This window comes from Burkholderia sp. BCC1999, from assembly GCF_905339975.1.
Taxonomy (GTDB): domain Bacteria; phylum Pseudomonadota; class Gammaproteobacteria; order Burkholderiales; family Burkholderiaceae; genus Burkholderia.
The window spans coordinates 225,145-339,079 of record NZ_CAJPHP010000004.1 but is presented as its reverse complement, the minus strand read 5'-3'; the positions used below and the strand labels follow the sequence as shown (position 1 = coordinate 339,079).

The following is a 113,935-nucleotide window of genomic DNA, read 5'->3' as shown; positions in this document are numbered from 1 at the left end:
TGTTGAAACGTTCCTTGGCCAGTACCACGATGCTGCGGCCTTCCGGCGTTTCGTCGGCGAGCGAAGACAGTTGCGCGGCATCGGCCAGCGCTTCCTCGGTCACGCCGGGCGCCGGCACGAACATCGACGCCTGGCGGTTGCCGAGCGTGATCGTGCCGGTCTTGTCGAGCAGCAGCACGTCGACGTCGCCGGCCGCTTCCACCGCGCGGCCCGACGTCGCGATCACGTTCGCCTGCATCATCCGGCTCATCCCGGCCACGCCGATCGCGGACAGCAAGCCGCCGATCGTCGTCGGGATCAGGCACACGAGCAGCGCGACGAGCGCGGTGATCGTCACCACGTGGCCGGCCTTCATCGCTTCGACCGAGAACATCGAGAACGGCAGCAGCGTTGCAGTGGCCAGCAGCATCACGATCGTCAGCGCGACCAGCAGGATCGTCAGCGCGATCTCGTTCGGCGTCTTCTTGCGCTTCGCGCCTTCGACCATCGCGATCATCCGGTCGAGGAACGCCTCGCCCGGGTTCGCGGTGACCTTGACGACGATCCAGTCGGACAGCACGCGCGTGCCGCCCGTCACCGACGAGAAGTCGCCGCCCGATTCGCGGATCACCGGCGCGGATTCGCCGGTGATCGCCGATTCGTCGACGGACGCGACGCCGTCGACGACCTCGCCGTCGGCCGGGATCACGTCGCCGGACTCGACGAGCACGACATCGCCCTTACGCAGATCGCTCGCGGTCGTGATGCGGATCGGCGACTTCGGATGCGGCTCGTTGAGCTTCTTCGCCATCACGTCCTTCTTCGCGCTGCGCAGCGATGCAGCCTGCGCCTTCGAGCGCCCTTCGGCGAGCGCTTCGGCGAAGTTCGCGAACAGCACGGTGAACCACAGCCACAGCGCGATCGCGAGGATGAAGCCCGACGGCGCCTCGGCCTGACCGGCGAGCGCCGCGATCCACAGAATCGTGGTCAGGATGCTGCCGACGTACACGCAGAACATCACCGGATTGCGGAACTGCGTGCGCGGCGTGAGTTTCTTGAACGAGTCCACGATCGCCGGGCGCAGCAGCGCCGGATCGAACATGGACCGTGTTGCGGAATGTTGAGTCATTGCGATCTCTTCAATCTCTTCAGTCTTTTCAATGTGTCGCCATGCGGGCGCGCGTTACGCGCCCAGCCACATCATCAGGTGCTCGACGCCCGGGCCGAGCGCAAGCGCCGGCACGTAGGTCAGCGCGCCCACCAGCAGCACGGTGCCGAGCAGCAGCACGACGAACAGCGGACCGTGCGTCGGCAGCGTGCCGCTCGTCACCGCGATGCGCTTCTTCGCGGCCAGCGAACCGGCGATCGCCAGCACCGGCACGATCGTGCCGAAGCGGCCGAACCACATCGCGATCGCGGTCATCCAGTTGTAGAACGACGTGCCGACCGTCAGGCCCGCGAACGCGCTACCGTTGTTGTTGGCGGCCGAGCTGAACGCGTACAGGATTTCCGAGAAGCCGTGCGGCCCCGGGTTCGCGATGCCGGCCTTGCCCGCATCGGCGAGCACGGCGATCGACGTGCCGACCAGCACGAGCAGCGGCGTGAGCAGCACGACGATCGACACCATCTTCATCTCGTACGCTTCGATCTTCTTGCCGACGTATTCCGGCGTGCGGCCGATCATCAGGCCGGCGACGAACACCGCGAGCAGCGCGAACACGAGCATCCCGTAGAGACCCGAGCCGACCCCGCCGAAGATCACCTCGCCGAGCTGCATCAGCAGCATCGGCACGAGACCGCCGAGCGGCGTCAGCGAATCGTGCATCGTGTCGACCGCGCCGCACGACGCGGCCGTCGTCGCGACCGTGAAGATGCCGGTCTGCGCGATGCCGAAGCGCGTTTCCTTGCCTTCCATGTTGCCGCCCGGCTGCAGCGCACTCGTCGACTGGTCGACGTGCAGCGCGGCGAGCGTCGGGTTGCCGCCCTGCTCGGCGCTCACCTCGATGCCGACCGCGACCGCGAACGCGACCGTCATCGCCGCGAGCACGGCGATGCCCTGCCGGCGGTCGCCGATCATGCGGCCGAACACGAGACACAGCGCGGCCGGGATGATCAGGATCGAGAAGATCTGCAGGACGTTCGCGAACGGCGTCGGGTTCTCGTACGGGTGCGCGGAGTTCGCGTTGAAGAAGCCGCCACCGTTGGTGCCGAGCATCTTGATCGCTTCCTGCGACGCGACCGGGCCCATCGCGAGCGTCTGCTTCGTGAGCGGGGTCGGCACCGTCACCGCGTTGCCCTTGTCGTCCTTCACCGGATTGCCCTGCGCGTCGAGCTTCGGCGCCGCATAGGTGCTCGCCTGCAGCACCGGCACGTCCTCGTACGACTTCATGTTCTGGATCACGCCCTGGCTCATCAGCAGCGCGGCGACGATCATCGACATCGGCACGAGCACGTACATCGTCACGCGCGTGAGGTCGACCCAGAAGTTGCCGATCGTCTGCGCGGTGTGACGCGCGAAGCCGCGGATCAGCGCGATCACGACGACGATGCCGGTCGCGGCCGACAGGAAGTTCTGCACGGTGAAGCCGAGCATCTGCGCCAGGTAGCTGACGGTCTGTTCGGGCGTGTAATCCTGCCAGTTCGTGTTGGTGACGAAGCTGACGGCCGTGTTGAATGCGCCGTCGACCGTCATCGCGCCGAATTGCTGCGGGTTGCCGGGCAGGAAGCCCTGCAGGCGCAGCAGGCCATAGAGGAACAATGCACCGAGCGCGTTGAACGCGATCGTCGCGATCGCGTACTGCTTCCAGTTCATCTCGCTGCCGTCGTCGACGCCGGCGATGCGGTACAGCACGCGTTCGAGCGGCCCGAACACGCGCACGACGCGCGAGCTGCCGTCCATCACGGCCGTCAGGTAACGGGCGACCGGAACGGCCGCCGCCAGCAGTACGACGATGAACAACAACGATTGCAACAGGTTGTTCGCGTTCATTCGATGTCCTCCGCGCGCAGCAGCGCAAAGACGAGATACGCGAACAGCAGGGCCGTCGAGGCGCCCGCCAGCCAAAGCATCCAGGTCATGCTCGCCCCCCGCGACCGTATTGCACGAGCTTCTCGCAACCGGCGATCAAACCGAGGATCAGCGCGGTGAAAAGCACCAGGGCGCCGATAAATACCCCATCCATTTTTGTGTTCTCCGTCATCGAAGTGAGACGACTAGAACCTTATGGGAATGCACGTAAAGGACGGGTCAAAGGTATCGGGGCGGGTATAAAAACCGTGTAAACGCGCGAAGGGGACAACCCGGGAGGCGGGACGGACGGCGCCGCGGCGCCGCCCGCAAGGGCGCGTGCCGGCATGGCGCCGGCACGGGGAGGCAGGTCAGGGAACGAGGATCGTCGAGCCGGTGGTCTTGCGCGCTTCGAGATCCGCATGCGCGCGGCCGACTTCCGCGAGCGGATAGCGCTGGTTGATGCTGGTCTTCACCTTGCCCGACAGGATCACGTCGAACAGCTCGGCGGCCGCGGCTTCGAGATCGGCGCGCTTCGCGATGTACGAGAACAGCGTCGGCCGCGTGAAGAACAGCGAACCGCGCGACGAGAACTCCTTCGAGTCGATCGCCGGCAGCGGCCCCGACGCGTTGCCGAAGCTGACGAAGTAGCCGAGCGGCGCGAGGCAATCGAGTGAGCCGATATAGGTGTCCTTGCCGATCGAATCGTAGACGACCGGCACGCCCGCACCGTTCGTGATCTCCTTCACGCGCTGCGTGAAGTTCTCGCGCGTGTAGACGATCGGGTGATCGCAGCCGTGCGCGGTCGCGAGTTCGGCCTTTTCGTCGGAGCCGACCGTCCCGATCACCGTCGCGCCGAGCGCCTTCGCCCATTGGCACACGAGCAGGCCGACGCCGCCGGCCGCCGCGTGAATCAGGATCGTGTCGCCGGCCTTCACCGGGTAGGTGCGGCGCAGCAGGTAGTGCGCGGTCAGGCCCTGCAGCATTACCGATGCCGCATCGTCGTAGCTGATGCCGTCGGGCAGCTTCACGAGCCGCTCGGCCGGCATCACGCGCTCCTGCGCATACGCGCCCGGCGGTTGCCCGACATACGCCACGCGGTCGCCGACCTTGAGCGCGGTCACGCCGTCGCCGACGGCCGTCACCTCGCCCGCCGCCTCCATCCCGAGACCGCCGGGCAGCGGTTGCGGATAAAGGCCGGTACGGAAATACACGTCGATGTAGTTGAGCCCGACCGCATGCTGCCGGATGCGGACTTCACCCGCCTTCGGCTCGCCGACCTCGACATCGACCCACTTCATCACGTCCGGGCCGCCCGGCTGGTCGTATCGGATTGCTTTCGGCATCGTTTCGCTCCTCGTCTGTCAATCGGTCAGGAAAAATTCCGGGTCGCCGATGCGCAGGCCGGCCGATTCATGCGGGAACCGGGCGGCGGGCGCGTATCGCGACGCACGATTCTCGCGCGTCGCCGCCGTCCGTGCATGGCCCTGCCGCGAGCAGGGGCAATCGGGCGCGGCGCGTGCCTAGCAAACGTCCTGCATGTTGCGCGCCAGATCGTCGAGCAGCATCCGCGCGGTGGCGACGTTGGTCGCCACCGGCACGTCGTGCACGTCGCACGCGCGCACGAGCGCGGTGATATCGGGGTCGTGCGGCTGCGCGGTCATCGGATCGCGCAGGAACACGACGATGTCGACACGGCCTTCGGCCAGTTCCGCGCCGATCTGCAGGTCGCCGCCGAGCGGCCCCGACAGCTTGCGCTCGACCTCCAGCCCGTGCGCGGCTGCAATACGGCCGCCCGTCGTGCCCGTCCCGACCAGCCGGCATTGCGCGAGCGTCGCGCGGTATTCGCCCGCGAGCGCGACGATCTCGTCCTTCTTCGCGTCGTGCGCAATCAATGCGATGCGGGGTTTGCTCATCTCCAGTTCCTTCGTCGTTCGGTTGTTGTCGTGATCGTGAATCGAAAGGCGCGGGTCAGAACGTACCCGGATACGCGCCGCCGTCGAGCAGCCAGTTCTGCCCGGTGATGTAGCCGGCGTGCACGCTGCACAGGAACGCGCAGGCTGCGCCGAATTCGGCGCGCGTGCCGAGGCGGCCGGCCGGGATGTCGTTTGCGCGCCGCACGCGCATTTCGTCGACCGTCACACCCTGCGCCTTCGCCGATGCGGCGAGCGTCGTCGCGATCCGGTCGGTGTCGAACAGCCCCGGCAGCAGGTTGTTGATCGTCACGCCCTGGCCGGCAACCTTGCGCGACAGCCCCGCGACGAAGCCGGTCAGCCCCGAGCGCGCGCCGTTCGACAGCGCGAGCACGTCGATCGGCGCCTTCACGGCCGAACTGGTGATGTTGACGATCCGGCCGAAGCGGCGCGCGATCATCCCGTCGATGGTCGCGCGGATCAGCTCGATCGGCGTCAGCATGTTCGACTCGAGCGCGCGGATCCAGTCGTCGTGCGAGAAGTCGCGGAAGTCGCCGGGCGGCGGGCCGCCGGCATTCGTCACGAGAATGTCCGGCTGCGGGCACGCGGCGAGCGCGGCCGCGCGCCCGTCCGGCGTCGTGATGTCGCAGGCAACCGAGGTGACCGACACGTTCGCGCCGGCGCGGATCTCCTCCGCGGTTTCCTCGAGCGTGTCGCGCGTGCGCGCGACGATCACGAGGTTCACGCCCTCGGCGGCCAGCGCTTCCGCGCAGCCGCGCCCGAGACCCTTGCTTGCCGCGCATACGAGCGCGGTCTTTCCTTCGATACCGAGATCCATCGTCGACTCCCTGGTGGCGACGCGCGCCGGGACGGCCCCGCCGCGCCGGTGGGCGGGCGAACGGGCGTGCGCGGCGCGCGGATTGTCGTGAGACGTCGATAATATCCGGATCATGCGGCGCGCCTTGGTAAAATTGCGGCCATAAGCGGCAGCCGGCTCGCGCCCGCCGCCGCCCCGATCACCTTTTGCCGCCAAGGCGCCCCCGTCATGAAACAGGACAGCCGTTTCCCGAATCTCTTCATCACCGATCACCCGCTGATCCAGCACAAGCTCACGCACATGCGCGACAAGGACACGTCCACGCGCACGTTCCGCGAGCTGCTGCGCGAGATCACGCTGCTGATGGGCTACGAGATCACCCGCAACCTGCCGATCACGACCAAGCGGGTCGAAACCCCGCTGGTGGCCGTCGACGCGCCCGTGATCGCGGGCAAGAAGCTCGCGATCGTGCCCGTACTGCGCGCGGGCATCGGGATGTCGGACGGCCTGCTCGACCTGGTGCCGTCCGCGCGGGTCGGCCACATCGGCGTGTACCGCGCCGAGGACCACCGCCCGGTCGAATACCTGGTGCGCCTGCCTGACCTGGAAGACCGCATCTTCATCCTGTGCGACCCGATGGTCGCGACCGGCTATTCGGCCGTGCATGCGGTCGACGTGCTCAAGCGCCGCAACGTGCCGGCCGCGAACATCATGTTCGTCGCGCTGGTCGCCGCGCCGGAAGGCGTCCAGGTGTTCCAGGACGCGCACCCCGATGTGAAGCTGTTCGTCGCGTCGCTCGATTCGCACCTGAACGAACACGCGTACATCGTGCCGGGCCTCGGCGACGCGGGCGACCGCCTGTTCGGCACCAAGAACTGAGTGCCGGCATGGCCGCGCGGCGCGCGGCCCGGTCCGCTACGGCCTGCCCGGCCGTTCGGCCATGCGCGGCGGCCCCGATCCGGCGGTCGCCGCGTGATAAAATCACGCTCCACTCGATACGCGCGGCCCCGCGGCTTCATGCCCGCCGACACGGCCGCCGACTCAACGACACATTGAAACAATCGCCCGCGCTGCGCGCCCGGGCACGGAGAAAGGTATGGCTGGTCATTCGAAATGGGCCAACATCAAGCATAAGAAGGCAGCGGCCGACGCGAAGCGCGGCAAGGTCTGGACCCGTCTGATCAAGGAAATCCAGGTCGCGGCGCGCCTCGGCGGCGGCGATGTCAACTCGAACCCGCGCCTGCGTCTCGCGGTCGACAAGGCGGCCGATGCGAACATGCCGAAGGACAACGTCAAGCGCGCGATCGATCGCGGCGTCGGCGGCGCGGACGGCGCGAACTACGAAGAAATCCGTTACGAAGGCTACGGCATCAGCGGCGCGGCGATCATCGTCGACACGCTGACCGACAACCGCACGCGTACGGTTGCGGAAGTTCGCCACGCATTCTCGAAGTTCGGCGGCAACATGGGCACCGACGGCTCGGTCGCGTTCATGTTCGATCACGTCGGCCAGTTCCTGTTCGCACCCGGCACGTCGGAAGACGCGCTGATGGAAGCCGCGCTCGAAGCCGGCGCGAACGACGTGAACACGAACGACGACGGCTCGATCGAAGTGCTGTGCGACTGGCAGGCATTCTCGGCGGTGAAGGACGCGCTCGAAGCCGCCGGCTTCAAGGCCGAACTCGCCGAAGTGACGATGAAGCCGCAGAACGAAGTCGAGTTCACCGGTGACGACGCGGCGAAGATGCAGAAGCTCCTGGACGCGCTCGAGAACCTCGACGACGTGCAGGACGTGTATACGAACGCCGTCATCATCGAGGAATGAGATGCCGGCCGCCGTGCACCTGTCGCGGCGGCGGCCCGACCGATACCGCGGCCGGCGCGCCTGAGCGTGCCGGCCGCCCTGTTTTCTAGTCTGCGGGGAATCCCATGAAACTACTCGTCGTCGGTTCCGGCGGCCGCGAACATGCGCTGGCGTGGAAGCTCGCTCAGTCGCCGCGCGTCCAGATGGTCTACGTCGCGCCCGGCAATGGCGGCACGGCGCAGGACGAGCGTCTGAAGAACGTCGATATCACGGCGCTCGACGAACTCGCCGATTTCGCGGAAAGCGAAGGCGTCGCGTTCACGCTCGTCGGGCCGGAAGCACCGCTTGCGGCCGGCATCGTCAACCTGTTCCGCGCACGCGGCCTGAAGGTCTTCGGCCCGACCCGCGAAGCCGCGCAGCTCGAAAGCTCGAAGGATTTCGCGAAGGCGTTCATGAAGCGCCACGGCATTCCGACGGCCGAGTACGAAACGTTCTCCGACGTAGCCGCCGCCCACGCGTACATCGACGCGAAGGGTGCGCCGATCGTCGTGAAGGCCGACGGCCTCGCGGCCGGCAAGGGCGTCGTCGTCGCGATGACGCTCGACGAGGCGCATGCAGCGGTCGACATGATGCTGTCGGGCAACAAGCTGGGTGACGCCGGCGCGCGCGTCGTGATCGAGGAATTCCTCGACGGCGAGGAAGCGAGCTTCATCGTGATGGTCGACGGCAAGCACGCGCTGGCACTGGCTTCGAGCCAGGACCACAAGCGCCTGCTCGACGAAGACCGCGGCCCGAACACCGGCGGCATGGGCGCGTATTCGCCCGCGCCGATCGTCACGCCGCAGATGCACGCACGCGTGATGCGCGAGATCATCATGCCGACCGTGCGTGGCATGGAAAAGGACGGCATCCGCTTCACGGGCTTCCTGTACGCGGGCCTGATGATCGACAAGGAAGGCAATCCGCGCACGCTCGAGTTCAACTGCCGGATGGGCGACCCCGAGACGCAGCCGATCATGGCGCGCCTGAAGAGCGATTTCTCGAAGGTCGTCGAGCAGGCGATCGCGGGCACGCTCGACACGGTCGAGCTCGACTGGGACCGCCGCACCGCGCTCGGCGTCGTGCTGGCCGCGCACGGCTATCCGGACGCGCCGCGCAAGGGCGACCGCATCAACGGGATCCCGGCCGAGACCGAACAGGCCGTGACGTTCCATGCGGGCACGACGCTCGGCGACGGCGACAAGCTGACGACGTCCGGCGGCCGCGTGCTGTGCGTGGTCGGCCTGGCCGATTCGGTGCGCGAAGCGCAGCAGCACGCATACGACACGATCAACCAGATCAATTTCGAAGGCATGCAGTACCGCCGCGACATCGGCTTCCGCGCACTCAACCGCAAGAGCGTGTGACGATCGCTTCGGGCGCGCCGCCAGGCCGCGCGCCGCGAGGGGCCTGTTCCCGCCAATAACGGGCCCTTCCGGCGGCCAGCCCCAGGATGGAATTTTTGTTAGTTTCGGGAACGTGCGTTGCCGGCCGCATTGCGGCGTTGCTCGTCGCTTGTTTGGCTCGGCCAAACGGCGCTCCTCGCGCCTTGCACGACGACCGGCAACGCACGTTCGCAAGCCCGTTATCAGCGGGAACAGGCTCCTCCGCCGGGGTTCGATAGAATGCCCGGCAGATGCCTTTTTTACGGCCCCCGCTTCGGGCGAGGGCACCCAGTCCAGACATGACCGATTCGACCTACGACGTAGCGCGCGTGCGCACGTACCTCCAGGGCCTGCAGACACGCATCGCCGATGCGCTCGGCGCGCTCGACGGCACGCCGCTCGCGACCGACACGTGGCAGCGCGGGCCGGCCGAACGCCTGCGCGGCGGCGGCTGCACGCGGATTCTCGAAGGCGGCCGCGTGTTCGAACGCGCGGGGATCGGCTTTTCCGACGTCGCGGGCGATGCGCTGCCGCCGTCAGCGAGCGCGGCGCGCCCGCAGCTCGCGGGCCGCGGCTTCGAGGCGCTCGGCGTGTCGCTCGTGCTGCACCCGCGCAATCCGTACTGTCCGACCGTCCACATGAACGTGCGGATGCTGATCGCGACGAAACCGGGCGAGGAGCCCGTGTTCTGGTTCGGCGGCGGCATGGATCTGACACCCGTTTACGGTTTCGAGGACGACGCGCGGCATTTCCACCAGACCTGCAAGGATGCGCTCGACCCGTTCGGCGCCGAGCTCTACCCGCGCTTCAAGAAATGGTGCGACGAGTATTTCTTCCTGAAGCACCGCAACGAAATGCGCGGCATCGGCGGGATCTTCTTCGACGATTTCTCGGAGCCCGGTTTCGAACGCTCGTTTGACATGATGCAAAGCGTCGGCGACGCGTTCCTGCAGGCCTACCTGCCGATCGTCGAGCGCCGCGCCGAGCTGCCGTACGGCGAGCGCGAGCGCGACTTCCAGGCGTATCGCCGCGGCCGTTACGTCGAATTCAACCTCGTGTTCGACCGCGGCACGCTGTTCGGCCTGCAAAGCGGCGGCCGGACCGAGTCGATCCTGATGTCGATGCCGCCGGCCGCGAACTGGCGCTATAACTGGCAGCCCGAGCCGGGCACGCCTGAAGCGCGCCTGTACACCGACTTCATCGTGCCGCGCGACTGGGTCTGAGCCCGCGCGCCCCGCTGCCCCAAGGAAAGGACGCGTTTCTGGACACCACCGCCCGCCCCGCCCCGCTGCCGCGTCGTATCGGCTTGCTGGGCGGCACTTTCGACCCGATCCACGACGGCCATCTCGCGCTCGCGCGCCGGTTCGCCGAGCTGCTCGGCCTGACCGAACTCGTGCTGCTGCCCGCCGGGCAGCCGTACCAGAAGCGTGACGTGTCGGCCGCCGAGCATCGGCTCGCGATGACGCGCGCGGCCGCCGGCTCGCTGTCCCTGCCGGGCGTGACCGTGACCGTCGCCACCGACGAGATCGAGCACACCGGCCCGACGTACACGGTCGAGACGCTCGCGCGCTGGCGCGAGCGAATCGGCCCGGACGCGTCGCTGTCGATGCTGATCGGAGCCGACCAGCTCGTGCGGCTCGACACGTGGCGCGACTGGCGCAAGCTGTTCGACCACGCGCACATCTGCGTGTCGACGCGCCCGGGTTTCGACCTGGGCACGGCGTCGCCGGACGTTGCGCAGGAAATCACCGCGCGGCAGGCCGGCGCCGACGTGCTGAAGGCCACGCCGGCTGGCCACCTGCTGATCGATACGACCCTTTCGTTCGACATTGCCGCGACCGACATCCGCGCACACCTGCGCGAATGCATCGCACGCCATGCGCAAATGCCCGATGCGTCGGCCGAACATGTGCCGGCCGCCGTATGGGCCTATATTCTTCAACATCGCCTCTACCATTCCTGAATCCATGGATATTCGCAAACTGCAGCGCGTGATCGTCGACGCCCTCGAAGACGTCAAGGCGCAAGACATCAAGGTGTTCAACACCAGCCACCTGACCGAACTGTTCGACCGCGTGGTCGTCGCTTCGGGCACGTCCAACCGCCAGACCAAGGCCCTCGCGTCGAGCGTGCGCGACAAGGTCAAGGAAGCCGGCGGCGACATCGTCAGCTCCGAAGGCGAAGACACCGGTGAATGGGTGCTGGTCGATTGCGGCGACGCGGTCGTGCACATCCTGCAGCCGGCCCTGCGCCAGTACTACAACCTCGAGGAAATCTGGGGCGACAAGCCGGTGCGGATGAAGCTCGGCGGCGGCAAGGGCCCGAACGGCTTTGCAACGGCCAGCGAAGACGAAGAGGAAGACGAGGAAGCCGCGCCCGCACGCCCGGCACGCAAGACGGCCGCTCGCCGCCGTTAAGCCGTCACGCCTCTTCCGATGAAGCTTTTCATCCTTGCGGTCGGCCACAAGATGCCGGGCTGGATCGCATCCGGCTTCGACGAATACACGAAGCGGATGCCGCCGGAACTGCGCATCGAGTTGCGCGAGATCAAGCCCGAACTCCGTTCGGGCGGCCGCAGCGCCGAAAGCGTGATGGCGGCCGAGCGGCAGAAGATCGAGGCGGCACTGCCGAAGGGCGCGCGCCTCGTCGCGCTCGACGAGCGCGGCCGCGACTGGACCACGATGCAGCTCGCCCAGGCACTGCCCGGCTGGCAGCAGGACGGCCGCGACGTCGCGTTCGTGATCGGCGGCGCCGACGGGCTCGATCCAGAGCTGAAAGCGCGCGCCGACGTGCTGCTGCGCATCTCGAGCATGACGCTGCCGCACGGGATGGTGCGCGTGCTGCTCGCCGAACAGCTTTACCGGGCGTGGAGCATCACGCAGAATCACCCCTACCACCGCGCATGACGTGTCGTCCTCGAGACGCGCGCCGCGCGCGCTCAACGAGATAACGACACCATGCCGCCCAGCACGTCCCCCGCGCTTTTCCCGACCCTTTACCTCGCTTCGCAAAGCCCGCGCCGCCAGGAGCTGCTGCAACAGATCGGCGTGCGCTTCGAACTGCTGCTGCCGCGCCCCGATGAGGACGCCGAAGCGCTCGAAGCGGAAGTGCCCGGCGAAGCCGCCGATGCGTACGTGCGGCGCGTGACCGTCGCGAAGGCCGAAGCCGCGCGTGCGCGCCTCGTCGCGAGCGGCAAGCCGGCCGCGCCGGTGCTGGTCGCCGACACGACCGTGACGATCGACGGCGCGATCCTCGGCAAGCCGGCCGACGCCGGCGACGCGCTCGCGATGCTCACGCGCCTCGCCGGCCGCGAACACGCGGTGCTGACGGCCGTCGCCGTGATCGATGCCGGCGGCGAACTGCTGCCGCCCGCGCTGTCGCGCTCGTCGGTGCGCTTCGCGGCCGCGTCGCGCGACGCCTACGCCCGCTACGTCGAAACCGGCGAGCCGTTCGGCAAAGCCGGCGCGTATGCGATCCAGGGGCGCGCGGCAGAATTCATCGAGCGAATCGACGGTTCCCATTCAGGTATCATGGGTCTGCCCCTTTTTGAGACCGCGGCGCTGTTGCGCGCCGCGCGTGTCGCCTTCTGAATCCCACCATGAACGAAGAAATCCTGATCAACCTCACGCCGCAGGAAACGCGGGTCGCACTCGTCCAGCAAGGCTCGGTGCAGGAGCTTCACGTCGAGCGCACGCTGTCGCGCGGGCGGGTCGGCAACATCTATCTCGGTAAGGTCGTGCGCGTGCTGCCCGGCATGCAGTCGGCGTTCATCGACATCGGTCTCGAGCGTGCGGCATTCCTGCACGTCGCCGACATCTGGCATCCGCGCCTCGCGGGCGAACCGCAGTCGGGCGCGCCGCACCAGCCGATCGAGAAGATCGTGTTCGAGGGCCAGACGCTGATGGTCCAGGTGATCAAGGATCCGATCGGCACGAAGGGCGCGCGGCTGTCGACGCAGGTCAGTATCGCGGGCCGCACGCTCGTCTACCTGCCGCAGGAGCCGCATATCGGCATCTCGCAGAAGATCGAGAGCGAAGCCGAACGCGAGGCCGTGCGTGCGCGCCTGACGGCCGTGATTCCGCCGGACGAGAAAGGCGGCTACATCGTGCGCACGATCGCCGAGGATGCGACTTCCGACGAACTGGCCGGCGACGTCACGTACCTGCGCAAGACCTGGGCGACGATCGTCGGGCAAGCGCAGCGGCTGCCGGCGACGAGCCTGCTGTACCAGGATCTCGATCTCGCGCAGCGCGTGCTGCGCGATTTCGCGAACGACGACACGACGCGCATCCAGGTCGATTCGCGCGAGACGTACCAGCGCCTCGCGGAATTCGCGGGCGAGTTCACGCCGGCCGTGAGCCCGAAAGTGCACCACTACACCGGCGAGCGGCCGCTGTTCGACCTGTACAACATCGAGACGGAGATCCAGCGCGCGCTGTCGCGCCGCGTCGACCTGAAATCGGGCGGTTACCTGATGATCGACCAGACCGAGGCGATGACGACGATCGACGTGAACACGGGCGGCTACGTCGGCGCGCGCAACTTCGACGACACGATCTTCAAGACCAACCTCGAGGCCGCGCACACGATCGCGCGGCAGCTGCGGCTGCGCAACCTCGGCGGGATCATCATCATCGACTTCATCGACATGGAGAACGCCGAGCATCGCGACGCGGTGCTGTCCGAGTTGAAGAAGGCGCTGTCGCGCGACCGCACGCGCGTGACGGTCAACGGCTTCTCGCAGCTCGGGCTCGTCGAGATGACGCGCAAGCGCACGCGCGAATCGCTCGCGCACGTGCTGTGCGAGCCATGCCCGACCTGCCAGGGCAAGGGCCAGGTGAAGACGTCGCGCACCGTGTGCTACGACATCCTGCGCGAAATCCTGCGTGAGTCGCGGCAGTTCAACCCGCGCGAATTCCGCGTGATCGCCGCGCAGCAGGTGATCGACCTGTTCCTCGACGAAGAGTCGCAGCATCTCGCGATGCTGATCGACTTCATCGGCAAGCCGGTGTCGCTGCAGGTCGAATCGAATTTGAGTCAGGAGCAGTACGATATCGTGCTGATGTAACGGTCCGCCCAACCGCCGCCGGCATCGCCGCGCGGCGCCCGGATACGGCGCCCGGGCAGTTCGCGCATGCCGCGCCAGCGCCCGCCGCCGTATTTTCATTTACCCCTTTTTGCACTCACCACACACCATGAGCCAAGGCCACAACCGCCGCCAGCGCAAGAAACTCCACATCGGCGAATTCCAGGAACTCGCGTTCAATGCCACCGCGCATTACCGCAACGAAATGACCGACCTCGCGCGCGGCGAACTGATCGACGCGTTCATCGACTTCGTCGAAGCGAACGGACTGCTGACCGTCGCATCCGCGGACGAAGGCATCGGCGCCTATGTGATCTCCGGTGCACCGCGCGGCACGACGACCGACGCCGATCGCGAACTCGTGCGCGGGTGGCTGGCCGCCCGTCCGGAACTGACGGACGTCAAGGTCAGCGAATTCACCGACGCGTGGTATCCGGACGCCTGACTTTCCCGCTTCACCTTGCTTCACGCAGCGCCCGCACCTGCCCGCCATGACGGCGGGCAGGCCGGCGCGGCGCCTCTCCCGCCCCCCCACTCCCCTCCGTCTCACCGGCGCCGTGACGGGCCCCGTATCGGGCGCAACCGCCACCTCGGCCCATCCCTCCTCGCCCGCGCCCCCTCCGATCCCTACCTTTTCCCCACAGTCCGCCTGCAACAGGCCATCGAAATCGGTCCTGAAAGCAAGACACGTTAAAATCTCACCTCGCGTGGTGCGCCGCCCGCACCCGCCATCCATCGCCAGCCGCGTGCCCTCGGGCCGCCCCCGACCCATGGAGTGAGTGTCAATGAGCGGCGGACTCCCGTTTCCCGCATCCCGCAAGTCGTTGCCGTCCTCGACGGTCTTCCTGATCCTCGCCGCCGTCGCGTTGCTGTCCGGCTGCGGGCTGCTGCCGGTCCAGAACCCGCCCGCGCCGATCAGCGAGGCGCTCGTCGAGCCCGTCGAGGAAACCGCCGGCGAGCCGCTGACGATGCCGCCCGTGCCGGCGCCGACGCAACCGGAGGCGCCGGAAGCGCCAAAGAAGCCGCACCGCGAAGTGACGCGGCCGAAACCCGTGCAGCGCCCCGAAACACCGACGCCGCCACCGCCTCCGCCCGCGCCGATCGTCGCGACGCGCCCGCTCGACCGTACCCAGATCCATGCGCTGCTCGACAGCGAGGTCGCGCGCCGCAACGGCAAGGTGATCGGCCGCGCAGTCGACATGGTGACCGACGCGAGCGGCAAGCCGCGCGAGATGATCGTCAACCTGCAGGGCTTCATGGGCGTCGGCGACCGCAAGGTCATCTTCCCGTGGAACGTGTTCCGCTTCACGCCGGGCGGCAAACAGGAGCCTATCGTGCTCGACGTGCCGTCGGGCGACCTGCCGCCGGCCGCGCGGCCGAAAGCCGTGCCGCTGTCGGGCTCAGCCGCGGCCTCGCCCGCGACACGGCTGCCGATGCTCGACAGCGACGTCGAGCGCCCGAACGGCACGAAGATCGGCCGCATCGTCGACGTGCTGATCGACCGCGCCGCGCAGCCGCAGGCTGTCGTGCTCGACCTCGGCGGCCTCGTCAATACCGACCGCCGTTCGATCGCCGCGAGCTGGGGCGCGCTGCGCTTCGTCACGCGCGACAAGGCGCTGCACCCGCAGCTGGACCTGAGCGACGCACAGATCAAGGCGTCGCCGCCCTACGCGGCCGACAAGCCGGTCGTCGCGGTCTTCCCGCCCGTTGCGCCGGCCCCGGCTTCATCTGCGAGTGCCACCCGATGACGATCAAGCATTCCGTCACCGCTCGCAGTCTGCGGTCCCTCGACTGGCTCAACTTCTTCGTTGCAAACGTTCAGACCGGGTTCGGCCCGTTCATCGCGTCCTACCTCGCATCGCACAAATGGACGCAAGGCGAGATCGGCATGGTGCTGTCGATCGGCACGATCAGCGCGATGGTCAGCCAGGTGCCGGGCGGCGCGGCCGTCGACGCGCTGAAGAACAAGAAAGGCGCGGCCGCCTGGGCGATCGCGGCCATCATCCTGTCGGCGGTGCTGCTCGCGTCGAGCCCGACCATCGTGCCGGTGATCGCCGCCGAGGTGTTCCACGGCTTCGCGAGCTGCATGCTCGTGCCCGCGATGGCGGCGATTTCGTTCTCGCTGGTCGGCCGCGCCGACCTCGGCGACCGGCTCGGCCGCAATGCGCGCTGGGCATCGATCGGCAGTGCGGTCGCGGCAGGCCTGATGGGGCTCACCGGCGAATACTTCTCCGCGCGCGCGGTGTTCTGGCTGACCGCCGTGCTGGCGCTGCCCGCGCTGTTCGCGCTCGCGATGATCCAGCCGACTCACGAAGTGATCCCGCAGTCGTCGCAGCCGGACGATCACCACGACGAAGCCGGCGAACGCGAAACGCTGCTCGAACTGCTGCGCGACCGCCGGATGCTGATCTTCGCGGCGTGCGTCGTGCTGTTCCACCTGTCGAACGCGGCGATGTTGAACCTCGCGGCCGGTGAAGTCACGGCCGGGATGGGGGAAAACGTGCAGCTCGTGATCGCCGCGTGCATCATCGTGCCGCAGGCGATCGTCGCGATGCTGTCGCCCTGGGTCGGCCGCTCCGCGCAACGCTGGGGGCGCCGGCCGATCCTGCTGCTCGGCTTCTCCGCGCTGCCGGTGCGCGCGCTGCTGTTCGCCGGCGTGAGCAGCCCGTACCTGCTCGTGCCCGTGCAGATGCTCGACGGCATCAGCGCGGCCGTGTTCGGCGTGATGCTGCCGCTGATCGCGGCCGACGTCGCGGGCGGCAAGGGCCGCTACAACCTGTGCATCGGGCTGTTCGGGCTCGCGGCCGGGATCGGCGCGACGCTCAGCACGGCCGCGGCCGGCTACGTCGCCGATCACTTCGGCAACGCGGTCAGCTTCTTCGGGCTCGCGGGCGCCGGCGCGCTCGCGGTGCTGCTGGTCTGGCTCGTGATGCCCGAAACGCGCGTCGGGAACGGCGACACGGCGGCCGACGAACCGGCTGCCGCCTCGCCCGAACAGGCGCACTGAACACGGCGCGCCGCCGTTACCCGCTTCTTGGCCGACTCACGATGGATACGATCAGGACACTCAACGAAGCCCGCCAACAGATCCAGCAGTCGATCTTCGATCTGTTCAAGGGGCTGTCATTCAACGAACGGCTCGCGCAAGGCGGGCTGATGGCGCTCCAGGCCGTCTGCGGCGCGTGCCTCGCGTATGCGATCGGCCGCGCGATGCACTCCGAGCAGGCCGTGTGGGCTGCGATCACCGCGATCGCCGTCACGCAGCACAACTACTCGGACACGATGTCGCTGTCGCGCGACCAGTTCATCGGCGCAATGGTCGGCGGTGTGCTCGGCTTCGCGGGGGCGGCGGTCGGCGGCGATCGCCTCGTCACGTATGCGATCACGGTCGCGGTCGTGATCGTCTGCTGCTGGTGCCTGAATGTCGGCAGCGCGGCACGGCTCGGCGGCGTGACCGCGACGATCGTGCTGCTGTTCCCGGGCAACGGCCCGCTGTGGGACGTGCCGCTGATTCGGCTCGGCGAAGTGACGCTCGGCACCGTATGTGCGCTCGGCGTGTGCTGGGTGATGTCGAGAATCGAGCGGCGCTGGTTCCGCCACGCGGAAACCAAGTGACGCGGCGAACCGGCTGCCCGGCGCGCATCGCGGCATCGCGATACGTGCCGGGTGACCGGCGAGGTCAGTCGCCGAGACGCAGCACGATGCCGGAGCCGATCTGCACCAGCAGGTGATCTCCGCCGACGCCCACCCATTGATAGCCGCGCGGCGGCGGGCTCAGGTGATAGCCGCGCCAGTCGTCGATCACGTACTGACGATCGCGGAACTCGGGGGGAAGCCTGTCACCCTTGTGCCACTCGCGGCGCGGCTGGTCGGCCCAGCGCGGCGGCACGTCGTCCTCATGACGCATCTGGCCGGGCGGCATGTGTTTCGGGCCGTGGCCACGCTGCATGCCGTGGCCGCCCTGGTCGTTGTGGTTGTCGTGGTCCTGCGCCATCGCGGCCGGCGCGGCGAAGCCCGCCGCGATCACCGCGGCCAGCATCATCCCGTGCATCTTCTTCATCGTGCTTTCCCTCCGTGTTGTCACGTCGAACGAAACCACTCGAACTACCCGATGAAGACTAGCACACGGCATTGCGCGGCCGCATGACCGCGTGTTACGCCGCCTGCTGCTGGTACTGGATCCGGTGCAGGTGCGCGTAGAGGCCGCCGTGGCGCAGCAGTTCGTCGTGGCTGCCCTCCTCGACGATCTTGCCGGCCTCGAGCACGAGGATCCGGTCCGCACGCTCGATCGTCGACAGCCGGTGCGCGATCACGAGCGTCGTGCGGCCTTCCATCAGCCGTTCGAGCGCCGCCTGCACATGGCGCTCCGATTCCGAGTCGAGCGCCGACGTCGCTTCGTCGAGAATCAGGATCGGCGCGTCCTTGTAGATCGCGCGCGCGATCGCGAGCCGCTGGCGCTGGCCGCCGGACAATCGCATCCCGTTGCCGCCGACGAGCGTGTCGAGCCCGTCGGGCATCGCGGCGACCGCATCGGCGAGGTTGGCCGCCTCGAGCGCGGCCTGCACGCGCGCGCGGTCGGGCGTCTGCCCATACGCGACGTTCGCTGCGATCGTGTCGTTGAACAGCACGACGTCCTGGCTGACCATCGCCATCTGGCCGCGCAGCGCATGGAGGTCGTAGTCGGAAACCGGCACGCCGTCGACCAGGATCGCACCGTCGGTCGGGTCGAAGAAGCGCGGCAGCAGGTTCACGAGCGTCGTCTTGCCGCTGCCGGACGGCCCGGCCAGCGCGATCATTTCACCCGGCGCGACCTTGAACGAGATGCGGTCGAGCGTCGGCCGCTCGGCCGCGCCGTAGTCGAACGACACGTTGCGGAATTCGATCTCGCCGCGCGCGTGCGGCAGCGGCCGGCCGCCGCCTTGCGGTTCGGCCGGCTCGTCGATCAGCCCGAAGATCAGCTCCGCCGCCGTCATCCCGCGCTGCAGCGGCTGGTTGACGTCGATCAGGTGCTTGAGCGGCGAGATCACCAGCAGCATCGACGTGACGAACGCGACGAAGCCGCCGACCGTCGTCTGGTCGTTCGACGACTGCACGACCGCGATCGTGATCACGACCGCGAGCGCGATCGACGCGAGGAACTGCGTGAGCGGCTGAGCGAGGCCGCCGGAAACCGTCATGCGCATCGCGTAACCGCGCAGGCGCTTGCTCATCTGCGTGAAGCGATCCATCTCGTACGCTTCGCCGTTGTGCACCTTGACGACCTTGTAGCCGCCGACCGTCTCCTCGACGATGTAAGACAGCTCGTTGGTGAGCGTCTGGTGTTCGCGGTTCAGGCGGCGCAGGCGGCGGTTGATCTTGCTGACGAGCCAGCCGATGCCGGGCAGGATCACCGCGACGATCAGCGTGAGCCGCCAGTTCAGGTAGAACAGGTAGCCGAGCAGGAAGATCACCGTCAGCGAATCGCGCACGAGCGTGACCATCACGCCGGTCAGCACCGACAGGATCTGGTTGACCTCGAACACGATCGCGTTGATCACCGTACTCGCGGTTTCGCGCTGGAAGAACGACGCGCCGGTATGGAGCATCCGCTGGAACATCTCGAGCCGCAGTTGCAGCAGGATGCGGTTCGATACGTAGTTGAGCAGGTAATTCGACGTGTACTGCGACACGCCGCGCACGAGCGCCAGGCCGATCACCGCGATCGGCACGTACCATTTCGCGCTGTCGCTGCCATGCGCGCCGAAGCCGTGGTCGAGCAGCGGCTTGAGCAGCGCCGGGATACCGGCTTCGGTGGCCGCGACGACGCCCATCGTCATCACGGCGAGCACCACGATGCCGATCAGCGGCCGGATGTACGGCCACAGGCGCTTGAGGACCGTGACCGGCGAGGTGCCGGTGCCGTCCATCGGTTTGCGAAGTGTGTTCTGGGTTTCCAAGGCAATCCTTCTTGAGCCGCGATGCGGCGCCCGGCGCGTGGCCGCCCGGGAGTTCGCCCCTGTCGGGCGGGTGCCTAAAAGGGCTCAACATTATAGCCGCACCGCCCCCGCCGGCACGGGCATGGCCGATGCGGCCGGCGGCCGGGCCGCGGGTATACTGCCGCTCACCGTTTTCTCCGCCTTTCCGACGATTTCATGGCTGAACCCTCCCTCGGCGTCGCCCTCATCGCCCTCAACGCGTCCGCGCGGCTCGCGCAGTGCCTCGATGCGCTGTCGTTCGCCGACGATGTCGTCGTCATCGATGGCGGCAGCACCGACGATACCGTCGCGATCGCGCAGGCGCACGGCGCGCGCGTGATCGTCGAGCGCGACTGGCCGGGCTTCGGCCCGCAGAAGAACCGCGCACTCGACGCGCTCGGCACCGACTGGATCCTGTCGCTCGATACCGACGAAGTCGTCACGCCGGAGCTCGCGCAGTCGATCCGCGACACGATCCGTGCGCCGGCCGCGCAGGTCTATGCGGTCGACCGGCTGTCGAGCTTCTGCGGCCAATGGATCCATCACAGCGGCTGGTATCCGGACTGGGTGCCGCGCCTGTTCCGGCGCGGCACCGCGCGTTTCTCGGATGACCTTGTGCACGAGCGCCTCGTGTTCGACGGCGCCGCGCAGCGCCTGGCCGGCAAGCTGATGCACTATTCGTACGAGGACTTCGAAACCGTCGTGCGCAAGCTCGACGCGTATTCGACGGCCGGCGCGCGCCAGCGCCGCGCGGCCGGCCAGCGCGGCGGCTTCGGCAAGGCGCTCGCGCGCGGCACCTGGGCGTTCGTGCGGACCTACGTGCTGCGGCGCGGGTTCCTCGACGGTCGCGCCGGCTTCATGATCGCCGTTTTCAACGCGGAAACCGTGTATTACCGCTTCCTGAAGCTCGGCCACGAAGCCGCGCGCTGAACGCCCGCCCCGCGTACCGCCGGCGCGCGGCCGGCCCGGCGTTACAATGCCGGGCTGCCCGCGCCGCGCGTGCCCGCCCGAAAGGCGCCACCACGCGCCGCCCGCCACGACGACCACCGACACCGACCGCCATGTTCTCCATCATCATTCCGACCTGGAACAACCTGCCGTACCTCAAGCTCGTCGTCGACAGCCTGCGCCGCCATTCCGCATACGACCACCAGATCATCGTGCACGTGAACGACGGCTCGGACGGCACGCTCGACTGGGTGCGCAGCGAGGGCATCGAACACACCGCGTCGCCGGCCAACATCGGCATCTGCCACGCGGTGAACCTGGCCGCCGCGCGCGCGACGCGCGACTACGTCGTCTACATGAACGACGACATGTTCTGCTGCCCCGGCTGGGACAAGGCGCTCGTGCGCCGTATCGAGCAGATGCCGACCGACCTCTTCATGCTGTCGGGCACGATGGTCGAGCCGGTCGACACGCGCAACCCGTGCGTCGTCGTCAGCAATTTCGGCCGCGACGCCGAGCAGTTCGACGCGGCCGGCCTCGTCGCGGCGACGCCGAAGCTCGCGCGCGCGGACTGGCTCGGGTCGACCTGGCCGCCGACGCTCGTGCACCGCGACTGGTGGAACCGCATCGGCGGCTACAGCAGCGAGCTGTCGCCCGGCATGAGCAGCGACAACGACTTCTCGATGAAATTCTGGGACGCCGGCTGCCGGATCTTCCTCGGCGTCGGCGACAGCCTCGTCTACCACTTCCAGCAGAAGAGCACGGGCAAGATCGTCAAGAACGACGGCCGCCGCCAGTTTCTCAACAAATGGGGCATGACCCAGGCGACGTTCGACCGCTACTACCTGCATCGCGGCCAGCCAGCCGGCACGCAAATCGCGCTCGAAACGCCTGCGGTGGAAGGCCGCCTGAAGCGCGCGCTGCTGCGTTCGCGGATCAAGCGCGCCTTCAGCTGATCGAACCCCGAAAACGGCACGGAATCCTGTCCTGCTTCGCGTATACTTCGCGGTTCGTCCCGAATCTCCCGCCGGGACGCGCGGTGGCCGCATGATGCCGGCGCGCCGCATTCGTCCATTCGACAGGTTCCGATGCTTTCGTTTTCCGCTCCCGCCTCGCGGCGCCTGACCGCCGCCCGTGCATTCGCCGTCGCCGCGCTCTGCATGGTGCCGGTCTCGACCGCGCTGACCAACGTGTTCTGCGGGCTGTTCGCCGCCGCGCTCGTGATCTCCCCCGAATTCTGGCGCGACCTGCGCTCGTTCGTCACCGATCAGGCTTCGCTCGCGGCGCTGTTGATCCTCGCGGCGCTGGCCATCAGCGTCACGTACACGGTCGCACCGCACAACAAGGCGTGGAACTGGGTCGCGAAGTACGACAAGCTGCTGCTACTGCCGTTTGCCGTGCTCGCGTTTCGTCACTCGAACTGGGCGCCGATCGTGCGGCGTTGCTGGTTCGGCACGCTGTGCGTGATCCTGTTGCTGTCGACGACCAACTATCTCGGACTGACCGCGATCGGGCCCGCGCATGCGACCCAGCTGCCGCTATCGCGCGCGTGGGTGTTCAAAAATCATATCGCCGCCGGCATGTTCGGCGCGCTGCTGTTCTACCAGGCCGCCGATCTCGCGCTGACGGCCCGCACGGCGCTGTCGCGCGTCGCGTACGCGGGCATCGCCGCGTGGTCGCTCGTCAACGTGTTCGTGATGCTGCAAGGACGCACGGGGCAGGTCATCGCATTGCTGCTGATCCTCGTGGTCGCGGTGCGTTTCGTGCTGCTGCTGCGCCGGCAGTCGGCGCTGCGCGCCGCGCTTGCCGCAGGCGTATTCGCGCTCGCCGGCGTCGCACTGGTGGTCGCCGCGTGCACGGTTCACAACGGCCGGCTCGTGAAGGTCGTGACGGAAGTGCAGCAGTATCGGCAAAGCGATGCGGCCACGTCCACGGGGCTGCGTCTCGAGTGGTACAAGAAGGGGCTCGAACTGTATCGCCAGCGCCCCGTGGTCGGCTACGGCGCGGGCGGCCTCGAATCCGAATTCGAGCGACTCACGGCCGGCAAGACAGCGGCCGAAGGCCAGCTCACATCGAACCCGCATAACGAATACCTGCTGATGGCCGTGCAACTCGGCACGGTCGGCCTGCTGCTGTTCATCAACCTGATCGTGCAGATCGCGCGCGGCAGCCGCGCGCTCGATCCGCGTTCGCGGCATTTGCTGCTCGCGTGGCTCACGATCTTCGCGATCGGCAGTCTCGCGAACTCGCTGCTCCTCGATTTCGCCGAAGGGCACCTGATCGTGCTGCTGGCCGGCATCCTGCTCGGTTGCGGCGAACGCAGCGAAGCGCTGCCGCGTGAAACGTCGGCGATCCGGCGCAGCGCGTAACGTACGACGGCATACGCCCCCGCTGCCGGCCGCTCCCGCGGCAGCGGTTGCCGCCGTCAAGGCGATCGGGCTGCGCGTCCTCGGCGCGGTTCGACTCCCCCTCAAATGCAGCGATACGCGCGTCTCCCGCGCGTCAGTCGGACCCGGCCCGATGCAGTCGCGACGTGTCGACGACGACATCCGCCGCACCCGGCGGATTCAGCCCGAGCATGTCGGCCGCCGCGGCCTTCACGCGCTGCGTTCCGAGATTGACGAGGCAATCGCTGCGGCTGTCGACCTTGCGCTCGCAGCCTTCGTGCCGGCACGGCACGCAATCGCCCTCCCCCTGCAGCAGCCACACGTTCCCGTGCCGCCCCGAGCCACGCAATGGCCAGGGATTCTCGGTCGCGGGCCAGTGCTGCGGCCACGGCCCCCAGCGCACGGGGTCGGACGGGCCGAACAGCGCGATCGTGTCGGTGCCCGTCGCGGCCGCGACGTGCGTCGCGCCGGTGTCGGGCCCGATGAAGAGCCGTGCGCGCCGCACGAGCTCCGCGCTCTCGCCAAACGTCAGCCGGCCGACCAGGTTCAGCACGTCGCCGCCCGCTTCGGCCGCGACCTGCTCCGCATACTCGCGCTCGTTGTCGGCCGGACCGCCCGACAGCGCGACCGCGAAGCCGTGCTCGCGCAGCCAGCCGATCATCTCGACCCAGCCGTCGAGCCGCCATTGCTTGTAGCGGAACATCGGATACGGATGCAGGACGACCAGCGGCTTGCCATCGCGGATCGCCGGCGACTCGGCGAGCCACGCGTCGAAGCGCGCGCGCCGCGCGGGATCGTCGCCGATGCCGGGCGCAACGACCTCGGACACCGGCTCGATGCCGATCACCGGCGCAAGTGCGAGCGTGCTGACGACCGTATGCGCGGATTCGTGATGATTGATCGCGATCCCGTTCAGCATCATTCGTGTGAGCCACGTAACGCGATTCGGATCGACGAGGCCGACCCGCTTGCGGCCGGCGAACCAGCTGTAGAAACGCGGCCGGTCGGAACTCAGCGCCGCGCACGCGAGATCGTAGCGGCGCCACATCGACAACGCATCGCGCAGCCGCTCGCGAAATCCCGCACGTTGCGCGACGACGATCACGCGGCGCACGTCGGGATTGTGCTCGAGCACGCCCTCGGTGCCGCGAAACACCAGCATGTCGATCTGTGCCTCCGGCCAGCGGGCCTTCAGCGAACGCACGAGCGGCGTCGTCAGCAACACGTCGCCGATCCGGCGCGGCGCGGCAACGAGGATGGTTCTGGGCGGGCGGGCAGAAGAAAACAGGGCCACGGCGATCGATCTGTCTAGCTGGCTGAACAAGGCTGGCAATGTACAGGATTTTGCCGCAGCCGGCGCGACGTGGCGCACCGGCCGTGCATGCTGCCCTGAAGCGGCCCTGATGCGGCCCCGCCAGCGGGCCGCGCCGTGCGGGGTGCTCCCGCTACGAGGCGATCGTCCCGATCGCGGGTGCGGCGGCAGCCGGCTGCACATGCCCCGCGGCGGCCAGCGGCTCGTCGCGACGGCCGGCCTGCGGCAGCAGATGGCGCACCGCCCGGTCGACCGCGTCGACGCCGATCGCGTCGACGGTCGCGCCGGCGCGCAGGATCACGTGCGGCACGCCGAGCGGGTGCCAGCGCAGGTACTTCTCGGGGCGGTCCTCGAACAGCGCGGCGACCGGCACGCCGAGCGCCGACGCGAGATGCACGGGCGCGCTGTCGGCCGACACGATCACGTCGAGCAGGCTCGCGGCGGCGACCAGGTCGGCGACCGACGACGGCGCCACATGCCGCGCATTCACGTCGCGCCACGTGTCGTCCTCGGCACACTTGCCGATCGCCGGGTCGCGAAACACGATCACGTCGGCGAACGGCGCAAGCCGCACGCCGAGGTCGCGCCAGCGGTCTGCGGGCCAGCGGCGCTCGACCGCCTTGTTCGACACGAACAGCCCGACACGCGGCTTCGCGTGCGCGCCGAGCAGGCGATACCACGTGTCCTGTAGCGCGCGATCGGGATGAACCGACAGTTCGAGACGGTCGAGATCCGCACGGCCGAGTTCCGGCACGAGCCGGAAACCCGACAGCGCCTCGTGGCACATCTGCCGCTGCGCGACATGCTCGGGCTTGCGATCGTCGAATTCGGTGTCGGCATCGTGCCAGCGGCAATCCTTCGCGCGGAGCTGACGCGCGAACTGCATGCTGCTGCGATGCATGCCGCCGTTCGGTACGATCACGAGGTCGAACCGCATGCGACGCAGGCGGCGCACGAGCCGCAGCCGGTCGAAGAATGCGCGCATCCTGCCGGGACGGTCATTGCGCTCGCACTGACGGCTGTACACATAGGTGTGGATTGCGTGCACGTCCGGGTTGCCGGCCAGCGCGGCCGCGTTGTAGCGGTTTGCGACCACATGGAGCTCCGCGCCGGGCCAGCGTTCCTTCAGCGCACCGAGAAACGCCGTCGTACACAGCATGTCGCCCAGAAAATCAATCCGGATCACGAGGATCCGCTGCGTCGGGTTCCCATTGGCCATGGTCATGTGGTGACAGTCAGTTTTTTTATCGTCGCGACGGGCCGATCCACGGCATCCTGATCCAGGGCGATCGTGTCGCGCGCCACGTCGATCCGCCCCCGTTTATGTGCACGACCGCGGCGCCAGCCGAGCGAACCCGCGGCTGGCACCGCTTCCATGCGGCTAGCGGCGGATTGTATAGCGTCCGGATGACCAGCCCAAGACCCGAATACCCTCAGATGTAAAAACGGCCCGCCGCACCGCACGATGGCGATGCGACGGGCCGCCTGTCGCGACAGCCGCCGAAACGGGGCGCGATCAGTACGTGATTTCGACGACGCTGCCGTCGAACGCCGCGCGCAGTTCCGCGAGCAGCACGTCGCTCGGCTTCACGCGCCACGCGTCGCCCAGGCGCATTTCGCCTTGCGCCCGCGCATTGCTGTAGTGGACCTGGACCGCGAGCCCGTTCGGCAACGGCGCCTGCGGACGCCGGCCGCCATCGCGCCCGCCGCCGCGCGGCGCCGGCGCTTCGACCGCGCTCGCGGCCGCCGGATCGTCCTTCGACACGTGCGGCTCGAGCACGCGGCGCAACGCGAGCGCGTCGGCGTTGCCGTTCATCGTCAGCCGCACGGCTTGCGCATAACGACTGCGTGCGCGCTCGAGATCCATCACGGTATCGGTCGTGAAGCGAATGCCGCCCGTGAACGCATCGTTGCGCGCCTGCCCCTGCACGATCAGCAGCTCGTCTTCCTTGAACAGCGCCTTGTTGGCCTCGAACTGCTCGTTGAAGATCGTGATCTCGCACTGGCCCGACCCGTCGTCGAGCAGCGCGATGAGCATCTTGCCGCGCTGGGTCATCTGCGTGCGCAGCGACGCGATGATGCCCGCGACAAGCTTGTCGCGCCCTTCCTTCAGGTCGCCGACCTTCTGCCGCACGAAGCGGCGCACTTCATCGCGATAGGCGTCGAACAGGTGGCCGGACAGGTAGAAACCGAGCGCGCCCTTTTCTTCCTGCAGGCGGCGCTTGTCGTCCCATGCGGGTTCGTCGACGAGCGCATGGGCGTGCGGCGACTCGGCGCCCATGTCGAACAGGCCGGCCTGCATCGCGTTCGCCTCGGCCTGGTCGGCCGCTTCCATCGCGAGCGGCACCGACGCGATCAACTGTGCACGGTTCGCGTTCAGCGAGTCGAACGCGCCGGCGCGAATCAGCGCCTCGACCGTGCGGCGGTTGACGACGCGGCGGTCGATCCGTTCGCAGAAGTCGAACAGGTCGGTGAACGCCTTTTCCTCGCGGGCGCGCAGGATTTCCTCGATCGCGTTCTGGCCGCTGCCCTTCACCGCGCCGAGGCCGTAGCGGATCGTGCGCGAGCGCTTGCCGTCGGCTTCGGCGACCGGCTCGAAGCGGTAGTGCGACTGGTTGATGTCGGGCGGCAGCACGGCGAGGTTGTTCACGACACAATCGTCGTACAGGATCTTCACCTTGTCGGTGTCGTCCATCGCGAGCGTCATGTTGGCCGCCATGAATTCGGCCGGATGGTGCGCCTTCAGCCACGCGGTGTGATACGCGAGCAGTGCGTAGGCGGCCGCGTGCGACTTGTTGAAGCCATAGCCCGCGAACTTCTCCATCAGGTCGAAGATCTCGTCGGACTTCTCGCGCGTGAGGCCGTTCTTCGCCGCGCCCTCGGCGAAGATCTCGCGGTGCTTGGCCATCTCCTCGGGCTTCTTCTTGCCCATCGCGCGACGCAGCAAGTCCGCGCCGCCGAGCGAGTAGCCGCCGATGATCTGCGCCATCTGCATCACCTGCTCCTGATAGACCATGATGCCGTAGGTCTCTTTCAGGACGGGTTCGACGCGCGGATCCGGATAGTCGACCTTCTCACGGCCATGCTTGCGTGCGCAGAAGCTCGGGATCAGGTCCATCGGGCCCGGACGGTACAACGACACGAGCGCGATGATGTCCTCGAAGCGGTCGGGCTGCGCATCCTTCAGCATGCCCTGCATCCCGCGGCTTTCCAGCTGGAACACCGCAACCGTGTTGGCTTTCTTCAGGATCTGGAACGACGCCGGATCGTCGAGCGGCACCTGCGCGAGCGACCAGTCGGCCTTCGACGGATCGAGGCGGCGAATGTAGCGCTCGGCCCAGTCGAGGATCGTCAGCGTGGTCAGCCCCAGAAAGTCGAACTTCACGAGGCCGACGGCTTCGACGTCGTCCTTGTCGTACTGGCTGACGACACCGCCTTCGTCGCCCTGCGTGTACAGCGGGCAGAAATCGGTCAGCTTGCCGGGCGCGATCAGCACGCCGCCCGCGTGCATCCCGACGTTACGCGTGAGGCCCTCGACGCGCTGCGCGAGATCGAGCAGCTGGTGCACTTCGTCCTCGTGGTCGTAGCGCTCCTGAAGCTGCGGCTCTTCCTTCATCGCGTCGGCGATCGTCACGTGCTTGCCCGGCTTGAACGGGATCAGCTTCGCGATGCCGTCGGTGAACATGTAACCGACGTCGAGCACGCGGCCGATGTCGCGCACGGCAGCCTTCGCGGCCATCGTGCCGAAGGTGGCGATCTGCGACACGGCGTCCGCGCCGTATTTTTCCTTCACGTACTGGATCACGCGATCGCGGCCGTGCTGGCAGAAGTCGATGTCGAAGTCGGGCATCGACACGCGTTCCGGGTTCAGGAAGCGCTCGAACAGCAGGTTGTAGCGCAGCGGATCGAGATCGGTAATGCCGAGCGCGTACGCGACCAGCGAACCGGCGCCCGAGCCGCGGCCCGGGCCGACCGGCACGCCGTTGTTCTTCGCCCAGTTGATGAAGTCCGCGACGATCAGGAAGTAGCCGGGGAAGCCCATCTTCGTGATGGTCCCGCACTCGAATTCGAGGCGCTTGTAGTACGTGTCGCGCTGCGCGTCGCGTTCGGCTTCGGCCGGATACAGCTGCGCGAGCCGGGTCTCGAGCCCTTCCTTCGACAACTGGACCAGGTAGTCGTCGAGCGACATGCCGTCCGGCGTCGGGAACAGCGGCAGTTTCGGCTTGCCGAGCTCAAGCTTCAGGTTGCAGCGCTTCGCGATCTCGACCGTGTTCGCGATCGCCGACGGCAGGTCGGCGAACAGCGCGGCCATGTCGTCCTGCGTGCGGAAATACTGGTCGGTCGTGAAACGCTTCTGGCGCCGCGGATTCGCGAGGATGTCGCCTTCCGAGATACACACGCGCGCCTCGTGCGCGGTGAAATCGTCGTCGGTCATGAACTGCGTCGGGTGCGTCGCGACGACCGGCAGCTTCAGCGACGCGGCGAGCGTCGCGGCCTGCTGGATGTACGCCTCGGCGCCCGGCTGGCCGTAACGCTGCAGCTCGATGTAGAAGCCGCCCGGAAACACCTTCGCCCAGCGCTCGGCGTGACGGCGCGCGGCTTCCTCGTTGCCCGCGGCCAGCGCGAGCCCGATATCGCCCTGCTGCGCGCCCGACAGCGCGAGCAGCCCCTGCGAGAGCTCGCCGTCGAGCCAGCTCGCATCGAGCTCCGCGCGGCCGCGGTACTGGTTCGTGAGCCATGCCTTCGACAGCAGCTCGCAGAGATTCAGGTAACCGACCTTGTCCTTGACGAGCAGCAGCAGCCGCGACGGCTTGTCGCGGTCGTCGGGATTGGCGATCCAGACATCGCAGCCGGCGATCGGCTTGACGCCCTTGCCGCGGGCTTCCTGGTAGAAACGGACGAGGCCGAATGCGTTGCCGAGATCGGTGAGCGCGAGCGCGCCCTGACCGTCAGCGGCCGCCGCCTTGACGATGTCGTCAATGCGCACGATGCCGTCGGCAATCGAGAATTCGGAGTGAACGCGAAGATGGACGAAGCGGGGATCTGACATGGGCGCTATTGTAGCCGCCTCGCCGCGCAGGCTGCCCAAAAAATGCCCGCGCCGGCCGTTCGGCCGATGCACGCGGCGACGCGTCGCGCGGCTGGCCAAACGGCCGGATGCCGATGCGCGCGCCGTTTGCGGGATAATACGGTTTTTCGAATCAACGCCCCGGCTTCGCACCCTTTTTTGCGGGCCGCCGTGCGGCCGTTTTCCCGTCGGACCATCATGACCATCGTCAACCTCGCCGCCTACCATTTCGTGTCGCTCGACGCGAACGAGCAATGGCGCCCGCTCGTCACCGCCCGCTGCAACGAACTCGACCTGCGCGGCACGATCCTGCTCGCACCGGAAGGCATCAACCTGTTCATCGCCGGCACGCGCGAAGCCGCCGACGCGTTCATCGCGTACCTCCGCCACGACCCGCTGTTCGAAGGCAAGTTCGCGACGCTGCAGTTCAAGGAGAGCCTGTCCGACTCGCAGCCGTTCCGCCGCATGCTCGTGCGCCTGAAGCGCGAGATCATCACGATGAAGAAGCCCGCGATCAAGCCGGAACTCGGCCGCGCGCCGTTCGTCGACGCCCGCACACTGAAGACATGGCTCGACCGCGGGCACGACGACACGGGCCGCCCGGTCGTGATGCTCGACACGCGCAACGCGTTCGAAGTCGACGTCGGCACGTTCGACGACGCGCTCGACTACCGGATCGACAAGTTCAGCGAATTCCCGGAAGTGATCGACGCGAACCGCGCCGACCTCGAAGGCAAGACGGTCGTGTCGTTCTGCACGGGCGGCATCCGCTGCGAGAAGGCCGCGATCCACATGAAGGAAATCGGCATCGAGAACGTGTACCAGCTCGAAGGCGGGATCCTGAAGTACTTCGAGGAAGTCGGCGGCGCGCACTACCACGGCGACTGCTTCGTGTTCGACTACCGCACCGCGCTGAACCCGCAACTCCAGCCCACCGAGAACGTCACGTGCTTCGCGTGCCGCGCGGTCGTCACGCCGGAAGCTCAACAATCGCCGAGCTACGTGCCCGGCAAGTCGTGCCCCGCCTGCGCGCAGGCAGCCAGCGCCGCGTAAGCGCGCGCCCCGCGCCCCGATGAACGGCTATCGCGGCCGCTTCGCGCCGTCACCCACCGGTCCGCTGCACTTCGGCTCGCTGGTCGGCGCACTCGCGAGCTGGCTCGACGCGCGTGCGCACGGCGGTACGTGGCTCGTGCGCATCGAGGATCTCGACGGCCCGCGCACGGTACCCGGCGCGGCCGACGACATCCTCGCGACGCTCGCGCATTTCGGCATGACGCCCGATGAACCGCCCGTGTGGCAAAGCACGCGCGATGCGGCCTACACGGCCGCGCTCGAGCGGCTCGTCGCGGCGGGGCTCGTCTATCCGTGCGGCTGCACGCGCAAGGAAATCGCCGATTCGCTGCGCGCCGCGCATGAGCGCCACACGACGCTCGCGTATCCGGGCACGTGCCGCACCGGCCTGCACGGCAAGCCCGCGCGCGCGTGGCGGCTGCGCGTGCCCGACGGCGGCGATGCGATCGTCACGTTCGACGACCGCTGGCAGCACACGCAATCGCAGAACCTCGCGACCGATGTCGGCGATTTCGTGCTGAAGCGCGCGGACGGCCAATGGGCCTATCAGCTCGCGGTCGTCGTCGACGACGCCGATGCACGCATCACGCATGTCGTGCGCGGCGCAGACCTGCTCGATTCGACCGCCCGCCAGATCCATCTGCAACACTGTCTCGGCGTGCCGACGCCACGGTATCTGCACGTGCCGGTCGTCGTCGATGCCAACGGCGAGAAACTCAGCAAGCAGACCGGTGCGATGGCGCTCGAACGCGATGATCCGCTGCCGGCGCTGCAGGCCGCCGCCGCGCATCTGGGCCTCGCGCACGACGGCACGCTGCCCGGCGCGACGCTGGATGCGTTCTACGCGGCCGCGACGGCAGCGTGGGCGCGCCGCTTCGGCCCGCAAGCCGGCTGACGCGCGCAGCGAGCCGGTTTCGCGGCAATTGCGGCAATCGCGACCGAGCCCGCGCCGGTTGCATCGCTCACCGCATCACGCCCCCCCCCTTTCCCCGACTCCAAATGAAAAACGGGCACATGCTCATCGCATGTACCCGCTTGTCCGGCAGCGCTCGCACGCCGCCCTTGCCGCTCCGCCCGCCTTACACCGACGGCTTGCGCGGCATCCCGAACCCGCCGAGCAGCGCCGCAACCTGACGCTTCGGCCCTTTCTTTTCGGGCTGCTGCGCGTGCTGTGCGTCGTCCGCCTGCTTCGCCGGCGCCGACGGCTCGTACGGCTTCAGGAAGAAATCGTCGACCGGCGCTTCGTGGCGACGGGGACGACCACCACGCTCGGCACCGGCCGACCGGTGTCCCGACGCACCGCGATGCTCGTCGCGTTCGCGACGGCCGCCTCGTTCGCCACCGCGGTCACCACCGCGTTCGCCGTGGCGATCGCCGCCACGGTCACCACCGCGCTCGCCGCCACGGTCGTCGTGACGCTGGCGTGCCGGCTTGTCGAGCTTGAGCGTCTGCATTTCGAGCGGACGCTTGATCAGCTTTTCGATATCGGCAAGCTGCTTGCGCTCGTTCGGGCTGCACAGCGACAGCGCGTCGCCCGTCGCCCCCGCGCGGCCGGTACGGCCGATCCGGTGCACATAATCTTCCGCGCTGAACGGCAGGTCGAAGTTGATCACGGCCGGCAGCTCGGCGATGTCGAGGCCGCGCGCGGCCACGTCGGTCGCGACCAGCGCCTCGATCTCGCCGCGCTTGAACGCGTCGAGGGCCTGCATCCGCTCGATCTGCGTCTTGTCACCGTGAATCGCCGACGCGACGACACCGTCGCGCTCGAGATTGCGCGCCAGGCGGCTCGCGCCGATCTTGCTGTTGCAGAACACGATCACCTGCTTCAGGCCGCGATCGCGGAGCAACTGCACGACGGCCGCCTGCTTGTCGCCTTCGGCGACGTCATAGACGATCTGTGTGACGTTCGCGTTCGTCGAGTTGCTGCGGGCGACCTCGATCGTCTGCGGATTGCGCAGATAGGTCGATGCGAGCTTCTTGATTTCGCCCGAGAACGTGGCCGAAAACAGCAGCGTCTGACGGTCCTTCGGCAGCAGGTTCAGGATGCGCTGCAGATCGGGCAGGAAGCCCATGTCGAGCATCCGGTCGGCTTCGTCGAGCACGAGGATCTGCACCTGGCCGAGGTTCGCGGTCTTTTGCTGCACGTGGTCGAGCAGGCGGCCCGGCGTCGCGATCAGGATCTCGACGCCGCGGCGCAGCTCCGCCGACTGCGGGTTCATGTCGACGCCGCCGAACACGACCGCACTGCGCAGCGGCGTGTGCTTCGCATACGCGTGCACGTTCGCGGCGACCTGGTCGGCGAGTTCGCGGGTCGGCGTGAGAATCAGCGCGCGCACGGGGTGGCGCGCCGGTGACGCGCTCGTGTTGGCCTGAGGCAGCAGGCGCTGGATGATCGGCAGCGAGAAGCTCGCGGTCTTGCCGGTACCCGTTTGCGCGGCGCCCATGACGTCGCGGCCGGCGAGCACGACCGGAATGGCCTGCGCCTGAATCGGCGTCGGCGTCGTATAGCCCTGCTCCACAATGGCTTTCAGGATATCGGCGGCAAGGCCGAATTGGTCGAAGGTTGCGTCGACGGGCTTGGCGACAGAATCGGACATGGTGGCGTTTCGCTCAAAAGGCGCGGCGGGGACATCGTGCGTCAGGCCAGCCGGGCCTGCGCTCATCACAATTCGGAAATAGACGGAGCCGCGGCGCGCCGCGCGGCGCCGCTCTGGCGCTTGGGACCGGTTCAATATGAACGCTGGACGCCAGGCCGTGCGGACTCCGTTCGGCGCGAATGCCGGCGGAAAGGGCCGTATTGTAGCACTGCGCGGCCATCTGTCCGTGACAACGCCGCGAACGGCCGCACCGGCGGTTCGCGCGTCGGGCCGGTACAGGCGCGTGCGGGCGATTGACGGCCCGATCGGGCTATCCCGATCGGCCGGCAATCAATATCAGGGGTCCGATCGCGGACGATCGAATCCAGACGCCCGCCGCCTGCCCGCGTACCGGGCGGTCAGGCCCGGCAACCGGTCAATACGCGCGCGTGCGATCCGCGATCGTGCCTGGCGCTCAGCCCTTCTTCTTTTTCTTCTCGACCTGCACGCAGTCGCCCAGCAGCGGCGGCGCCTTCTGGTCGGCGATCTCGTCGCGCAGCGTCGCTTCCTTGCCCTTCGTCCACCACGTATAGCGGCCGGCCTGATAGCGCGCGCCCGACCCCGATATGGTGTCGACGAACAGCATCTGCTTCCCGTTGACCGGCACGAGCGCGAAGCTCTGGCCGTTGCCCGCGAGCCAGTACGACACGCGCACGGGCTGCTTCTGGTTCGCGCACTGGTAGACGGCCTGCTGGCGCGAATCGGCGTCGATCTCTTCGACGGTCAGTTGCGCGGCGTGCGCGACGGAAACGGCAGTGCCGGCAAGCGCGAGTGCGGCGAAGGTTTGGCGAATCATGCAGGTCCTCTCACGAGACGGGTGGAAACGCGCCCTCGCGGGGCGCGCAATTATTGTTGGCAGGCAATCGAGCCGGTCGTCGGGATCAGGGATCGATGACGTCGGCGCATGCGTCGGTCGGCGCGGCCGCGAGATGGCCGACGAGCGGCACGATCTTGAGCCCGGCCGATGCGACCCGGCACGGCGCGGCCGCGACGCCGCAACCCGCGAGACTCGCGACAAGCGCCAGCGCGGCGCCCAGCTTTCCGATACGCAACCACCTCGACGCCATCGTCCTCTCCTCGTTCCGTCAGCGGGCCGACACGGGCCGGACGGCCGCGGCGGCGCGCTTCGCGCGTTCACGGGCTTCGTCGACGGTCGCGCCGGTCGCCAGCGCGACGCCCATGCGCCGCTTCGCAAAACTTTCCGGCTTGCCGAACAGGCGCAGGTCGGCGCCCGGCACGGCAAGCGCGTCGCGCACGCCTTCGAATGCGATCCCGCGCTCGTCGAGCCCACCGTAGATCACGGCCGACGCGGCCGGCGTCCCGAGCGCCGGATCGACCGGCAGCCCGAGAATCGCGCGCGCGTGCAGCTCGAACTCCGACTGGCGCTGCGACGCGAGCGTGACGAGGCCCGTATCGTGCGGCCGCGGGCTCACTTCCGAGAACCACACGTCGTCGCCGCGCACGAACAGCTCGACGCCGAACAGCCCGCGCCCGCCGAGCGCCTCGGTCACCTTGTGCGCGATCTCGCGCGACTTCTCGAGCGCCGCGGCGCTCATCGGCTGCGGCTGCCACGATTCGACGTAGTCGCCCGCGACCTGCACATGGCCGACCGGCTCGCAGAAGTAGGTGCGCGTGGCGAGCGTCGCCGGATCGATCGCGCGCACGGTCAGCTGCGTGATCTCGTAGTCGAAATCGATGAAGCCCTCGACGATCACGCGGCCGTGGTTCACGCGTCCGCCCGCCATCGCGTAGTCCCACGCGGCCTTCACGTCGGCGTCGGTCTTCACGACCGACTGTCCCTTGCCCGACGACGACATCACCGGTTTCACGACGCACGGCATGCCGATCTTCGCGACCGCCGCGCTGAAAGCCTCGAACGAATCCGCGAACGCATACGGCGACGTCGGCAGGCCGAGCTCCTCGGCCGCGAGCCGGCGGATGCCTTCGCGGTTCATCGTGAGCTGGGTCGCACGCGCGGTCGGGATCACCTCGGCAAGACCGGCCGCCTCGATCGCCGCGAGCGCGTCGGTGGCGATCGCCTCGATCTCCGGCACGATCAGGTGCGGACGCTCGGCCTCGACGATCGCGCGCAGCGCGGCGGCATCCGTCATGTCGATCACGTGCGCGCGATGCGCGACCTGATGGCCCGGCGCGTCCGGATAGCGGTCGACCGCGATGACTTCGACACCGAGACGCTGCAACGCGATGATGACTTCCTTGCCGAGCTCGCCGGCGCCGAGCAGCATGACGCGCGTGGCCGAGGGTGAGAGCGGCGTACCGAGCCGCTGACCGATCTGCATGTGATTTCCCGCTTCAGGTGGAGGACGAAAACGGCTCCGATGTTAACACGCGCGATGACGCCGGTTTTGGGCGTTTCGACGCGCCGGTGCCCGACCGCGCACGGTGGGTAGGCGGGCTGCGAACGTTTTCATGCGCGAAGTGTCGGCTCGCCTGCCGCGGGGCGGGTGCGTTACTCTTACGCCTTGATCAGAATCCGATGAGGAACGAGGCTCATGTCCCACCTGTCCGCCGCCGCACGCGCACGCACCGGCCTGCTTCGCCCGTTGCGCGCGCCGCTCTGCGCGTTGACGCTTGCCACGCTTCTCGCCGCCTGTGCGATGCCGACCCATCCCGATTCCGCCGCCGCCGCACCCGACCCGTACAACCCGGCCGCCGTCCAGTTGCTCGACGACACGAGCTGGGAACTCACCAGCTGGACGAATGCCGACGGCACGCAGCGCGCGATCCCGCACGGCGACAACGGCGAGCCGATCAAGCTCGCGCTGTCGACCGAATCGGGCATCCGGCGCGCCAGCGGGTTCTCGGGCTGCAATCGCTACATGGGCACCTACGCCATCAAGAACGGCCTGCTGAGCTTCGGGCCGCTTGCCGGCACGCGGATGGCCTGCCCGAATTCGCTCGGCGGCCAGCTCGAGCACGCGTACCTCGACGCGCTCGCGCACGTCGACAAGACCGGCGTGCAGATGCGCGAGCCGCAGCAATTGCAGATCGTGACCAACGCCGGCGCAACGCTCACCTTCACGCACCGGAGCCCCTGATGCATCACGCACGCGAAGGCCGGCCGACCGCCTTCGCGCCGCGTGTCGCGCGCGTGTGCCGAACGCACATGCCGCACGGCGTGAAACGAATTCACGCCGCTCGAGAATCTTGTTCGCCGGCCGGTTAAACTCGGCGGGTCGCGCCTCGCGCGCCCCTCCCCACTCCTGTTTCAAAGCATGCACACGGTTGTCTTCGGCTGGTTCGGCATCTCCGCCGTCTGGTTCCTCCTTCTCTTCTGGCGTCTCGTGCAGGCGATGCTGCCCGGCGGCGGCGGGCTCGCCGGCCGCGGCTCGATCCGCCTGTGGCTCGGCTTCGCCGCGGTATTCGTCGCAAGCTGCACGCTGACGAGCCCGCTGTCGGGCCCCGACACGAACGCGCTCGGCCATGCGTTCTCGGCGGGCTTCGCGCACGTACTCGGTCCGATCGGCACGCCGGTCGCGATGGTCGTCCTGTTCTTCGCCGGGTTGCCCTGGCTGACCGGCATCGGCTGGCGGCAGTTCGCCGCGTGGGTCGACACGTCGTTCGGCGTCAAGCTGTCGCGCGACGGCGGCGACGACGACGCGCGCGGAATCGCCGACCTGCCGCGCAGCGCGCTGCATCGTGACGACGACATCGTGCAGCCGACCACCGCGCATACCGTCAACTCGATGGCGCCACGCCAGAACGGCCGGTATTCGCGTCCGACGCTGTGGAAACCCGACCCGCAGGCGCGGCCGAAGCCGCGCAGCAAGACGCCGCCGCGGCCGCATACGGAACCCGTCGCGCCGTCGGGCTGGCTGAAGCCGACCGCGCCGCAGCGCACGCCGGTGGCGCCCTCCGCGCCGATCCCGACCAGCGCGATGCCGCCACCCACGACCGGCAGCACCGCGAGCCTCGCGCGCGCGGCGGCAAACTCGCAAATGCCGCGCCCCGATCCGGCCCCGCTTCCTGTCGGCTTCGAACCCGTCCGGCCGCGGCCGACTGCCGCGCGTCCGGCCACCGCTGCACTGAAGCAGACGCCGCCGCGTGCCACGGTCACGCCGCGCCCGGCCGGCGCGCAGCCGCAGCGCCCGCCAGTACGCCCGGTCACGGCAACGACCGCCGCCGGCGTGTCGCCGGACGCGGCACGACGCCGTCCGGCGCCGCCAACGCCGGCGCGTGCGCCGCTCTATGCGTGGACGGAAAAGCCCGCCACGCCGATCACGCCGGCGCCGAGCGTTCACGACACGCTGCGTTCGATCGAGGCCAGCACCGCCCAATGGGCAACGCTGGGTGGTGCGGAGTCGGCCGATGCAACGCAGGCAATGACGGCTGCCGCAGCCGCAGCCGTGGCCGGGATGGCCGCGACGGCAGGCAGCGTCGCCGCGCCGGCAGCCGCGGCCGTGTCGAACGCGTTCGTCTCCACGGCTCACGGCATCGCAGCCCACGACGCCGGTGTTCCTGTCGAACACGTTGCCGCGCCCGCATTCGACGACAGCGCGCCGATCGTGCTGGATGCGTTCATGCCGGCTGAGCCCGGCCTCCACGCGACAGTTGCCGACTGGGCCGCCCCGGCGTTCGACAACGCGGCACCGCACGCACTGTCGAATGCCGGCACCGGCATCGACGGCGCCGCGTTTTCGCATCAAGCCGACGACGATATCCGCCACGTCGGCGATGCGCCCGCCGCATCCGCACACGGGATCACGCCCGCGCCGTCGTTCGGCGCCCCCGTCGATCTCGCGCCGTGGGAAGACCTTGGCAGCCCGTCGGTTTCCGCGTTCGACGTATCCGCCGGAAACCCGATCGTGGAATCGCCGGCAGACGCAACGGTATCGGAGCCGGCCCACGCCACCTTCGCGCAACAGGCCGGCGAAGCAGCGGTCGACGAGGCTCCCGCACGCCATCCGGCAGCGTTCGTCGATTCCGGCGCACCGGCAATCGATCGCCCTGCATCGGCCTACCTGCCACAGGGTGTCGATGGCGCGCACGCCGACGTAAAACCTGCCGGTGGCATCGCTCCGTTCGCTGCCCTCCCCTCTTCGTCGATCGCCGGAACATCGGCGCACGCCGTTTTCGAGGCAAAGCCGGTTGCGGCGACGTCGGCACTGCCCGCATCGAGCCCCGCGCCGGAGGCCGCCAAGCCGGCCGCGGCGGAGCGTTGGGCACCGCTGTCGGACATCGCTGAACGCAGCACGCCCGTCACGCATTGGACTCCGGCGGCGCAACCTGCAACGACACCGGTGGCCGCTTCTGCGGAATTGCCGAAATCGCCGGAGATTCAACCGTTTGCCGCAGCGCCGGCGGCTTCGGCCGCTGCTGTGTCGCCGGTCGTCGGCACGGCCCTCGGGGCGACTGCACAGGCACCTGCTTTCGCTTCGAGTGTTGCGCCCGTCACCGCCGCAACGTCACCGGCCGGCGTGACCGGCACGGTATCGGCCTCGCCGTCGCAACCGGCCGCATCGACATCGACAGTTGCATCCGTCGCACCGGCAGCGCCGATCGGCGTCACGGGCATGACTGACGGTTCGCTCGCCCACGCGGCGACGCCTGAGACAACCGCGGCACCCGCCGCGATACCGCCGACGACCAGCGCGTCGGCATTGACCACGCAAGCGCCCGCAGCACCGGCATTCGTGAATTTCACGTCCGCCCCGCTCGCGACGCAACCTTCCGCGCCGGCACCGACGCACCAGGCCAACACGGCAACTTCGTCGACCAGCGCGGCATTCGGCGCAATCGCACCGCAGCCAGTAACCAACCCGCCCGTGCCGCCCGCCGCTTCCGCTGCGATCGGATCGTTGGCATCCTTCGGCGCAACGACCGCGACGCAGGCTCCGTCGATCGTTTCCACGCCGGCCGCAGAAACCATCACGACGTTCACGACACCGCCCGCCCCTGCCGCATCGTCGGCAAGCTGGTCCATGTCGAGCGACGTGCCCGCGGCGCCGGCTACGGCCTCGACCACCACGGCACCGCAGCCGGCCGCCACCGTCCCTGGCACGATCCTGTCGATGCCGGCGGCGTTCGTTACGCCGCCGACGCCCCCGGCAGCCCCGCTGCCCGGCGCAACCGCCGCCGTGACGGCCGAACCGGCCGCAGCCGACACCGTGGCCCCCGACACGCCGGTGCGCCAGCCGCGCCCGAACGCGTTCGAATTCCACGCGCCCGCGTCGTTCAGCGTCGAACTGCCGACGCTCGACCTGCTCGAGCCCGCGTCCGGCGACGTCGAAACCATCACCGAGGAACACCTCGCGCAGACGGCCCAGGTGATCGAGCAGCGCCTGCAGGAATTCAAGGTGCCGGTCACGGTCGTCGGCGCATCGGCCGGCCCCGTGATCACGCGCTTCGAGATCGAGCCCGCGCTCGGCGTGCGCGGCAGCCAGATCGTCGGGCTGATGAAGGACCTGTCGCGCGGCCTCGGCCTCACGTCGGTCCGCGTCGTCGAGACGATTCCCGGCAAGACCTGCATGGGCCTCGAATTGCCGAACGCGAAGCGCCAGATGATCCGCCTGTCGGAAATCCTCGCGTCACGCGAGTACGAGCATTCGCAATCGCAACTGACCATCGCGATGGGCAAGGACATCACGGGCCACCCGATCGTCACCGATCTCGCGAAGGCGCCGCACATGCTCGTCGCCGGCACGACGGGCTCGGGCAAGTCGGTCGCGATCAACGCAATGATCCTGTCGCTGCTGTACAAGGCGACGCCGGAAGACGTGCGGCTCATCATGATCGACCCGAAGATGCTGGAGCTGTCGGTCTACGAAGGCATCCCGCACCTGCTCGCGCCGGTCGTCACCGACATGAAGCTCGCGGCGAACGCGCTGAACTGGTGCGTCGGCGAAATGGAGAAGCGCTACCGGCTGATGTCGGCCGTCGGCGTGCGCAACCTTGCGGGCTTCAACCAGAAGATCCGCGACGCGGAAGCGAAGGAAAAGAAGATCGGCAACCCGTTCTCGCTGACGCCCGAGGATCCCGAGCCGCTGTCGAAGCTGCCGCTGATCGTCGTCGTGATCGACGAGCTGGCCGACCTGATGATGGTCGCCGGCAAGAAGATCGAAGAACTGATCGCGCGCCTCGCGCAGAAGGCGCGCGCGGCCGGCATCCACCTGATCCTCGCGACGCAGCGTCCGTCCGTCGACGTGATCACGGGCCTGATCAAGGCGAACATCCCGACGCGTGCCGCGTTCCAGGTGTCGTCGAAGATCGACTCGCGCACGATCCTCGACCAGATGGGCGCCGAGTCGCTGCTCGGGATGGGCGACATGCTGTTCCTGCCGCCGGGCACCGGTTATCCGCAGCGCGTGCACGGCGCGTTTGTCGCCGACGAGGAAGTGCACCGGATCGTCGAGTACCTGAAGCAGTTCGGCGAGCCGCAGTACGAGGAAGGCATCCTCGACGGCCCGGCCGCCGACGGCGCGACGCAGGACCTGTTCGGCGAAGCGCCGGACGCGGAAGCCGATCCGCTGTACGACGAAGCCGTCGCGTTCGTCGTGCGCACGCGGCGCGCGTCGATCTCGTCGGTGCAGCGGCAACTGCGCATCGGCTACAACCGCGCGGCACGCCTCGTCGAGCAGATGGAAGCAGCCGGGCTCGTGTCGGCGATGGGCATCAACGGCAGCCGCGAGGTGCTCGTGCCGGCCGCGGCCGACTGAACGCGGTGGCCGGACGGCCGCCGTCGATCGATACGGGCGCGCCGGGAAACCGGCCGCCCCGAAAAAAAGGGCGCTGCATCGGCAGCGCCCTTTTCATTTACGGCTGGCGCATTTACTGCACCGGCACCAGCTTGAAATCGACCGGCTTGCCGACCGCGACCTTCTGCGGATTCGCGCCGAGCTGCCCCGTTTCGACATCGCGGCTGAACACGTAGAACGCGTCGCTGTCCTGGTTGCCGACGATCAACCACTTGCCGGTCGGATCGATCAGGAACTCGCGCGGCGTCTTGCCGAGGCTCGACTGGCGGCCGACCTGCTTCAGCCGGCCGTCGGCCTTGTTGACCGCGTAGATCACGAGATCGTTCGCGTCGCCGCGGTTGCTCACGTACAGGAAGCGGCCGTCCGGCGACAGGTGGATCGCGCCGCCGCCGACCTTGCCCTTGAAGCCCGACGCCGTCATCGACACCGTCTCGACCGGCGTCAGCTTGCCGTCGTGATAGCCGAACACCTCGACCGACGCGTTGAGCTCGCTCGTCACGTACGCGAACCGGCCGTCGGCGCTAAACACCATGTGGCGCGGGCCCGAGCCGGCCTTCACCGGCGTGTAGCGGGTGTCGGTCGGGCTGATCAGCCCGCGGCTGCCGTCCACCGTGTAGCGGTAGCCGTAGATCTTGTCCGCGCCGAGATCCTGCACGAACAGGTAGCGGCCGTCCGGCGAAAACACCGTCGAGTGCACGTGCGCGCCGTCCTGGCGGCCCTTCACGGGCCCCGTGCCTTCGTGGTGCACGGTCAGCACGGACTGGCCGACCGCACCGTCGTCGCGCAGCGGAAACACCGCGAAGCTGCCGCCCGGATCCTTCGCAACCGAGTAATTGGCCGTCACGAGGTACTTGCCGTCCGGCGACAGCGCGAGATAGCAAGGATCGTTCCCTTCCGACGACACGCGGTCGATGAAGCTCAGCGCGCCCGTCTTCGCGTCGAAGCGGAACGCGCTGACGCCGCCGCGCTGCGACGCGGGCCCGTCGTCGCCGGGCAGTTCGTTGACCGCGTAGACGGTGCGACCGTCGCGGCTCGGCAACAGGTACGACGGGTTCACGGTCTTTGCCGACGATACGGGTGCGACGCTGCCATTTTTAGTATCGAAGCGGTAAACATAAATGCCGTCGCTGCCGCCGCCCGTGTAGGTGCCGACCAGCAGGTTGTAGACGCCGTCGGCCGGTGCGGGCGATTGTTGCGCAAATGCGTGGGTCGCGGACAAGGAGAGCACGATTGCGAAACCTTTCATCCAGTGAGCGAGCCTAAGCGGGAACCCTCGTGTCGAAGCGCGTGCGTCACGCTCGCGTAAACGGTTGGGCATTGAATCCTCCTTGCATCGAGTCGCTTCAAGTGTTGAGATAGGACGAAACGCCGGCCGTTCATGCGCTCCGCCGCCCGGCCGAGTATACGGGGCGCGACGCCCGGGCGTGAAGCCCGGCTGCCGCCGTCCGCATTGTGAACTCGAATACCCAAGGACCGCCTGCCCATGCCCGCCCTGATCGAAGACTACGCCCTCGTCGGCGACGGCCACACGGCCGCGCTGATCTCGAAAGACGGCTCCGTCGACTGGCTGTGCTGGCCCCGCTTCGATTCGGGCGCCTGCTTCGCGGCGCTTCTCGGCACGCCCGAGCACGGCCGCTGGCTGCTTGCTCCTGCCGACGACGCCGCGATCACGCACACCACACGCCGCTATCGCGGCGACACCCTCATCCTCGAAACCGATTACGAAAGCGCCGACGGCGCCGTCACCGTGATCGACTTCATGCCGCCCGGCAACGGCTGGTCCGAACTGGTGCGGATCGTCGTCGGCCGCCACGGCACGATGAAGATGCGCATGGAGCTCGTGTTGCGCTTCGACTACGGTTTCTCGATCCCGTGGGTCACGCAACTGACCCGCGAGGACGGCATGAAGGCGATTGCGGGCCCCGACACCGTCGTGCTGCGCACGCCGGTGCCGCTCACCGGCAAGAATCTCCATACGCTCGCGGAATTCACGGTCGGCGCCGACGAGCGCGTGCCGTTCTCGCTCAGCTATGCGGCGTCGCACATGCGGCTGCCGCCCGCGCGCGATCCGCTGTCGATGCTCGCACGCACCGAGAACTACTGGCTCGAATGGTCGGGCCGCTGCCAGGTGCAAGGCCGCTATGCGGCGGCCGTGCGCCGCTCGCTGATCACGCTGAAGGCGCTCGCGTACGAGCCGACCGGCGGCATCGTCGCGGCGCCGACCACGTCGCTGCCCGAGAAGATCGGCGGCAATCGCAACTGGGACTACCGCTACTGCTGGCTGCGCGACGCGACGATCACGCTGCTCGCGCTGATGCGCGGCGGCTACTACGACGAGGCGCGCGCGTGGCGTACGTGGCTCGGCCGCGTGATGGCCGGTTCGCCCGAGCAGATCCAGATCATGTACGGGATCGCCGGCGAGCGCCGCCTGCCGGAAATGGAGCTCGACTGGCTGCCCGGCTATCAGGATTCGAAGCCGGTGCGCGTCGGCAACGGCGCCGCGAACCAGCTCCAGCTCGACGTGTTCGGCGAGGTGATGGCCGCGCTGCACCTCGCGCGCGTGGGTGGCCTGCAGGCCGACGACACGGTCTGGTCCGTGCAGTGCGCGCTGCTCGACCATCTCGAGAAGATCTGGCAGGAACCCGACGAAGGGATCTGGGAAACGCGCGGCGGCCGCCTCCATTTCACGTTCTCGAAGGTGATGGCGTGGGTCGCGTTCGACCGCGCGATCAAGTCGGCGGAAATGTTCCGGCTGCCCGGCTCGCTCGACCGCTGGCGCGCGCTGCGCGAGCAGATCCATGCGGATGTCTGCGCCAACGCGTGGCACGAAGGCAAGCAGGCGTTCGCGCAAAGCTACGGCAGCGACGAACTCGACGCGAGCGTGCTGCTGATGCCGCTGCTCGGCTTCCTGCCGCCGGAAGACCCGCGTATCGTCGGCACGGTCGAGGCGATCGAGCGCGAATTGCTGCACGACGGGCTCGTGATGCGCTACCGCACGACCGATTACGACGACGGCCTGCCGCCTGGCGAAGGCACGTTTCTCGCGTGCAGCTTCTGGCTGGTCGACAACTACGCGCTGCTCGGCCGGATCGACGACGCGCACCGGCTGTTCAGCCGGCTGCTCGCGCTGTCGAACGACCTCGGGCTGCTCGCGGAGGAATACGATCCGGTCGCCGGGCGGCTCGTCGGGAATTTCCCGCAGGCGTTCTCCCACGTGGCGCTCGTGCATACCGCGATGAACCTGATGCACCACGAGGAGGCGATGGCGCGGGCAGCCGGCCAGCCCGCGCCGGCCGTGGCGACGGGGCGTTGACGGGAGGCCGGACGGGCGCGCGGGCGGCTTGGTCAGAGATCGTCAAATCGCAAAAGTTTGATGAAAAATCGGGGAAATGTTGCATTGCACCACCCATCGTTGTCCGATATGATCGACGCGATTGTCCGGCCGCAGTGCAACATGGCCGGCCGCTGACCCCCACGGCACGCCGCGACGCCCCACGCCGCCCTTGCGCACCGTCCCCCACGCGGGAGTAGTCTGCATGCTTTACCAACTGCATGAATTCCAGCGCGCCATGCTGAGCCCGCTGACGGCCTGGGCCCAGGCCGCGTCCAAATCGTTCGCCAACCCGTCCAGCCCGTTCTCGCTGATGCCCGGCGCAACGCGGATGGCCGCCGCGTACGAACTGATGTACCGGCTCGGCAAGGATTACGAGAAGCCCGAATTCAACATTCATCAGATCGTCAAGGACGGCCACAACATCCCGATCGTCGAGCAGACGATCATCGAGAAGCCGTTCTGCCGGCTGCTGCGCTTCAAGCGCTATTCGGACGATGCCGATGCCGTCACGCAACTGAAGGACGAGCCGGTCGTGCTGGTCTGCGCGCCGCTGTCGGGCCACCACTCGACGCTGCTGCGCGACACGGTGCGCACGCTGCTGCAGGATCACAAGGTCTACATCACCGACTGGATCGACGCGCGGATGGTGCCGATCGAGACGGGCCCGTTCCACCTGCACGACTACATCGCGTACATCCAGGAATTCATCCGTCACATCGGCGCGCGCAACCTGCACGTGATTTCGGTGTGCCAGCCGACGGTGCCGGTACTGGCGGCGATCTCGCTGATGGCGAGCCGCGGCGAGGATACGCCGCTCACGATGACGATGATGGGCGGCCCGATCGACGCCCGCCGCAGTCCGACGTCGGTGAACTCGCTCGCCACGCAGCACTCGACCGCGTGGTTCGAGAACAACGTGATCCACACGGTGCCCGCGAACTATCCGGGCGAAGGCCGCCAGGTGTATCCGGGCTTCCTGCAGCATACGGGCTTCGTCGCGATGAACCCGGAACGGCACGCGCAATCGCACTGGGATTTCTACCAGAGCCTGCTGCGCGGTGACGAGGAAGACGCCGAAGCGCACCGCCGCTTCTATGACGAGTACAACGCAGTGCTCGACATGGCCGCCGAGTACTACCTCGAGACGATCCGCGTCGTGTTCCAGGAATTCCGGCTCGCGGAAGGCACGTGGGATGTCGAAGGCGAGCGCGTGCGGCCGCAGGACATCAAGCACACCGCGCTGATGACGATCGAAGGCGAACTCGACGACATCTCGGGCAGCGGCCAGACGCACGTCGCGCACGAGCTGTGCACGGGCATCCCGCAAGACGATCGCCGCAGCCTGACCGCCGAGAAGTGCGGCCACTACGGGATCTTCTCGGGCCGCCGCTGGCGCACGATCATCTACCCGCAGCTGCGCGACTTCATCCGCGAGCATGCCCCCGAGCCGAAGCACGGCGCGACGAAGGATCATCCGGATACGCCGGTCGCCACGACGCTCGCGGCCGTGCCGGCCGCCAACGCTCCGACCGAAGCGACGCGCGCCACGGCAGCGAAGCGCACGCGTGCGAAAGCGCCGGCCAAGGCCGCAGCAGCAGCCCCCGCAAAGGCCGCTCCGGCCGCGAAGCGCGCCGCCAGCACCCCGCGCGCAAAACCCGTTCGCACGCGCAAGGCCGCCTGACGCTCGTCGTTCCGACGAAAAAACGCCGCCGTTGCCTGCGCACGGCGGCGTTTCTACATCCGGCGGCCACGCGTCAACGCCGCAGCAGATACGCGAGCAGCACCTCGGTGTTCATCCGGACCATCTCCGCGCGCTCGTCGGTGTCGGTGAAGTCGCGGCCGAGCGTCGCGGCGAGCGTGAAGCGGTTCGACACGATGTAGTAGCCGAGCCCCGACAGCGTCACGTAGAAGCGCAGCGGATCGACGTCGCTGCGGAACAGCCCGGCCTTCTGGCCGCGCATCAGCACGTTGCCGAGCTTCGCGACGATCGGCGACATCATCTCGCGGATCCGCGTCGACTTGTGCAGGTAGCGCGCTTCGTGCAGGTTCTCGTTGTTGATGAGCCTGAGCAGTTCCGGATGGTCGCGGTAGTAGTCCCAAACGAAATGCGCGAGCCGTGTGACGGCTTCGACCGGCGCGACGCCGTCGAGATCGAGCACACGCTCGGCCTCGGTCAGCGCGGAGAACGCGTGTTCGAGCACGGCCGTGAACAACTGCTCCTTGCTGCCGAAGTAGTAGTAGAGCATGCGCTCGTTGGTTTCGGCCCGGCGCGCAATCTGGTCGACGCGTGCGCCGAACAGCCCTCCACTCGCGAACTCTTCGGCTGCCGCCATCAGGATGCGGCGGCGCGTACCTTCAGGATCTCTTTTGATTTTTGGCTGATTCATGGTGGCGTTTTGCTATGTGAGCCGCTTGATCCGGACCGGCACCCCCACCGCCTTGGCGCCGGCCGCCCTGGAACGGGCGCGCCGCGTGCGGCCGCCCTCCTGCTGAGCCCCTGCAAAAAAGCGGTTCGATTATGCGCACAGACGGCGTCCAGCGCAATGCGGGAAATCGGCGATAATCGAGCTTTGGCAAACCTTTCCGGCTGCGTTCGACGCGGCCGAGAGCCATTCGGCGCCGCTGCGCCCGCTGTCACCGTGACCGACTCCAAAACACTCGCGGATCGCATCGAAGATCTGCTTCCCCAGACGCAATGCACGAAGTGCGGCTATAACGGCTGCCGTCCGTACGCCGAGGCGATTGCCGCCGGCGACGCGAACTACAACCAGTGCCCGCCCGGCGGCGCCGAAGGCATCGCGCGTCTCGCGGGCCTGCTCGGCAAGCCGGTGATTCCGCTGAATCCCGTCAATGGCAGCGAGCATCCGCGCGCGGTCGCCTTCATCGACGAAAGCCTGTGCATCGGCTGCACGCTGTGCATGCAGGCGTGCCCGGTCGACGCGATCGTCGGCGCGCCGAAGCAGATGCACACGATCATCGAAGCACAATGCACCGGCTGCGATCTGTGCGTGCCGCCCTGCCCGGTCGACTGCATCGCGATGCTGCCGGTGACCGGCGATCGTACGGGCTGGGATGCGTGGTCGCAGGAGCAGGCCGACGCCGCGCGCGAACGCCACGACCTCCGGCTCGCGCGCCAGCGTCGCGAACGCGAAGCCGCCGAAGCACGCGCCGCCGCCCGCCGCGCGGCCAGTGCCGCGAAACCGGCCGCGGGACAGCAACCTGCGGCACAGCCGGACGCCCCCGCTGCCGCACCGGTCGCTGACGACGCCGAAGCGAAGAAACGCGCGATCATTGCCGCCGCGCTCGAACGCGCGCGCAAGAAGAAGGAAGAACAGTCCGGGGAAGGCGCCGGGCCGAAGAACACAGAAGGCGTGAGCGCGGCCGTCCAGGCGCAGATCGACGCGGCCGAGGCGCGCCGCAAACGGCTCGCCGAGCAGCAGGCACAACGCGACGCCGACGCCGCGGCCGCGGGCGGCAACGATCAAGAGCACGACACAGGCAACGACGACCCAGGCAGCCCATCCGCGCCGCCCGACCAGAACGCTCCATGAACGCCAGCAAACGACGCGCGATCTACGAAACGCTGCAGAGCCTCAATCCGCATCCGACCACCGAGCTCGAATACTCGACGCCGTTCGAGTTGCTGATCGCCGTGATGTTGTCCGCGCAGGCGACAGACGTGTCGGTCAACAAGGCGATGCGGAAGATGTTCCCGGTCGCGAACACCCCGCGACAAATCGTCGCGCTTGGCGAGGAAGGCGTCACCGAGTACATCAAGACGATCGGTCTGTACCGCACCAAGGCCAAGAACGTGGTCGCGACGTGCCGGATCCTGCTCGACCGCTACGACGGCGAAGTGCCGGCCGATCGTGAAGCGCTCGAAGGCTTGCCGGGCGTCGGCCGCAAGACCGCGAACGTCGTGCTGAACACTGCGTTCGGCCAGCCGACGATCGCGGTCGACACGCATATCTTCCGCGTCGCGAACCGCACGGGGCTCGCGCCGGGCAAGGACGTGCGGGCCGTCGAGGCCGCACTCGAGAAATTCACGCCGAAGGAATTCCTGCAGGACGCGCATCACTGGCTGATCCTGCACGGGCGCTACGTGTGCAAGGCGCGCAAGCCCGAATGCTGGCACTGCGCGATCGAGCCGCTGTGCGAATTCCGGCCGAAGACGCCGCCGCCCAACGAGTAAGCGTCAGGCGCGGGGACACGCGCGGCGCCGGCCGATCGAAGCGCGTCGGCACGGCCCGGAACCGTAGGCGCCGTCGCGGCGCGCGCGGCTCGCCCGCTTCCGGCTACGCATTGGACGTCGCCGTCGCATCGTCGGCCGCGGCGCCACCCGCCCGCACGAGCGCCAGCACCGCAGCCAGAATCGCGACACCGCCCGCCCACTGCAGCGGCGACAACGCTTCCCCGAACAGCAACGCCGCGAGCGCAACCGTCACGACCGGTTCGAGCGTCGACAGCATCGACGTCCGCGCGGCCCCGAGCCGCTCCAGCCCGGCGAAAAACGCGAGCATGGCCGCAACCGTCGACACGAGCGCGATCGCGAGCATCGACGCCCAGCCGCCGCCCGTCGCGGGCCAGCGCGGCGGCGCGCCGAACGCGGCCGTCCGCACGACGGCGATCGCCACGAGCGTGGCGGTCGCCGACAGGCAGATGATCGCCGTCGTCGCGAGCGGATCGACGCCACGCGTCGCCTTCGTGCCGCCGACGATGTACAGCGAATAGATCACCGCGGCCGCCAGGGCGAGCGCGATCCCGAGCGGCTCGCCATGCCCGCCGCCGACCATGAGTGCGGAACCCGCGACGCACAGCACGAGCGCGACGGCTTTCGCGCGCGTCAGGCGCTCGCCGAGCCACCACGCGGCCAGCAGCGTGACGAACGCCGGATACAGGTACAGCAGCAGCGCGACGAGGCTCGCCTGCGCGTGCTGCAGCGCGCTGAAATAGCAGAACGACTGACCGACGTAGCCGACCGCGCCCATTGCCACGAGCGGCGCGAGCGCGCGTCCGCGCGGCCACGCGACGCGACGGTGCCGCGCGATCGCGGCGAGCACCGCGCCGCCGATCGCGAAGCGCACGATCAGCAGCCCGAGCACGTCGACGCCGGCCGCGTACGCGTAGCGGCCGAAGATCGCCATCGCGCCGAACGCGGCGGCAGACAGCGCGACGTAGAGCGTGCCCTGCAGGGCGGCGGACGATGGGCGGGCGGTGGCGGTCATGATGAAACGGGCGAGCGAGGCGCCGGAGCGGGAATCGTCGGAGTGTAGCGGCGCGACGGCCGCCGGCCTAGCCCGCGCTTACCCGTTGCGCCGCCCTGCGCGGGGCAGTCGCGACCGGCCTGCGCGGCGCCGCCCGCCCCGACCCGCCGCCAGCGCCGTCCGCCGACCCGGCGTACAATGCCCGACGCGGCATGAGGCCGCCCGAATCACGACGCTTCCCCACCATGTTCAATCCAAGCCGCGACGAAGTGCGTCGCTTTTTCACCGAGACCTGGCGCAAGCAGCGCGCAGGCGAGATCCTGACGCCGCTGGAGGCGATGGCAGCCGACTGGATCGTCGAGCATCCCGAATACCACGACGAACTCGCCGATGCGGATGGCGCGGCCGCGCGCGACTACACGCCCGAGGAAGGCCGCACGAACCCGTTCCTGCACCTGTCGATGCACCTCGCGATCAGCGAGCAGCTGTCGATCGACCAGCCGCCCGGCATCCGCGCCGCGCACGACAAGCTGGCCGCAAAGCTCGATTCGACCCACGACGCGCAGCACGCGATCATGGAATGCCTCGGCGAGACGATCTGGGAAGCGCAGCGCACGAACACGCCGCCCGATACCGACGCGTACCTGCAGCGCATCCTGCGCCGCGCGTCGCGCGACTGAGCGCGCGGGCCCGGCACACCGGCGCCCGGGCAGGCCCGATCGCGGACAAAAAAATACCCCGCCGAGGCGGGGTATTTTTGCTGCACGGGCCCGAGAGGCCCGGCACGCTTACTTCTTGAACACGAGATCGGTTTCCTTCAGCGACTCGATGTAGGACGCGATGTCCTTCATGTCGCTGACCGACAGGCTCTGCACCTGTGCCTGCATGATCGCGTTGTTGCGACCGAGCAGCGGGTTCGTCAGGCCCATCTGGTACTGGCGCATCGCCCACACGAGGTAGTCGGCATGCTGGCCGGCGAGGCGCGGATATTCGGCGTTGATCGGCTTGTTCATCTGCGCGCCGTGGCAGGCGGCACAGTTGTGCGACTCGACCAGTTCCTTGCCCTTCGTGATGTCCGCTGCGTGCGCGGTACCGATCGCGAGGCCGGCCACCAGTGCCACCGCCGCCGTCTTGAATGCGTTGTTCATGAATGCTCCTGTCCCGCCGGAGAGACCGGCGGCGCGCGCTTACTTGTAGGGATTGTCCTTCGAGTCGGCCTTCTGGACGGCATAGTAGGCCGCCAGATCCGCGATGTCCTGGTCCGTCAGCGAACCGGCGATCGCATTCATCGACGGGAAGTGACGATCCTTCTTGCGGTAGGCCTTCAGCGCGTTCTCGAGGTATTGCTGGTTCTGGCCGCCGAGGACAGGCACCCGGTAGACCTCCGGATACGCCGCGCGGTAGTCCTGGATGCCGTGGCAACCGATGCACATGGCGGCCTTGCTCGCCCCGTCCTTCGGGTTGCCGACCACACCGGCCGCCTGCGCGCTGCCCGCGAGCGCCACGAGCGCTGCGACAACGACGTGTTTGCCGACGAATTTGTTCATAGCTCTTGTAACCTAGCTTGAGGGGAAACTGGCGCCAAAGCGGCAACGGCCCGCGCCGTTTTGCTTGTTGGATCGCCACGCAGGCCAAAAAAAACGGCCAGATTGTACCGCGTCGGCAGGGAACGCGTCCATACGGCGCCCCCGTTCGCCCCGCCACAGCCCCGCAACGATACGCGGGCGCGGCCCAACCGGCCAGCCCTTCTGACTTATACTGGGTTTTTTTCCCGATGAAGAAGAGCGCCGCCATGCGTTTCGAAGGGTCCTCACAGTACGTCGCCACCGACGATCTGAAGCTCGCGGTCAACGCCGCACTGACGCTGCAACGCCCGCTGCTGATCAAGGGCGAACCCGGCACCGGCAAGACCATGCTCGCCGAGGAAGTGGCCGCCGCGCTCGACATGCCGCTGCTGCAGTGGCACATCAAGTCGACCACCAAGGCGCAGCAGGGCCTGTACGAATACGACGCGGTATCGCGGCTGCGCGACTCCCAGCTCGGCGACGAGCGCGTGAAGGACATCTCGAACTACATCGTCAAGGGCGTGCTGTGGCAGGCGTTCGACGCCGAGCACCCGAGCGTGCTGCTGATCGACGAGATCGACAAGGCCGACATCGAATTCCCGAACGACCTGCTGCGCGAGCTCGACCGGATGGAGTTCCACGTGTACGAGACACGCGAAACGGTGCGTGCGAAGCACCGCCCGCTCGTGATCATCACGTCGAACAACGAGAAGGAGCTGCCCGACGCGTTCCTGCGCCGCTGCTTCTTCCACTACATCCAGTTTCCCGACCCGTCGACGATGCAGAAGATCGTCGCGGTGCACTTCCCCGACATCCGCGAGGAGCTGCTGCGCGCGGCGCTCGAGAGTTTCTTCGAATTGCGCGGCGTGTCGGGTCTGAAGAAGAAGCCGTCGACGTCCGAGCTGCTCGACTGGCTGAAGCTGCTGCTCGCCGAGAACATCCCGGCCGACGCGCTGCGCAGCGCGGACGCGAAGCAGATCGTGCCGCCGCTCGCGGGCGCGCTGCTGAAGAACGAGCAGGACCTGAGCCTGCTCGAACGGCTCGTCTACATGAACCGGCACAACCGGTAATCCTCCCTCACCCGCGAAGGCCCGGCCATGCTGCTCAATTTCTTCTACGCGCTGCGCGCAGCCAAGCTGCCCGTCTCGGTGAAGGAATACCTGACGCTGCTCGAATCGCTGAAGGCCGGGCTGATCTCGCCGTCGATCGACGCGTTCTACTTCCTCGCGCGGATGACGCTCGTCAAGGACGAGCAGTACTTCGACAAGTTCGACCAGGCGTTCGGCGCGTATTTCCACGGCGTGTCCACGTTGCCGTCCGAAGCGTTCGACATTCCGCTCGACTGGCTCGAGAAGCGTCTCGAGCGCGAACTGTCGCCGGAGGAAAAGGCGCAGATCGAGGCGATGGGCGGGCTCGACAAGCTGATGGAGCGCCTGAAGGCGCTGCTCGACGAGCAGAAGGAACGCCACGAAGGCGGCAACAAGTGGATCGGCACGGGCGGCACGTCGCCGTTCGGGCACGGCGGCTACAACCCCGAAGGCGTACGCATCGGCGGCCCGTCGAACGGCAACCGCACCGCGGTGAAGGTGTGGGAAGCACGCGCCTATCGCGACTACGACGATTCGGTCGAGATCGGCACGCGCAACATCAAGGTCGCGCTGCGGCGGCTGCGCCGTTTCGCGCGCGAAGGCGCGGCGGAAGAGCTCGACCTGCCCGGCACGATCCGCAGCACGGCCGCGAACGCAGGCTGGCTCGACCTGCGGATGGTGCCCGAGCGCCACAACAACGTGAAAGTGCTGATGCTGCTCGACGTCGGCGGCTCGATGGACGACCACATCAAGCGCACCGAAGAGCTGTTCTCGGCCGCGAAAGCCGAATTCAAGCATCTCGAATTCTTCTACTTCCACAATTGCGTGTACGACCACCTGTGGAAGAACAATCGCCGCCGCCACTCGGAGCGCACCGCGACGTGGGACGTGCTGCACAAGTTCACGCCCGACTACAAGCTGATCTTCGTCGGTGACGCGACGATGAGCCCGTACGAAGTGCTGCAGCCCGGCGGCTCGGTCGAATACAACAACCCGGAAGCCGGCGCCGTGTGGCTGCGCCGTCTCGCCGACCAGTTCCCCCATCATGCATGGCTGAACCCCGAGCCCGAGCGGCTATGGGAGTACCGGCAGTCGGTCGCGGTGATCCGCGACCTGCTCGGCCATCGCATGTATCCGCTCACGCTGGCGGGCCTCGAAACCGCGATGCGCGCACTCAGCAAGTAACGCAACCCACTCGCAGATACAAAGGCCGCGTCAGAGCGGCCTCCCCCGGAGATAGCATGAACCCCTCGCCCACCGCGAGCGCCAGCCGCGCCGGCGGCCGCCGCTTTTTCGCCGATACGTCCGTGTCGGCGCTCGTCGCCGGTTTCGTCGCGATGATGACCGGCTACACGAGTTCGCTCGTGCTGATGTTCCAGGCCGGCCGCGCCGCCCACCTCACCGATGCGCAGATCTCGTCGTGGATCTGGGCGCTGTCGATCGGCATGGCGCTGACGACGATCGGCCTGTCGCTGCGCTTTCGCGCGCCCGTCGTCGTCGCGTGGTCGACACCCGGCGCCGCGCTGCTGATCGCGTCGCTGCCCGGTGTGCCCTACGCCGAGGCGATCGGCGCGTTCGTCGTGTGCGCGCTGCTGCTGACGGCCGTCGGCGTCAGCGGGCTGTTCGACACACTGATGCGCAAGATTCCGGCCGGCATCGCCGCCGCGCTGCTCGCGGGCATCCTGTTCGAGATCGGCATCGAGATCTTCCGCGCCGCGCAGTTCCAGACCGCGCTCGTGCTCGCGATGTTCTTTACCTACCTGATCGTCAAGCGGCTCGCGCCGCGTTATGCGATCGTCACGACGCTGATCGTCGGCACGGCGGTGGCCGGCGGCCTCGGCCTGCTCGACTTCAGCCATTTCCATATCGCGCTCGCGCAGCCCGTGTTCACGATGCCCGCGTTCTCGATCGCGTCGATCGTCAGCATCGGCATTCCGCTGTTCGTCGTCGCGATGGCGTCGCAGAACGTGCCGGGTATCGCGGTGCTGCGTGCGGACGGCTATCAGACGCCGTCGTCGCCGCTGATCGCGACGACCGGCCTCGCGTCGCTGCTGCTCGCGCCGTTCGGCTCGCACGGCGTGAACCTCGCGGCGATCACGGCCGCGATCTGCACGGGCCCCGAAGCGCACGAGGATCACGCGAAGCGCTACACGGCCGCCGTGTGGTGCGGCACGTTCTACCTGGTCGCCGGCATCTTCGGCGCGACGATCGCCGCGCTGTTCGCCGCGCTGCCGAAGGCACTCGTGGTATCGGTCGCCGCGCTCGCGCTGTTCGGCTCGATCATGAGCGGGCTCGCGAACGCGATGCAGGACGTGAAACAGCGCGAAGCCGCGCTCGTCACGTTCATGGTCACCGCGTCGGGCCTCACGCTGCTGTCGATCGGCTCGGCGTTCTGGGGGCTCGTCGCGGGAATCGTCACGCAGGTGATCCTGAACGCGCGACGCCCCGCGTGACGCGGCTCGCCGCCCGCCGCGGCACGCGTCGGGCACGCTAAAACGTGCTCGACACGAATCGGGCCTAAAATGATGGATCGGAAGCGGCGCCCGGCGCCGCTTCGCTTCGCCGCCGCGCTCGCGCGGCCCGTGAGAACCCGGCGCCCCGCGCCCTTCTTCCGAATCGCCATGACTACCGCACTCGACCAGCTGAAGCAGTACACGACCGTCGTCGCCGACACGGGCGACTTCCAGCAGCTTGCGCAATACAAGCCGCAGGACGCGACCACGAACCCGTCGCTGATCCTGAAGGCCGTCCAGAAGGATGCGTACAAGCCGATCCTCGAGAAAACCGTCCGCGATCATCGCAACGAAAGCACCGATTTCATCATCGACCGCCTGCTGATCGCGTTCGGCACCGAGATCCTGAAGCTGATCCCGGGCCGCGTGTCGACCGAAGTCGACGCGCGCCTGTCGTTCGACACGCAACGCTCGATCGACAAGGGCCGCGAGCTCATCAAGCTGTACGAAGCCGCCGGCATCGGTCGCGAGCGCATCCTGATCAAGCTCGCGTCGACGTGGGAAGGCATCCGCGCGGCCGAAGTGCTGCAGAAGGAAGGGATCAAGTGCAACATGACCCTGCTTTTCTCGCTCATTCAGGCCGCCGCATGCGCGGAAGCCGGTGCGCAACTGATCTCGCCGTTCGTCGGCCGTATCTACGACTGGTACAAGAAGCAGGCCGGCGCGGAGTGGAATGAAGAGAAGGACGGCGGCGCGAACGATCCGGGCGTGCAGTCGGTGCGCCGCATCTACACGTACTACAAGACGTTCGGCTACCACACCGAAGTGATGGGCGCGAGCTTCCGCACGACCAGCCAGATCACCGAACTCGCCGGCTGCGACCTGCTGACAATCAGTCCCGATTTGCTGCAGAAGCTGCAGGACAGCAACGAAACCGTTGCACGCAAGCTGTCGCCGGAATCGCTTCAGGACAAGCCGTCCGGGCGCGTGGCGATCGACGAGGCATCGTTCCGCTTCCAGCTGAACGACGAAGCGATGGCGACCGAAAAGCTCGCCGAAGGCATCCGCGTATTCGCCGCCGATGCGGTGAAGCTCGAGAAGCTGATCGACGCGCTGCGCTGAGTCGCAACGGGCGTCAGCGGCTGTCAGCAACACTGACAACAGCCGTCAGCAGCACGCCGCACACGGCCGCGAACATGATGTTCGCGGCCGTTTTTATTTTTCATTCCATCGTCAAGCGCGCGCACTACAATCCACGTCACGGGTGCGCCGGCCGCCTCCCGATGCGCCCTTTCCCAGTCAATCTTGCACGACGCCGAACCCGCGCCGACACGCGGGCCCGGCCCATCACAGGAGACAACGATGCAAGTTCAACCGTACCTGACGTTCTACGGTCGTGCCGACGAAGCCCTTCAGTTCTACGAAAAGGCACTCGGTGCGAAGACGATGTTCAAGATGCACTTCAAGGATGCGCCGCCGAACCCCGACTACCCGATGACGCCGGAGATGGCCGACAAGGTGATGCACGCGAGCTTCACGATCGGCGACTCGATGATCATGTGCTCGGACGGCGACTGCAGCCAGCCGGCAGGCGCCGCGCATGCCGGCTATTCGCTGTCGCTGAACCCGGCGACGGTCGAGGAAGGTCAGAAGCTGTTCAATGCGCTCGCCGACGGCGGCGAAGTGACGATGCCGTTCGGCAAGACGTTCTGGGCACTCGGCTTCGGGATGGCGAAGGATCGGTTCGGCGTGCACTGGATGGTCAACGTCGAGGATCTGTCGCAGCGCGAGGATCTCGCGCAACGCGCGCAGGGCTGACGCAAGAAAACGCCCGCCACCTTACGGTGGCGGGCGTTTTCGTTACCCGCGCGTCGTCCGTCTCAGCCTTCGACGACGTCGAGATAATCCTCCGGCCGCGTGCGGTCTTCCGCATGCGCCATCCCCATCACGCGCACCAGCACGCTCACCGCCACCGACACCACCAGGTTGACGATCAGCGACCACACGGCCGCGTAGCCGGGAATCGCGAGGCCGAACAGGTGGATCGTGAAGATCGATCCGGCCAGCTTCAGTGAAATCGCCATCCATGTACCGCACACGATGCCGGCAGCCCAGCCAGCCAGCAGGCCGCGATGGTCGAGCACGCGCGTGTACAGGCCGAGCACGATCGCGGGCAGCGTCTGGATGATCCAGATCCCGCCGAGCAGCTGCAGCTGGATCGCATAGGTCAGCGGCAGCCCGAGGATGAACGCCACCGCGCCGACCTTCACGATCAGCGACACGAGCTTCGCGACGTGCGTCTCCTGCTCGTGCGACATGTTGCGGTTCACGAACTCGCGGTGGATGTTGCGCGTGTAGAGGTTCGCGGCCGCGATCGACATGATGGCCGCCGGCACCAGCGCACCGATGCCGATTGCCGCGAACGCGACGCCGACGAACCACGACGGGAAGTACTCGAGGAACAGCGCGGGCACCGCGAAGTTCGGGCCGAACGCCTTGAAGTACGGCGCGTACTGCGGCATGTCCTTCACGCCCGACGCGAGCGCCATGTAGCCGAGCAGCGCAAGCAGGCCGAGCACGAACGAGTACGCGGGCAGCATCGCCATGTTGCGGCGGATCGAGTTGCCCGACGACGACGACAGGATCGCCGTGACCGAGTGCGGATACAGGAACAGGGCCAGCGCCGAGCCGATCGCGAGCGTCGCGTACGCGCTGTAGCCGTTCAGGCTCATCGCGTCGGGCGCCTTCAGCAGCAGCTTCGCGGGCGGCACGCTTGCGAAGATGTGCCCGAAGCCGCCGAGCTTCGCCGGAATCACGATGACGGCAGCCGCGATCGTGATGTAGATCAGGATGTCCTTCACGATCGCGATCATGGCCGGTGCGCGCAGCCCCGACGTGTACGTGTACGCGGCGAGGATCGCGAACGCGATGATCAGCGGCAGATCGCCGACGAAGCCGGTCGTGTCGAAACCGAGCGCGCCGATCACCACTTCGATGCCGACCAGCTGCAGCGCGATGTACGGCATCGTCGCGAGGATGCCCGTCACCGCGATCGCGAGCGCAAGCATCCGGCTGCCATAGCGCGCGTTGACGAAATCGGCGGCCGTCACGTAGCCGTGCCGCTTCGCGATGCTCCACAGCTTCGGGAACACGACGAACGCGAACGGATAGATCAGGATCGTGTACGGCAGCGCGAAGAAGCCCATCGCGCCGGCGCCGAACACCAGCGCGGGTACCGCGACGAACGTGTAGGCCGTGTAGAGATCGCCGCCGAGCAGGAACCACGTGACGATCGTGCCGAAGCGGCGTCCGCCGAGGCCCCATTCGTCGAGATGGGCGAGATCGCCGCGCCGCCAGTTCGCGGCCAGGAAACCGATGATCGTGACGCCGATGAACAGCAGGACGAAGACGAAGGTTGCGCCGAGATTCATTGCCCACCTCCCTGCGGGCCGCTCGCCTTCCACGCGTTCTTGGTCTTGAAATAGACGAACGCGGTGATCACCGCGCTGATGAAGACCCACAACAGCTGGTACCAGTAGAAAAACGGAAAATCGAACAGCTGCGGTTCGATCTTGCTGTAGGACGGTACCCAGACCATCGCAATCAGCGGCAGTACCAGCAGCCAGAGCCAGCGCTTGGCGGCCCGGTTGGCGTCGGCATCGTGAGCCATGACGTCTCCTCTTCTTTCCCGGTTATCGATCTTGTTGAGCGGGTACGGCGCCGAGAGGAGCGGCGAAACGGGTAGGCTGCGGCTCCCCTGGCTTCGCGCCAGTATAGGAGCCGCGAGCACGCGGTCAAGCAGGGGCGAACCCGAGGTGATCCGCCCCTTGTCGCGTGGTTGCACCGGCCTGCCGCCGGTGCATGAAGCGTCAGATCGCGAACGAGGTATCGCGTGCGCCGGTCGTTTCTTTCAAAGCTTTCACCCACTTGCGTGCGGGCAGCTTCAGCGTGTCCTCGATCAGCTTCGCGCGTGCGTCGAGCTGCGCGAACGGCACGTCGAGCGCGGGGCCCGAGAACGCGATCGCGATCCGGTTGCCGTCGTGCACTTCGGGCAGCGCGATCACGCGATTTTCGAACGCCGCGTTCAGGTGCTTCATGTTGCGCAAGAAGCTCGGATGATCGCCGAACAGGTTGATCGTCGCGATGCCCGCGTCGGCGAGGCAGCCGCGCACCGCACGGTAGAACGCGACGCTGTCGAGCACGGGGCCGCGCGCGGTCGCGTCGTACAGGTCGATCTGGATCGCGCCCGTCGTGCCGCGGTTGGCCGGGTCGTTGACGAAGTCCCACGCGTCGGCTTCGTGCACGGCGAGACGTGCGTCGTCGGGCGGCAGCGCGAACATCGTGCGCGCGGCGACGATCACGGCCGGGTTCAGCTCGACGGCCTCGACCTTCGCGTTCGGCAGGAAACGGTGCGAGAACTTGGTCAGCGCGCCGGTGCCGAGCCCGAGCTGGACGATCCGCTCGGGCGTTTCGAGGAACAGCAGCCACGCCATCATCTGCTGCGCGTATTCGAGCTCGATGTGCAGCGGCTTGGAGATCCGCATGGCGCCCTGCACCCATTCGGTGCCGAAGTGCAGGAAGCGCACGCCGCCCTCTTCGGAGAACGTAACGGGCGCGAAGCGCGGCTTGCGCGGCGCTTCGAGCACCGGCACGTCGTCGTGTTCGTCGATGTCCGGGCGGCGCTTCACGCGCGGCGGCTGGAGTTTTTCGGAGCCGTTGTACGAGGACGGCTTGCCTTGCTTGAACGCACGCGCCTCGGCGGACGCGCGCTTGATCAGTCGGGTCATGATTGAATCTCGCTGGGTGATGCTGGTTTTAGCGGACGAGAGGATAGCATTGGTGGCGGCTGCGCTCCCGGACGCACGCGTCTGCCGTTTCGACCCGATCGCCGCCGCGCCGCTTCTCCGGCATCTCGCCAGTTGACGATGCGAAGGATCGGCGCACCGATCGGGCCTTCTATCAGAACAATGGGCAGATCGATGTGGGCACCGTGATCCGCGACGGCACGGCACTTGCGATCGCACCGGCGAATATGTCTCTTCCACCGACGGACGGTGACGTTCCTTGCGGTACGTCGACAGAGAGAAAGCGACTACCAGTGACGACGGGGGATCACGTGACCTCAACCGACAGAAAGATCTGGTTTCCGGCGAAACGCTACGGCTGGGGCTGGGGATTGCCGGTCGCATGGCAAGGGTGGGTCGTCCTGCTGCTCTTTGTGATCGGGGTCGTGGCGGTTGCGACGCACTTGTCACCCGCCCAATCACCGCTGGCGTTCGCGGCAAGCATCGTGGCGCTGGTGGCCGCGCTCACGGCGGTGTGCTGGCTGAAAGGCGAAAAGCCGAAGTGGCGCTGGGGCAAGGACGAATAGGCAGCGAAGCGACGATCGGTCGAGATTCGGCGGACGAATCAAGCTGGTGCTGGTGCTGAATGAAGTCCGCGGCGATCGCTTCGAGATTCTGGAGGCATCCGGCGAACGCGAGCGGGCCGAAGCCCTTGGCGCCAGCGTGATTACGCTGCGCCGCTTGCCCGATACGACGATGCAGAAGATCGATCGACAAAGCGCGAGCTTCTGGGCGGCGGTCAATCATCCCGACCGCGCCGCCACCGGGCTCGGCTTGCTGGAGCGGCAGCGCGTCAAGGTCTGGCTGCATCGCACTTATGACGAGCTGGGCACGCTCGCCTTGTAGCGAGGGGCGCCGGACGGTGCGGGGTGTGCGGTGCGTTGCTGGAATGGCGCATACTGGGAAACCTGGAGGTTTCAATGGCCGATCACGACAAACTGCATCCGCTGCGTCCGTTCCTGAAAAACTGGGTTTGGGAGCACGGCCGAATCGGGACTCGCTATCTGGACTGCGTCGATGGCGAAATCAAGTTCGATGAAGGCAAGAAATCGCATTTCGCTGCCGAGAAATACATCTACGTGCCCCTGGGCAAGAACGCTGACGACGATGCATCTGCGGATGGTCCCGCGATCCACGAGGCGGAACTTGCCCGCTTTTTGCGGGCTGCGCAGCTGGGCAAGCCAGAGGAAGCCGGTTCCGTAGCGGACATTCAGCGCGCCGTGCAGGACTGCGTGGAGATCGGCCTGTTCAGCGCGTATCAATGGGAGGCTCGAAAGGCATTCGACCGCTACTCGCAGGAACCCATGTTCGAGGACGAGATCCGCGCGGCGGTTGTCGACGACATCCGGCGAATTTACGTCGGCATGCGAGAGCAGCTGGCGCTGTACGATTTCAGCGTGCTCTACGGCTTGCCCACGCCGCTGCTGATCAGCGAGACACCCTTCATCGACTGGCGCGTAATCGCCAGTCCGGCACTTCCGTTCGTATCGCTTCCGCTGGGGCCTTACTGCCTGCTGGTAGGCGCGCCGTCGGGCAGAAGTAGCCGAATCGGCCCGGTGGTCTGGAAGGCCGCAGCCGCGATGGGCCCGTTGAAGGACCACAACCGCCGGATCGAGGAGCACGCACGTCTGTGGCTCGTAGCGACCACCGATGACCAGCTCGTCGCCGCACAAAGTCGCATTGCCGCGGCCACGGGCGCCAGGCACCTGCCCACCTGATACCGCTTATCCAACGCGCCTCAGGCGCGAAGTGCGCGCCAGAGCACCAGTTTCTGTTCGAACGACAACATCGCGTTCGCCGGGCTCGACGAAGGCAGCACGAGCGTCTCGTACCCGGCCTCGCCGATCACGCCGGCGAACCGCCCTGCCGTCTTGCCGTTGAAGCACACGCGCTTCAGCAACGGCGCATGTTCCCGCAACGAATCGAAGTCGTTCGGCTTCGCATTCCGGATCGCGGAATCGAGGCTACCCTGACGATGGCACGCATCGAGGACGTCCCAGATACCGATACCGTGTGACAGCACGCACACGAGCCGCGCATCGTACGGCAGGTCATGAAGCGCCGGCTCGCCGAGCACCGCCCCCAGCAATCGCCAGAACTGATTGCGCGGATGCGCGTAATACTGCGCGGCATCGAGCGACGCCTCGCCCGGAAAGCTGCCGAGGATCATCGTGTGCGTATCCGGCCCGACGACCGGCGGAAACCCCTGCAGCATCACGCGTCTCCACGCGGCCCGACGGATCGGGGCCCGTCGCCGTGCGCATCGAGATGACGCCACAGCGCCGGCAGCATGCACTCGGTGACCATCAGCGGCTTGCCGTGACGCTGGAACACCGAACGCCGCGCGGCGAACGCGTGCGGCGGCCGGACGCCCGCGCCAAGCGCATGGGTCGCCAGTGCATACAGCGGATGGCCGGCGATCACGCGCCGGCTGACGAGCGCCGAACGCTCGACCTGCGGATCGCTGTACAGCAGCTCCGCGAGCGGCCGCGTGCGCAGCCGCCGCATCGCCTGCCACACGCCCTTGCTGGCGGCGAGCGGTGCGATGCTGTGCGCGGCAACAAAAGGCGTGCCGTCGACCGACAAAATCACCTCGCGCACCCACATCGGCGCGCGCGGCGAACAGGCGAGCGCGTCCGGCTCGTCGAACCACGGACAGTCGACAGCCTCGCGCGTCACGCGTACGTTCACACGGCCAAGCCGCGCGAGATGCGCGGTCAGCGATCCGCCGCGCGTCAGCCAGTCGCGCTGGTCGAGCGAACAGCCAGGCCGCGGCGTTTCACGCCAGCCGGCCTGACCGCCGTCGAATCGCATGCGCGCGTTCACGCGGCGCGCGACAGCAGCAGCGCGTTGGTCCGCTTCACGAAGCTCGCCGGATCGTCGAGCATGCCGCCTTCGGCCAGCAGCGCCTGATCGAACAGCAGATGGGCCCAGTCGCCGAAATCGGCGCTATCGGCGTTCAGCTGCTTCACGAGCGCGTGCTCGGGATTGATCTCGAGGATCGGCTGCATCGCCGGCGCGTTCTGGCCGGCTGCTTTCAGCATCCGCTGCAGGTAGCCGCTCATGTCGTTGTCGTCCGCGACGAGGCACGACGGCGAATCGGTCAGGCGGAACGTGACGCGCACTTCCTTCACCTTGTCGCCGAGCGCTTCCTTCATCTTCTCGACGACCGGCTTGATCGCCTCGCCCGCCTGCTCCTGCGCCTTCTTCTCTTCGTCGTTCAACTCGCCGAGATCGAGGTCGCCACGCGCGACGCTCGCGAGCGGCTTGCCGTCGAATTCCTGCAGGAACGACAGCATCCATTCGTCGACGCGATCGGTCAGCAGCAGCACCTCGACGCCCTTCTTGCGGAACACCTCGAGATGCGGGCTGTTCTTCGCGGCCTGCCATGCGTCGGCCGTCACGTAGTAGATCTTGCTCTGCTCGGGCTTCATGCGCGACACGTAGTCGGCGAGCGACACGTCCTGCGCATCGGTGTTGCCGTGCGTCGACGCGAAGCGCAGCAGCTTCGCGATGCGCTCGCGGTTCGCGTGATCCTCGCCGAGGCCTTCCTTCAGCACCTGGCCGAATGCGCCCCAGAACGTCTTGTACTTTTCCTTGCCGGCATCGTCTTCCGCGTTCGCGAGCTCTTCGAGCATCGACAGCGCGCGCTTCGTCACGCCTTCGCGGATCGCCTTCACGTCGCGGCTTTCCTGCAGGATCTCGCGCGACACGTTCAGCGGCAGGTCCGCCGAATCGACGACGCCCTTCACGAAGCGCAGGTATTGCGGCAGCAGCTGCTCGGCGTCGTCCATGATGAACACGCGCTTCACGTACAGCTTCAGGCCGCCGCGATAGTCGCGGTTCCACATATCGAACGGCGCGTGCGACGGCACGAACAGCAGCTGCGTGTATTCGCTGCGGCCCTCGACGCGGTTATGCGTCCACGTGAGCGGATCCTGGTGGTCGTGCGCGATGTGCTGGTAGAACTGCGTGTACTGCTCGTCGGTGACGTCGCTCTTCGAACGCGTCCACAGCGCGCTCGCCTGGTTGACGGTCTCGTCCTCGTCCTTCAGGACCATCTCGCCCTTTTCCTGATCCCATTCTTCCTTCTGCATCAGGATCGGCAGCGCGATGTGGTCGGAGTACTTCTGGATGATCGACTGCAGGCGGTGCGACGACAGCAACTCGTCCTCGCCTTCGCGCAGGTGCAGCGTGATCGTCGTGCCGCGCTGTGCGCGCTCGATCGCGTCGATCGTGAAATCGCCCTCGCCCGCGCTTTCCCAACGCACGGCTTCGTTCGCCGGCAGGCCTGCGCGGCGCGTCTCGACGGTGATCTTGTCGGCAACGATGAAGCCCGAGTAGAAGCCGACGCCGAACTGGCCGATCAGCGCTGCATCCTTCTGCTGGTCGCCCGACAGCTTCGTGAAGAATTCCTTGGTGCCCGAACGCGCGATCGTGCCGAGGTTCGCGATCGCTTCGTCGCGGCTCATGCCGATGCCGTTGTCGTCGATCGTGATCGTGCGCGCGGCCTTGTCGTAGCCGATGCGGATGCGCAGGTTCGGATCGTTCTCGTACAGCGCGTTGTCCGCGAGCCCTTCGAAACGCAGCTTGTCGGCCGCGTCGGACGCGTTCGACACCAGTTCGCGCAGGAAGATTTCCTTGTTGCTGTAGAGCGAATGGATCATCAGGTGGAGGAGTTGCTTGACCTCTGCCTGAAAGCTCATCGTTTCGTGTGCCATGGATTCTGTTTCCTCTTACTTGAACTGGAATGGTGTGACGCTGGCGCCCGGTGCGCGATGCCGGCGAGTCCGTGAAGAACGGCCGCCCGGCGCCAGCGGTTTGCGCGCGTATCTGGGGACGGCGCGCGTAATTTCAAGACGCGACATGCCGCGCCGCCTCAGGACGCGCGCCGCACGGCCGAGTCGATATAGCCTGCCAGCAGCCCCGGCAGCGCCGGATCGCCGCAGTTCGCGACATTGAAGCGCATCCACGTCGACGGCGATTGCTGCGGCGAGAACAGGCTGCCCGGCGTCAGCAGGAAGCCGGCCTCGTGCGCGACCGCCGCGAGCGCGTCCGAATCGACGCCCGTGTCGGCCCACAGGAACATCCCGGCCGCCGGCATCGTGAACAGCCCGAGCCCCGTGCGCTCGAGCATCCGCGCGGTCTTGTCGCGCACGCCGTCGAGCCGCGCGCGCAGCCGCTCGACGTGGCGGCGGTAATGCCCTTCGGTCAGGATCTTGTACAGCACGCGCTCGTTGAGCTCGGGCGTCGTCATCCCGACCAGCATCTTCTGGTCGGTGACGGCCTTCGCGATCTCCGGCGCGCATGCCACGTAGCCGACCCGCAGGTTCGCCGCGAGCGTCTTCGAATAGCTGCCGAGGTAGATCACGCGCTTCAACTGGTCGAGGCTCGCAAGGCGCGTCGCCGGGTAGCTCGGCGGGCACAGGTCGCCGTACACGTCGTCCTCGACGACGAGGAAGTCGTACGCTTCCGCGAGCTTCAGGATCCGGAACGCCTGCGCGGCCGACAGCGACGTGCCGGTCGGGTTCTGCAGCACCGAGTTGATCACGAGCATCTTCGGCCGCCACATCTGCACCAGCGTCTCGAGCGCGTCGAGGTCGGGGCCGTCCGGCGTGTACGGCATCCCGACGAGCTGCGCGCCTTGCGCCGCGAAGCGGCCGAACATCTGGAACCAGGCGGGATCGCCAACGATCACCGCATCGCCCGGGCGCATGTAGATCCGCGAAATCAGGTCGATCGCCTGCGTGATCCCCGATACGAGCACGATCTGTTCGGGCTTCGCGCCGATCTCGACTTCGGCGAGGCGCGTCTGCAGTTGCTGGCGCAGCGGCAGGAAGCCCTGCGCGGTGCCGAAGCCGAGCATCTGCGCGCCCGACTGGCGCCCGAGCGCGCGCAGCGCGCCGGTGATCAGCTCGCCGTCGAGCCAGCGGCCCGGCAGGTAGCCGAGGCCGGGGCCCTTTTCCGGGCTGACGGTATGCAGCATGTTGCGCAGCAACCAGACGACGTCGATCGTGTTGTGCACGGGCGCGGCCTCGGCCACGCGCGCGACGCTGTCGGCCGGCTGCGGGCCGGCGGCCGTGCGTTCGCGCACGTAGAAGCCCGAGCCGCGCCGCGAGTCGAGGTAGCCCTGCGCGACGAGGCGCTCGTACGCCTCGACGACCGTGAAGCGCGACACGCTCTTGTCGAGCGCGAGCTTGCGGATCGACGGCATCCGCATGCCGGGACGAAACACGCGCTCGTCGATGCGCCGCCGCGCCCACTGGACCAGCTGGTCGACGAGCGTGAGCGTGGCCGTGTCGTGCGGCACGGGAATCTGGGCGAGTGGGACGGTGGACATGGGCGGCAGCTCCAACTGTACCGAAGGGTATCGCGCCGATTGTACCGTTACTGTGCCGGTAGCGACGATTACAGTTGACCGGAATGGCGATCGTGCGGCCGCCGTTCCGGCGCCGCCGCACGTGGCGCGGCGCCCGCCGGCCTGCATCGCGGCCGGTGCGCCGGCCGGGCCGGCCACCGCCCGGCGCCTCGCCCGCCTACCATGACACTTTCGCTTCCCGACCGACGTTCATGCCAGCCCGCTCCCTGACACTCGACCATCTCGTGATCGCCGCGCGCACGCTCGACGAAGGCGTTCGCCACGTCGCCGACGCACTCGGCATCGAACCGGCAGGCGGCGGCCGTCACCCGCTGATGCGGACCCACAATGCGCTGTTCGGCGCGTGGGGCGGGCTCTACCTCGAAGTGATCGCGATCGACCCCGACGCACCGGCGCCAGGCGACGGCGCAAAGCCGCCGCGCGCGCGGCTGTTCGGCCTCGACGATCCGGCGATGCACACACGGCTCGCGCAGGGCCCGTTTCTCGCGCACTGGGTCGCGCGGGTCGACCGCCCGCGCCAGCTTGCCTTGTGGCAGAGCCAGTACCCGGCCCGTATCGCGCCAGTGGTCGCGATGAGTCGCGGCGACCTGCGCTGGGGCCTCACGGTGCCCGACGACGGCAGCTTCCCCGCGTGGCAGGGCTCGGGCGACGGGCTCGCGCCGTCGCTGATCCAGTGGGACAGCCCGCGCCACCCGGCCGAATCGCTGCCGGGCGACGGTGTCGCGCTGAAGGCGCTCAAGGGCACCCACCCGCATGCCGACGTCATCCGCGAACAACTCGACTGGCTCGGCGCCGCCCACCTGCTCGATCTCGACGCGGATGAAGGCCCGCCCGCGCTCGTCGCCGAATTCGACACGCCACAGGGCGCACGCACGCTGCGCTGAACGCCCTGCCGCTTTCCTGATGACAACGAACTGCAATACGGAGACACCTGCAACATGAATTCGCGCGAAACCCGGGGCATGCTGCTCGGCCTGATCGGCGTGATGATCTTCAGCCTGACGCTGCCGATGACGCGCATCGTCGTGTCCGAACTCAACCCGCTGCTCAACGGGCTCGGCCGCGCGCTCGCCGCCGCCGTGCCGGCCGGCCTGCTGCTGTGGTGGCGCCGCGAGGCGCTGCCGACCCGCGCGCAGCTGAAAAGCCTCGCGATCACGTCGGCCGGCGTGATCATCGCGTACCCGGTGTTCTCCGCATGGGCGATGAAATCGGTACCGGCGTCGCACGGCGCGGTCGTCAACGGGCTGCAGCCGCTGTTCGTCGCACTGTACGCGGCGTGGCTGTCGCACGAGCGGCCGTCGAAGGCGTTCTGGGCCAGCGCGGTCGCGGGCAGCGCGCTCGTGATCGCGTTCGCGCTGCGCGACGGCGGCGGCACCCTGCAAGCCGGCGACGCGCTGATGCTCGTCGCGGTCGGCATCGGCGCGCTCGGCTATGCGGAAGGCGCGCGCCTCGCACGCCAGATCGGCGGCTGGCAAGTGATCTGCTGGGCGCTCGTCGTGTCGGCGCCGTTCCTCGTGCTGCCGGTCGGCTGGCTCGCGTGGATGCAGCATGCGGCGCATCCGGGCCCGCTCGCGCTGCGCACCTGGCTCGCGTTCGGCTACGTGACCCTCTTTTCGCAATTCATCGGTTTTTTCGCGTGGTACGCAGGGCTCGCGATGGGCGGCATCGCGCGCGTCGGCCAGGTGCAATTGCTGCAGATTTTCTTCACGATCGCGTTTTCCGCGCTGCTGTTCGGCGAAACGGTCACGTCGTCGACGTGGCTGTTCGCGGCCGCCGTGATCGCGACCGTGGTGCTCGGGCGCCGCTCGGCGGTCGCCACGGCCCCGCGTCCCGCTCGCGCCGGTTGATGAGGTGCGCCATAATGTTTGTTTTGCCTGATCGGTTTTGCCCACCCGGCCGCGAAGGCTCGATCGCATTCACGCCTGCCCACCCGGCAGCGTCGAAGCGATGCTGCCCGAACGACCTTTCTTGACTGACCACGATATCCGAACGAGGAGACTATGAATCCGAGCGACCTGCATCCGCCGCACTGGCAGCTTTCCGAACGCGCCCGCAAGCTGACGAGCTCTGCGATCCGCGAAATCCTGAAGGTCACGGAACGCCCCGAGGTCATCTCGTTCGCCGGCGGCCTGCCCGCCCCCTCGACGTTCCCGGCCGAGCGCATGCGCGCCGCCGCCGACCGCGTGCTGCGCGACGCGCCGGCCGCCGCGCTCCAGTACAGCGCGACCGAAGGCTACCTGCCGCTGCGCGAATGGATCGCCGAGCGCTACAGCGTGCGCACGTCGCAGGTGCTGATCACGACCGGCTCGCAGCAAGCGCTCGACCTGCTCGGCAAGGCGCTCGTCGATCCGGGCAGCCCGATTCTCGTCGAAACGCCGACCTACCTCGGCGCGCTGCAGTCGTTCTCGCTGTACGAGCCGCGCTACGTGCAGGTGCCGACCGACGAGCAGGGCCTGCTGCCGGAGGGCCTGACGCCCGAACTCACCCAAGGCGCGCGCCTGCTGTACGCGCAGCCGAACTTCCAGAACCCGACCGGCCGCCGCATGCCCGTCGAGCGCCGCCGCGCGCTCGCCGCATTCGCGCAGTCGAGCCCGTTCCCGGTGCTGGAAGACGATCCGTACGGCGCACTGAACTACCGTGGCGAACCGCTGCCGACGATGCTGTCGATGGCGCCCGACCACGTCGTGCACCTCGGCACGTTCTCGAAGGTGCTCGCACCGGGCCTGCGGATCGGCTACATCATTGCGCCCGAAGAACTCCACTTCAAGCTGGTTCAGGCCAAGCAGGCCACCGACCTGCACACGCCGACGCTCACGCAGCGCATCGCGCACGAAGTGATCAAGGACGGCTTCCTCGACGAGCACATCCCGACGATCCGCGCGCTGTACAGCGCGCAGTGCGACGCGATGCTCGGCGCGCTCGAGCGCCACATGCCGGAAGGCGTCACGTGGAACCGCCCGGAAGGCGGGATGTTCATCTGGGTGAACCTGCCCGCGCAGATCGACAGCATGAAGCTGCTCGCCGCGGCCGTCGACGATCACGTCGCCTTCGTGCCGGGCGCGCCGTTCTTCGCGGATAACGCGCAGCAGAACACGCTGCGCCTGTCGTTCGTGACGGTGCCGCCCGAGAAGATCGAGGAAGGCGTCGCGCGACTCGGCAAGCTGCTGCGCGAACGTCTCTGATCCCCTTTTTCCTGTCACGACTCTCTACGAGGAATCGAACGCATGGCTAACGTCTACGACAAACTGAAGTCGCTCGGCATCGAGCTCCCGACCGCCGGCGCCCCGGCTGCCGCCTACGTGATGAGCGCGCAAAGCGGCAACACGGTGTACCTGTCGGGCCACATCGCGAAGAAGGACGGCAAGGTCTGGGCCGGCAAGCTCGGCGCGGATCTGCAGACGGAAGACGGCAAGGCCGCCGCCCGCTCGATCGCGATCGACCTGCTCGCAACGCTGCACGCGCACACCGGCGACCTCAACAAGGTCACGCGCATCGTGAAGCTGATGAGCCTCGTCAACTCGACGCTCGACTTCACCGAACAGCACGTCGTGACGAACGGCGCGTCGGAACTGATCGCCGAAGTGTTCGGCGACGCAGGCAAGCACGCACGCTCGGCCTTCGGCGTCGCGCAGATCCCGCTCGGCGCATGCGTCGAGATCGAGCTGATCGCCGAAGTTGCGTAACGGGCGCAGCGCGATGGCCGGCCGTCTCGTCCGCTTCAAGCAGGTCGACGTGTTCTCGTCGGTGCCGTTCAAGGGCAATCCGCTTGCCGTGGTGTTCGACGCCGATTCGCTCGGCGACGACGCCATGCTCGAGATCGCCCGCTGGACGAACCTGTCGGAAACCACGTTCCTCTGCTCGCCGACCGATCCGGAAGCCGACTACCGCGTCCGGATCTTCACGACGGGCGGCGAACTGCCGTTCGCCGGCCACCCGACGCTCGGCACCGCGCATGCGTTCCTGGAAAGCGGCGCGCAGCCGCGCACGCCGGGCCGGCTGGTCCAGCAATGCGGAGTCGGCCGGGTCGCGCTGCGCGAGCAGGCCGGCGGCTGGGCATTCGCCGCGCCGCCGGCACGCGTCACGCCGCTCGACCGTTCGGACTACGCGGTGCTGGCCGCCGCGCTGCGCAGCGACGCGCTCGACCTCGATGCCGAGCCGTGCGCGGTCGACAACGGCGCGCCGTGGCTGGTCGCACGGCTGAAGTCGGCCGACGCGTGCATCGACCTGTCGCCCGATCCGGTCGCACTCGAGGCGCTTACCCGCCGCTACGGCGTGGACGGCCTCGCCGCCTACGCGCCGCACGCCGAAGGCGGCCCCGCGACGTTCGAGATCCGCTGCCTGATGACGGGCGGCAAGTTCGGCACACCCGGCGAGGATCCCGTCACCGGCAGCGCGAACGCCGCGCTGGCCGGGCTGCTGACGCGGCAGCAACGCCGCCCCGGCCCGTCGTATACGGCGCGCCAGGGCACGGCAATCGGCCGCGACGGCCGCATCTTCGTCAGCTACGACGAAGACGGCACGACCTGGATCGGCGGCGACGCCGTCACGGTCGTCGACGGCACCTTCCGGTCACCTGCCTGACAATCAGCGATGTGCGATGGCGCCGGCTCGTCCGGCGCCCCCTACGATTCGCCCAACTATCGCAAAAACGTTCCAGCCAGTAATATCGGGCCTAATCCGTTGTTTCGGACGTCTGTCCATGGTTGCGAATCCCGCGAACGAACAGACGTCGGGATAACCCCAACCCAAGCCAGCCATCCAGACGGATGGCGCACGCGAGCAGGACGCCACCCGCTTCGATGAGCTCCGCCCGGTCCAACCACACGCCGCCGAACCGGCCGCTACGCGCGCCGCGCAAATCGCGCCGGCGTGCGCTATTTGCGATCCCGTTGCTCGGGATGCTGGCGCTCGCGCTGCTGTGGGCCGTGATCATCGCGCGGCTGTCGGTGGAAAAGGACAGCGCCTACAAGGAAGCGGCCGCCTCCGCTGCGATCCTCTCTTCGGCGCTCGAGCAGCATACGGTCAAGGCGATCCACCAGGTCGACCAGATCACCCGCTTCGTCAAGTTCGAGTTCGAGAAGTCGCCCGGGCGCTTCAATCTCGCGAGCGCCGTCGAGAAAGGCGTCGTGCCGAGCGACACGCTGATCCAGGTGTCGCTGGTCAACGCGAAGGGCATCCTGTTCGCGAACACGGCCGAGTTGCATCCGCAGCCGATCAACCTGTCCGACCGCGAGCACTTCAAGGTCCACCTCGCGCACAACGACGATCGCCTCTTCATCAGCAAACCCGTACTCGGCCGCGTGTCGAGCCACTGGACGCTGCAGATGACGCGGCGCCTGAACAATCCGGACGGCAGTTTCGCGGGCATCGTCGTCGTGTCGGAAGACCCGAGCTACTTCACGAACGACTTCTACAACAACGCGGCGATCGGCAAGGAAGGCGTGATCGCGGTGGTGTCCGACACGGGCACCGTGCTCGCGCGGCGCACGGGTTCGCTGAACAACGCGCCGGGCGCGTTTTCGGCATCGGGCGTCTACCCGATCGCCGAGCGCGTGACGGGCACGATCATCGACCCGATCGACGGTGTGACGCGCATCGTGTCGTACCGCCACCTCGACGGCTACCCGCTCGCGGTGATGGTCGGGCTGTCGCAGACGGAAGAGTTCGCGGACTACTACCACACGCGCAACGTCTACCTGCTGATGACGAGCTTCATCACGCTCGCGATGCTCGCGTTCTTCGGCGTCGCGACGGGCCTGATCGGCAAGCTGCTCGGCCGCGAGCGCGAGATGACGCAGCTCGCCGAATACGACCTGCTCACCGGCCTTGCGAACCGCTATGCGACGCTGCGCGGGCTGCGCAACGACGTGTCGATGCCGACGAGCCTGTCGCGGCTCGGCCTGCTGTTCATCGATCTCGACAACTTCAAGACCGTCAACGACACGCTCGGCCACAACGCCGGCGACATCGTGCTGCAAATGACCGCGTCGCGCCTGGCCGATGCAGTCGGCGACGAAGGATCGCTCGCGCGCATCGGCGGCGACGAGTTCGTCGTCGTGATGAAGGGCGACGACGTCGAGCGACGCGCGGTGCGGCTCGCGGAAGCAATCATCCGGATGTTCGGCGAGCCGTTCGACGTGCGCGGCAGTTCGTTCGTGCTGCATGCGAGCATCGGCATCGCGCTGCACACCGTCGCGAACGAAAGCGAGATCGACCTGCTGAAGAAAGCCGACCTCGCGATGTACAGCGCGAAGGACGCCGGCAAGAACTGCTACCAGTTCTATGCGCCGCACCTGTCGCACCGAGCCGATCACCTGATGCGCTGGGAGCAGCAATTGCGCGTTGCGCTCGCCGAGGGGCAACTGTTCCTCGCATACCAGCCGAAGATCGACCTCACGCATCGCTACATCACCGGCTTCGAAGCACTCGCGCGCTGGGATCATCCCGAGCACGGGATCATCTCCGCGAACGAATTCATTTCGATCGCCGAATCGACGGGCCTGATCGTGCCGATCGGCGACTTCGTGATCCGCACCGCATGCGAGCAGATCGCGCGTTGGCGCGACGAGGGCCACGACACGCTGACGCTCGCGGTCAACATCTCGCCCGTGCAGTTCTGGCGCGGCGACCTGATCGAGACGATCTCGCGCACGCTGCTGGAAACCGGCATCGACGCGAACCGGCTCGAACTCGAGATCACCGAAACCGCGATGATGGAATATCCGGAACTCGTGTCCGAGAAGATCGTCGCGTTGAAGAAGCTCGGCATCCGCATCGCGCTCGACGATTTCGGCACCGGCTATTCGTCGCTGTCGTACCTGCACCGCTTCTCGGTCGACACGCTGAAGGTCGACCGCTCGTTCGTGCAGGCCATCCCGAACGATCGCAGCGTGTGCGTGATGGTGTCGTCGATCGTGCATCTCGCCCGCTCGCTCGGCCTGACCGTCGTCGTAGAAGGCACGGAAACCGAAGAGCAGATCACGTGGCTGTCCGCGCTCGGCGAGATCGAGGCGCAGGGCTTCCTGTTCTCGCGCCCGGTGCCGGCCGATGCGATTCCCGCGCTGATCGCGCGCTTCGGCGTGCGCGGCCACCATCCGAATGTCATCGCGCATCGCGCGACGGGCAGCACGGGCGCCTGAGCAGCACCGCGGCTGTGTCTGCAACCTTGATGTGCGTTGCGCGCTGCCGCAATTGTTGCGTTTTCCGATTCGATTGTTTAGTTCATTAACTAGCGTTTTCGCGCATGGCAGTGTCACGGTGCGCGGCGGACAATCGGGAGGGCCAACGTATCGGCGGGCCGCCGGTACGGTCACACGCGCGAGATCTGGCCCTGCGCCAATACCACAGCCATGACAACCGTCGAAGTCGAAGCGACCGCTCGTGTCGAAGAGGCACAGGCATCCCTATGGGCCTTATTCAAGGTCGTCGCCGGCATTTCTGCGATCTCGTGGGGCGGGCTTTCGATGATGGCGCAACTCGAACGCCACTACGTTGAACGGCTGCAGCGCATCGAACCGCACGTATTCGGCGATCTCGTCGCGCTCGCCTGGCTCGTGCCGGGCCCCGTCGGCTGCAATGTGGCGGTGCAGGTCGGCCAGACGCTGCACGGCCGCGCCGGCGCATGGGTCGCCGGTATCGCGAGCGTGCTGCCGTTCTCGATCCTGATGACGCTGTTCGCGATCTTTTATCAGACGCCGCTCGTGCGCTCGCTGGCGGCGCCGATGCTGATCAACCACTTCGGGATGGTGCTCGCCGCACTGATCGGCGTTACGTGGGTCAAGCAGTTGCGCTCGCTCGCGCGCACACGGCTCGAACAGTTGATCGCCGCGCTGTCGACGATTCTGCTCGCTTTCGCACATAGTCCCGCCGCTTTCGTCGGAATTCTCTTCGCTGCGTTTGCAGCGGGCTGGCTGACGGGGCCGACCCAACGCGACGCGGTCGATTTCACGCTGTCAAAGCGCGACCGCAACCTGCTCGTGCTGCTGGGCGTGCTCGTCGTGCTGTTCGCGGTGCCGCTGCCGGGCGATTACCAGGCGCAGCTGCTGTGGCCGCGCCTCGCGGGTGCCGGCATGACGCTGTTCGGCGGCGGTTTCTCCGCCCTGCCGGTGCTCAAGACGCTGTTCGTGTCGCCCGCAGCGGGCATCTCCGATCACGACTTCACGCTGGCGTTCGCGCTGTCGCCGGTAGCGCCGGGGCCGCTGCTGAACGTCGTGCCGTTTCTCGGCTACCTGACGGACGGCTGGGTCGGCGCGCTGCTCGCGACGGCCGCGCTGTTCATTCCATCGGGGTGCCTCGTCGTGTTTGCGCAGAACCACTTGTTCCGGCTCAAACGCCACGCGCGCTTCGAACACGGGATGCGCCTGCTGCGCGCGGCGACGACGGGCTTTCTCGTCGTCGCCGTCGTGAAGATCCTGCACCGCGAGCCGGCCGACCCCGTTTACTGGCTGACGGGCGCCTTCGCGACGCTGTGCTTCACGCGCTTCAAGGTGCCCGTCTATGCCGTCTACGGCGCGGTCGCCGCGGCGTGCAGCGTGTGGTTGTGGGCCGCCGCGCGCTGACAGGCGGCGGCCATCGCCCTGCTCTGCCGGCTTCCACCGGCATCGACGAACCTCAACCGGCCTGCACCGCGACCCGGCGCGCCATCCAGCGGGCCCGCAGCGCGTCGTACGCGAGGTTGAAGCAGAACGTATAAGGCAGGAAGAACAGCACGATGCCGAGGTCGAGCAGCAGTGCCTCGACGAGGCTCACGTTCAGCCACCACGCGGCCACCGGCACCACCATCGCGACGAGGCCGAGCTCGAACATGACTGCGTGCGCGATCCGCATGCCGAGCGTGCGCTTCAATCCCGCGCGCCGCTCGAAGCGGTCGAACAGCGTGTTGAACGCCATGTTCCACGCCATCGCGATCAGCGACACCATCAGGGTCAGCACGCCGACGTGCGACACCGGCATATCCAGCAGCCACGCGCCGATCGGCGCACACAGCGCGATCGCGACCAGTTCGAACGTCAGCGCGTGCAGCAGCCGTTCCGTTACCGTTTTGTTCATCTGTTTCATGATGTTCTCCAATCCGTTACGTCATTCATGCGAGCCATTTTGATCGGCGATACCGGTTGAATCCAGTTTGTTATCATCGGTTTTACCGATATAACGAAGTCTGGAGCGCCGCATGCATCACGCCCCCGAAGCCCTGCTCGCGTTCGCCGAAGCCGCGCTGCTCGGCTCGTTCACGGCGGCTGCGCGCAAGCTCGGCAAGCGCCAGTCGACCATCTCGGAAGCCATCGCGAACCTCGAAATCGATCTCGGCGTGCAGCTGTTCGACCGCTCGACACGCGCACCGACACTGACCGACGCCGGCCGCGCGCTACTGCCGCAGGTGCAGCGCGCGCTCGAAGCCAGTGCGGCGATCGACCGCACGGCCGCACGGCTCGCGCACGGCGAGGAAGCGCGCCTGACACTCGTCGTGTCCGACACGTACCAGTCGAAACGCTATGAGGAAACGCTGATGGCGCTCGAACGGCGCTTTCCGGCGCTCGAGCTCGAATGCCAGATCGCCGAACACGAGGACGTGCTCGACCTGATCCAGCAGGGCCGCGCGCAACTCGGGCTGATGGCCGCGCGGGCGGCCTACCCGGCCGATATCGGCGCGGCGACGGTGGCGGAAGAATCGGAGATCGGGCTGTTCGTCGGGCACACGCACGCGCTCGCCGAATTCGGCGACGCCGAGGTCCCGCACGGGGCGCTGCGCGACGTGCGCGAACTGCGCCTCAACACCTATGTGAAAACGGAAGGCCGCGGCGCCGACGACCGGATCGTCGTCGGCACGCAGCACTGGCTGGCGCCGAGCTACCTGATGCTGCTGGAGATGGCCGTGCTGGGGTTCGGCTGGGCGGAACTGCCGCGCTGGATGGTCGAGCACTTCGCACGGGATCGCCTGTGCGAGCTGCGCTCACGCGGCTGGCCGCGCCGTGTGCGCGTGGATGCGGTCTGGTCGCGCAACCGGCCGCTCGGCCCGGCCGGCGCCTGGCTGCTCGATGCGATGCTGGCCGCGTAGCGGCGCAGGCCGCCGGGACGGCGGCCGAGCCCGAACGATCAGAAACCGCGCGACAGCACGGCCGCGCCGATCGTGACGACGCCGAGCACGAGATTCACGACGACGAGCAGGCGCACCGCGTTCACCGCGCGCGCGCCGTCCGGCCAGTTCTGCGCCTGCACCGCGCGGCGGATGCGCGGGAACAGCGCGAAGCGGATATGGCCGAAGATCAGCATCATCACGACGCCGAGCCCGGCCATCGCGTGCAGCGACCACGTCGCGTGCGCGCCACCGAATTCCACCAGCAGGAAGCCGCCGGACAGCAGGATCACGATCACGGAGCCCGCCACCCAGTTGAAGAAGCGACCGAACACGCCTTCGATCAGCGGCAGCCGGAGCTGCGGCGACAGGTCGGACAGCGCCGGACGCAGGCAGAAGTGCGCGAAGACCATCCCGCCCACCCACACGGCAACGGCCAGCAGGTGAAGAAACAGCGCGACGGCAACAGCGTGGGACATGGCGAATCCTGTGATGAGTGGGGTACAGCGAACGGCCGCGTCGCGCGCGGCATCAAGCGACGTTCGACCGGCCAGTCGCCTCTCGGTTCAGACCCCCGGCGCGATTTCACAATATTTTGCAAGTTCCACGTGACAGCGCCACGCTTGCTTACCCGAATCCCCACGCCAAAAGAAAAGGCCGCACACCCGCCGAAGCGGACGTGCGGCCTGCGATCGCGGCCGAACCGGCCCGACGTCAGCCGAGCAGCGGACGCAGCTCGTTGACGACCTTGAGCTTCGTCTCCGGCGCGCGGCCCTTGCGGGCGCGCTTGCCGATGTGCGGCGCGAGCCCTGCGTACGACAGCGTGTCGTCCTGCGCCTTGCCGCCGCGGCCGGTGCCGATCAGCACGACGCCGGCCGGATCGATCGCGAGCGCCTGGACCAGCGTTTCCTTGTCGTCGAGCGCCATCAGGATCACGCCGCGGCCACCGCCGGACAGCGTCTTCATCTCGTCCATCCCGAACACGAGGAGCCGACCGCCGCTCGACAGGCACGCGACCTGCGTCGCATTCGGCAGCACGGGCATCGGCGCGAGCGGCACCGCGCCCGTATCGATCGTCATGAACGCCTTGCCGGCCTTCACGCGGCTCACCATATCGCCGACCTTCGCGAGGAAGCCGAAGCCGTTGCTCGACGCGAGCAGCAGTTGCTGGTCGGCCGGCGCCGCGTAGTAGTGCATCAGGTGCGAGCCCGATTCGAGCTCGATCAGCGACGTGACCGGCACACCGTCACCGCGCCCGCCCGGCAGTACCGACACGTCGACCGAGTACACGCGGCCGCTGCTGCCCCACGCGATCAGGCGATCCGGCGTGCGGCACTGGAACGCCGCGTACAGGTGGTCGCCGGCCTTGAACGAGAAGCTGGCCGGGTCGAGCCCGTGGCCCTTCAGCGCCCGCACCCAGCCCTTCTGCGACACGACGACCGTCACCGGCTCGTCGACCACCTTCGCCTCGAACGTCGCGCGCTTTTCCTGCTGGATCAGCGTGCGGCGATCGTCGCCGTACTGCTTCGCGTCGGCCTCGATCTCCTTGATCATCAGCCGCTTCATCGCGCTTTCGTTCGCGAGCAGCTCCTCGAGCTTCGCCTTCTCGTCGCGCAGCGCTTCGAGTTCCTTCTCGATCTTGATCTTCTCGAGCCGCGCGAGCTGGCGCAGGCGGATTTCGAGAATGTCTTCGGCCTGACGGTCGCTGAGGCCGAACGCGCTCATCAGCGCGGCCTTCGGCTCGTCCGACTCGCGGATGATGCGGATCACCTCGTCGATGTTCAGGAAGACGATCATCCGCCCTTCGAGGATGTGGATGCGGTCGTCGACCTTCGCGAGGCGATGGCGGCAACGGCGCGTCATCGTCAGTTGGCGGAACTTCACCCACTCGTCGAGGATCGTCAGCAGACCCTTCTGGCCCGGCCGGCCGTCGGCGCCGATCATCACGAGGTTCAGCGTCGCGTTCGATTCGAGGCTCGTGTACGCGAGCAGCGTATTCACGAATTCCGTCTGGTCGATCGTGCGCGACTTCGGCTCGAACACGAGCCGCACCGCTGCTTCCTTGCCCGACTCGTCGCGCACCGCGTCGAGCAGGTCGAGCATCGCCTTCTTCGTGTTGAGCTGCTCGGGCGTCAGCGTCTTCTTGCCGAGCTTGAGTTTCGGGTTGGTCAGTTCCTCGATTTCCTCGAGCACCTTCTGGCCCGACGTGCTCGGCGGCAGCTCGGTGACGACGAGCTGCCACTGGCCGCGCGCGAGATCTTCGATCTTCCATTTCGCACGCACCTTCAGGCTGCCGCGGCCGGTTTCATACGCCGCGGCGATTTCGGTGTCGCTCGAGATGATCTGGCCGCCGCCCGGGAAATCCGGGCCGGGGATCAGGTTCATCAGCTCCGCGTGCGTCAGCTTCGGATTGCGGATCAGCGCGACTGCCGCGCCCGCGACTTCGCGCAGGTTGTGCGACGGGATTTCGGTGGCGAGGCCGACCGCGATGCCCGACGCGCCGTTCAGCAGCACGAACGGCATGCGGCTCGGCAGCGTCTTCGGTTCCTCGAACGAGCCGTCGTAGTTCGGCATGAAGTCGACCGTGCCCTGATCGATCTCGTCGAGCAGCAGCTTCGCGATCGGCGTGAGGCGCGCTTCCGTGTAACGCATCGCCGCCGCGCCGTCGCCGTCGCGCGAGCCGAAGTTGCCCTGCCCGTCGATCAGCGGGTAGCGCAGCGAGAAATCCTGCGCGAGACGCACGAGCGCGTCGTACGCCGACTGGTCGCCGTGCGGGTGGTATTTACCGAGCACGTCGCCTACCACACGCGCCGACTTCACCGGCTTCGCGTCCGGGCCGAGGCCCATTTCGTTCATCGCGAACAGGATCCGGCGCTGCACCGGCTTCTGGCCGTCGCACACGTCGGGCAGCGCGCGGCTCTTCACGACGCTGACCGCGTAGCTGAGATATGCCTGCTCCGCGTAGTTGCCGAGCGTCAGCGCATCGCTCTCGGGCGCGTCGGAGTCGGCAAAGAGATCGGAGGTGTTGTCGTCCATCTGAATTCCGTATTCGTAAGTGGCGTGAGGCCGGGCCGGGCGTCATGCCCGGCCGCGCGGATTTCCGGCTTAAATGTCCGCTTCGACGTCGTTGCCCTTTTCCTCGAGCCAGCCGCGTCGTGCGGCTGCCTCGCCCTTGCCCATCAGCATCGTCATGCGCGCGACGGTCGCCTCGTAATCGAGCTCGCCGAGCTTCACCGGCATCAGGCGGCGCGTATCGGGGTTCATCGTGGTATCCCACAGCTGCTCGGCGCTCATTTCGCCGAGACCCTTGAAGCGGCTGATGCTCCATTGCGTCTCGCGCACGCCGTCCTTGCGCAGCTTGTCGAGGATCGCTTCGAGTTCGCCGTCATCGAGCGCATAGAGCTTCTGCGCAGCCTTCTTGCCGCGCGCCGGCGCATCGACGCGGAACAGCGGCGGCCGTGCGACGCACACGTGGCCGCGCTCGATCAGTTGCGGGAAATGCTTGAAGAACAGCGTGAGCAGCAGCACCTGGATGTGCGAGCCGTCGACGTCCGCGTCCGACAGGATGCAGATCTTGCCGTAGCGCAGGTTCGACAGGTCGACGGTGTCGTCGGGGCTGTGCGGATCGACACCGATCGCCACCGAGATGTCGTGCACCTCGTTGTTCGCGAACAGGCGGTCGCGCTCGGTTTCCCACGTGTTCAGCACCTTGCCGCGCAGCGGCAGGATGGCCTGGTATTCCTTGTCGCGGCCCATCTTCGCGGAGCCGCCCGCCGAGTCGCCCTCGACGAGAAACAACTCGTTGCGCGCGATATCCTCGGTCTCGCAGTCGGTCAGCTTGCCCGGCAGCACCGCGACGCCCGAGCTCTTGCGCTTCTCGACCTTCTGGCCCGCACGCGTACGCGCCTGGGCCTGCTTGATCACGAGTTCGGCGAGCTTCTTGCCGTGCTCGACGTGCTGGTTCAGCCACAATTCGAGCGCCGGACGCGAGAACGACGACACGAGCTTCACCGCGTCGCGGCTGTTCAGGCGCTCCTTGATCTGCCCCTGGAACTGCGGATCGAGCACCTTCGCGGACAGCACGAACGACACGCGTGCGAACACGTCTTCCGCGAGCAGCTTCACGCCCTTCGGCTGCAGGTTGTGCAGTTCGACGAAGCTCTTCACGGCCTGGTACAGGCCGTCGCGCAGGCCGGATTCGTGCGTGCCGCCGGCCGGCGTCGGGATCAGGTTCACGTACGACTCGCGCACGAGCGAACCTTCCTCGCTCCATGCGACGACCCACGATGCGCCCTCGCCTTCGGCGAACGTATCGTCGCCCGAACGCGAATCGGCGAAACGCTCGCCTTCGAACAGCGGAATCAGCAGCTCGCTGCCGTTCATTTCGTCGAGCAGGTAGCCGCGCAGGCCGTCTTCATATTTCCACGTCTGGCGCTCGCCGCTCTTTTCGTTGACGAGCACGACCTCGACGCCCGGCAGCAGCACGGCCTTCGAGCGCAGCAGGCGCTGCAGTTCGCCGAGCGGCAGGTTCGGCGAATCGAAGTACTTCGTGTTCGGCCACACCTGCACGCGCGTGCCGGATTTCTTCTCGCCGCGGCCCGCGCCCTGCGTCGTGAGCGGCTTGACCACGTCGCCTTCCGCAAAACCGAGCTCGGCGATCTTGCCGTCGCGCCACACCGTGACGTCGAGGCGCGTCGCGAGCGCGTTCGTCACCGATACGCCGACGCCGTGCAGGCCGCCCGAGAACGTATAGGCGCCGCCGGCAGCCTTGTCGAACTTGCCACCTGCGTGCAGGCGCGTGAACACGATCTCGACGACCGGCACGCCCTCTTCGGGGTGCATGCCGAACGGGATGCCGCGGCCGTCGTCTTCGACCGAGACCGACTGGTCGGCATGCAGCGTGACCGTGATCTGCTTGCCGTAGCCGCCGAGCGCCTCGTCGGACGCGTTGTCGATGACTTCCTGGATGATGTGCAGCGGATTCTCGGTACGGGTGTACATGCCGGGGCGCTGCTTGACCGGCTCGAGACCCTTGAGCACCTTGATCGATGCTTCGCTATAGGCCGCGCTGGGTTTCTTCGTAGACATAGGCGCTGAATTTCGTCATTCATCGGGACGTTGTCCACACCTCGTGTGGATAACGTCGTGGACAAAACGTTGAGTTCCGTAAAAAAGCGAATCGAAACAACGGTGTGCTTGGACTGCTCCGAAAGCGGGCGCGCGGCGTGCGCGGCGCGCCCCTGAACGCGCGGTATTTTACTGGTTCCGCGTGGCGCGCCAATCACGAGATCGGCGCGCACCGCACGCGTCACGCCGGCTTGCGCTTCGCCTCGAGCGTTTCCCACCGTTCGAGCGCGGTGAGCAGTTCGTCGTCGATCGCCGCGAAGCGCTCAGTCAGGCGCGTACCTTCCTGCGGATCCTTCGCGAAAATCGAGCCGTCCTCGAGCCGCGCATTGATCGTCTTCTGCTCCTCTTCGAGCGCGGCGATCTTCTCCGGCAGCGAATCGAGTTCGCGCTGCTCGTTGAACGACAGCTTCACCGTGCGCTGCGCATTGCGGCCCGCGGCACTTTTCGCCGCGTCTTCCTTGACGGGTGCCGCCTCGCTGACCGCGCGCTTCGCGGCTTCCTGCTGCGCGAGCTGATCCGCGCGCGCGCTCTGGATCTGCCAGTCGCTGAAGCCGCCGACATATTCGCGCCACTTGCCGTCGCCCTCGGCCGCGATCACCGACGTCACGACGTTGTCGAGGAACGCGCGATCGTGGCTGACGAGCAGCACCGTGCCGTCGTAGTCGGCCAGCAGTTCCTCGAGCAGTTCGAGCGTCTGGATGTCGAGGTCGTTGGTCGGTTCGTCGAGCACCAGCACGTTGGCCGGACGCGCGAACAGGCGCGCGAGCAGCAACCGGTTGCGCTCGCCGCCCGACAGCGACTTCACCGGCGAACGCGCGCGTTCCGGCGCGAACAGGAAATCGCCGAGATAGCTCATCACGTGCTTGCGCACGCCGCCGATCTCGACCCATTCACTGCCGGGGCTGATCGTATCCGCGAGGCTCTTTTCCTGGTCGAGCTGCGCACGCATCTGGTCGAAATAGGCGACCTGCAGGTTGGTGCCGATGCGCACCGTGCCTTCGTCGGGCTTCAGTTCGCCGAGAATCAGCTTGAGCAGCGTCGTCTTGCCAGCGCCGTTCGGGCCGATGAAGCCGATCTTGTCGCCGCGCATCACCGTCGTCGAGAAGCGATCGACGACCGCGCGGCCGCCGTAGCGCTTCGTCACGTCGGTCAGCTCCGCGACGATCTTGCCGGACTTCTCGCCCTGTGCGACATCCAGCTTCACATTGCCCAGCGTATTGCGGCGCTCCGCGCGCTCGTTGCGCATCTGCACGAGCCGCGCGATGCGGCCGACGCTGCGCGTGCGGCGCGCTTCGACGCCCTTGCGGATCCACACTTCTTCCTGCGCGAGCAGCTTGTCGAACTTCTCGTTTTCCACGCGCTCGATTTCGAGCTGCTGTGCCTTGCGCGTCTGGTACGCGGAGAAATTGCCCGGGTACGACAGCAGCCGACCGCGATCGAGGTCGACGATGCGCGTCGCGACGCGGTCGAGGAACGCGCGATCGTGCGTGATGAACAGCAGCCCCGCGCGCTGCGCGACCAGCAATTCTTCCAGCCAGCGGATGCCGTCGAAGTCGAGGTGGTTGGTCGGTTCGTCGAGCAGCAGCACGTCGGGCTGCAACACCAGCGCGCGCGCCAGCGCGACACGCTTCTGCATCCCGCCCGACAAGGCATCGACGGGTGCATCGACGTCCGCCAGGCCGATCTGCGCAAGCGTCATCGATACGCGCGTGCGCCAGCTCCACGCGTCGTGCGCGTCGAGCGACGACTGCAGTGTGTTCATCCGCGCGAGCAGCGCATCGTGTTCGGCGCCTTCGGGTATATCCGCGAGGCGGTGCGCGATCGAATCGTATTCCTCGAGCAATTCGCGCGTGTGCGCGAGCCCCGACGCGACCGCGTCGAACACCGTCGCGCCCGGCTCGAATTCGGGCTCCTGCGGCACATAGACGGTCACGAGTTCCTGCTGGCGCGTGATCAGGCCGTCATCGGGCTTCGCGAGACCGGCGACGATCTTCAGCAGCGACGACTTGCCCGCGCCGTTGCGGCCGATCAGGCCGACGCGCTCGCCGGCTTCCAGCGAGAAATCCGCGTGATCGAGCAACGCGACGTGACCGAACGCGAGTTGCGCGCCGGTAATGGAATAGAGCGACATGGGGAGACGGCGAAGAGAGAAATCGGAAGCGCCCATTGTACCGGTCGCGGAGGCCGGCACCGGCATGGCCGGATGGACGAGCTGCAAGGGGCACACAAAACGCGCCGGCGCGGTGCGATGGACGGCTGGCCGCCGGTTACCAGACAGATGCCGCCCGTGCGGGTTGCATGCCCGCACAAACGGGCAAAAGCCGGCCCGATGCCCGCGGCCGGCCGATCGGCAATCCCGCGCGCGGCGCACCGGGCGCCCGCGCGGAGGTGCGATTACTTCACGTTGACGGTGATCGTCGAGCTCATTTCGGGACCGTACGAACGGTGCGCGCCGTCGCCGAGCTGCAGCGTCAGCGTGTGCTGGCCGGGCGCCAGCTTCACGTCGGTTTCGGTCTGGCCCTTGCCGAAATGCAGCGAATGGTCGCTCGCCGGGATCACGTCACCCTTCGGCACCGGCTGGCCGTCGATCAGCAGGTGATGGTGACCGGTATTCGGCGTCATGTCGCCGGCCGGCTTGAGATCCATGCCTTCGAGACCGAACTTCACGTGCACGGGACTCGACACCGTCGCGCCGTCCTGCGGCGCGACGAAGAACACACGCGCTTCGGCGCGCGCGAGCGTCGACACGGCCAGCGCCGCGACACACACCGCACCCGCGATCCACTTTCTGTTGAGCATCGTTTCCTCCTTCAGATTGACAGGCTCACGAAGCATACACTGCATGCCCGCCCCACGCGACGACGCCGGTTGTTCGCGATGCGTACGTTTAAAACGACGTTGCGGAGGCGTTCGACGAAATTCCGGTACCATTGCGCCTTTCGTCCGCCGGCCAGGCCGCGGACGGCATCACCGAGTTTCCATTTTCCCGAGCGCCACATGAGCGAAGTAACCGAATACCAGAGCTGGGTCTGCCTGATTTGCGGGTGGGTCTACAACGAAGCGGAAGGGCTGCCCGACGAGGGTATCGCGGCCGGCACCCGTTTCGCCGACATTCCCGCCGACTGGCGCTGCCCGCTGTGCGACGTGGGCAAGGAAGATTTCGTCGTCGTCGATTTCTGATTTTTCGTTCCCGTCTCGGCTGATCCCGCGATACGCGCGTCGGCACGCATTCCGCCCCGCCGACGCGCCGCGCGTTTGCTATACTCTGCGCGCTGTCCACACCGCCGTCCGGTTCGCGTTTTTCGCGCGATTGCCTGGACATGGCTCTCCCCGTAGTTCAGGGGATGGAATGATAAGCGCAAGGCTTATCCAGCAAGGCACCCACCCCTTGCTGTAGCAAATTTGTAGCGCACGCAATGACGCGGACCACGCACTTCGCTACTCATCCGCGACATCGCTCAAATCCAAGCGTCCGAGTCTCGACGCTAACAAAAACCGTGCGCTGCGCCAGTCGGCCAGCGACTGCACTCGTCGCTGCTCGGCCATTGCCAAAGCTGCTTGGGTATTCAACAGTTCCAGAATATTGCCCACCCCCATCCGATAACGATGCTGCGCCGCATCAAATGCGCGGCGCGCAATGGCCAACAATTTCTCGCTCTGCGCGGCGCTAGCGGTCGCCGTATGCAATGCATGCCACGCCGACCATACATTCAGCGCAACCTGCTCGCGCGCTCCGTCTAGCATGCCCTGCTGCCGCTCCGCCTCTGCCCTCGCCTGATCAATCTGATAGTGTCGACTGAATCCCTCGAAAATCGGGATGCTAACCTGAACGCCGATAAACGCATCGCGCCCGGTAGCAGGGAATGTCGGGATTCCAAGTCCAAGGCTGGCCGGCTGATTGTTACGACTGTACTTGCCCACAAGACTCACACTCGGCAACCCTTCTGCGCGGGTTTGTGCCACCTTGGCCTGCGCGGCTTCGAATTGGGCCTGCGCAGCCTGCACCGTCGGATGTGTGCGTTTGACTTCTTCGATTAACTTCGCGACCGGCTCGTCCCAATCCCGTCCTGGCAACGCCATGGCAGTGATCGGCGGCACTTTCATCGGCACTGTCGGGTCGAGCCCCATGTCGGCCGCAAGCGCCCCCAACGCAGCCTGTAAATCACCCTCTGCCCTAATCCGATCGTTCGCAGCCTGCTCGTGCTGCGTCTGGGCCTGAAGTGCATCCGAGATCGGCGCAACGCCCCGGTCAACCCGCGTCTGCGCCGCTGTCGCACTGTCTGCTGTCGTCTGTTCGACCTCGCGCGCCACATCAAGCGCGCCTTGTGCGGCTTCGGCCGAGTCGTAGTCTTTCGCCACCGTCCCAAATTGGTCCTGCAGCGCGGCATCTTGCGTTGCCCTCGCGGCTGCAAGCAGATCGGACGCGTTACGCACAGCTGCCGTGCGCCCCCCAAAGTCGAACAGCAGCCAATTCAATGTCAGGCTTTCCGAGCGAATCGCGGCGGTTGACCGCGAACTCAGTTGTGGATGGTCATTCACGTCCGTGTGCGAACTGTCGCGCACGCCCTGCCAGTCGCCGGAAATCGTCGGTAGGAATGCTGCTCGGGCCACCCCGACTGCAGCCGCGCGTGATTTGACGTCAGCCCAAGCCACACGGGTTTTCGGGTTATGGCAAAGCGATCTCGCAACCGCCTCTTCCAATGTGAGCGGCGACCCGAGCGGGCCAAACTGGCAGGCTTGCGGAGTGGCGATGATTCCGGCAGCAGGCGTTTCCGGCACGTTGCGCTCGGCGAAAAGCGGATCGAACGCCCAAACCGGAACACTAGCCAGCACAAGCCCCGCGCCGGCCAACCACACTCTTTTCTTACCGCTCATGGAGGCTCTCTTGCGCACCCTCAACAAGCGGGCTGAGGAAATATTGTGCAACGGTCTGTTTGCCAGTATTGATGTCGGCCGTTACCGCCATGCCGGGTGTCAACGCGATCCAGCGATCATCAACTCGAATCCGGTTAGCTTTGAGGCGAATGCGCGCTGTGAATACAAGACCCTGCTTCTTGTCTTGCGCAGCGTCATTCGCAACCGACACCACCTCACCTTCGAGTAGTCCATAGCGCGTGTAAGGAAAAGCTTCTACTTTAACGGCCGCGCGTTGCCCGACCTTGACAAACCCGATGTCGCGATTGTCAATCGTAGCCTCAACCTCCAGCGCGTCGTCCGGCACGATCTCCATGACAGCCTGAGCAGTCGTCACAACTCCACCGAGTGTGTGCACTGCCAATTGCTGAACCGTTCCCGCCACTGGCGAATTCAGACTCATCAATCCGGCCCGCGTGTGTGCTTTCGTTTCGTCATTACGACTTTGTGCAAGCTGTTCATTGGCCTTCTCCAATGCATCCAGTTGCTCGCGCCGAAACTGCGAAATTGTCGCTTCGATATCTGCGCGCTGCTCGGTAATACCGGCGGAAAGTTCCCGTGCGTGATCGCGCTGCGCAGTCAACTCATGCTCCTGATTGAGCGCCGTTTGCTCCTTTTCTAAATAATCGTGTTTGGCGACGTATTGATCGACCGCCAGCGCCTTGTAGTCGTCTGCTTGCTTACGAGCAAGAGGCGAAGTTGATGCCAATTTTGCGACTTCCGCACGCGTGCTATCCAGTTCGGCATCGCGCTTCGCTAGCTCAGCTTTCGCCGATGTCAACTTGTCGCGAAACTCGCGCCACGCGCCTTCGGCGAGTCGCTGCGTTTCGCGCTGTCGATCGTCCGACACACCATCGACCAAAGCAACTTTGGGCGGCTCGTTTGTCTGCAATGAGTCGAGCAGCGCTTGCGCACGAACCGCGGCCAATGCAGCATCCTGTCGCGACGCCTTCGCCTTGTCTTCGTCCGCCGCCGCCTGCGTCGTGTCCAATCTCAGCAACGCTTGCCCCGTGACGACCCGCTGACCGTCATGTACTGCGATCTCCCGGACAACTCCCGTCAAGGCCGGCTGGATGATCTTGACCTGCGCATTGGGCACCAGCTTGCCCTTTGCGGTCACAACGATATCCAGCCGCGCAATCAAGCAAATCAAAACCGCAACAACCACCAGCGCTGAGATCATGCGCGCGGTCCATCGCGGCGCCGGATGCATCGGCGTTTCAACAAGCTCCAGGTGCGCCGGTTGAAATGCCAGCTCGTAATCACGCTTTGGCACTGCCTCAAGGTCTGCGCGGACCGCCCACGCCGCACGCCATACAGCGGCATATCGACGGAACAAGTCACGGAATGCATCATAACGAAGCGACATGGTTATGCTCCGTTTTGCAAGGACACAAGGTGAGCGTAGTAGCTCCCCTTTGCGAGCAGTTCATCGTGCACACCGCGCTCAACGATGCGGCCTCGATCCATCGCAACGATTTGATCTGCATGACGTACTGCCGTCAGACGATGCGCAACGATAATAACGGTCCGGCCCGCACAGATCGCCCGCATGTTCTGCTGGATAGCGCGCTCGGTTTCAAAGTCGAGTGCGCTCGTAGCCTCGTCGAAAATCAGGATGCGCGGATTTGTCAGCAACGCTCTTGCGATCGCGATCCGTTGACGCTGACCGCCAGAGAGATTACCGCCGTGCTCCTCAATCAGGGTGTCGTAGGCTTGCGGCAGTTCGCAAATGAATTCGTGAGCGCCGGCCAACTGGGCCGCGCGCATCACAGCTTCAAGGGGCGCGCCCGGATCTGCCAGCGCGATGTTTTCTCGAATCGTCCGCCGGAACAGAAGGTTTTCTTGCAGCACTACGCCGATCTGTCGACGCAGCCACGCCGGATCGGCCAACGCCAGGTCGACACCATCGATACGAATCGTCCCTGCCTCGGGCAAGTACAAGCGTTGCAACAATTTCGTCAGCGTGCTTTTGCCTGACCCAGACCGCCCTACGATACCCAAGACCTGACCTGCACGAATATCAAGCGAGACGTCATTCAGTACCGGTTGGCCATCAGGGCGATAGCGGAATCGGATTTGCTCAAAACGAACGTCACCGCGGATAGCTGGCATTGCCGTCACGGTGGACGGGATCTCGGTGCGCATATTTAGGATATCGGCAAGCCGCTGCATTGAAATGCCCGTCTGCTGGAAATCTTGCCAGAGCTGCGCCAATCTAAGCACCGGTGACGCAACCCGCTGCGAGAGCATGTTGAAGGCAACAAGCCCCCCAACGGTCAGATGACCATCAATGACGAGCTTAGCCCCAAAAAACAGCGTTGCTAGCGTGACAAGCTTCCCAACGTATTGAATCAACTGCTGCCCCACATTGCTGACAGAAGTCACACGAAATCCCGCCGTCACATAGGCGGCCAGTTGAGTCTCCCATTTACGAACGAATTGCGGTTCGACAGCCATGGCTTTGACGGTCTCGACACCCGTGACTGTTTCCACCAGGAATGCCTGACTATCAGCGCCACGCGCGAACTTCGCATCGAGTCGTCGTCGCAGCACTGGTACGAGAATCGCGGAAATCCCGGCATATATCGGAAGCGACAGGGCAACGATCAACGTCAGCCACACGCTATACACGCACATCACCGCGAGATAGATGACGGAAAACGCGAGATCAATGACGGCTGTCAACGCCTGCCCCGTCAAGAAGTTCCGGATGTTCTCCAGCTCGCGCACGCGTGCGACGGTATCGCCGACGCGACGAGCAGCGAAATAGTCCAGCGGCAAGGCAACTAGATGCCGAAACAGCCGCGTGCCAAGTTCGACGTCGATCCGATTTGTCGTATGGGAAAAGATGAAATTTCGTAAGCCGGTGAGCAAGACCTCAAACGTCGAGCTGACGAATAACGCAATGCATACGACGGCTAATGTGCTGCTCGTATGGTTGATGAGCACCTTGTCCATCACTACTTGAAACATCAACGGCGATACAAGCCCGAAGACCTGCAGAACAATCGAGATGCCCAGCACCTCCAGCAGCAGTCGCCGGTATTTGACGATCGCCGGAATGAACCATGAAAAATCAAAGCGGGCGAGTTCGCCTGCAAGCGAAGCACGTGAAGCAAATAGAATCTGGTATCCCGTCGCGCGCGTCGATAGCGAGTCAGTCGCGACAACCGTCGGTGCTGCGTTGTCCGCTTCCAGCACCAGCGCTGTATCGCCGTCGCTGCGCGCGACAATAAAATGCCGGCCGTCTCGGTCAAGGGCCAGTGAGGGCAACGGGACTTTATTTAGACGCTCAGGCACAAACGGCACAACGCGCGCCTTGAGCCCCAGCGAACGCGCTGCGAGCACAAGCGAATCGGGATCGAATGGCGCGTCGCCTCGAGCGGCAACGTGACGCAGCTTGCCTGCGTCAGCGACAATTCCGTGAAAACGAGCAATCGCAACGAGACATGCGAGGCCGCAGTCGGTCGCTGGCATAGCGCCGGCACTAGCAGGATTGACAGAGGCGTTCATCGAACAAAAACGAGTACCGCCCGAAGAAATTTCGGGCGGTCGAGTAGATATTGGCTATTCACTCGCCGGCATCGCAACTGCAATGCCGGCAAGGTCAGCAGCGCTTTTAATGCAGGCTTGCTGCAAGTTCAACAATCGGACTCTGCTGGACAGGTGTCGACAATGTGCTGCTTGCCGCCGGTACGTCATAGGACGCCATCGCGGCGATGAGACTGCGCATTTGGCTGTCGACCTTATCCGCTGTAGCCCCCGGGTCGTACATCAGATTCACACCCGCGATGTCGCCCGTACTACCGTCAGCACGCGTGAACGTGCTGTTAGTCAGGATCTGATTGCCGTTATTGTTCCGGTTAGCCTGCGTGCCATCGAGGTTGAGCGACGTGATGCCGAGCTGGTCGAGGCTCTTCAACTGACCAGTCTGAAATTGCCCCGTGCCTGTCGTGTCGACCCACACCTTAAGACTATTCCAAAGGGCATCGGATGCAGTTAACGTCCCATGTGCGGTACCGTCTGCGTGTTGTGCAAGCTTTTGAAGCTCATCGAAGCCACCTACCAATTGGCTATCTTGCGTTACAACATTGGTGTTGTTCCGGTCATTTGGATCATAAACAAGATAACCTTCGTTTGCGGTGCCCCAAGCCGTCTGGACCATCCTGCCGTCGTTGAGCATATCAAAATAAGTAGAGGAACTTGCCAATGCCGTTGTTTGGACGGCTTGACCGTCAAGCGACAAAATAATTGGGTCACTCGCAGGCGGCCCTCCGATCGGTACTGGATTTAGGTCCGGGGGATTAGGCACCGGATAAACTTCGACCCCTCCATCTCCGTTAGAACTAGATCCGGGAACACCTGCACTTGGGTCAGAAAAAACGGGTAACGACGGAGGCGGCGGCGCTCCAACTGCATGAGGCGTTCCAATCAAAGCCTGATATCCGTCACCCAGCGTCCATCCTGTACCAGTGTTTCCCGATCCAATAATAATATTACTGTTATTGTTAGCAGCGGCGCCAACCATATTCACGATACTATTTTGCGCATAAACCGTAACGCCTACGCCAGTAACCGTGATAGTGTCATATTGACCGGAGGCCCAAATCGTTTGATTATTCCCCGTAATATTTATAATTGCATTGCTGCCATTCAAGGTATCTCCGGTCCCACTACTAACATTCACAACCGACCCAGCGATCATATTCACCAAATCGTTAGATCCGTTAAGCCAAACACTCCCCCCCGATCCATTGACATTGACCGTATTTCGATCACCCGCAATACCTGCTGTAGTGTTATTACCGGCATTCAAGGTAATACCATGACCACTCACGTCAATCCGTGAATTATCAACTGTACTGACAGTGCCAGAAACACCGTTCACGAAATTAACGTGGTCATCCTGCGCATCTGTAGCGTTCTGTCCATTTCCACCAATCCATACGGAACTGTTACCCCCCGTGACCGTCGCCGTATTACTCATCCCGCTCAAGCCAAACAGGACGCTGTTGCCCGCGTTCACGGTGACGCCGTTACCGTTCACATCAATCCGGGAGTTGTCAAACGCATTGACGATACCAGAGACGCCGTTCGCGAAATTGACATGATCGTCCTGCGCACCCGTTGCGTTTTGACCATTACCCCCGATCCATACGGAACTGTTACCCCCCGTGACCGTTGCCGTGTTACTCATCCCGCTCAAGCCAAACAGGACGCTGTTGCCCGCATTCACGGTGATGCCGTTACCATTTACATCGATCCGGGAGTTGTCAAACGCATTGACGATACCAGAGACGCCATTCGCGAAATTGACATGATCGTCCTGCGCACCTGTCGCGTTTTGACCGTTACCCCCGATCCATACGGAACTGTTACCCCCCGTGACCGTCGCCGTATTACTCATCCCGCTCAAGCCAAACAGGACACTGTTACCTGCGTTCACGGTGACGCTGTTACCGTTCACATCAATCCGGGAGTTGTCAAACGCACTGACGATACCAGAGACGCCATTCGCGAAATTGACATGATCGTCCTGCGCACCCGTCGCATTTTGACCATTACCCCCGATCCAAACGGAACTATTCACGCCCGTCACAGTTGCTGTGTTGCCCGCGCCGCTTAAGCCAAACAGGACACTATTGCCCGCATTAAGGGTGAGGCCATTACCACTCACATCGACCCGCGAGTTATCGTTCGCGTTGACGATACCGGAAACGCCATTTGCGAAATTGACGTGATTATCCTGAGCGCCAGTGGCGTTCTGACCATTTCCACCGACAAAAACGGTACTATTTGCCCCCGCCACATATGCCGTATCGCCCATACCGTTAAGGCCGAATAAGACGCTGTTGCCCGCGTTCAATGTGATGCCGTTACCACTTACATCAACTCTCGAATTATCAAGCGTGTTGACGATACCGGAAACGCCACTTGCAAAGTTAACGTGATCATCCTGAGCACCCGTTGCATCTCGACCATTACCACCAATCGTGATGTTACCACCCACCCCATTAACAGAAATGTTATCGGAGCTGCCAACAACCTTCAGAAATGTATTAGCGCCAACAGAAACAGCGGAATTTGATGATTGCACGCTTCCGAACGTCGCAACATTAGAACTACCCGCAATCGAATATGATCCAGGGCCGTCAATATATACTTCAGCAACGTTATTATTTTGAGAATCCTTTGAAATAAACGAGTAACTTCCATCAGCCAACAATCCTAACATAGCTGACGAAGCAGAGTTTGGATCAGGAATTGTCCAAATATTCTCCGATGAGATTGATGAATTTTGAAGCGTCCCGGAACCACCTTTCACTCCTTGCTGATAGGTAAGCCCAGAAGAAAACGTATAAAGCGCACTTCCATCCGGCTGCAACGTTACACTCGTTGGAATATCAACACGATACCCGTTAATTTGGCCAGATTGGTCGATTTGCGGCACCAACATGCCTCCACCAAGCATACCCTGGACATTAGTCACGAAGCCAGATGAAAACGTCGCCTTTAAATCAGTAGAAAGGCTACTGTAGTACGAATTAATTAAATTCTGGATCGACGAAACCGTATTCGCAAATTTACTATTATCATTGGTAGCAACACCCGCCAGAAGAAACCCAGCCGCAGCGATGCTCAATCCAATTGTAGCTGCAGCCGCACCCTCCGGCGTTTTCAACGCCGCAGCTCCCAATGCACTCCCCAAAGTAGTTAGCAAAGTATTATTTTGCACCTGGACATTGGGATCCGGGCTCGTTGCTTGATAGCCAACCAAACCTAGGTTTGCGATAAGGCTAGCATATGCAGAACCGTTGACTATTTTACTTACAATTGCTGCTGCCTCAGGAGAACTCGCGGCAAAACCTTGCAACATCTGAATCGTACTAGCACCGACTCCTGTAACACCCGCCGCACCACTAACCGCATTCAAAATTCCAGGTGTTGTCGACGCTGAATTAATCGCACCGTTAAGCGAGTTAAATGCATCGGTGGTGCCAGTCGAAGTCCCCACAGCCTGCAAGAAAAGATCCTCAAGTGCTTGCGCAACAGAAATGGTCCCAGCCATAGCTACCCCTTTAGACTCTTCCTAATCTTAATAAGATTAAGAAAAGATATTGTCGAAAAAATCACCAATAGCACACACTCACCAACAAGAAGCTGCATATTTCGTTTACGCACAGCAGCGAGAAGCCCCATCGACTGTTCGCGCGTAGAAAACAATTTCCCATCTGGCGCCTTAATCAGCATTGGCCAGAAACTGCCACGACCACTCTCCAACAAAAACCCTTCGACATAGACCAAGGGAGGCGGATTTCCGCCGGGAATCCTGCCTTGAGCACTAATCGAGGTTCCCCTCTCCATGTTGTATGAGTGGCCGTCGGTGGTTTCAAAAGCAACCCACGAGGCTTGCCCTTTGGTAACCTGCTTGAAATGGCCGGTCGAACGAATAACTGGAACATCAGGAGGAATCGCGCCCGAAGCCGACACTATCCGGCCGCCTTGGACAAACAGTATTACGAACGGCCCAATCAATGAAAACCATAAAAGACTAGATTTCCACCCTGGATATTTTCCGATTATTTTAGACCTTCCTATCAGCAGCACATTAAATGCAGAAATCCAACCAGCACGATCAACTCTGTTAAGAATCATCTTTTTCTTTCAAAAAATCTTTCAAAATCATTTAACAAATTAAATTCATTGTTTTAATTCGCGTAATCCTGCAACCCAGACGGTACTCAACAACGTATCACATATTCTACGTATCCCCTCACATATTTTACACAATTTAACTTGACAGAATGCAATTTGTAATATTTGTTAGGAAATTGTCATTAGCCCGCCCATTTGCGAACACATTCCCGAGTGTTGTGCACATTTTTGCAACTCTTAAAGCAATCTAGTAAAGTTCGTTCCTCTGTCAATCGAAGACATTCTCGATCGCAGGTAAGGCATCTGGCTGCTTTTCAAATCAGCAGCCGGATACAAGTACTTGCCATCGCGCCCGGCCCACCCTGTTTTTTCGGCGACTTACCACCGTCACGGCGTTCGGCGCTCGACCGGAACCGACGCGATCGCCCTCGGATCGATCGCCCCACCCGTCACCGTGATATCCGGCGACACGGCGAACTGCGTGATGCGGTCCGCCTGCTTGTCCGCGCGCGACGACGACCCGAAGAAATACTCCTTCGAGCCGATCACCATCGTGATCAACACTCCGAGCAGCGTGTCGAGCGTGCTCTTCACGACGTCGGGCATCTTGATCTCACCGATCGCCAGATAGAACTCCAGCCCGATCACGACGAACAACGCCAGCGTGTACATGTAGGCGAGATTCCGCGCCGTGTGGTCGTGTTCGGCCGCAGCGTACTGGCGAGCGCTCGCGCGATCGTCGGCCACGACCTTGTCGGCCTGCACCTGAATGCCCGCCATGCTTTCCGCGTGAGCGAAACCGGTCTGCCGCATCTTCAGCTCGAAGTCGGTATCGGCTTGCTTCAACGCGAGCAGTTGCTCGGGCGTCACCGACTGACCGGCCAGCGCCGCCTTCACGGCGTCCACCGACCCGTCGCCGAAGCCGAGTTTGTCCGCGATAGTCGACGCGGCCAACCGCACAACTCTGCGAAGTCCGGATGCCCTCCGTATCGGAATGGCGGCATCGAATGCGATCGATAAAGCGAAGAAGGCCGGCAAGGCGCACTCCTCTGCGGCACGGGAGGTCGCGTAATGGACGACCGCACGCAACAGTTCGACCTGACCGGGGCGATCCAAACCGGTAATACGAAGGCGGCCGCAGCCGCGGCCGGCGCAACGTCGGCGGACCTGTGGATGGTCCCGTACGAACGGCTTCACTACGACCCGTCTGACAACATCAGACCAGTCGATCCCGAATGGGTGGCGCACCTCACTGCACTGATGATGCAGAACGGGTACGACAAGGGTTCACCGCTCCATTGCTACGCGCGGAAGGTCAAGGGCAAGGATCTGTTTTTCGTATACAAAGGGCAGCACCGCTACCTTGCTGCCGGCAAGGCAATCGAAGCAGGAAAGGACATCGGCAAGATCCCGGTCGTCGTCCGTGACGCCAAGACCGTCAATCGCGCCGAAATGGTGATCGACGGCTATCTCAGCAACAACGGCAAGCAGTCGTCGCCGCTTGATCTGGCCGCTGCCGTCGCAGAGCTGCGCGACATTCAAGGCATGACGCTTGCCGCCATCTGCAAGCGCTTGAACGTCACCGATCAAACGATCCGCGACGTCGGTCTGCTAGAACGGGCTCCGGCTGAACTGCATCAGCTCGTACGGAACGGCCAATGTACCGGCACACTGGCCATCGAGCAGATCCGCCTGCACGGCGGCGACAAAGCACTGGAACGCATCGTCGTCGGGATCGCCAAAGCCGCTGAAGCCGGCAAGACGAAGGTCACGAAGAAGTACCTCGATGCAGCGCCCCTGCTCGATACGCACCCGGACCCGGAACCTTCGCCCGAGCATGCAGCTCCCGCACCCGCCGACACCGATACGGACACCGATGCCACGTCCGACGCCGCACAGCTCGCCGCATCGACGGCCGCCGAAGCCAGGATCGAAACGCAGGCGCCGATGCAGGCAACGTCTCGCCAAAGCGCCCCTGCCAAGATCAGTGAGAAACAGTCAAAGCAACTTTTGCAGGCCCTGCAGGCTGTACTCCATGACAAGAATTTCGGCCGACTGGCAAAGCCGACCATCGAAGCAGTACACACTGCGCTGCTGCCGCCCGCCGATCTTCTCGGTTGCCCTTCGTCCGGAAAGATCTGGCCGGTCTCCGAGCCGGACGCAAATGGCGGCTGCGAGCCTATCGATACGGTATGCGGACCTGACCGAACCGGGAGAATCAAGGGCCCGCTGGCCTACATTCGCGTCGCTCAACCCGCACCGGGCGCGTGGATTTACGCGATCGAATACAACACCGGGACCAGCTTCGCGAGCGACCCGCTGAAGGTATCGCACCAGACGCGCGCGGTATGGACGCGCGTTCAAGCGATTCGTTCCGGCGCAGCGCGGCTCATCGAGACGATCAAATCACCGGTCCACGGGCGAACGAAAGCCGAGCAAGCATCATTCAAGCGCATTCTCGAATGGGCGCACGGGATCATCGACATGCCCGATCCCGACATGACGGTCGAATTCTTTGCCGCCACCAACAGGGGTGAACGCCCTGATTTGTCGGATGTGTTGACGGCCATCGGCCATAAGCAGCGGATCGCGTCGAATAAGGCGCTGCTCGATACAGCATTCCCGGCGCGGAAAGCAAAGCCCGGCCTCGACCCCGCATCCGCATGGCCGTTCCCGACCGGAGCCGCAAATTGACCCCGCGCCCGGCCCTTTCTACCCCACGTCCGCTGCCGCGAAAGCGGGAACACGCGGAGAAGCGCCCGGCTATCGCACTGGCGAGCGTCAACGGCACTTCGATGCAGTCGGACTTCAGCGGGCTGACGCCCGCAAAAGCGATCCAGAAGGACGAAGCGCCGCTCGCGCGGCGCAAACCTATCCAAACGAACGAAGCCTTGGCGGAGCCCCGCCAAGGCAGGCTCTCGCGGCTCGACGCCCTACGCATCGAGATCCGCGCGTTGATCACCGACATCTCGCACGCGGCCGACGTCGAGCTGCTGGACCTCATGGCCGACGAGATCGGATCGTTCGCTCGCCACAAGGCGGCGCAGGACACGCGCACCTGGGCAGCAACCGCCGGGATCACACTCGAAACCGGCTTGATGCAACTCGCCCGCGCACTTCCACAACACAAGGCACAGTGAAATGACACGACGAAGGAGTCCATTTGAAGTGTGCGGACTCAAACCGATCAGGCAAGACAGTGAAGGCCCTCTCTTCGACCCCGCAGAAGCGGCCACGATGATTGCGAATTCCATCAACGCAGATACAAACTACTTTCAGCGAAAAACAAAAGATATGAATACCGATTTTGCAAAAGCCGAGTCCGCTACCCACGACGCAATCGCACTCTTTGAGCGCTCGCTGTCTCGCATGGTCGACGCCGAGAAGCAGGTTGCAGAGTCGACGAAGAAAGCGGCAGGTAGCGTCCGGAAGTCTGCAAACGAACTCGGCGACACGATGCAACGCCTCTTGAAAACGGCGGATATCGACCGCCTTGAACGGTACGCCACCGTCCTCGAACGCATGGCAACAGCTATGCAGGTATTGGTCACCTTGGAGATCGACGGCAAGCTCGATCGTATCGTCAGCGCCATTCGATAATCGAGGAGCATCATGGAAAACACCACTAGCAACTACGATGCCCTGCAAGCGGCCGCCGAAAAAGCCACCAAGGGGAACTGGATCAACGTCGGCGCATGGGTAGAAAACGAGCGCGACGACCTGAAGGATATTTGCGACTGCCGGCCGACCGGGAACGAGGACTATGATCAAGCGTTGCGCGATGCCACCTATATCGCCCTCGCGAACCCTGACACCATCCTTCGACTTCTACTTGAACGGCGCACCGCGTCTGCAATCGCCGGCGCGTGCGACCTGACCCCGGCTGCTGTCGACGTACTCATGGAGCGTCGCCGGCAGATCGCGGAAAAAGGCTGGACCGCCGACCGCGACGATGGATATGTATGCGGTGAGATTGCAGCGCTCGCTTCGCACTATGCGATGCCCCCGAGCGTCCGGGACTGGACTGCGGCCGATACCGGCTACGGCGCGACGTGCGGCCAAGCAATCCTACCGGAAGGCTGGAGCGCCAAGATTGACGACAATCGTCGACGCGAACTGGTGAAGGCCGGCGCACTGATCCTCGCCGAGATCGAGCGCATCGATCCAAATCCGGGTGACGAATCCCGTCATGACCACCTGAATGGGGGATCGCTGTGAGCCTTTTGACGCGCGCGTACATCCTTGAAAAGTACGGCCCACGCATGACACTGGCGCAGCTCGCCCAGCTACTGCTAATGTCGGAAGGCACGATCCGCAACCAGATTAGTGCCGAGACATTTCCGATCCCGACGTACAAGGAAGGCGGGGCGCGCTTCGCTGCATACGATGCCGTTGCCGAGTATCTGGACGACATGTCAGCACGGGCACGGCGACTAGCTGCATGAACAGCTATTTAGCCGAATCGTCGAGGTTTGCGGCAACTGCGGGGACACGTTCGCGAGCCTCCTGCGCGACTTCTTTGATCTTCCCGGCCATGGCGGGCGAGTCAAGATGTTCACGCGCAGGAGTCTGAATATGGGCATAGCAACCGCCCTTGATGGAGACGAATGTAGCAGAATGCGAAGCGGAGCCTTTCGAGACGTGCGGTTTCCCTAAAGGCTTCCGCGACCAGCCGTCAATACAACCGCCGGTCAACAAGTCGCCCTGCGCGACCATAGACGTCGTAAATACGACGTCATTCATGGGAGAAGAATATGGTTGATCGATCCACGCGCTACTGTTCATCCCAAGCTGGAACCCCCAACGCATTTGCTTTGATCCCGGATCAATGGTTGGCGGAGACGCATTGAACTTTCGCGTCTTAAGTTCGATCTTTTCCGCTTCTATCGAAGAACAAATAGCAATCGCGTGAGCCATCTCTTATTCGCCCGTTTGCTCGTGGTTCAAGTACTTCCGGTCGTCCGCTTTCAAAATATGCTCAGGCAACAAAGCACGCAGCTTCGGCTTGTCCGAACTGGCAATCGCCTCCAAAACGAGACGCGGCTCTGTTTTGAGAAACTCTGCGAGATCGGCAGTTGTGACTTCAAACGGAAGCAGTGCCGCTAACCGTTCAGCGACGTCCAGAATCCGCTGCTCGTCTGGCTGCTCCAGTACCGTAGCAAAGGAATGTGCTTCGGAAACAAATTCCTCTTCTGAAAGCGCCTCGAGCAGATAGGCAGTGTACAAACCATCATAATCCAGCTTACGCTTTTGCCAGGCGGCAAACGACTTTAGCAAGTCGATTTCACCGACTCGGTCGCATGCCCATGTAAACATCGCGCTCATGAAACTATCGGAATCAATTGAGCGCACAACATATGAACGCGTCGTATGATCGGTCGACAGCTGAATAAAATGATCGAGGTTAAGCGAGGGCGTGTTAGGGTCAAATGGAACACGCCACTCTTCCGCTCCAGTCGTCACGGGTTGAGTTAGAAACACAGGAAGGTTCGAGGTCATCATTTGTCGCTGACAATAGTCGGCAATTGCTCGCGAGTAAATCGACAAATCGTCTCAAGCAATTTGTCGGGAGTTGCTGCGTCTTTACTCCGCCCCACCTCATGTCGCGGGCGGTCATTGACATCGATCGTAAACTGCAAACCCTTCTCAATAAGCTTGCCACTGTTTAGCGCAAGCATCACGGTCGATGGATTGATGCCAGCCTGCGCGGGACTTTTCCACTCAAAATGACGAGTCTGATACACCGACGCACCCAAATTGAAATACAGATCATTAATTTTAAAGCCAATTTGAAGCTGAACACTCGCCAGTTCGCCGAGCGGCCGGAATGAAATGAAGCGATCGTACACATACTTATGCAGATCAGCCATCGACTCCGAAGACGGATAATTAATCTGCACAATTACTGCTTCATGCACGTACTGGTGCGCCGGTCGAAATTCCAGTGCCTGTCGGTAAAAGTTTTGAATTTCTTCTACAACAGTCTGCAACTGCTGATCCAAAGTCCCATGAGGTCGAGGTACAGCCCCGCGCGTATACTGGACGGAAATCTGCGAAATCGCGATCGAATTACGATCCTTCGCAAAGATAATCCGCGGCATCGACGGATCCGCCGCATCGGGCACGTTCGTTTGCTGCGACTGTCCTGCACCAAACGACCCAAACGCAACCTCCGCGTCGCCTTGGGCGAAGCGGATGTTCGTCTGAGGCTCCTTGAAGTTCAGCAGGAACGTTACCTGCCCGAGCGCTGGATTCTGGAGTCGTATCATGTCTTGACTGACGGAACTTTCCTTTGTATACGGCGCGATACTATCAAACTTGACTGTGGTGCGCCATGAATGTCGTCCCGCACGGACAGAAGCACCCGCGAACCTAACATCACCGTTTTACGAATACTCAACGCCGCTGGTGCGACCCTTTTTTGCGACTTGAGCCGGATCAAGATTCGTGTAGCGCTTCAGATTGCGCCAGTCCTTGTGCCCCGTAACCGCCGCCACCTCCGGGATCTCCCAGCCGCCCTCGAAGAGTGCGCTCGTTGCCTCATGCCGCAAGTCATGCAAACGCAGGTCAACGATACCCTTGTCAACGCATGCAAGCTTGAAATATTTGCTGGCTGTACTCTTACCAAACCGAAAGATGTACTCGTTCGGATGCGGCTCGATCCTCGGGTCCGCCTTGCGCTTCGCCTCGTATGCCGGTGGCAGCGGATATCGCGCCTGACGCAGCAACACTTCGAGCGAGTCGCCGATCAGCGGCACCCACTCGTCGTTGCCCTTCTTCTGTCGCGGATGTTTGCGATCGCGGACGAGCGCGAGCCGGCGCTCGACGTCGAGGTCCGACCAAGTCAACCGAAATAGCTCGCCACGCCGGAATGCGCTTTTCATCGCCACGCGGATAACATCCGGCACCGCCTGTTCGCGCTCCGGATGTTCAGCGAACCACTCGAAGATCTTCACGATCTCTTCGCGCGTCGGCCGCCGATCGCGATGCTTCCCCGGCCCGATGAGCTGCAGGTGATCGAGGGTCGGCCGCGCAATGCTCGGAGCGTGCGGCAACCGCAGATCGAGCAGCGAGGCCATGTGTTTGTACACCGTCCCGAGCTTGGATACGTCCATGTCGATCGTGTACTGCCCTGCCCCCTCTTTCTTTCGCTCCTGGGCAAACTTGACCAGCCGCTTGGTCGATAGCTTCGCCGCCACCTCATCGTCAAAGTGACTTTCCAGCCGTTTGAGCATGTAGTCTTCGTTCGACTTCTCGGCGACCGGTCGGCCGGAATCATTGCGAGCGTTTCGATACAAGCGCACCAGCTCGCCGACCGTGATCGTCTGCTCGTCGACGGCAGCTTGCCCCTTGTCGATACCGCCCTCGATCTCGCGCGCCCACGCTTCGGCCGCGCCCTTCGTTCGAAATGTCTTTGATATACTCTGTCCCCGCCGGCGGACCTGAGCCCGCCAGCGGTCGCCGATCTTGAGGATCGAAGCCATGAAACACCCCGTTTGTGGACTGTAGCAATGCGTCATTCACATACGCTGCTACAGGGTTGATTTGTAGCAGAATTGTAGCAGGCGGGGCGTTAAACTATGCTTCACAACCCGTCATTTCGCGTCATACGCGGAAAGACGAAAATCCCGGAAAGGCACACAGGACAAGGCAAAGAGCCTGATTCACAAGGGTTCAGCCTATCCCGCTCAAACTATCCGCTCCCCGTAGTTCAATGGATAGAACAAGCGCCTCCTAAGCGCTAGATACAGGTTCGATTCCTGTCGGGGGGACCAGCCAAGCCCCACACCTCCCCCGCTACGCGCCACCACCAGCCTCGACCTGCCGGATCCGCGCTCGCACAACGCCATCAGGCGACCACCGCCCGCACCCTCACATCAACCCCGTCCGTACCTGCGGCATCAAACTCGCATCTGCACCGGTCACGTTAAACGTCCCCGTCGCCGATGCCCCCGACGGCAGCGCCATCAAACTGCCATCGCCCAACCGGTTCGCATCGACAACAATCTGGCTCGCCGCACACCCGCTCGCCAGCAGCGACAGCGGCGCACCCGCGATCGACGAGAACGTATTCCCCGTTACGCTGAACGAACACACATTCCCGTACGCCCGAAAACCGGCATAACCGGAGCCGGACACACTGTTGCCCGTCACCGCCACGTTCGTCACCGTTCCCGTCCACGTGTCCAGTTCGATCGCTGCCTGCTGCGTCGGCTGCAGTCCGTTGTTCACGTTCGAATTCTGGATGTTGGTCACGACGTTGCCGGTAATCATGACGTTCGATGCACCATACGTGTTCCAGCTGTCCTCCTGCGCCACCAGGATACCGGCCGCCTTCTGCACGCCGTCGACCGTATTGTTCGAAATCGTCGCGGCCTGCCCGCCGACCACCGCAATGCCGCGCCCCCACGGGTTGCCGGACACCGCGTTATGGTCGATCAGCACGTTGCTGCTGAGACGGCCGTCGCCGAGATAGCTGACGACGGCGATCAGGTCGTCGCCGGTGGCCGTCACCGTATTGTTCTGCACGAGCACGTTGATCGATCCGTTGGTCGTGTGGATGCCATCGGCCAGCGTCGCATGGACGGTATTGCCGACGATCGCGACGCCATTGCCACCGAACACGAAAATCCCCGCACTCGCGCCGCCGTCGATCGTCACTTTCAGCACCTGGACGCCCGCGCCCGTCACCTCGACCTTGGTCGACGCCGGCGTCGTAAGGCGCGTTGTGCCGATACCGACCAGCGTCACGCCCACGAGCGTCGAACCGGTGCCGCTCATCACGATCGTCTGGTCCGCGGGATTCGTGGCGGCCAGCGTCGCGCCGTATCCGGAAATCACCGCCTGCGGCACGCTGACCGTGAGCGAATGCCCGACGACGTAACGCCCCGGCGCGATGACGAGGCGCTGGCCGGTCTTCAGGCTGTCGAATGCCTTTTGCAGCGCATCGGCCTGATCGCTGCCGTCTGCGGCCGGATAGACGGTTACGTCGGCGACGAGAACGGAATTTGCACCTTGCGTGGGCAAAGGCGCCGCTCCGGAGGCCGTGCCAGCCACACTGGATGCCGCGCCGGGCGTCGCTCCGGCCACACTGGATGCCGCGCCGGGCGTCGTGCCGGCCGCACTGGACGCCGGCACGGGGCTGGCGGGACTCGCCGATGAAGACGAGCTGCCGGACGCCGCGCTGGCAGGCTCGGCGGACGACGCCGGCGAAACGGGTGTGCCCGCAACGGTCTGCGCCGCATTGTTGTCGCCGCCACCGCACGCGGCGAGGCCAAGGCAAAGCAAGGCGAGCATCGCCCGATCAACTGTTCGCATAGGATTTCTGACGAGCCCGAGATGGCGCCATCCTAAGTACACGTGGCGTCTTTGTAAATGAGGCCTTCGTCCGCCGTGTCGCACTGTGCGCCGTACGCACAAGCCGTTGGCGATCCTCTGCGTTTCATCGTCGTGACATGCGACATGCGATCGCACTTCGTCCGATCCCCGCGGACACGCACTGCGCATTGCGTAGAATCCCGAACCTTCTCCCGCACCCGCACCCGCACCCGACCATGATTCGAACCATCGCGGCGCTGGCCGCGCTTTCGGCCTTGACCTGCACGGCGAACGCCACCGATACCGGCACGGCACCCACCAGGCCACGCTATGTCAGCCCGGGCATCGCCAATGTCACGGCTGCCGCAGCACCGCATCTGGAAAGCACATCGCCCCACGCCCGCTGCCGCGAACTGGCCGCAGGCGTCGACGCGGTCACGCACGCCCCCGACCGCGGTCACAAGGTCGTGCGCGGCTTCGGCCCGGACGGCAAGCCGCGCAACGAACTGCGCGCCTATGACAAACGGGCCGACCTGGAAGCCGAGCATCAGCAGCTCGGCTGCCGATAACGAACACCACGCCGCCCGGCCGAATCACGCCGGGCGTCGGACCTTACGCGTTCGCACCGCCGTCGATCGTCAGGCCGGTGCCATTGATCGATCGCCCTTCCGGCCCGACGACGAACGCCACGAGCGCCGCGACGTCGTCGGCCTTGCCGTACTGCGGAATCGCCATCCGCGATCGCTGCGCACCGGCATGTTCGCCATCGGCCGGATTCATATCGGTATCCGTCGAGCCCGGGTGCACGATATTCACCGTGATGCCGCGCGAGCCGAGATCGCGCGCGAGCCCCTGCGTCCAGCCGATCAGCGCGGCCTTGCTCGCTGCATAGAGGCTCATCCCCGCATCGGGCACGCGCGTCGCGAGGCAACTGCCGGTCGATACGATCCGCCCGCCCTCCCCGAGATGCCGCGCCGCCGCCTGCGACGCGACGATCACCGCGCGCACGTTCACGTTCAGCGTTGCGTCGATATCGTCGAGCGTGAGGTCGTCGAGCGTGCCGGCCCGGAAAATCCCCGCGTTGTTGACGAGGATGTCGAGTCCGCCGAATGCCTCCGCGGCACGGTCGACCGCGTCACGCACCGCAACCGGATCGGCGCTGTCGGCCTGGATGGCGACGGCCTGGCGGCCCAGCGCCTCGATGCTCGCGACGACCGCCTGCGCCCGCTCGGCCGATTTTTCGTAGGTGATTGCAACGTCCGCGCCATCGGCCGCCAGCCGTTTCGCGATTGCCGCGCCAATGCCGCGGCTGCCGCCCGTGATGAGTGCACGCTTGCCCTGAAGTCGGTTCATGTCGGTTCCTTTCCTCATTTATGTAACGACCGACACAGAATGTGGCAAGTTGCGCGCCACAGTCAATTGATTTATTTTATCGATCGATACAGAAATCGACGAAGGGACGGATGCAATGGCTGAACGGGGCCGACCGAGAAGCTTCGACAAGGAAGCGGCGCTGGATCGCGCGATGGAGGTGTTCTGGCGCCTCGGCTATGAGGGGGCGTCGATGACCGACCTGACGACCGCGATGGGCATCGCGTCGCCGAGCCTGTATGCGGCGTTCGGCAGCAAGGAAGCGTTGTTCCGGCAGGCGCTCGAGCACTACGGCGCAACGGAGGGACGGGAACTCTGGGGAGGCGTCGAACGGGCGGACAGCGCACACGACGCCGTGCAGAACTATCTGATGGATACGGCGCGTGTGTTCACGCGGCGCTCGAAGCCGGCCGGCTGTCTGGTCGTGTTGTCGGCGTTGCATCCGGCCGAACGGTCCGATACGGTCCGGCAAACGCTGATTGCGATGCGCGAGGGCACGGTCGAGGCGCTGCGGAAGCGCCTCCGGCAAGGCATCGCGACCGGCGAGATCGCGGCGGACGCGAACCTCGATGCGATCGCGCGGTACTACGTGACAGTCCAGCAGGGCATGTCGATCCAGGCGCGCGACGGTGCGAGCCGACGCGATCTGGAGGCCATCGCGCAAGCCGCGCTGGCCGCATGGCCGGCGCTCGTCGGCGCGCGCGGCGCCTAACCGAATAACGACGCGGCCGTGCGCGGCCGCGCCGGCGCATCGTTACTGCTTCGCCGCGTGCTGCACGTCCTTCGACGCATGCCACACGCGATAGCGCACCTCGAAACCGTCCGGCACATAGACGACGAGCGGCAGGCGGCTGTTGTAGCGCAGCAGCTGGCCGTCGCCGCGTACCTGCACGAAGCGTTGCTGCGGCGCCTGGCCCGGGCACGCCATCAGCGTCGAGGCCGGCCCCTTCACGTCGGTGAGCTGGTAGTACGTATAGCCCCAGCCCTTCACGTCCTCGGCGGTGAGCTCGCCGCCGAACCACTGCTGGTTGCAATCGGTCTGCAGCGTCTTGCCGATCATCAGCTCGACGCGCGCATCGCCTTCGTTCTCGAGCGCGGGCAGCCCGATCACGACGCGCTGCTGGCCGGCCGCCGCCTGCGGAAACATCTTGATCGACTCCGCCGGCACGGCGGGCGCCGATGCGGGGCTCGCCACACACGCGGCGGCAGTCGTGACGCAGAAAGCGGCCAGCACGGCCCGGATCGCGAATTTCATCGATGTGCTCCTGAAAAACAAATGAGCCCCGGATGCTAACACTTTCGCATCAGGCCCTTACGGAGCTGTAATTTGCAGACACAATTGCAAACAGTCGCCGGCTCCCGTGCGCGGTACTTATACGGCAACCAACGGAGAACATCATGCTGAAGCTCATTGCTGCCGCCGGCGTCGCGACCTTGCTGGCCGGCTGCGTCGTCGCCCCGGACGCCGGATACGGCTACGGGCAGCCCTACTATTCCGATCCCGGCTACGCATACGCACCGTCCCCCGTGTACGGCACGGTCAACATCTGGGGCGGTGGCGGCGGGCGCGACTGGGATCGCGGCCGGCGCGACTACCACCGTTGGGACGGCGATCGCGGCAATCGCGGCAACGGCTGGGGACGCGGCGGGCACCGCGGCGACTGGAACGATGGCGGCGGGCGCGGTGACGGCGGTGGCGGCCATCGCCACTGACGCGCAATTGCAACCGTTTGTATCCGGGCACGGCCCGTCGATGGCCGGTCGTGCGTCAAGCAGACGAACGGACGGCCGCACAAAAGCAAAGGCCCTCGCATGAAGCGAGGGCCTTTTGTCGTCCGGTCCTGCGATATGAATGTCGGCAAGTATCGGGCTGCCGGCACCCTGCCCATTCAGGTGTCACGCGCCTCCGCTTACCAGCCGGCCGGCTGCGCGTAGCCGCCCTGCACCGGCGCACCGCACACATACGCACGCTGGTAGCGGTCGTAGCAATAGTTCGGGCCTTCGTCCTGGTACTGCGCCTGCTGATAGGTCGGATACGCAGGCTGCTGGTATGCCGGCGCCTGGTAGTACGTCGGCGGCTGATAGGCCGGTGCCTGGTACACGGGCGCCTGATACGCGACGGGCGGACTCATCGCGGACGTCACGATCGCGCCCAGCACCGCGCCGCCGATCAAGGCGCCGATGACTGCGCCGCCGTCGCGGCCATGCGCGGACGCCGGCCCCGCGATGGCGAGCGAACCGGCGAGGACACACACTGCGGCAATCTTTTTCATGATGGACTCCCACGCGAAGTGGTACTGGATGCGATGCATTGTGGCTGCACGCGGCCGTAATAGATGCAGCAAGTGGTAACGCGCGATTACCGGTATCGCACCCACCGGAACGTCGCGCCGCCGTGCTACGATTTTCGGCATACAGGAGACGCCTTCATGCAGCCCGAAACCGCCCGCCGTTTCGATACCGAATTCGCGCCGCGCATCGCGCAGGCAATCGCCGCCTTCTTCGCCGAGCACGTGCTGACCGACGTCGTGCCATACGGCGGCCACGGGCATCCGACGCGCGTGCAGATCCGCAGCGCGCCGCACGAGCATGTGAGCGGCTTCGAGCATCCGCTGAACCTCGAGCTGACCTGGGATACCGACGAGATCGAGCGGTTGATGGCGCCGGACGGCCCGCAGCGCTTCGAGCACTACCTGGCCGCGCTGCCGAAAAAGCTGGGGGCGTGGCAGGGTGCGCGGGACATCGATCTCGCGTCGCGTACGCAGGCCGACCCGCTCGTGCGGCTCGGCGGTCTCGACTTCGAAGGCTGAGTGCCCGCTCCGGCCGGCAGCCGCGCGTGCCGGCGTCGCGTCACGCGGCCCGGTGATACACTCGACCGGCCCCGTTCCGGTGCAGCCGCGCCGGCCGGTCCGTTCATCGCCGCCTCCACCCTCCCGCATGGTTGCGCACGCAACCGGCAACCGGGCGTGCGGACAACCCTGCTCTAGCTCCCGTCATGAACGCCGATACCGGCCTGCCGCTTCCGCAACGTTACTGGGCGATCGTCTGCGTCGCGCTGGGCATCACGCTCGCCGTGCTCGACGGCGCGATCGCGAACGTCGCGTTGCCGACGATCGCACGCGACCTGCACGCGTCCGACGCCGCATCGATCTGGATCGTCAACGCCTACCAGCTCGCGGTCACGATCACGCTGCTGCCGCTCGCGTCGCTCGGCGAGCGCATCGGCTATCGCCGCATCTACATCGCCGGGCTCGCGCTGTTCACCGCGGCCTCGCTCGGCTGCGCGCTCGCCGGCTCGCTGCCGATGCTGGCCGTGATGCGCGTGATCCAGGGGTTCGGCGCGGCCGGCATCATGAGCGTCAACGCGGCACTCGTGCGGATGATCTACCCGTCGTCGATGCTCGGGCGCGGGCTGTCGATCAATGCGATGGTCGTCGCGCTGTCGTCGGCGATCGGGCCGACGGTCGCGTCCGCGATCCTGTCGTTCGCGTCGTGGCCCTGGCTGTTCGCGGTCAACGTGCCGATCGGCATCGCCGCGGTTCTCGGCAGCCTGCGTGCGCTGCCGTCCAACCCGCTGCACGACGCGCCGTACGATTTCCCGAGCGCGCTGATGAACGCGTGCGTGTTCGGCCTGCTGATCACGGCCGTCGACGGGCTCGGGCACGGCGAAGGCCACGCGTATGTCGCGGCCGAACTGGCGGTGGCGTTCGTCGTCGGCTACTTCTTCGTGAAGCGCCAGCTGTCGCAGCCGGCGCCGCTTTTGCCCGTCGACCTGATGCGCATCCCGATGTTCGCGCTGTCGATCTACACGTCGATGGCATCGTTCACGTCGCAGATGCTCGCCTTCGTCGCGCTGCCGTTCTGGCTGCAGAACTCGCTCGGCTTCTCGCAGGTCGAGACGGGCCTCTACATGACGCCGTGGCCACTCGTGATCGTGTTCGCCGCGCCGCTTGCAGGCGTGCTGTCGGACCGCTATTCGGCCGGTATCCTCGGCGGGATCGGGCTTGCTCTGTTCGCGGCCGGGCTGCTGTCGCTCGCAACGATCGGCGCGCATCCGGGCACCGTCGACATCGTGTGGCGGATGGCGCTGTGCGGCGCGGGCTTCGGGCTGTTCCAGTCGCCGAACAACCGCGCGATGCTGTCGTCGGCGCCGCGCGAGCGCAGCGGCGGTGCGGGCGGCATGCTGAGCACCGCGCGCCTGACCGGCCAGACACTCGGCGCCGCGCTGGTGGCGTTGATTTTCGGGCTGTCGCCGGATCGCGGGCCGACGATTGCGCTCTACGTCGCCACGGCCTTCGCGGCGGTGGCGGCCGTCGTGAGCATGCTGCGCATCACGTCGCCACGGCCGGACGCAGCGACCTGACGCCGCCGCGCGTCGGCACACGCGACGCGCGTCACGCGGCGTCGAGCGCGTCCATCACGAAACGCACGCGCGCCTTCACGCTCACGCGCGGCAACTCGATCAGCCGGTATCCATACGACGTGTAGCAGTCGACCATCGCATCGTAGGTCCGCTCGGCTTCCGCGAAATCCTGCCGGCGCTCCGTGTCCTGCGCATAGATCTCGGGCCACGGCGGGGCGATGAACACGCGCCGGTGATAGCGGAAACGGCGGGCCGCGGCTTCCGCATGCGCGGGTACCGCCAGCCCGGTCAGCCGCAGGTAGCCGACTACGTCCGGCACGCCGCGATCGAAGAACACGGGCCCGCGCGCCTGCCGCGCGAGGTGGTACGAACGCATCTCCCAACTCAGCATCAGCTCGGCGAACGCGGCCGGGTCGCGCCACGGCAGCGCGACGCCGTCGATGGCCATCTGGTCGCGGATCACGCCGCGCCCGGCCTCCTGCGAACGCGCAAAACCGGCGCGCTCGAGCGCATCGAGCAAGGTGCTCTTGCCCGAACCCGGGCCGCCCGTCACGACGAAGAAACGGCCGACGGCGTCGTCCGCCGCCTCGTCCCCGGCGCCCGCGCCCGATGCGAATTCACGCATGCGCAACCCGCCGGCCCGCACGTTGCGTGACCGACGCTACCGCCGCGACACTGCGCAAGTCCGCGACGAACGTGTCGCGCCAGACCGACAGGTCGTTTTCACGGAGCCGCGCGAGGTTCTCCTCATGACGCGCCTGCCGCTCCGCGAGCGGCATCGACAGCGCACGTTCGAGCGCCTCGGCCATCTGCGACAGGTCGTACGGATTGACGAGCAGCGCGCCGGTCAGCTCGGCCGCCGCACCGGCGAACTCCGACAGCACGAGCACGCCCGGATCGGCCGGATCCTGCGACGCGACGTACTCCTTCGCGACGAGATTCATCCCGTCGCGCAGCGGCGTCACGTAGCCGACCTGCGACATCCGGAAGAACGCCATCAGCAGGTTGCGCTCGTACTTGCGGTTCAGGTACTGGATCGGCGTCCAGTCGAGTTGCGAGAAACGGCCGTTGATGCGGCCGGCTTCGCCTTCGAGCGTTTCGCGAATGTCCTGGTAGGTCTGCACATCCGAACGCGTCGGCGGCGCGATCTGCAACAGCGACACGCGCCCCTGCCAGCCCGGCGCGTTCGCGAGCATCCGCTCGAACGACTGGAAGCGCTCGACGAGCCCCTTCGAGTAATCGAGACGATCGACACTCATCACGAGCTTGCGGCCGTCGAGCGCCTCGCGCAGCATCTTCACCGGTTTGCGCGTGCCGTACTGGACGGCCGCCTGCGCGATCGCGTCGGGATGCACGCCGATCGGATAGGCGGCGACCTTCACGACGCGACCGTGCGCGTGCAGCATCCCGTCGTCGCTTGCCGCGCCGATCCCGCGCCGTTCGATGTAGTCGGTGAATGCCTGCTTGTCGGCCTCGGTCTGAAAGCCCGCGATGTCGTACGCGCACATGAACTTCACGAGTTCCTCATGCGGCGGCACGAGGCGCAGCATGTCGGGCGACGGAAACGGGATGTGCAGGAAAAAGCCGATCGGGTTCTTCACGCCGAGCTCGCGCAGGTAATGCGCGAACGGCAGCAGATGGTAGTCGTGCACCCAGATCAGGTCGTCGGGCCGCAGCAGCGCGGCAAGCTGCTTCGCAAGCATCGCGTTCACGCGCAGATAACCGGCGTACTCCTGACGATCGAAGCGCGCGAGATCGCCGCGGTAATGGAACACCGGCCACAGCGTCGCGTTCGAGAAACCGCGATAGTACTGATCGTAGTCACGCCGGGTCAGCCCGACCGTCGCATACGTGACGTTGCCGTCCCGCTGGATCGTCGGTTCGGCGTCGGGCGTACCGCCGATCTCGCCGTTCCAGCCGAACCAGACGCCACCGCTTTCCTTCAGCGCATCCATCACGCCGACGGCCAGGCCGCCCGCGCTCGGGCGCGTGTCTTCGCCGGCGGCGACACGGTTCGATACCACGATCAATCTGCTCATGCGGCTTCCCCTCCTCGATTCGATTGGCGGGCGCGCGACGCGCACCCAAGCGGACACGGCTGCCAGAAGGCGGCCGCGCGTCGGCTCAGTTCCGAGAAATGCAATGAAATACGGCGATGGAATGCGGCGACGACGGCGTCAAGCGTCCTGCTCCTGACCGAGGTCGCGTTGATAGTCGAGCCCTTCCGGGCGAGCGCCGCCCTGGTTGTGATCACCGTCGGACGGCGTCTCGTCGGGCGCGCCGGCAGGCGGTGCCGATGGCGCGTCGGTCTGCGGACGCGGGCGATCCGCCCCCGCGTCAGGTGGCCGGTGTGACAACCGTTTTGAACGACGCATGGCTGGGTGTCTCATGTGCGGCGCGGCTCGAGGCCGTCGAAGAAACATTCCATAACAAAACAGTCTAGGTCGGTTCCTTGCACGCCGAGGTAACAATTACCTTCAATTTGTAACGTTTCGACCCCTCGTCAATCATCTATCCGACAATAGCGCCGCGCGTAGGCGCGCGAGATGCCGGCCGGCGATTTGTCAAAGCTTTGCAGTTTTCCTATGACAATTGCGAAACAATGATGCGGCATCAGGGCGTGCATGCGCCGCCGCTCACCCAGACAGGACTTGCACTCAGGGATGAACATTCGTTTCGAATCGCCGCGTCGGGCCATGCCGGCGCGCGTCGTGCTGGCCGTCATCGCCACGGCCTCACTGCTGTCAGGCTGCAACTCGCTGTACAGCGAAGGCGCGACAGCCGGCGCCGGTATCGCGGGCGCCGCGATCGCTTCCAAGGTCACGAACAACGCTGCTGTCGCGACGGGTATCGGCCTCGGCGCCGTGGCCGGCGCGCGGGCCGGCGTCCAGTACTCGCAGCGCGTCGCACACCGTTACACACAGGAACAGATCGCGAAGGCGGCCGGTCCGCTCGACGTGGGCGGCGTCGCGCCGTGGTCGACGCACCACTCGTTCCCGATCGAGGACGACGAACAGGGCCGCGTGACGGTCAGCCGGATGATCAGCGTCGGCCCGCTCGACTGCAAGGAAATCGTGTTCGCGGTCGACACGCCCGCGAAACCCGACAAGGCCGCGCAGTCGGCGTTCTACGTTGCCACCCTCTGCCGCGACGGCCCCGTGTGGAAATGGGCGTCGGCCGAGCCGGCGACCGAACGCTGGGGCGCGCTGCAATGAGCGTCGCGATCCGTCTCGCGGCCATCGGCGCACTGTGCGCGGCGACGGCCGCGCTGTCGGGCTGCGGCTCGGTCGGCGCGGCGAGCGGCGCGCTGGCCGGCGCGGCGACGGGCCTCGTCACCGCGAACCCGGCGGTCGGCGTCGGCGTCGGGATCGCCGTGCAGGCCGCGACCGACGAGGCCGTCAACCGCACGATGAAGCAGCTCCATCAGAACCAGCAGGACGCGATCGCGAAAACCGCGGGCAGCCTGGCCGTCGGCGAAGTGAAGCCGTGGAAGGTGAAGAACACGCTGCCGCTGGAGAACGGCGAAGGCGAAGTGCGCGTCACGCGTGCGTACGCGTCGGCGCTCGCGATATGCAAGGAATTCGCGTTTTCGGTGAAGGACGGCGACAAGGCCAACTGGTATTTCGCGAATGCGTGCCAGCAAGGCACCCACTGGAAGTGGGCGTCGGCGGAACCGGCGGTCGACCGGTGGGGGAATTTGCAGTAACCGTGCGATGCGCGGTGCATGCGAATGCCGGGCCGACGGCCCGGCATCGTCGATCAGGACTCGACGTCCTCGAGACTGAAGATCTCGGTCTGGTCGTTGTACGAGAAGATCTCGCCGTAACGGCCCCAGTCGATCACCGCGTCGAGCGTTTCCTCGGCCGCGCCGTCGGACAGGAAATCCTCCAGCTCCTGCTCGAAGCGCACGCGCGGCGCGCGATGGCCCGGACGCTCGTTCAGCACCTTCTTGATCCGTGCCGCGAGCGGCACGTGCTTCAGCAGGTGATCGGCGAACATCAGCTTGCGCTCCTGCGTACCGAATTCCGCAAACACGCGCCCCGGCGGCGTCAGGAACACGTCGCCTTCGCGCACGTCCGCGAAACCGAGGTACTGCAGCACTTCGGCGATCGGGAACAGGTCGTCCACTTCCAGATGCAGCGTACGCGCGATTTCCGGCATGTCCGCACGGCCATGGTACGGCGCCATCGCGAGCGTTTCGATCAGGCCGGCCATCAGGTTGGTCGACACCTGCGGCAGCCAGCTGCCGAGTTCGAGCCCCTTCTTCGTCGCCTCGTTGGTCTGGCGCGCCGTCATCTTCGCGTAGATGTCGTCGACCAGCTTGCGGAACGCCGGGTCGAGACGGTTGCGCGGATGCTTGAACGGCACCTTGATCTCGGCGATCACGCGGCCCGGGTTCGACGACAGCACGAGGATCCGGTCGCACATGAACACGGCTTCCTCGATGTTGTGCGTGACGATCAGCACCGACTTGATCGGCATGCGGCCTTGCGTCCACAGGTCGAGCAGGTCGGTACGCAGCGTCTCGGCCGTCAGCACGTCGAGTGCCGAGAACGGCTCGTCCATCAGCAGGATCGTCGGGTCGACGACGAGCGCGCGCGCAAAACCCACGCGCTGGCGCATGCCGCCCGACAGCTCGCGCGGATACGCGTTCTCGAAGCCGTCGAGACCGATCAGGTCGATCGCGGCGAGCGCACGCTCGCGCCGCTCGCGTGCGCCGACGCCCAGCGCTTCGAGGCCGGCTTCCACGTTCTGCAACACGGTCAGCCACGGGAACAGCGCGAAGGTCTGGAACACCATCGCGACGCCTTCGGCCGGGCCGCTCAGCGGCTTGCCGAGGTAGGTCACTTCCCCGCCGGTCGGCTCGATCAGGCCGGCGATGATGCGCAGCAGCGTCGACTTGCCCGAGCCGGACCGGCCGAGCAGGCCGACGATCTCGCCTTCGCGCAGCGACAGGTTCGCGTCGTCGAGCACGAGCAGCTCGCCCTGCGTCTTGTTGAAGCCGCGGCAGACGTGATCGACCCGCAGGATTTCCTCACCGAGGCGCGGCGGCTGGGACGTCTGGACGGGGGCGTTTACAGCATTCGGATTGTGCATCGCGTTTCGCTCTCAATCAGTCTCAG

Annotated in this window: 105 protein-coding genes, 1 tRNA gene and 1 pseudogene (2 of these 107 running past the window's edge); 55 read left to right on the top strand and 52 right to left on the bottom strand. The window is 65.8% G+C overall.

The features are described 5' to 3' along the window. The 6 genes from kdpB to U5809_RS08015 form a co-directional block, all read right to left on the bottom strand. Positions 1–1,108, bottom strand: the 5' portion of a protein-coding gene (gene kdpB / locus U5809_RS08040) for a potassium-transporting ATPase subunit KdpB (RefSeq protein WP_322086099.1). Its footprint begins 977 nt before the window's first position; 1,108 of the gene's 2,085 nt are visible here — the first part of the coding sequence; it begins with the start codon at positions 1,106–1,108; the stop codon falls past the left edge of the window. Between the two features lie 54 nt (positions 1,109–1,162). Beyond that, a complete protein-coding gene (kdpA, locus tag U5809_RS08035) occupies positions 1,163–2,968 on the bottom strand; it encodes a potassium-transporting ATPase subunit KdpA (RefSeq protein WP_322086098.1) in 1,806 nt (601 codons plus the stop codon). Then, complete coding sequence (gene kdpF, locus U5809_RS08030) at positions 2,965–3,057, bottom strand: K(+)-transporting ATPase subunit F (RefSeq protein ID WP_006752209.1); 93 nt, start codon at positions 3,055–3,057, stop codon at positions 2,965–2,967. Before kdpF ends, kdpA begins: the two co-directional genes overlap by 4 nt. Before the next feature lie 300 nt (positions 3,058–3,357). Continuing rightward, on the bottom strand, positions 3,358–4,332 hold the full coding sequence (locus tag U5809_RS08025) for a quinone oxidoreductase (RefSeq protein ID WP_322086097.1): 975 nt from the start codon (positions 4,330–4,332) through the stop codon (positions 3,358–3,360). A 177-nt stretch (positions 4,333–4,509) separates the two neighbouring features. Continuing rightward, positions 4,510–4,902, bottom strand: a complete 393-nt coding sequence (locus U5809_RS08020; RefSeq protein WP_059233571.1) for a methylglyoxal synthase — start codon at positions 4,900–4,902, stop codon at positions 4,510–4,512. A 55-nt stretch (positions 4,903–4,957) separates the two neighbouring features. Then, on the bottom strand, positions 4,958–5,737 hold the full coding sequence (locus U5809_RS08015) for an SDR family oxidoreductase (protein WP_322086096.1): 780 nt from the start codon (positions 5,735–5,737) through the stop codon (positions 4,958–4,960). Between the two features lie 207 nt (positions 5,738–5,944). On the opposite strand from U5809_RS08015, the gene upp reads away from it, so the two are divergent. The 13 genes from upp (at position 5,945) to U5809_RS07950 (ending at position 17,645) form a co-directional block, all read left to right on the top strand. After that, positions 5,945–6,595 carry a uracil phosphoribosyltransferase gene (gene upp, locus U5809_RS08010; protein ID WP_006478229.1) on the top strand — a complete coding sequence of 217 codons (651 nt, stop codon included), beginning with the start codon at positions 5,945–5,947 and terminating at the stop codon, positions 6,593–6,595. Between the two features lie 217 nt (positions 6,596–6,812). Next, complete coding sequence (locus U5809_RS08005) at positions 6,813–7,541, top strand: YebC/PmpR family DNA-binding transcriptional regulator (protein WP_301739741.1); 729 nt, start codon at positions 6,813–6,815, stop codon at positions 7,539–7,541. Positions 7,542–7,645: 104 nt separating this feature from the next. Further along, entirely contained in the window at positions 7,646–8,926 is a 1,281-nt protein-coding gene (gene purD, locus U5809_RS08000) for a phosphoribosylamine--glycine ligase (protein ID WP_322086095.1), read from the top strand. Between the two features lie 317 nt (positions 8,927–9,243). Further along, positions 9,244–10,167 carry an oxygen-dependent coproporphyrinogen oxidase gene (hemF, locus tag U5809_RS07995; protein WP_176050408.1) on the top strand — a complete coding sequence of 308 codons (924 nt, stop codon included), beginning with the start codon at positions 9,244–9,246 and terminating at the stop codon, positions 10,165–10,167. 38 nt (positions 10,168–10,205) lie between these two features. Next, complete coding sequence (locus U5809_RS07990; protein WP_415877934.1) at positions 10,206–10,907, top strand: nicotinate-nucleotide adenylyltransferase; 702 nt, start codon at positions 10,206–10,208, stop codon at positions 10,905–10,907. A 4-nt stretch (positions 10,908–10,911) separates the two neighbouring features. Beyond that, positions 10,912–11,361, top strand: a complete 450-nt coding sequence (gene rsfS, locus U5809_RS07985; protein WP_176050409.1) for a ribosome silencing factor — start codon at positions 10,912–10,914, stop codon at positions 11,359–11,361. Positions 11,362–11,379: 18 nt separating this feature from the next. Further along, positions 11,380–11,850 carry a 23S rRNA (pseudouridine(1915)-N(3))-methyltransferase RlmH gene (gene rlmH / locus U5809_RS07980; RefSeq protein ID WP_006484265.1) on the top strand — a complete coding sequence of 157 codons (471 nt, stop codon included), beginning with the start codon at positions 11,380–11,382 and terminating at the stop codon, positions 11,848–11,850. A 51-nt stretch (positions 11,851–11,901) separates the two neighbouring features. Continuing rightward, on the top strand, positions 11,902–12,534 hold the full coding sequence (locus U5809_RS07975) for a Maf family protein (protein WP_322086094.1): 633 nt from the start codon (positions 11,902–11,904) through the stop codon (positions 12,532–12,534). An 8-nt stretch (positions 12,535–12,542) separates the two neighbouring features. Beyond that, positions 12,543–14,012: a ribonuclease G gene (rng, locus tag U5809_RS07970; RefSeq protein ID WP_176050411.1), complete on the top strand. Its 1,470-nt coding sequence runs from the start codon at positions 12,543–12,545 to the stop codon at positions 14,010–14,012. Positions 14,013–14,139: 127 nt separating this feature from the next. Next, positions 14,140–14,475 carry a YggL family protein gene (locus tag U5809_RS07965; RefSeq protein ID WP_176050412.1) on the top strand — a complete coding sequence of 112 codons (336 nt, stop codon included), beginning with the start codon at positions 14,140–14,142 and terminating at the stop codon, positions 14,473–14,475. A 340-nt stretch (positions 14,476–14,815) separates the two neighbouring features. Continuing rightward, on the top strand, positions 14,816–15,778 hold the full coding sequence (locus U5809_RS07960; protein WP_322086093.1) for a PRC-barrel domain-containing protein: 963 nt from the start codon (positions 14,816–14,818) through the stop codon (positions 15,776–15,778). Continuing rightward, positions 15,775–17,037: an MFS transporter gene (locus U5809_RS07955; protein ID WP_322086092.1), complete on the top strand. Its 1,263-nt coding sequence runs from the start codon at positions 15,775–15,777 to the stop codon at positions 17,035–17,037. Before U5809_RS07960 ends, U5809_RS07955 begins: the two co-directional genes overlap by 4 nt. A 41-nt stretch (positions 17,038–17,078) precedes the next feature. Continuing rightward, a complete protein-coding gene (locus U5809_RS07950; RefSeq protein WP_322086091.1) occupies positions 17,079–17,645 on the top strand; it encodes an FUSC family protein in 567 nt (188 codons plus the stop codon). A gap of 64 nt (positions 17,646–17,709) precedes the next feature. Here the strand turns inward: U5809_RS07950 and U5809_RS07945 are convergent, their stop codons facing one another. Together U5809_RS07945 and msbA are read right to left on the bottom strand one after the other, a co-directional pair. Then, a complete protein-coding gene (locus U5809_RS07945; protein ID WP_176050417.1) occupies positions 17,710–18,090 on the bottom strand; it encodes an RcnB family protein in 381 nt (126 codons plus the stop codon). A gap of 94 nt (positions 18,091–18,184) precedes the next feature. Next, on the bottom strand, positions 18,185–19,936 hold the full coding sequence (gene msbA, locus U5809_RS07940; RefSeq protein ID WP_322086117.1) for a lipid A export permease/ATP-binding protein MsbA: 1,752 nt from the start codon (positions 19,934–19,936) through the stop codon (positions 18,185–18,187). A 225-nt stretch (positions 19,937–20,161) separates the two neighbouring features. On the opposite strand from msbA, the gene U5809_RS07935 reads away from it, so the two are divergent. From U5809_RS07935 to U5809_RS07925, 3 genes are all read left to right on the top strand, one after another. Next, positions 20,162–20,914 carry a glycosyltransferase family 2 protein gene (locus U5809_RS07935; RefSeq protein WP_322086090.1) on the top strand — a complete coding sequence of 251 codons (753 nt, stop codon included), beginning with the start codon at positions 20,162–20,164 and terminating at the stop codon, positions 20,912–20,914. Between the two features lie 131 nt (positions 20,915–21,045). Continuing rightward, positions 21,046–21,888: a glycosyltransferase family 2 protein gene (locus U5809_RS07930; RefSeq protein ID WP_282505666.1), complete on the top strand. Its 843-nt coding sequence runs from the start codon at positions 21,046–21,048 to the stop codon at positions 21,886–21,888. Between the two features lie 132 nt (positions 21,889–22,020). Beyond that, positions 22,021–23,301, top strand: coding sequence for an O-antigen ligase family protein (locus tag U5809_RS07925; RefSeq protein WP_322086089.1), 1,281 nt, complete (start codon positions 22,021–22,023; stop codon positions 23,299–23,301). A 133-nt stretch (positions 23,302–23,434) separates the two neighbouring features. Here U5809_RS07925 and U5809_RS07920 read toward each other — a convergent pair whose 3' ends face one another. The 3 genes from U5809_RS07920 to dnaE form a co-directional block, all read right to left on the bottom strand. Further along, the gene (locus tag U5809_RS07920) at positions 23,435–24,613 is read right to left on the bottom strand and encodes a glycosyltransferase family 9 protein (RefSeq protein WP_322086088.1); all 1,179 of its coding nucleotides are present in this window, start codon (positions 24,611–24,613) and stop codon (positions 23,435–23,437) included. Positions 24,614–24,764: 151 nt separating this feature from the next. Continuing rightward, positions 24,765–25,850, bottom strand: coding sequence for a glycosyltransferase family 9 protein (locus tag U5809_RS07915; protein WP_322086116.1), 1,086 nt, complete (start codon positions 25,848–25,850; stop codon positions 24,765–24,767). Positions 25,851–26,147: 297 nt separating this feature from the next. After that, positions 26,148–29,681 carry a DNA polymerase III subunit alpha gene (dnaE, locus tag U5809_RS07910; protein ID WP_322086087.1) on the bottom strand — a complete coding sequence of 1,178 codons (3,534 nt, stop codon included), beginning with the start codon at positions 29,679–29,681 and terminating at the stop codon, positions 26,148–26,150. Positions 29,682–29,897: 216 nt separating this feature from the next. On the opposite strand from dnaE, the gene U5809_RS07905 reads away from it, so the two are divergent. Together U5809_RS07905 and gluQRS are read left to right on the top strand one after the other, a co-directional pair. Continuing rightward, positions 29,898–30,752: a sulfurtransferase gene (locus U5809_RS07905; protein WP_322086086.1), complete on the top strand. Its 855-nt coding sequence runs from the start codon at positions 29,898–29,900 to the stop codon at positions 30,750–30,752. Between the two features lie 19 nt (positions 30,753–30,771). Next, a complete protein-coding gene (gene gluQRS / locus U5809_RS07900) occupies positions 30,772–31,665 on the top strand; it encodes a tRNA glutamyl-Q(34) synthetase GluQRS (RefSeq protein ID WP_322086085.1) in 894 nt (297 codons plus the stop codon). A 184-nt stretch (positions 31,666–31,849) separates the two neighbouring features. On the opposite strand, the gene U5809_RS07895 is transcribed toward gluQRS, so the two are convergent. The 4 genes from U5809_RS07895 to purT all read right to left on the bottom strand — a co-directional run bounded on the left by U5809_RS07895 (position 31,850) and on the right by purT (position 35,706). Continuing rightward, positions 31,850–33,433, bottom strand: coding sequence for a DEAD/DEAH box helicase (locus U5809_RS07895; protein ID WP_322086084.1), 1,584 nt, complete (start codon positions 33,431–33,433; stop codon positions 31,850–31,852). 388 nt (positions 33,434–33,821) lie between these two features. Beyond that, the gene (locus U5809_RS07890; protein WP_322086083.1) at positions 33,822–34,202 is read right to left on the bottom strand and encodes an MliC family protein; all 381 of its coding nucleotides are present in this window, start codon (positions 34,200–34,202) and stop codon (positions 33,822–33,824) included. An 85-nt stretch (positions 34,203–34,287) separates the two neighbouring features. Continuing rightward, the gene (locus tag U5809_RS07885) at positions 34,288–34,473 is read right to left on the bottom strand and encodes a DUF6726 family protein (RefSeq protein ID WP_034208025.1); all 186 of its coding nucleotides are present in this window, start codon (positions 34,471–34,473) and stop codon (positions 34,288–34,290) included. 18 nt (positions 34,474–34,491) lie between these two features. Next, on the bottom strand, positions 34,492–35,706 hold the full coding sequence (purT, locus tag U5809_RS07880; protein ID WP_176050428.1) for a formate-dependent phosphoribosylglycinamide formyltransferase: 1,215 nt from the start codon (positions 35,704–35,706) through the stop codon (positions 34,492–34,494). A gap of 213 nt (positions 35,707–35,919) precedes the next feature. Between purT and U5809_RS07875 the strand changes: the two genes are divergently transcribed. Both U5809_RS07875 and U5809_RS07870 read left to right on the top strand, forming a co-directional pair. Then, positions 35,920–36,465 (top strand): META domain-containing protein, encoded by a 546-nt coding sequence (locus U5809_RS07875; protein WP_176050429.1) that lies wholly within the window; start codon positions 35,920–35,922, stop codon positions 36,463–36,465. A gap of 177 nt (positions 36,466–36,642) precedes the next feature. Next, positions 36,643–41,082 (top strand): FtsK/SpoIIIE family DNA translocase, encoded by a 4,440-nt coding sequence (locus tag U5809_RS07870; protein WP_322086082.1) that lies wholly within the window; start codon positions 36,643–36,645, stop codon positions 41,080–41,082. 112 nt (positions 41,083–41,194) lie between these two features. Here U5809_RS07870 and U5809_RS07865 read toward each other — a convergent pair whose 3' ends face one another. Further along, a complete protein-coding gene (locus U5809_RS07865) occupies positions 41,195–42,439 on the bottom strand; it encodes a lactonase family protein (protein WP_322086081.1) in 1,245 nt (414 codons plus the stop codon). 165 nt (positions 42,440–42,604) lie between these two features. On the opposite strand from U5809_RS07865, the gene U5809_RS07860 reads away from it, so the two are divergent. After that, entirely contained in the window at positions 42,605–44,434 is a 1,830-nt protein-coding gene (locus U5809_RS07860) for a glycoside hydrolase family 15 protein (RefSeq protein ID WP_322086080.1), read from the top strand. A gap of 223 nt (positions 44,435–44,657) precedes the next feature. Continuing rightward, a complete protein-coding gene (locus U5809_RS07855; protein WP_322086079.1) occupies positions 44,658–46,136 on the top strand; it encodes a polyhydroxyalkanoate depolymerase in 1,479 nt (492 codons plus the stop codon). Positions 46,137–46,209: 73 nt separating this feature from the next. Here U5809_RS07855 and U5809_RS07850 read toward each other — a convergent pair whose 3' ends face one another. After that, a complete protein-coding gene (locus tag U5809_RS07850) occupies positions 46,210–46,842 on the bottom strand; it encodes a TetR family transcriptional regulator (RefSeq protein WP_047898676.1) in 633 nt (210 codons plus the stop codon). Positions 46,843–46,998: 156 nt separating this feature from the next. Here U5809_RS07850 and rsxB point away from each other — a divergent pair, with 156 nt between their 5' ends. Then, the gene (gene rsxB / locus U5809_RS07845; RefSeq protein WP_322086078.1) at positions 46,999–48,006 is read left to right on the top strand and encodes an electron transport complex subunit RsxB; all 1,008 of its coding nucleotides are present in this window, start codon (positions 46,999–47,001) and stop codon (positions 48,004–48,006) included. Beyond that, on the top strand, positions 48,003–48,647 hold the full coding sequence (nth, locus tag U5809_RS07840) for an endonuclease III (RefSeq protein WP_042976184.1): 645 nt from the start codon (positions 48,003–48,005) through the stop codon (positions 48,645–48,647). The genes rsxB and nth overlap by 4 nt, the downstream gene beginning before the upstream one ends. A gap of 103 nt (positions 48,648–48,750) precedes the next feature. Here the strand turns inward: nth and U5809_RS07835 are convergent, their stop codons facing one another. Further along, complete coding sequence (locus tag U5809_RS07835) at positions 48,751–49,680, bottom strand: DMT family transporter (RefSeq protein ID WP_322086077.1); 930 nt, start codon at positions 49,678–49,680, stop codon at positions 48,751–48,753. A 191-nt stretch (positions 49,681–49,871) separates the two neighbouring features. Between U5809_RS07835 and U5809_RS07830 the strand changes: the two genes are divergently transcribed. Then, positions 49,872–50,339 (top strand): DUF1841 family protein, encoded by a 468-nt coding sequence (locus tag U5809_RS07830; protein WP_415877932.1) that lies wholly within the window; start codon positions 49,872–49,874, stop codon positions 50,337–50,339. A gap of 108 nt (positions 50,340–50,447) precedes the next feature. On the opposite strand, the gene U5809_RS07825 is transcribed toward U5809_RS07830, so the two are convergent. Both U5809_RS07825 and U5809_RS07820 read right to left on the bottom strand, forming a co-directional pair. Beyond that, complete coding sequence (locus U5809_RS07825) at positions 50,448–50,807, bottom strand: c-type cytochrome (RefSeq protein ID WP_176050436.1); 360 nt, start codon at positions 50,805–50,807, stop codon at positions 50,448–50,450. A 39-nt stretch (positions 50,808–50,846) separates the two neighbouring features. Further along, a complete protein-coding gene (locus U5809_RS07820; protein WP_174379984.1) occupies positions 50,847–51,206 on the bottom strand; it encodes a c-type cytochrome in 360 nt (119 codons plus the stop codon). A gap of 245 nt (positions 51,207–51,451) precedes the next feature. Between U5809_RS07820 and U5809_RS07815 the strand changes: the two genes are divergently transcribed. The 5 genes from U5809_RS07815 to U5809_RS07795 all read left to right on the top strand — a co-directional run bounded on the left by U5809_RS07815 (position 51,452) and on the right by U5809_RS07795 (position 56,583). Beyond that, entirely contained in the window at positions 51,452–52,294 is an 843-nt protein-coding gene (locus tag U5809_RS07815; RefSeq protein ID WP_176050437.1) for an AAA family ATPase, read from the top strand. A gap of 27 nt (positions 52,295–52,321) precedes the next feature. Continuing rightward, on the top strand, positions 52,322–53,497 hold the full coding sequence (locus U5809_RS07810; protein ID WP_059233533.1) for a vWA domain-containing protein: 1,176 nt from the start codon (positions 52,322–52,324) through the stop codon (positions 53,495–53,497). Positions 53,498–53,553: 56 nt separating this feature from the next. Further along, the gene (locus tag U5809_RS07805; RefSeq protein WP_322086076.1) at positions 53,554–54,765 is read left to right on the top strand and encodes a benzoate/H(+) symporter BenE family transporter; all 1,212 of its coding nucleotides are present in this window, start codon (positions 53,554–53,556) and stop codon (positions 54,763–54,765) included. A gap of 168 nt (positions 54,766–54,933) precedes the next feature. Next, positions 54,934–55,887, top strand: a complete 954-nt coding sequence (gene tal / locus U5809_RS07800) for a transaldolase (protein WP_322086075.1) — start codon at positions 54,934–54,936, stop codon at positions 55,885–55,887. A gap of 240 nt (positions 55,888–56,127) precedes the next feature. After that, positions 56,128–56,583, top strand: coding sequence for a VOC family protein (locus U5809_RS07795; protein WP_282505687.1), 456 nt, complete (start codon positions 56,128–56,130; stop codon positions 56,581–56,583). A gap of 62 nt (positions 56,584–56,645) precedes the next feature. On the opposite strand, the gene mctP is transcribed toward U5809_RS07795, so the two are convergent. The 3 genes from mctP to U5809_RS07780 form a co-directional block, all read right to left on the bottom strand. Then, complete coding sequence (gene mctP / locus U5809_RS07790; RefSeq protein WP_322086074.1) at positions 56,646–58,196, bottom strand: monocarboxylate uptake permease MctP; 1,551 nt, start codon at positions 58,194–58,196, stop codon at positions 56,646–56,648. Next, complete coding sequence (locus U5809_RS07785) at positions 58,193–58,435, bottom strand: DUF3311 domain-containing protein (RefSeq protein WP_059233528.1); 243 nt, start codon at positions 58,433–58,435, stop codon at positions 58,193–58,195. The genes mctP and U5809_RS07785 overlap by 4 nt, the downstream gene beginning before the upstream one ends. Positions 58,436–58,634: 199 nt before the next feature. Continuing rightward, positions 58,635–59,552 (bottom strand): spermidine synthase, encoded by a 918-nt coding sequence (locus tag U5809_RS07780; RefSeq protein WP_322086073.1) that lies wholly within the window; start codon positions 59,550–59,552, stop codon positions 58,635–58,637. 329 nt (positions 59,553–59,881) lie between these two features. Here U5809_RS07780 and U5809_RS07775 point away from each other — a divergent pair, with 329 nt between their 5' ends. The 3 genes and pseudogenes from U5809_RS07775 (at position 59,882) to U5809_RS07765 (ending at position 61,327) form a co-directional block, all read left to right on the top strand. Beyond that, positions 59,882–60,136 carry a hypothetical protein gene (locus tag U5809_RS07775; protein WP_282505691.1) on the top strand — a complete coding sequence of 85 codons (255 nt, stop codon included), beginning with the start codon at positions 59,882–59,884 and terminating at the stop codon, positions 60,134–60,136. A gap of 25 nt (positions 60,137–60,161) precedes the next feature. Further along, positions 60,162–60,455 (top strand): annotated as a pseudogene (locus U5809_RS07770) (mobilization protein); the annotation flags it as partial. Positions 60,456–60,529: 74 nt separating this feature from the next. Beyond that, positions 60,530–61,327, top strand: a complete 798-nt coding sequence (locus U5809_RS07765; RefSeq protein ID WP_322086072.1) for a hypothetical protein — start codon at positions 60,530–60,532, stop codon at positions 61,325–61,327. Between the two features lie 20 nt (positions 61,328–61,347). Here the strand turns inward: U5809_RS07765 and U5809_RS07760 are convergent, their stop codons facing one another. The 4 genes from U5809_RS07760 to U5809_RS07745 all read right to left on the bottom strand — a co-directional run bounded on the left by U5809_RS07760 (position 61,348) and on the right by U5809_RS07745 (position 65,949). Continuing rightward, on the bottom strand, positions 61,348–61,824 hold the full coding sequence (locus U5809_RS07760) for a DNA-deoxyinosine glycosylase (RefSeq protein ID WP_322086071.1): 477 nt from the start codon (positions 61,822–61,824) through the stop codon (positions 61,348–61,350). Further along, a complete protein-coding gene (locus U5809_RS07755) occupies positions 61,824–62,423 on the bottom strand; it encodes a chorismate--pyruvate lyase family protein (RefSeq protein WP_322086070.1) in 600 nt (199 codons plus the stop codon). The genes U5809_RS07760 and U5809_RS07755 overlap by 1 nt, the downstream gene beginning before the upstream one ends. An 8-nt stretch (positions 62,424–62,431) precedes the next feature. Next, positions 62,432–64,330 carry a molecular chaperone HtpG gene (gene htpG / locus U5809_RS07750; protein ID WP_282505697.1) on the bottom strand — a complete coding sequence of 633 codons (1,899 nt, stop codon included), beginning with the start codon at positions 64,328–64,330 and terminating at the stop codon, positions 62,432–62,434. 158 nt (positions 64,331–64,488) lie between these two features. Continuing rightward, positions 64,489–65,949, bottom strand: coding sequence for a PLP-dependent aminotransferase family protein (locus tag U5809_RS07745; protein WP_124452912.1), 1,461 nt, complete (start codon positions 65,947–65,949; stop codon positions 64,489–64,491). Positions 65,950–66,179: 230 nt separating this feature from the next. On the opposite strand from U5809_RS07745, the gene U5809_RS07740 reads away from it, so the two are divergent. The 7 genes from U5809_RS07740 (at position 66,180) to U5809_RS07710 (ending at position 74,546) form a co-directional block, all read left to right on the top strand. Beyond that, a complete protein-coding gene (locus U5809_RS07740; protein ID WP_322086069.1) occupies positions 66,180–66,872 on the top strand; it encodes a VOC family protein in 693 nt (230 codons plus the stop codon). A 54-nt stretch (positions 66,873–66,926) separates the two neighbouring features. Continuing rightward, positions 66,927–67,835 carry a DMT family transporter gene (locus tag U5809_RS07735; RefSeq protein WP_282505699.1) on the top strand — a complete coding sequence of 303 codons (909 nt, stop codon included), beginning with the start codon at positions 66,927–66,929 and terminating at the stop codon, positions 67,833–67,835. Between the two features lie 153 nt (positions 67,836–67,988). After that, a complete protein-coding gene (locus U5809_RS07730) occupies positions 67,989–69,170 on the top strand; it encodes a PLP-dependent aminotransferase family protein (protein ID WP_282505700.1) in 1,182 nt (393 codons plus the stop codon). Positions 69,171–69,212: 42 nt separating this feature from the next. Next, positions 69,213–69,671: a RidA family protein gene (locus tag U5809_RS07725; protein WP_006478174.1), complete on the top strand. Its 459-nt coding sequence runs from the start codon at positions 69,213–69,215 to the stop codon at positions 69,669–69,671. A gap of 13 nt (positions 69,672–69,684) precedes the next feature. Further along, the gene (locus U5809_RS07720; RefSeq protein WP_322086068.1) at positions 69,685–70,569 is read left to right on the top strand and encodes a PhzF family phenazine biosynthesis protein; all 885 of its coding nucleotides are present in this window, start codon (positions 69,685–69,687) and stop codon (positions 70,567–70,569) included. 218 nt (positions 70,570–70,787) lie between these two features. After that, positions 70,788–73,127: an EAL domain-containing protein gene (locus tag U5809_RS07715; protein ID WP_176050454.1), complete on the top strand. Its 2,340-nt coding sequence runs from the start codon at positions 70,788–70,790 to the stop codon at positions 73,125–73,127. Between the two features lie 210 nt (positions 73,128–73,337). Beyond that, positions 73,338–74,546, top strand: coding sequence for a chromate transporter (locus U5809_RS07710; protein ID WP_322086067.1), 1,209 nt, complete (start codon positions 73,338–73,340; stop codon positions 74,544–74,546). A 52-nt stretch (positions 74,547–74,598) separates the two neighbouring features. Here U5809_RS07710 and U5809_RS07705 read toward each other — a convergent pair whose 3' ends face one another. Continuing rightward, a complete protein-coding gene (locus tag U5809_RS07705; RefSeq protein WP_282505703.1) occupies positions 74,599–75,045 on the bottom strand; it encodes a multidrug/biocide efflux PACE transporter in 447 nt (148 codons plus the stop codon). A gap of 112 nt (positions 75,046–75,157) precedes the next feature. On the opposite strand from U5809_RS07705, the gene U5809_RS07700 reads away from it, so the two are divergent. Next, on the top strand, positions 75,158–76,042 hold the full coding sequence (locus U5809_RS07700) for a LysR family transcriptional regulator (RefSeq protein ID WP_322086066.1): 885 nt from the start codon (positions 75,158–75,160) through the stop codon (positions 76,040–76,042). A gap of 38 nt (positions 76,043–76,080) precedes the next feature. On the opposite strand, the gene U5809_RS07695 is transcribed toward U5809_RS07700, so the two are convergent. From U5809_RS07695 to U5809_RS07675, 5 genes are all read right to left on the bottom strand, one after another. Then, entirely contained in the window at positions 76,081–76,539 is a 459-nt protein-coding gene (locus U5809_RS07695) for a CopD family protein (RefSeq protein ID WP_034190714.1), read from the bottom strand. 235 nt (positions 76,540–76,774) lie between these two features. Next, positions 76,775–79,096 carry a DNA topoisomerase IV subunit A gene (gene parC, locus U5809_RS07690; protein ID WP_322086065.1) on the bottom strand — a complete coding sequence of 774 codons (2,322 nt, stop codon included), beginning with the start codon at positions 79,094–79,096 and terminating at the stop codon, positions 76,775–76,777. 69 nt (positions 79,097–79,165) lie between these two features. Then, positions 79,166–81,148, bottom strand: coding sequence for a DNA topoisomerase IV subunit B (locus tag U5809_RS07685; protein ID WP_282505706.1), 1,983 nt, complete (start codon positions 81,146–81,148; stop codon positions 79,166–79,168). Between the two features lie 220 nt (positions 81,149–81,368). After that, entirely contained in the window at positions 81,369–83,354 is a 1,986-nt protein-coding gene (locus tag U5809_RS07680) for an ATP-binding cassette domain-containing protein (RefSeq protein WP_322086064.1), read from the bottom strand. Between the two features lie 227 nt (positions 83,355–83,581). Next, the gene (locus U5809_RS07675; protein ID WP_322086063.1) at positions 83,582–83,986 is read right to left on the bottom strand and encodes a DUF4399 domain-containing protein; all 405 of its coding nucleotides are present in this window, start codon (positions 83,984–83,986) and stop codon (positions 83,582–83,584) included. A 198-nt stretch (positions 83,987–84,184) separates the two neighbouring features. Here U5809_RS07675 and U5809_RS07670 point away from each other — a divergent pair, with 198 nt between their 5' ends. Next, complete coding sequence (locus U5809_RS07670; RefSeq protein ID WP_034190709.1) at positions 84,185–84,367, top strand: rubredoxin; 183 nt, start codon at positions 84,185–84,187, stop codon at positions 84,365–84,367. Between the two features lie 258 nt (positions 84,368–84,625). Here U5809_RS07670 and U5809_RS07665 read toward each other — a convergent pair whose 3' ends face one another. The 6 genes from U5809_RS07665 to U5809_RS07640 form a co-directional block, all read right to left on the bottom strand. Further along, positions 84,626–86,062, bottom strand: coding sequence for a TolC family protein (locus tag U5809_RS07665; RefSeq protein ID WP_322086062.1), 1,437 nt, complete (start codon positions 86,060–86,062; stop codon positions 84,626–84,628). Then, on the bottom strand, positions 86,052–87,470 hold the full coding sequence (locus U5809_RS07660; protein ID WP_322086061.1) for an HlyD family type I secretion periplasmic adaptor subunit: 1,419 nt from the start codon (positions 87,468–87,470) through the stop codon (positions 86,052–86,054). Before U5809_RS07660 ends, U5809_RS07665 begins: the two co-directional genes overlap by 11 nt. Before the next feature lie 2 nt (positions 87,471–87,472). Then, positions 87,473–89,617 (bottom strand): type I secretion system permease/ATPase, encoded by a 2,145-nt coding sequence (locus U5809_RS07655; protein WP_322086060.1) that lies wholly within the window; start codon positions 89,615–89,617, stop codon positions 87,473–87,475. A gap of 106 nt (positions 89,618–89,723) precedes the next feature. Beyond that, complete coding sequence (locus U5809_RS07650) at positions 89,724–93,173, bottom strand: hypothetical protein (RefSeq protein WP_322086059.1); 3,450 nt, start codon at positions 93,171–93,173, stop codon at positions 89,724–89,726. 2 nt (positions 93,174–93,175) lie between these two features. After that, positions 93,176–93,760, bottom strand: a complete 585-nt coding sequence (locus U5809_RS07645; protein WP_322086058.1) for a hypothetical protein — start codon at positions 93,758–93,760, stop codon at positions 93,176–93,178. A gap of 387 nt (positions 93,761–94,147) precedes the next feature. Next, positions 94,148–94,849: a hypothetical protein gene (locus U5809_RS07640; RefSeq protein ID WP_322086057.1), complete on the bottom strand. Its 702-nt coding sequence runs from the start codon at positions 94,847–94,849 to the stop codon at positions 94,148–94,150. On the opposite strand from U5809_RS07640, the gene U5809_RS07635 reads away from it, so the two are divergent. From U5809_RS07635 to U5809_RS07615, 5 genes are all read left to right on the top strand, one after another. Continuing rightward, entirely contained in the window at positions 94,832–96,454 is a 1,623-nt protein-coding gene (locus U5809_RS07635; protein ID WP_322086056.1) for a pyridoxal phosphate biosynthetic protein PdxJ, read from the top strand. The two genes, U5809_RS07640 and U5809_RS07635, sit on opposite strands and share 18 nt — an antisense overlap. Further along, positions 96,424–96,900: a hypothetical protein gene (locus tag U5809_RS07630; protein ID WP_322086055.1), complete on the top strand. Its 477-nt coding sequence runs from the start codon at positions 96,424–96,426 to the stop codon at positions 96,898–96,900. Before U5809_RS07635 ends, U5809_RS07630 begins: the two co-directional genes overlap by 31 nt. 97 nt (positions 96,901–96,997) lie before the next feature. Next, positions 96,998–97,360, top strand: coding sequence for a hypothetical protein (locus U5809_RS07625; protein WP_322086054.1), 363 nt, complete (start codon positions 96,998–97,000; stop codon positions 97,358–97,360). Between the two features lie 12 nt (positions 97,361–97,372). Further along, positions 97,373–97,978: an ead/Ea22-like family protein gene (locus U5809_RS07620; protein WP_322086053.1), complete on the top strand. Its 606-nt coding sequence runs from the start codon at positions 97,373–97,375 to the stop codon at positions 97,976–97,978. A 44-nt stretch (positions 97,979–98,022) separates the two neighbouring features. Beyond that, positions 98,023–98,205, top strand: coding sequence for a hypothetical protein (locus U5809_RS07615; RefSeq protein ID WP_322086052.1), 183 nt, complete (start codon positions 98,023–98,025; stop codon positions 98,203–98,205). 4 nt (positions 98,206–98,209) lie between these two features. Here the strand turns inward: U5809_RS07615 and U5809_RS07610 are convergent, their stop codons facing one another. The 4 genes from U5809_RS07610 to U5809_RS07595 all read right to left on the bottom strand — a co-directional run bounded on the left by U5809_RS07610 (position 98,210) and on the right by U5809_RS07595 (position 101,244). After that, positions 98,210–98,677 carry a hypothetical protein gene (locus U5809_RS07610; protein WP_322086051.1) on the bottom strand — a complete coding sequence of 156 codons (468 nt, stop codon included), beginning with the start codon at positions 98,675–98,677 and terminating at the stop codon, positions 98,210–98,212. Between the two features lie 3 nt (positions 98,678–98,680). Next, positions 98,681–99,259 carry a hypothetical protein gene (locus U5809_RS07605; RefSeq protein WP_322086050.1) on the bottom strand — a complete coding sequence of 193 codons (579 nt, stop codon included), beginning with the start codon at positions 99,257–99,259 and terminating at the stop codon, positions 98,681–98,683. Further along, entirely contained in the window at positions 99,259–100,029 is a 771-nt protein-coding gene (locus U5809_RS07600) for a hypothetical protein (protein WP_322086049.1), read from the bottom strand. The genes U5809_RS07605 and U5809_RS07600 overlap by 1 nt, the downstream gene beginning before the upstream one ends. Before the next feature lie 117 nt (positions 100,030–100,146). After that, positions 100,147–101,244 carry a site-specific integrase gene (locus tag U5809_RS07595; RefSeq protein WP_322086048.1) on the bottom strand — a complete coding sequence of 366 codons (1,098 nt, stop codon included), beginning with the start codon at positions 101,242–101,244 and terminating at the stop codon, positions 100,147–100,149. Between the two features lie 216 nt (positions 101,245–101,460). On the opposite strand from U5809_RS07595, the gene U5809_RS07590 reads away from it, so the two are divergent. Then, a tRNA-Arg gene (locus U5809_RS07590) sits at positions 101,461–101,535 on the top strand. A 97-nt stretch (positions 101,536–101,632) separates the two neighbouring features. On the opposite strand, the gene U5809_RS07585 is transcribed toward U5809_RS07590, so the two are convergent. After that, positions 101,633–102,787 carry a right-handed parallel beta-helix repeat-containing protein gene (locus U5809_RS07585; RefSeq protein ID WP_415877933.1) on the bottom strand — a complete coding sequence of 385 codons (1,155 nt, stop codon included), beginning with the start codon at positions 102,785–102,787 and terminating at the stop codon, positions 101,633–101,635. A 527-nt stretch (positions 102,788–103,314) separates the two neighbouring features. Here U5809_RS07585 and U5809_RS07580 point away from each other — a divergent pair. Beyond that, positions 103,315–103,647 carry a hypothetical protein gene (locus U5809_RS07580; RefSeq protein ID WP_322086047.1) on the top strand — a complete coding sequence of 111 codons (333 nt, stop codon included), beginning with the start codon at positions 103,315–103,317 and terminating at the stop codon, positions 103,645–103,647. A gap of 43 nt (positions 103,648–103,690) precedes the next feature. On the opposite strand, the gene U5809_RS07575 is transcribed toward U5809_RS07580, so the two are convergent. Then, positions 103,691–104,431, bottom strand: coding sequence for an SDR family NAD(P)-dependent oxidoreductase (locus U5809_RS07575; RefSeq protein WP_322086046.1), 741 nt, complete (start codon positions 104,429–104,431; stop codon positions 103,691–103,693). A 115-nt stretch (positions 104,432–104,546) separates the two neighbouring features. Between U5809_RS07575 and U5809_RS07570 the strand changes: the two genes are divergently transcribed. Next, on the top strand, positions 104,547–105,161 hold the full coding sequence (locus U5809_RS07570) for a TetR/AcrR family transcriptional regulator (protein ID WP_322086045.1): 615 nt from the start codon (positions 104,547–104,549) through the stop codon (positions 105,159–105,161). A 42-nt stretch (positions 105,162–105,203) separates the two neighbouring features. Here U5809_RS07570 and eco read toward each other — a convergent pair whose 3' ends face one another. After that, positions 105,204–105,704: a serine protease inhibitor ecotin gene (eco, locus tag U5809_RS07565; protein ID WP_322086044.1), complete on the bottom strand. Its 501-nt coding sequence runs from the start codon at positions 105,702–105,704 to the stop codon at positions 105,204–105,206. A 143-nt stretch (positions 105,705–105,847) separates the two neighbouring features. Between eco and U5809_RS07560 the strand changes: the two genes are divergently transcribed. After that, a complete protein-coding gene (locus U5809_RS07560; RefSeq protein ID WP_322086043.1) occupies positions 105,848–106,162 on the top strand; it encodes a hypothetical protein in 315 nt (104 codons plus the stop codon). A gap of 197 nt (positions 106,163–106,359) precedes the next feature. On the opposite strand, the gene U5809_RS07555 is transcribed toward U5809_RS07560, so the two are convergent. Then, a complete protein-coding gene (locus tag U5809_RS07555; protein ID WP_322086042.1) occupies positions 106,360–106,761 on the bottom strand; it encodes a hypothetical protein in 402 nt (133 codons plus the stop codon). A 117-nt stretch (positions 106,762–106,878) separates the two neighbouring features. On the opposite strand from U5809_RS07555, the gene U5809_RS07550 reads away from it, so the two are divergent. Together U5809_RS07550 and U5809_RS07545 are read left to right on the top strand one after the other, a co-directional pair. Then, a complete protein-coding gene (locus U5809_RS07550) occupies positions 106,879–107,259 on the top strand; it encodes a DUF5594 family protein (RefSeq protein WP_176050473.1) in 381 nt (126 codons plus the stop codon). A gap of 185 nt (positions 107,260–107,444) precedes the next feature. Then, on the top strand, positions 107,445–108,812 hold the full coding sequence (locus U5809_RS07545; protein WP_322086041.1) for an MFS transporter: 1,368 nt from the start codon (positions 107,445–107,447) through the stop codon (positions 108,810–108,812). 31 nt (positions 108,813–108,843) lie between these two features. Here the strand turns inward: U5809_RS07545 and U5809_RS07540 are convergent, their stop codons facing one another. From U5809_RS07540 to U5809_RS07530, 3 genes are all read right to left on the bottom strand, one after another. Further along, complete coding sequence (locus U5809_RS07540) at positions 108,844–109,437, bottom strand: AAA family ATPase (RefSeq protein ID WP_322086040.1); 594 nt, start codon at positions 109,435–109,437, stop codon at positions 108,844–108,846. Next, entirely contained in the window at positions 109,430–110,851 is a 1,422-nt protein-coding gene (gene otsA / locus U5809_RS07535) for an alpha,alpha-trehalose-phosphate synthase (UDP-forming) (protein ID WP_282505729.1), read from the bottom strand. The genes U5809_RS07540 and otsA overlap by 8 nt, the downstream gene beginning before the upstream one ends. Before the next feature lie 138 nt (positions 110,852–110,989). Continuing rightward, positions 110,990–111,187: a hypothetical protein gene (locus U5809_RS07530; RefSeq protein ID WP_282505730.1), complete on the bottom strand. Its 198-nt coding sequence runs from the start codon at positions 111,185–111,187 to the stop codon at positions 110,990–110,992. 288 nt (positions 111,188–111,475) lie between these two features. On the opposite strand from U5809_RS07530, the gene U5809_RS07525 reads away from it, so the two are divergent. Both U5809_RS07525 and U5809_RS07520 read left to right on the top strand, forming a co-directional pair. Then, complete coding sequence (locus U5809_RS07525) at positions 111,476–112,027, top strand: hypothetical protein (protein ID WP_322086039.1); 552 nt, start codon at positions 111,476–111,478, stop codon at positions 112,025–112,027. Beyond that, the gene (locus tag U5809_RS07520; RefSeq protein WP_322086038.1) at positions 112,024–112,518 is read left to right on the top strand and encodes a hypothetical protein; all 495 of its coding nucleotides are present in this window, start codon (positions 112,024–112,026) and stop codon (positions 112,516–112,518) included. Before U5809_RS07525 ends, U5809_RS07520 begins: the two co-directional genes overlap by 4 nt. Before the next feature lie 53 nt (positions 112,519–112,571). On the opposite strand, the gene U5809_RS07515 is transcribed toward U5809_RS07520, so the two are convergent. Both U5809_RS07515 and U5809_RS07510 read right to left on the bottom strand, forming a co-directional pair. Further along, positions 112,572–113,909, bottom strand: a complete 1,338-nt coding sequence (locus U5809_RS07515; RefSeq protein ID WP_322086037.1) for a nitrate/sulfonate/bicarbonate ABC transporter ATP-binding protein — start codon at positions 113,907–113,909, stop codon at positions 112,572–112,574. Between the two features lie 22 nt (positions 113,910–113,931). Then, a protein-coding gene (locus U5809_RS07510; protein WP_322086036.1) for an ABC transporter permease subunit crosses the window boundary here: on the bottom strand, positions 113,932–113,935 show its final stretch. Its footprint extends 1,754 nt past the window's final position; only the last 4 of its 1,758 coding nucleotides appear in the window; its start codon lies beyond the right edge, outside the window — the gene reads right to left on this strand; it ends in the stop codon at positions 113,932–113,934.

Excerpts from the sequence above, each read along its gene's own strand:
- U5809_RS07655 (WP_322086060.1), bottom strand. The coding sequence starts at position 89,617 with ATGAACGCCTCTGTCAATCCTGCTAGTGCCGGCGCTATGCCAGCGACC.
- kdpF (WP_006752209.1), bottom strand. The coding sequence starts at position 3,057 with ATGACCTGGATGCTTTGGCTGGCGGGCGCCTCGACGGCCCTGCTGTTC.
- otsA (WP_282505729.1), bottom strand. The coding sequence starts at position 110,851 with ATGAGCAGATTGATCGTGGTATCGAACCGTGTCGCCGCCGGCGAAGAC.
- U5809_RS07945 (WP_176050417.1), bottom strand. The coding sequence starts at position 18,090 with ATGAAGAAGATGCACGGGATGATGCTGGCCGCGGTGATCGCGGCGGGC.
- U5809_RS07875 (WP_176050429.1), top strand. The coding sequence starts at position 35,920 with ATGTCCCACCTGTCCGCCGCCGCACGCGCACGCACCGGCCTGCTTCGC.
- U5809_RS07975 (WP_322086094.1), top strand. The coding sequence starts at position 11,902 with ATGCCGCCCAGCACGTCCCCCGCGCTTTTCCCGACCCTTTACCTCGCT.
- U5809_RS07795 (WP_282505687.1), top strand. The coding sequence starts at position 56,128 with ATGCAAGTTCAACCGTACCTGACGTTCTACGGTCGTGCCGACGAAGCC.
- upp (WP_006478229.1), top strand. The coding sequence starts at position 5,945 with ATGAAACAGGACAGCCGTTTCCCGAATCTCTTCATCACCGATCACCCG.
- parC (WP_322086065.1), bottom strand. The coding sequence starts at position 79,096 with ATGGACGACAACACCTCCGATCTCTTTGCCGACTCCGACGCGCCCGAG.
- U5809_RS07740 (WP_322086069.1), top strand. The coding sequence starts at position 66,180 with ATGCCAGCCCGCTCCCTGACACTCGACCATCTCGTGATCGCCGCGCGC.
- U5809_RS07555 (WP_322086042.1), bottom strand. The coding sequence starts at position 106,761 with ATGCATCGCATCCAGTACCACTTCGCGTGGGAGTCCATCATGAAAAAG.
- U5809_RS07680 (WP_322086064.1), bottom strand. The coding sequence starts at position 83,354 with ATGGGCGCTTCCGATTTCTCTCTTCGCCGTCTCCCCATGTCGCTCTAT.
- U5809_RS07530 (WP_282505730.1), bottom strand. The coding sequence starts at position 111,187 with ATGCGTCGTTCAAAACGGTTGTCACACCGGCCACCTGACGCGGGGGCG.
- gluQRS (WP_322086085.1), top strand. The coding sequence starts at position 30,772 with ATGAACGGCTATCGCGGCCGCTTCGCGCCGTCACCCACCGGTCCGCTG.
- U5809_RS07870 (WP_322086082.1), top strand. The coding sequence starts at position 36,643 with ATGCACACGGTTGTCTTCGGCTGGTTCGGCATCTCCGCCGTCTGGTTC.
- hemF (WP_176050408.1), top strand. The coding sequence starts at position 9,244 with ATGACCGATTCGACCTACGACGTAGCGCGCGTGCGCACGTACCTCCAG.
- U5809_RS07605 (WP_322086050.1), bottom strand. The coding sequence starts at position 99,259 with ATGACCTCGAACCTTCCTGTGTTTCTAACTCAACCCGTGACGACTGGA.
- U5809_RS07950 (WP_322086091.1), top strand. The coding sequence starts at position 17,079 with ATGGATACGATCAGGACACTCAACGAAGCCCGCCAACAGATCCAGCAG.
- U5809_RS07630 (WP_322086055.1), top strand. The coding sequence starts at position 96,424 with ATGGCCGTTCCCGACCGGAGCCGCAAATTGACCCCGCGCCCGGCCCTT.
- U5809_RS07550 (WP_176050473.1), top strand. The coding sequence starts at position 106,879 with ATGCAGCCCGAAACCGCCCGCCGTTTCGATACCGAATTCGCGCCGCGC.
- dnaE (WP_322086087.1), bottom strand. The coding sequence starts at position 29,681 with ATGTCAGATCCCCGCTTCGTCCATCTTCGCGTTCACTCCGAATTCTCG.
- U5809_RS07715 (WP_176050454.1), top strand. The coding sequence starts at position 70,788 with ATGAGCTCCGCCCGGTCCAACCACACGCCGCCGAACCGGCCGCTACGC.
- tal (WP_322086075.1), top strand. The coding sequence starts at position 54,934 with ATGACTACCGCACTCGACCAGCTGAAGCAGTACACGACCGTCGTCGCC.
- purT (WP_176050428.1), bottom strand. The coding sequence starts at position 35,706 with ATGCAGATCGGTCAGCGGCTCGGTACGCCGCTCTCACCCTCGGCCACG.
- U5809_RS07965 (WP_176050412.1), top strand. The coding sequence starts at position 14,140 with ATGAGCCAAGGCCACAACCGCCGCCAGCGCAAGAAACTCCACATCGGC.
- U5809_RS07525 (WP_322086039.1), top strand. The coding sequence starts at position 111,476 with ATGAACATTCGTTTCGAATCGCCGCGTCGGGCCATGCCGGCGCGCGTC.
- U5809_RS07635 (WP_322086056.1), top strand. The coding sequence starts at position 94,832 with ATGGACGACCGCACGCAACAGTTCGACCTGACCGGGGCGATCCAAACC.
- U5809_RS07830 (WP_415877932.1), top strand. The coding sequence starts at position 49,872 with ATGAGGCCGCCCGAATCACGACGCTTCCCCACCATGTTCAATCCAAGC.
- U5809_RS07755 (WP_322086070.1), bottom strand. The coding sequence starts at position 62,423 with ATGCGATTCGACGGCGGTCAGGCCGGCTGGCGTGAAACGCCGCGGCCT.
- U5809_RS07850 (WP_047898676.1), bottom strand. The coding sequence starts at position 46,842 with ATGAATCAGCCAAAAATCAAAAGAGATCCTGAAGGTACGCGCCGCCGC.
- U5809_RS07595 (WP_322086048.1), bottom strand. The coding sequence starts at position 101,244 with ATGGCTTCGATCCTCAAGATCGGCGACCGCTGGCGGGCTCAGGTCCGC.
- U5809_RS07820 (WP_174379984.1), bottom strand. The coding sequence starts at position 51,206 with ATGAACAAATTCGTCGGCAAACACGTCGTTGTCGCAGCGCTCGTGGCG.
- U5809_RS07520 (WP_322086038.1), top strand. The coding sequence starts at position 112,024 with ATGAGCGTCGCGATCCGTCTCGCGGCCATCGGCGCACTGTGCGCGGCG.
- U5809_RS07625 (WP_322086054.1), top strand. The coding sequence starts at position 96,998 with ATGATTGCGAATTCCATCAACGCAGATACAAACTACTTTCAGCGAAAA.
- U5809_RS07960 (WP_322086093.1), top strand. The coding sequence starts at position 14,816 with ATGAGCGGCGGACTCCCGTTTCCCGCATCCCGCAAGTCGTTGCCGTCC.
- U5809_RS07825 (WP_176050436.1), bottom strand. The coding sequence starts at position 50,807 with ATGAACAACGCATTCAAGACGGCGGCGGTGGCACTGGTGGCCGGCCTC.
- purD (WP_322086095.1), top strand. The coding sequence starts at position 7,646 with ATGAAACTACTCGTCGTCGGTTCCGGCGGCCGCGAACATGCGCTGGCG.
- U5809_RS07720 (WP_322086068.1), top strand. The coding sequence starts at position 69,685 with ATGGCCGGCCGTCTCGTCCGCTTCAAGCAGGTCGACGTGTTCTCGTCG.
- msbA (WP_322086117.1), bottom strand. The coding sequence starts at position 19,936 with ATGGACGGCACCGGCACCTCGCCGGTCACGGTCCTCAAGCGCCTGTGG.
- U5809_RS07785 (WP_059233528.1), bottom strand. The coding sequence starts at position 58,435 with ATGGCTCACGATGCCGACGCCAACCGGGCCGCCAAGCGCTGGCTCTGG.
- U5809_RS07835 (WP_322086077.1), bottom strand. The coding sequence starts at position 49,680 with ATGACCGCCACCGCCCGCCCATCGTCCGCCGCCCTGCAGGGCACGCTC.
- U5809_RS07575 (WP_322086046.1), bottom strand. The coding sequence starts at position 104,431 with ATGAACCGACTTCAGGGCAAGCGTGCACTCATCACGGGCGGCAGCCGC.
- U5809_RS07890 (WP_322086083.1), bottom strand. The coding sequence starts at position 34,202 with ATGATTCGCCAAACCTTCGCCGCACTCGCGCTTGCCGGCACTGCCGTT.
- U5809_RS07865 (WP_322086081.1), bottom strand. The coding sequence starts at position 42,439 with ATGCCCAACCGTTTACGCGAGCGTGACGCACGCGCTTCGACACGAGGG.
- U5809_RS07730 (WP_282505700.1), top strand. The coding sequence starts at position 67,989 with ATGAATCCGAGCGACCTGCATCCGCCGCACTGGCAGCTTTCCGAACGC.
- U5809_RS07760 (WP_322086071.1), bottom strand. The coding sequence starts at position 61,824 with ATGCTGCAGGGGTTTCCGCCGGTCGTCGGGCCGGATACGCACACGATG.
- U5809_RS08015 (WP_322086096.1), bottom strand. The coding sequence starts at position 5,737 with ATGGATCTCGGTATCGAAGGAAAGACCGCGCTCGTATGCGCGGCAAGC.
- U5809_RS07745 (WP_124452912.1), bottom strand. The coding sequence starts at position 65,949 with ATGTCCACCGTCCCACTCGCCCAGATTCCCGTGCCGCACGACACGGCC.
- U5809_RS07675 (WP_322086063.1), bottom strand. The coding sequence starts at position 83,986 with ATGCTCAACAGAAAGTGGATCGCGGGTGCGGTGTGTGTCGCGGCGCTG.
- U5809_RS07710 (WP_322086067.1), top strand. The coding sequence starts at position 73,338 with ATGACAACCGTCGAAGTCGAAGCGACCGCTCGTGTCGAAGAGGCACAG.
- U5809_RS07665 (WP_322086062.1), bottom strand. The coding sequence starts at position 86,062 with ATGAGCGGTAAGAAAAGAGTGTGGTTGGCCGGCGCGGGGCTTGTGCTG.
- U5809_RS07615 (WP_322086052.1), top strand. The coding sequence starts at position 98,023 with ATGACACTGGCGCAGCTCGCCCAGCTACTGCTAATGTCGGAAGGCACG.
- U5809_RS07815 (WP_176050437.1), top strand. The coding sequence starts at position 51,452 with ATGCGTTTCGAAGGGTCCTCACAGTACGTCGCCACCGACGATCTGAAG.
- U5809_RS07610 (WP_322086051.1), bottom strand. The coding sequence starts at position 98,677 with ATGGCTCACGCGATTGCTATTTGTTCTTCGATAGAAGCGGAAAAGATC.
- U5809_RS07685 (WP_282505706.1), bottom strand. The coding sequence starts at position 81,148 with ATGTCTACGAAGAAACCCAGCGCGGCCTATAGCGAAGCATCGATCAAG.
- U5809_RS07570 (WP_322086045.1), top strand. The coding sequence starts at position 104,547 with ATGGCTGAACGGGGCCGACCGAGAAGCTTCGACAAGGAAGCGGCGCTG.
- U5809_RS07885 (WP_034208025.1), bottom strand. The coding sequence starts at position 34,473 with ATGGCGTCGAGGTGGTTGCGTATCGGAAAGCTGGGCGCCGCGCTGGCG.
- U5809_RS07930 (WP_282505666.1), top strand. The coding sequence starts at position 21,046 with ATGTTCTCCATCATCATTCCGACCTGGAACAACCTGCCGTACCTCAAG.
- U5809_RS07725 (WP_006478174.1), top strand. The coding sequence starts at position 69,213 with ATGGCTAACGTCTACGACAAACTGAAGTCGCTCGGCATCGAGCTCCCG.
- U5809_RS07560 (WP_322086043.1), top strand. The coding sequence starts at position 105,848 with ATGCTGAAGCTCATTGCTGCCGCCGGCGTCGCGACCTTGCTGGCCGGC.
- U5809_RS08025 (WP_322086097.1), bottom strand. The coding sequence starts at position 4,332 with ATGCCGAAAGCAATCCGATACGACCAGCCGGGCGGCCCGGACGTGATG.
- U5809_RS07895 (WP_322086084.1), bottom strand. The coding sequence starts at position 33,433 with ATGAGCGCAGGCCCGGCTGGCCTGACGCACGATGTCCCCGCCGCGCCT.
- nth (WP_042976184.1), top strand. The coding sequence starts at position 48,003 with ATGAACGCCAGCAAACGACGCGCGATCTACGAAACGCTGCAGAGCCTC.
- U5809_RS07855 (WP_322086079.1), top strand. The coding sequence starts at position 44,658 with ATGCTTTACCAACTGCATGAATTCCAGCGCGCCATGCTGAGCCCGCTG.
- U5809_RS07810 (WP_059233533.1), top strand. The coding sequence starts at position 52,322 with ATGCTGCTCAATTTCTTCTACGCGCTGCGCGCAGCCAAGCTGCCCGTC.
- U5809_RS07805 (WP_322086076.1), top strand. The coding sequence starts at position 53,554 with ATGAACCCCTCGCCCACCGCGAGCGCCAGCCGCGCCGGCGGCCGCCGC.
- U5809_RS07705 (WP_282505703.1), bottom strand. The coding sequence starts at position 75,045 with ATGAAACAGATGAACAAAACGGTAACGGAACGGCTGCTGCACGCGCTG.
- eco (WP_322086044.1), bottom strand. The coding sequence starts at position 105,704 with ATGAAATTCGCGATCCGGGCCGTGCTGGCCGCTTTCTGCGTCACGACT.
- U5809_RS07765 (WP_322086072.1), top strand. The coding sequence starts at position 60,530 with ATGGCCGATCACGACAAACTGCATCCGCTGCGTCCGTTCCTGAAAAAC.
- U5809_RS07670 (WP_034190709.1), top strand. The coding sequence starts at position 84,185 with ATGAGCGAAGTAACCGAATACCAGAGCTGGGTCTGCCTGATTTGCGGG.
- U5809_RS07925 (WP_322086089.1), top strand. The coding sequence starts at position 22,021 with ATGCTTTCGTTTTCCGCTCCCGCCTCGCGGCGCCTGACCGCCGCCCGT.
- U5809_RS07545 (WP_322086041.1), top strand. The coding sequence starts at position 107,445 with ATGAACGCCGATACCGGCCTGCCGCTTCCGCAACGTTACTGGGCGATC.
- kdpA (WP_322086098.1), bottom strand. The coding sequence starts at position 2,968 with ATGAACGCGAACAACCTGTTGCAATCGTTGTTGTTCATCGTCGTACTG.
- U5809_RS07915 (WP_322086116.1), bottom strand. The coding sequence starts at position 25,850 with ATGGCCAATGGGAACCCGACGCAGCGGATCCTCGTGATCCGGATTGAT.
- U5809_RS07935 (WP_322086090.1), top strand. The coding sequence starts at position 20,162 with ATGGCTGAACCCTCCCTCGGCGTCGCCCTCATCGCCCTCAACGCGTCC.
- U5809_RS07735 (WP_282505699.1), top strand. The coding sequence starts at position 66,927 with ATGAATTCGCGCGAAACCCGGGGCATGCTGCTCGGCCTGATCGGCGTG.
- U5809_RS07860 (WP_322086080.1), top strand. The coding sequence starts at position 42,605 with ATGCCCGCCCTGATCGAAGACTACGCCCTCGTCGGCGACGGCCACACG.
- U5809_RS07695 (WP_034190714.1), bottom strand. The coding sequence starts at position 76,539 with ATGTCCCACGCTGTTGCCGTCGCGCTGTTTCTTCACCTGCTGGCCGTT.
- rsfS (WP_176050409.1), top strand. The coding sequence starts at position 10,912 with ATGGATATTCGCAAACTGCAGCGCGTGATCGTCGACGCCCTCGAAGAC.
- U5809_RS08020 (WP_059233571.1), bottom strand. The coding sequence starts at position 4,902 with ATGAGCAAACCCCGCATCGCATTGATTGCGCACGACGCGAAGAAGGAC.
- U5809_RS07905 (WP_322086086.1), top strand. The coding sequence starts at position 29,898 with ATGACCATCGTCAACCTCGCCGCCTACCATTTCGTGTCGCTCGACGCG.
- U5809_RS07600 (WP_322086049.1), bottom strand. The coding sequence starts at position 100,029 with ATGATACGACTCCAGAATCCAGCGCTCGGGCAGGTAACGTTCCTGCTG.
- rsxB (WP_322086078.1), top strand. The coding sequence starts at position 46,999 with ATGCGGGAAATCGGCGATAATCGAGCTTTGGCAAACCTTTCCGGCTGC.
- U5809_RS07645 (WP_322086058.1), bottom strand. The coding sequence starts at position 93,760 with ATGATTCTTAACAGAGTTGATCGTGCTGGTTGGATTTCTGCATTTAAT.
- htpG (WP_282505697.1), bottom strand. The coding sequence starts at position 64,330 with ATGGCACACGAAACGATGAGCTTTCAGGCAGAGGTCAAGCAACTCCTC.
- U5809_RS08005 (WP_301739741.1), top strand. The coding sequence starts at position 6,813 with ATGGCTGGTCATTCGAAATGGGCCAACATCAAGCATAAGAAGGCAGCG.
- U5809_RS07650 (WP_322086059.1), bottom strand. The coding sequence starts at position 93,173 with ATGGCTGGGACCATTTCTGTTGCGCAAGCACTTGAGGATCTTTTCTTG.
- U5809_RS07620 (WP_322086053.1), top strand. The coding sequence starts at position 97,373 with ATGGAAAACACCACTAGCAACTACGATGCCCTGCAAGCGGCCGCCGAA.
- U5809_RS07955 (WP_322086092.1), top strand. The coding sequence starts at position 15,775 with ATGACGATCAAGCATTCCGTCACCGCTCGCAGTCTGCGGTCCCTCGAC.
- U5809_RS07515 (WP_322086037.1), bottom strand. The coding sequence starts at position 113,909 with ATGCACAATCCGAATGCTGTAAACGCCCCCGTCCAGACGTCCCAGCCG.
- U5809_RS07580 (WP_322086047.1), top strand. The coding sequence starts at position 103,315 with ATGATTCGAACCATCGCGGCGCTGGCCGCGCTTTCGGCCTTGACCTGC.
- U5809_RS07700 (WP_322086066.1), top strand. The coding sequence starts at position 75,158 with ATGCATCACGCCCCCGAAGCCCTGCTCGCGTTCGCCGAAGCCGCGCTG.
- U5809_RS07540 (WP_322086040.1), bottom strand. The coding sequence starts at position 109,437 with ATGCGTGAATTCGCATCGGGCGCGGGCGCCGGGGACGAGGCGGCGGAC.
- mctP (WP_322086074.1), bottom strand. The coding sequence starts at position 58,196 with ATGAATCTCGGCGCAACCTTCGTCTTCGTCCTGCTGTTCATCGGCGTC.
- rng (WP_176050411.1), top strand. The coding sequence starts at position 12,543 with ATGAACGAAGAAATCCTGATCAACCTCACGCCGCAGGAAACGCGGGTC.
- rlmH (WP_006484265.1), top strand. The coding sequence starts at position 11,380 with ATGAAGCTTTTCATCCTTGCGGTCGGCCACAAGATGCCGGGCTGGATC.
- U5809_RS07660 (WP_322086061.1), bottom strand. The coding sequence starts at position 87,470 with ATGTCGCTTCGTTATGATGCATTCCGTGACTTGTTCCGTCGATATGCC.
- U5809_RS07780 (WP_322086073.1), bottom strand. The coding sequence starts at position 59,552 with ATGACCCGACTGATCAAGCGCGCGTCCGCCGAGGCGCGTGCGTTCAAG.